Origin of the sequence: Desulforamulus aquiferis (genome assembly GCF_030577015.1) — a bacterium.
Classification (GTDB): domain Bacteria; phylum Bacillota; class Desulfotomaculia; order Desulfotomaculales; family Desulfotomaculaceae; genus Desulfotomaculum; species Desulfotomaculum aquiferis.
This window is the reverse complement of sequence record NZ_JARPTC010000012.1, coordinates 1-115,343: the sequence shown is the minus strand read 5'-3', so window position 1 is coordinate 115,343 and position 115,343 is coordinate 1. Positions and strand designations below refer to the sequence as shown.

Here is a 115,343-nt window from a genome sequence, read left to right as displayed (position 1 = left end):
TGGTAGGAAATTATTTGTTTAATCAAAAGGTAAAACAAGAATTGGAGCAATTGCTGGCAGGGAGTGGGGATAGTGTCGGGCAAATCATTGAAAAAAAGGATTTAGCAGGGTTGCCTCTATGCGTGCAAAACTGGCTGCAATACTCTCAGATTATTGGTAAAGAAAGAATTACCACGGTTTATTCAAAACAATCTGCTCAACTGAGACTAAAAGAAAATCAGCCCTGGATGCCTGCGGAAACGGAATACTTTTATACCACAAACCCACCGGGCTTTATTTGGCGGGCTAAAATTAAAGCTGCCCCATTGATACACATAGCCGGAAGGGATATGTTCACCGAGGGTAAGGGCAATATGCTGATTAAAATCCTGTCTTTATTTACTGTGGCCGACGCCCGTGGAGAGGAAATTGATCAGGGCACGCAACTAAGGTATTTAGGTGAAATTGTTTGGTACCCAACGGCGGCTTTATGTGACTATATTAAATGGGAAGAAATAGACACCCATTCGGCAAGGGCCACCATGAGCTATGATGGCTTATCAACCTCCGGGGTGTTTGAGTTTAATGATCTGGGTGAGGTTACCAGTTTTTCCGCCGATAGATATATGGCGGTGGATGGAAAGTACGTTCTGGAAAAATGGCTGGTCACCATGAAGGATTATCGGGAATTTGAGGGCATAAGGGTGCCGACCCGGGGAGAAGTCGTCTGGAGATTGAATACCGGGGATTTCAGTTGGTATCATTTTGAGCTTAATCATATTGAATTTAATAAACCGGTGGTTGATTAAGAATTACTTAGACTGTCTTTTTATTTCAATTGTATTTATAAGCCTAACGTTAATTTGAAACGTTAGGCTTTACCCAATGGGTAACCCTTACCCAACAAACTCCAGTATTTCCCCGTCTGGCCCGGAAAAAAAGAATATTTTCCCTCCGTTAAACTCTCTGGGTTCATCGGATATACATTTCACCCCAAGCTCCCGGAGCCTGTTAATTTCTTTTTCAATATCAGCTACATGAAAGGCGATATGGTTAACAACACCTTCGGGGAGATTGTTCTCCTTTGTTTTATCCTGAATAAATTCTAATATGTCGTTTCCGCTCATGGCAAAGATTATCTTCACCCGTTCATTTTCATGACGCTCCTTTTCTTCACAGCCTAAAACCTCTTGATAAAATTTCATGGACCTTGCCACATCTTTAACCTTGATGCCGATATGGGCAATTTGGTACATATTATTGCTCCCTTCTAGTCCCAAAAACCTTCGTGGACTTTAACAACCTCTTGCTCAATTTCGGGGAAAGGGCCAACTACCTCAATCTGCTTTTGTCCCCTGGCAAAGACTTCCCTACAGGGTAAATCGAAGGTTGGGTTTTGCTCATTATCCCCGGTGAGCTGCAGCAGCCTCTGCTCACTTATTCCATAGACCACCCGTCCAACATTACCCCAATAAATGGCCCCGGCACACATGGCACAGGGCTCCGCCGTGGTATACAAGCTGCATTTCCAGAGAAACTCTTTCGAATACTCTTTAGAGGCCCGCTCCATAAGGGTGGTTTCCGCATGTCCGGTACAGTTTGCCTCGGTGATTTCTATATTTTCCTGTTCCAAAAGTACGATCCCCTTCGGGTCAACCAGCACCGCCCCAAAAGGGGTATTACCGTGCTCCCTTGCCCGCTGTGATACCTCGATTGCTTTACGGAGATAGTATAAGTCTTGATGTTCTGCCATGAAAATAATCCCCATTTCATTAAAATTGTTGGTTGCCTAGGCTATATTTTACCATTTATTTAGCAATATCTATCGCTTAAGTAAGAAAAGAACCAGGGGTTATTGCAAACCCTGGTTCTTTAACTTATACTAGCCCTTTGCTTTGTAAAAATTCTTTTACCACTTCTGCTTCGGCTTGGCCCTCAACGGCTGTTTTGAAGTTTAGCTGCTGCATCTCTTGATCACTAATTTGCCCGGCCAATAGATTTAAAACCTCTTCCAACTCGGGGTGCTTCTCCAGGGTATTCTGGTTAACGGTTGGTGCACTGTAGTAGGGAGGGAAGAAATTTTTATCATCTTCTAATATTGCCAAATCGTATTTAATCAGTTCTCCATCGGTTGCAAAGGCATTTGTTACTGATATATTTTTATTAGCAATGGCTTGATAGCGTAAGGCTATCTCCATGGCCTGCTCTTTCTCAAATTTCATGTTGTAGGTTTCCTTTAGTCCCTTTAGGCCATCTTCACGGTTAATAAATTCCTGGTCGGTACCAAAGGCGAGCTGTTGTGATACTTGTGCTAAATCGGAAACTGTCTTTAGATTATGCTCTTCTGCAGTTTCCTGGCGAACTGCTATGGCATAGGTGTTGTTAAAACCAAGGGGCTTTAGCCACTTAATATTATGCTGCTCATTATATTCCTTTTGTACGATATCATAAACCTTATCAGGGTCTGTTTCCACAGGCATATTTAGTACCGCCATTAATCCTGTTCCTGTATAATCGGCGTATACATCAAGGTCACCCTTTTTCAGTGCTTGGAAGCACACCAGGGTTCCCCCTAAATTCAACTTTCGTTCAACTTGCAGATCAGTTTTTGCTTCAATTAGTTGAGCCATAAGCTCACCCAGAATAATGCTTTCATTAAAGTTCTTAGAGCCCACTACAATCTTTTCCTTGCCACCGGCGGCATCTCCGCCTCCACAGCCAGTTATGGCCAACATTAAAATCAACAATGAAGCTATTAAAATATAGTACTTTCTTCCCCTCATTTTGTACCTCCCTTTATTGAACTGATTCCCTTGTCTTTAATCCCTTTGGAACAGTGATTTTCTCTAGAGTACCTAATATTACGTCTGACAGTATGGCCAGTAACGCAGCCGGTATAGCAGCAGACAAGATCATAGAGTTATCGGCTAACTGTATACCTCTCCAGATGGGACTGCCAAGGCCTCCGGCACCAATTAAGGTCCCTATGGTAGCAATTCCTATGGCCGTCACCATGGCCACCCGAAAGCCGGATAACATGACTGGAAGGGCTATGGGTAATTGCACCTGCCATAGCAACTGCAGCTTGGTCATTCCCATACCTCTACCTGCTTCTATTAAATTGGTATCGACACCCTTTAGGCCCAAATAGGTATTCCTTACTATTGGTAATAAGGAATATACCACTAATGCAGATATCAAGCTGCCGTTGCCAAGGCCAAAGTAGTATAGGGCTATGGCCAGCATTGCTAAGCTGGGAATTGTTTGCAACATATCTATTAGACCTAGCACAGGGGTTGCCAATGAACGTATTTGCAGCAAAATTATGCCTATGGGTATTCCTATGAGTGCGGCAATCAATACTCCGGAAGCCGATAGCCACAAATGTTCAATGGAAAGGGATGTTATTTCAAACATAGTACACCTCCTTCATTTTTTATTTTGCCCTTAAGCCCTGTGGCGTTACTGCTTTTTCAATTTGTGTGATCATCAAGCCAAATAAAATGGCCAGTAGTGACGCGGGAATGGTGCCTGCAATGATTAGATTAATGTTTACCATGCTGATACCACCAAGGATCAAATCTCCGAGCCCTCCTGCACCTATTAGGGCTGCCACTGTGGCCCAGCTTACGATGTAAACTGTGGATATCTTAACACCACCAATAATTAGAGGCAGTGCCAATGGCAGCTTCACCAGGGTAAGAAGTTCCCATTTATTCATACCCATTCCTCGCCCTGCCTCAACCAGAGCGGGATTTACCTCTTTGATACCAGTGTACGTGTTGCGAAGAATCGGAAAGATGGAATATAGAAAAAGTATCGTCATTGCGGGGAGTAAGCCGATGCCTAAAATAGGAAAGGCAAATCCGAAAAAAGCTAAACTTGGTATGGTTTGTATTGTTCCTATAAATCCTAATACATACCGGGCTACTTTTTCCCGGTCAGCCAGCCAGATGCCTAGAGGAATGGCAAGCAGCGCACCTAAAGCAACGGATCCCGCTGTAATATAAATGTGCTGCCAGGTTAACATCAATATTTCATCATGGCGGTTAATAAAGGTTTGTATTAATTCATTCATGCTGTTTCTTCCTCACCCCAAACCACATTTGCCAGGGCATTTACCATACTGGTACGGGTGATTATCCCCAGCACTTTATTATTGTCATCCTCCACCGGGATATAATCTAACCTTTGGTTTATTAGCATATCAAAGGCATCCCGGGCCAGCGAACCGGCTTTGACCGTAGGCACACTGCTGTATGCCAAGTCCCCCACTTTATAAGCATTTTTATAAGCCCGTAAGGTTTCCACCGAAAGGGTGCCCAATAACCTTTGCTGGCTGTCTACCACCAACAAGGTATTTACCCTTTTACGCTTCATTAATGCTACAGCCTCAGCTATGCCCTTCTCCGGACTTATAAGTACCGGGTTAGGATTCATGATGCTTTCAACTGCTTGCAGCTCCTGACCGTTTGTTCTATGCTTTCCTATGAAATCAACAACAAAATCATTGGCCGGCTTGCGCAAGAGCATCTCGGGAGTATCCAACTGTACAATATTACCGTCTTTCATCAAAACAATGCGGTCTGCTAATTTTAAGGCTTCATCCATGTCATGGGTAACAAAAACTATAGTCTTGTGCAGCTTACTTTGGAGGTTTTTCAATTCATCCTGGAGACTTTCGCGGGTTATCGGATCAAGTGCCCCGAAGGGCTCGTCCATAAGAATGATTGACGGCTCTGCTGCCAATGCCCTTAATACACCAATACGCTGCTGCTGTCCGCCGCTTAATTCATTGGGGTAGCGATTTGTATAAAGCTCCGGGTCCATGTCCACCAGACTTAATAATTCCCTTACCCTATTAATTCTTCGCTCCTTGTCCCAGCCCAGAAGACGGGGCACTACGTCCACATTTTCTTGGATAGTCATATTGGGAAACAAACCGATCTGTTGAATAACATAACCAATTTCACGTCGCAGCGTCACCGGGTCCATTTCCATGACGTTTTTACCCTTTACAAAGATATCCCCGGAGGTGGGCTCCACAAGACGATTGATCATTTTTAAAGTTGTAGTTTTACCACACCCACTTGGTCCAATCAGAACTAAGAACTCACCTTCTTTGACATGTAAATCCAGCTTGTCTACCACAACAAGATCACCAAAGGACTTTGTTATTTTTTCAAATTGAATCATATCACTCCCCCATTCAAATGATCAAAAAACCCCCTTGGAATTATTCTCCAAGGGGGAAGACGACAAAAAATTAGTACAAATGATTAAAGTAAAGATTTAACCATTGCAATTTAACTTTTCTACGCCTACGAAGTTAGCTGACGGGTTCGGATTGAAAAGTATAACCCTAACAGTGTGAAGCACACCGTATTAACCCCAAAAATATGGTTCCCCCGCTTCCCCAGGAATGAGGAATTAAGCGACATATAGTATGATTTTTTTTGGACAAATTTAATTTTAACATAATATTTAAAATTGTTATAACGTTATAAGCCTTGTTAATATGGCATTTAATAAAGAATAAAGTGATATTACACAATTAACCTATAAATGCTAAAAGTTCTTCACGATAACTGTGGATCCTTAGGGATTCTTAGACAATGGACCACAAACTTAATAATCTAATACTATTAATAGCTTGCCGGTGTATTCAGGTTTACCTCTGGCACCAGTCCTTCTTTCGAGGCACGTTTTAGCAGGGTGGTCACGGCCTTAAAGCCCGTTTCTCCAAGATTCTCTGTAAAGTCGTTCACATAAAGTCCAATGTGTGCCTGTGCTACCTCTGGCGACAGCTCCTGGGCATGCTTTAGTACATACTGTTTAGATTCCTCCGGGTGAGCCCAGGCATATTTCACCGAGGCTCGAATCCAGTCGGCAATTGCCTGGAGATTCTCATTTTTACGGGCTACGATAGCTCCCAGCGGGATTGGCAGGTTGGTATCCGACTCCCACCAGCTGCCTAAATCTACCAATAGCTTTAAGCCATAGGAAGGATATGTAAAGCGTGCCTCATGAATTACCAGCCCAGCATCTACCAGACCGTCCCGTACCGCAGGCATAATTTCGTGAAAGGGCAGCACTTTAATTTGGCCAACTCCCCCCGGCACATTTTGGGCTGCCCATAACCGGAAAAGCAGGTAGGCCGTAGACCTCTCACTGGGTACCGCTACACTTCTCCCGGATAAAAGGCCGGGCTTCTTGGCAGAATCTACTGCCTTTGAAGTCAGTACCAATGGGCCACAACCTCGCCCCAAAGCTCCCCCACATGGTAAAAGATCATATTGGGACAATACCCAGGGCAGAGCTGCATAGGAGATTTTGATTATATCTGGTCCCTTTAACCCGGCTGCCAGATTATTTGTTATATCAATATCTGCATAGGTAACCTCAAGCTTAGGCGCACCAGGAATTAATCCGTGCACCCAGGCGTGAAAAATAAAGGTATCATTGGGACATGGAGAAAAAGCTATTTTGATCATTTCAACACCCTCACTAATATTGAAGTAGCTGCTTCCAAAGCCTCTAAGGCCTCTTTGATCCGCCAGGCACTACGGTCACGGGGGCCTACCAGATTGGAGATGGCCCTAAGCTCCAAAACTTCTACACCGCTGTCCTGAGCAGCCAAAGCCACTCCATAACCCTCCATGGCTTCCGCAGCTGCCCCCGGAACCCTGCCAGCCAGCTCCCTGGCCTTCTCTGCGGTGCCGGTTACCGTTGATATCGTGAGAACAGGCCCGGTGTTAACAGGAAGTTTAGATCCAAGCAGTGTCTCGTACACCAGATTCAATAAATCCTCATCAACAGGGACTCTGGATGAGCCAAAGCCTAATTGCTCTAAGCTGCAAAACCCCTCCTGGGTCTCCGCCCCCAGATCAGCAGCAATAATTTCACTGGCCACCACCAGGGAACCCACCTCCGCCTTACCGGGAAAGCCCCCACCGATACCGGCACTTATTACCAAACTATATTTTGCCCTTGCTAGGGCTTTAGCCGTTTGAACTGCGGCGGCTACAGGTCCAACACCTGCTGCCAGGACATCAAAGCCTGTCTCACCCCCCAGTCCCCTCAGTACAGCATCCCGCTCCGCTGGAACGGCGGTCATAATCAAAATACGTTGTTCAATTCGAGGCTTATATGCACCTTTGACACTATTCTGTACTCCTTGTGTATTCAATGCTAAATCTATCTCCTTAACCTAGTATGTGAAGCAGGAAGCACAAGACTCTTCCTTGCCTCCTTTGATTCCCTAAATTACGGATTATTATAACATGGCTCTTGCAATAGGGTGGCCTTTGCTGAAGAGAATTTCTTCTTCATCTCTAACTTTTGTATTTCTTTACATAGGCACCTGGGTAGGTTAAAATCAAATTGTTTGTGAACATTGTAGAAATTATAAGCATTCAATTAACGTAAGGGGTTGTTTCCATGTTTACTCAAGCTATTGTCAGAAAACCTAGTACAAACTTTGCTGCAGGGATCACTAAGGCCGGGTTGGGTAAGCCAGATTATCACCAAGCCCTGGAGCAGCATGCTCAATATGTAGCGGCTTTGGAAAGATGTGGCCTTAAAGTTAGGGTATTAGAAGCAGATGAAAGGTATCCTGATTCAACCTTTGTTGAAGATACTGCCATCGTCACTGAAAAGTGCGCCGTAATTACCCGGCTGGGTGCGGAAAGCAGACAAGGCGAAGAGCTGATCATAGGGGACACATTAAGGAATAACTACTCAGAAATAGAAGCTATTGTGGGTGACGGGCTTCTTGACGGAGGGGACGTCATGAGGGTCGAGAACCATTTCTATATTGGTTTGTCTCACCGCACTAATGAGGAAGGTGCTAAGCAATTAATAAACATACTAAATAAGTACCACTATACCGGCTCAGCAGTATCCTTTAATAATTTCCTACACCTAAAAACCGGCATTACATACTTAGATCAAAAAAACTTTGTAGCCGCTGGAGATCTAGCTAATCACCCAATCTTCAAAGACTACAATATTATTCAAACACCCACTGCAGAGAACTATTCTGCCAACTGTATCCTCATCAACGACTTTGTCCTTGTTGCCAAAGGGTTCCCTCAAACACTATCTGCCATTCAAGCCCTAGGCTATACCACTATCGAACTGGACATGTCCGAATTTCAAAAAATGGACGGCGGCCTCACCTGCCTCTCCCTCCGCTTCTAACCCCCTGTCACGGGGACGGTTCCACTGACAATATGCCAATACACGTGCATTTTAACCCCCATAGAATTCTATGGGGGTTAATTGTCTTGTTTTGGATATTATAAGGTTACACTATACTTTATTGGAGGAATTCTTATGTTAGTTAATGCTGAACTTAGGGTTGACGGAATCAGTGGTAACGGTAACACCGCAGTTAAAAATAGATTATATACACTTAAAGGGGTAGATAAAGTTAATATTGACCCTTTGAACAATAGGGTAACAGTTCGCTTTGATCAAGGAAAAACAGGTCTAGTTGATATTAAACAAGCAATCCTTGAGGAAGGTTATACTGTCATAGAAATCTAAAGGGAACATTCCTACCCGACAATCGCCTCAGATTGTCAGAAGAACCGTCCCCCTGACACTAGGGATTGGTGGTGTTTAGGGATATGGTTACTTTGAAGAGATCGCCATCCACTTCTATATCCATGTGGCCCTGGTGTAGATCTATTATGGATTTTGCGATGGCCAGGCCCAGGCCTGAGCCTTCTGTGTGGCGGGATTGATCACCCCGCTTAAAGCGTTCAAATAGTTCGTCAATATCTTCGCCAAGCTCGTACTTGGCCACATTTTTGAATGAAATGATGGCGTTGCCGCCTTGGGATTTAATAGAGATATATACCCTGGTGTTTTCCAGTGAGTATTTTAGGATGTTTCCGATGAGGTTATCAAAGACTCGCCAGAGTTTTTGTCCATCTACTATGGCGTACAGGGCTTTTTCCGGGTTCGAGACTCGGAATTGCAGGGTGGACGAGCTGATAGTTTCATCGTGCTCTGCCAAGGCTTGCTGTAATAGCTGGACCAGATCGACCTTTTCCTTTACCAACTCAATATTACCGCTGGCCATTTTTGATGCTTCAAAGAGGTCATCAATTAAAACCTTTAATCTCTTAGATTTACGGTCGATAATTTCAATATAAGAATTACGTTCATCCTCGCCTAAACCCGGGGATTTGAGCAGTTCTGTATAGGTGATTATGGAGGTTAGGGGTGTTCTCAAATCATGGCTAACATTGGTGATTAGCTCGGTTTTTAACCTTTCACTTTTAGCCTGTTCCCTCTGGGATGCCTGTACCCCATGCCTTAGAGTGTTTATGCTTTGCGCCAAATTGGCTAAGGCAGATTTGCCAACAACCTGTATGTCTGACCGTAAATCTCCCCGCACCAAGTCATTTGAGTGAGTGACGATGCGATTGAAATAACCGATTCGTCTGACCATGAAAAATATGGCCGGTAGGCCTATCAGCAAGAATAGGGGAAAATACACCAGTATAAACCTTGGCTCCATTAACACCGCAACAGCACCTATACCAAAGGCAAATGCTATCATCAATAGTATCAAAAGCTGGATCCCTATACTCCTGATTAAAAAGGCTTCCTTTGTTGATTGGAATAATTTATATAGCAAGCTGGTTTGCCATTCTTTATCACTTTGACCTTTATTCAGCCTCTTAAACAGTAACCTTCCCTGAACCACAGTAAATGCAACAAAGACTGCCTTTAAAGCTAATCCAAATAGAAAATCTTCTACAAAAGCCCACATGTAGTCTAAGTAAATAAAATTGCTTCTGGTTAATTTTCTCAAGGTTATCAGGGTAAAGATTAAAAAAGTCATGCCTGCTACATCTATTGGTATTTTGTTATAAAGAGTTTGCCATTTTTCATTACCCATAATTTCTGGAATGGGTGTCTTTTTATATAGCCTCAGACTCAACCCAAGGGCCCCTATGGAACTCAGCACAAATAGGAAGTAAAGCATCTGACTCCTTTGATAATCATGAAAACTTCCTAATACCATACCTGCTGCAGGGGCTGTCTTAGGTACTGCTATTACACCCTCAAATACTTTATTTTTGTTCACTTCCAGGGGAGCCACAGAACTTCCGTATTGAAGGTATACAAGGCGCCGACCTTCTGTGCTTAGATAGCCTTGTCTTACCGAAGGGTAGCTGCGCACATATAACATATCCTTATTGCTTAAGAGTCTATTGGCCTCGGCATCATTAGCCGCCTCTAAATTAGTAAAGGTTTCTCCCGTTGAGGTATCCTTTAAGTAGTATTTAAAGTCAGCCCTATATTTGTTAAATTCAGCCCGATGACTTTCCAGTTCTTGGTAATACTTATCTACCTGCTGCCCCTTTTCTTGAATTACCTTTTCCCGCACGTACTCGTCACTCTTAAAATTATTTGTAATATCCTCTATTTTTTTATCCCTTTCGTCTATATACATTTGAGTTAATTCAGCATTATTATTTATTTGTGCCTCTTGAATTTTACCCTCATACTGCCCTTTAATATTTTCAATCTGCTCTGTAAGGTTTCCGTATCTGTAGCGGTGCTCATTTATCTCTTCTTCTGAAACTATGATGCTTTCCTTCATTTCCTCCTTAGGCAGATAACTTAACTCTAACAGGCTTAAATAATTAGTAAAATTACTAAGCTGATTTTCAAACCGCTGGGTATAGAAATAACTTTTTTTGAGGTATTCACTGGAGTTTGATAAGCCCCAAAATATCCCATTAAGTCCAAAGGTAAACAGCAACACCCAGGCTGCCACAACAATTTTATTTTTCCATTTTATATCCAATTCCCCACACCACCTTAAGATATCTTGGATTCTTTGGGTCAATCTCTATTTTTTCACGAATTTTACGAATGTGTACGGCAACGGTATTTTCAGCGTTGTAGCCTGGTTCCTTCCAGACTCGCTCGTAAATTTCATTAATTGAAAACACCCGCCCCGGGTTCGTCATTAGTAATTCAACAATTTTATATTCGATGGGTGTCAGTTTAACCACCTCACCCAGCACTGTTACTTCCTTGGCATCTTGTTCCAGGGTCAGGCCGTTAAGATCAATTATTTTTTTCGCCCCTTCATAGTTCCCCAGGGTGACATATCTTCTCAGCTGTGATTTCACCCTGGCAATGAGCTCCAGGGGATTGAAGGGCTTTGTGACATAATCATCGGCACCTACCTGAAGTCCCAATATCTTGTCTGTATCCTCACTCTTGGCACTTAGTATAATTATAGGAATGTTTTGCTTTTCTCTTATTTTAAAGGTGGCGGTTATCCCATCCAGCCGAGGCATCATTAAATCTAGAATGATGAGATGAATAACCTGCTCATTTAATTTTTCAATTGCTTCTATGCCATCCTTAGCCTTTATAACCGTGATGCCTTCATTTTTTAGGTAAATTTCAATGGCATCCCGAATCTCTTTATCATCATCCACAACCAGTACAAAGTAATTGTCCATCCCAACTCTCCTTTCCAATCAATATCTATCATTAATGACTATATAAATTATAATTTGTAATTCTTAATATAGGGTTTATGAAAAACTTAAGACTTTCTTAAGTTAACACATTTCCAGCAAAATAAAAAATCAAAGGCCATATGCCTTTGATTTATCTTTGTAAATCCATGATCCATTTGAGCCAACCTGCTATGGTGGAGGCCCTTCTTCTAAAGGTGCTTTCGGATTCAACCCTATAAAGCTGAGATTTCTTCATTATATCAACTATTTCATCCTTTGCAGGTATTTTTCCTATGGTAAAACACCGTCTTAACGTGTCGTAAAAAGGCTTGTGTTTAGCTATCAATTCAACAAACTTTAATTGCCGGGCTTTATATTTAAGCTGAAAAATCCTTTCTCCTTCACTTGTTAGGACATAAGCCACAGAGCCCTTTTCCTTCTGTTTATCTACCAGCCCTAAATATCTTGCAGCATCTGTATAATAGTTGGTCTGCCTTGGATCAAAATCGTAATTAGTGGTAATTTCATCCCTTGTCATGTTATTTTGATATAGCAGCTCACATAAGTTGATAACTCTCCTAAAGCTATCTGCCTGGGGAAAGGGTATCTCGGGTTCGGATACAAGCTGTACCCTTTCAAAAACCTGCAAAAGCTCACCTAAATTAATATCGACTGTCTCAATACTGTAATTTTTCTGCTTAACCAATAGGAGGGAATTGTAATTATTTATATCTTCAAAAACATATTCGTAGAGGGAATAAATGCCGTTTGTATAAACCATAAAAATAGGTTTGACCTGTTTCAAAACCTTTCCCGACCATAATCTATAGGGATAGTATAATTGCCTGATCAGGAAATCATCTGAGATAGAATTTTTTGCCTCTATTAAAGTGAGATAATCATACCCCTCATAACCCCCATCGATTTCAATTTGGGAATTAACAACATTTACAGGCATACCCTTACCGGTGGCTGTATTTCTAATGCTAAAACTAAAGGAATTTGAACTCATTCTCCCGCTAACGGTGGGCAATAAATTTTGGTCTTGAACAAAGTCGGCTATAATTCCAGAGACAAAGGCACAATTGATGGCTGTGGATTCACTGCTGATATTATCATAGTCTATACTCTGCAAATACTCGGGGAAGGGTACTTTAGAAATCCCGGCATTTATATCTTTAAGCTCCTGGTAAGCCTCAAAAGGGGATATTACATAGCTTCCACGGGTAATGGGCAAAATTGATAACTTATTGTCGCTAAAAACCTTTGGTAAGTTTGCCCTGTGGTCAAACTTTGTCATAAGTCTGGCCTCACGAAGCTTATTTATTTGCGTGGCAGAAATCTCAAAACTGCCCTCCCTTTGTATGGCAGGAATTATTTTATAAATTTCGAACAACTTCTCCCAAGCCTCGTCATTCTTGGTCTTACTCAAAGTTTCTCACCAGCACTTCATCAACTTCTCCCCTTAATTCTCCCTTTGAGTTGATCGCCCTTTTAGCTTGAATGATTTCTACTCTATAATCCCTATACAGGTGCTTTATGAAGTCTGTTGCCGAGTTGGATAGTAAAAATTTGACACCTTTATTATTAAGGGTGTCACATAGCTTTTTAAGTCGCTCCTGTTCCGCCCTATTAAACCCACCTTTATCGTAACCAGTGAAATTAGCACTGCTTGAAACCGGATCATAGGGTGGATCAAAATACACGAAGCTCCCCTTTCTTATACCCTTTACAACATCTTCAAAGTCGCCATTTAAAAAGGTAATTTTGGCTTTATTAAAATAATTATTTACTGCCCTGAGGGTAATCTCATTTACAATATTTGGGTTCCTATATTTACCAAAGGGTGCATTAAACTCCCCCGCTCTGTTTACCCTAAAAAGCCCATTGTAGCAGGTTTTGTTCAAATATATAATTCTGGAGGCTTTCTCAACCTGGGTTAGCCTGCTATATTTCTCTTTGTCCCTGTCTAATTCCCTTATCTGATAAAAGTACTCAGGCTGGTTCTTATGCTTCGCTAAATCTTTGATGAGGCTTTCCACGTCATATTTAATTACTTGATATACATTCATTAATTCAGAATTAATATCGTTAATTACGGCCTTATGGGGTTGGATATGAAAAAGAACCGCGGCACCTCCGATGAATGGCTCGTAATAAGTAGTAAATTTGTCCGGTACGTATTTTTTTATCTCCTCAATAAGCTGCCTCTTGCCCCCGGCCCATTTCAGAATAGGAGAAACAAGTTTATTCTTTTTCATTTATTCCTCCGGATTTAACTTGTTTGTGTTACCATTCTTCGCCTATCCCAAAATTCCCTACAACCATTCTCTTTTTTCTTATAATATCTGTTCTAGGGGAGAGGGCATGCCTAAATAATAGCCCTGTCCACAATCCACATTAAGATCCTTTAATATTGATAATATCTGCTCGTTCTCTACATATTCAGCAATTGTGGATTTCCCCAAGGTGTGGGCAACAGCATTCATGGCTTTAATGAGAGCCCTTTTAGTATAATCTGAGTCTAAGTCCCGTACAAAGGAGCCATCTATTTTCAGAAAATCTACCGGCAGCAAATGTAGATGTGTAAATGACGAAAATCCAACGCCAAAATCATCCAGGGCAAACTTACAGCCTATCTCTTTTAGTTTGCGAATCCAGTGTTCGGCCCTAGGCAAATCCTTTATAGCGGTGGTTTCCGTAATTTCAAAACCAATACGATTGGCCTCAACCCCACTTTGTTTGATATAATTAGTTATTGTTTTAAGTAACTCTTCATCCCCTAGACTACTTGCAGATATATTCACAAAAATATACATTTCGGGATTGTCCTTTAAGATGTCAATGGCATTATGTACCACCCAGCGATCAATTAATGATACTAAACCAAATTTCTCAGCAACCGGCAGGAAAACACCCGGCAAAACTATTCTTCCCTCATGGTCGTAGAGGCGAACTAATGCTTCGTAATGTATCAGGCTGCCATCTAATCTATAGACCGGCTGAAAGTAAAGAAGAAAATTCCCCAGCCGCAAAGCCTCTTTTATCATTAATACGATACTTTGTGATTCTGAAAGGGTTATCTTTTCCTCATCAGTTTGGATGATAACAATACGGTTTTTGCCCCCCTCCTTGGCACTGTATAAGGCTATATCGGCATATGACAGTAACCTTTGGGGGTTAATTGAACCATCAATAACAGCAATCCCAATGCTAACTGTTAAACTCAAGGTTGTTCCTTGAATAATTATCTCTTCATTTTGTATTTCTATCAAAAATCTCTCAGCAATTACCTTGGCTTCATTCAGGTTGGTGTCTTCCATAATAATTGCAAATTCATCACCGTTTAATCTTGCTATAAAATCCCCTTTACGGACCATTTGCTTAATTTTATTTGCAAATAAAATAAGCACTTTATCTCCCTCGGCATGACCAAAGGTATCATTTATTACTTTAAAATTATCAAGATCAACAAATAGCAGTGCCCCTGGGGTTGCTGCTGTGGCCTCTAAAATAACCTCCTGGAGAGTATCCTCTAGGTAGTATCTGTTGGGGATAGATGTCAGGTAATCATGGGTTGCTAGATACTGAAGATGTTCTTCAACCTGTTTCCGTTCAGAAATATCGCGTATAACGCTTACTAGAACTTTCTCGTTGCCAATAAAAGCTTCTTGTAAATTAATTTCAACCGGAAAACTGCTTCCATTCTTATGGTAATGGACCGTCTCATAGGCAACTCCTTTAGGATTATAAGGGGGTCTTTGGGGATTAACCTCTGCTTCCTCACTTTTTTTGGTTAAATCGTGAAAGCTCTTACCCAGGAGTTCCCTTCGTGAATAACCGTAGAACTGGCTGGCAGATTTATTTGCTTCGATTATTTTCCCGTCCATGCCAATAAAAAAGATAATCTCCCTGGTTCTCTCCGCCAGAATCTTATATCTTGTCAAATCTTCCAGGGCTTTATCCCGCTCCATGACATTACTAATAATTTCCGCCACAACTCGAAGATGGGTTAAGTCGTCCTCCGTCCATAAGGCCGTATCCTTCACATTATCAAAGCCAATAAAACCCGTTAGTTGATTGGACATAAACACAGGTAAAACCAGAGCAGATTTTATATCTTGAGATTTAAGTATTTCTTTTTCCTTAGAAGCTTCCTCTGGAAGCTCATCAATATCATTGATGAGTATTAATTCCCCCAACTTAAGTTTGGCTATCCACCAAGGGAAAAGGGACAGTGGCAAGGCTTGTAATCTTTCTATTTGAGGTGTTACCCCTTCAGCACACCACTCGTGCGTATTACTCATCTCTCCTTGATCATAGTTAAGGGAAAATAGATAGGCACGATGTGCATCACATAACATTCCTATATCCGCTAGGGAGTCGTTTATTGCCTGGTCAAAGGAAATTGTTCCAATAAACCGGGATGAGAGTCTTTTTACCATTTCAACAAATTCTAATCTCCTGGCAATAGCCCTCGCGGACTTCTTACTTTCGGTTATATCCAGGGCCATTTCAAACCTAACATCCCGTCCGTCCGTCCAAGTTATAATTCTGTCGATAACTATAAAGTCCCTTTTTAATTGGGAATTATAGTGTTCCCATTGATAAGGTTTATGGCCATTGCCTAAAATTTTATCATTTGTACAAAAAACACAGGGCTTGTCCAAACTTTGTAATTGCTTATAGCAGATTCCCCCAACTAAATCCTTTCCATATAATTGATTTAGTGCCTGATTAGAATAAATAATCTCATAGGTGTAAGGGTCGGAAATGTAAACATACTCCTTAAGACTATTAAATATGCAATCAACAATTGATGCTATACTACAGTTCATTTTAGATTCCTTTTCCATACTGCCGGCTCCAATCATAGGGCACTAGCCCTCATCTTACTTGACTTTTCCCAAATTTATTAATAAAAAAAGCTACCTTAAGATTACCTTTAGGTAGCACGTGTCCTCTTTCGGTAACCTGGCAATCTTAACCTCCCGGCTTTAGACCCATGGCTTTGCGTCCTTATCTTTCGATAAGTTTGCCTTTATCGTTACATCTATTGTCAATGGTTCCACTAACTTATATGACAAATATTTTAGTATATTAGTCTGATAAGATGTAGGACATTCTTACTAGGAATCATAACATTCCACCAGCGTATATTCAACATTTTTCTCCAATAATTTCATAAAATCCGGGTTTAAATAAAAAATATGAACCATTACAAAAGCCGCTTCAGCTATCATAGCTAAAAGCGGCCTTTTGATTTTAACTAATGCAATCTTTATCTAATTAGATGCAGCAAGCCTTGCTCCTAATTCAACTGCCCTATTGCAGTCTTCAGGAAATATTTCTTCTCGCCTTTTTGCCTTCTGCTCTGGATCAAAAAGTTCAGCCACAACCTTGGAATAATCCTTAAACTGATAAGTATCAAAGCTATACAGGCTCTCTAAATTTCCACCAAAAAGCATCTTAAAGGCCATTTCATGCTGACTGACCTTTTGTTCATAGTCCATTTCTTTCGCCTTATCTTCAGGGATATTCATGGTGTAGATAAATCCAATATTAATCTTTTTGTTGAATAAGGATTGGGGTGGATTGGTGTATGCCAGATAGGGAAACAGTAAACGTTCCATAAAGGACCTCATTTCCCCAGTAACACTGCTGAAGTATATGGGTGAGCCTAATAAGATAGCATCGACCCCTTCAACCTTGTTTAAAATTGAACGTAAATCATCTTTTACTGCACACCTTCCATAGCTTATGCCATCCTTTGTTTTACAGGCGAAACAACTTATACAACCTTTATAATTATAATCGTAAAGGTGGATCAACTCCGTTTCCGCTCCTTGTGATGCCGCCCCCTCCAGGGCTTTATGCAAAAGGACCGCTGTGTTCCCTTGCTTTCTTGGGCTGCCATTAACTCCTAATATCTTCATAAAATTACCTCCCGATCATACTAAAATTCCACATCCATCACAGCTGGAACAGCTAGAGCAATTTGCTGATAATTTAAGTGATTCTATGGAAAAGGAATATTCTTGAATGTCAAATTCCTGCACCCCATCCTGGTAAAACATAACCTTATTGTCCGCAAACCTGATTTTAAGTGGTATAGGATCCAGTGCCTCCGGATTAAATAAGTTTGGTTTGAACCCCGGCGCGAAATGGTATTCATCACTATGACCCTGCACTTTTATTTGATTTGTTGTAGTAACCAAGGAAATCAGGACACCTTCCTCGGAAAAACAAAGGGAATTATCATCCCCATTTATTCCAATGGACTGGCAGTCGTAGGCAAAAATTTGGCCAATGGGAGTCTGAATCGGTGTTGGCCGGGCCAATTCCAGGGACTTCAGTTGTCCGTCCGGGTAAAAAGAGAGTCCGGTGCGCACATCTATGGGCCCCAAGGGGGATTTAATGGAAACCACTTCTCCCGGCCATAGGGTAATGCTTTTTAAAGAACCCTCAGGGTAGAACTGGATTCCAATGATTCGGCTTTTAAAACTCCCCCATGAAAATCTAAACTCCATCTCATAGGCAATTTTCCCCTCATCCTCCTCGGTCCAATAGCCAGATATCTTTCCATCACGGGGAAATATTCTATGAAGAGACCCGTCTTCATAAAAGGTCAGGTGTTCCGCCGGTAGGCTGCCCAGGGGAGTCGGGATTATTTTTTGCTCTTGAAGGGGTAGGTTTTTCAGAAGTCCATTGGGGTGAAAAACTACAGGTTTCCCAGTTTTCCTTCGAACTTCATTGTCCTGGAAAAGGGGCACCAAAACCCCCACAGTAGTTAACAACTCCTGGTATTCTGTCAATACACAATTTCTTAAAGCACCATCCTGATACCGATCTAAATAAGAAACCCCTTTTAGTACCCCATACCGGGTGTCTACATCTTTCATGCAACTCTCCCTTTCCATATAAATCTATCGGCAAAAGCCCTGGTTAACATCTAACCCAGGGCTTCCTTTGCTCACCACTATAATAACGAATATCGTGCCTGTTATTCCTATTATGCCAAGAAAAATCTAAACTTTCCATATTATTTTTATTAAAATTATAGTTGTATTCTAATTATAACTTTATTTTTTATCTCTTTTTTTAGCAGCCTCCGATAAACGCAGGAACCGTCTTAAATCAGCCTTTCTAATGGGCAGTGGCTCGTTTCGGAGAAGCTTAACAAAAGAAATAATAAATAGAAGCAACAATATAGTAAAGGGTAGGGCTGCAATGAGGGAAGCTGTTTGCAATGCTTCAAGACCCCCTGCATAGAGCAAAGTGCCAGCGATAGCTGACATAAGCACACCCCAAACAAACTTGGCAAATTGTGGCGGATTCAAGCTGCCCATAGTTGTCATGCTTGCCAAAATGTAAGTTGCAGAATCCGCAGATGTCACAAGAAAAGTTAAGATAAGTAAAATGGATAGGAGAGACAGGATAAAGGTAAGTGGCAGTTGTTGATATAATTGGAATAGCGCTGAAGTCAGGTCAGCATTTACAGCAGTCGCTATACCAGCATTATTCCTTAAATCAAACCATAAGGCAGTCCCGCCAAAGACCGCAATCCAGAGACAAGCAATGGCGGGGGGAATAATCATGACGCCTAATATGTATTCCCGGATGGTTCTTCCCCGGGAAACTCGAGCCACAAATGCACCTACATACGGAGACCAGGCAATAGCCCAGGCCCAATAGAAAATTGTCCAGTCACGGATCCATGTACCCCCTACATAGGGTTGCATTCTTAAACTATATTGAATAAAGTTGGCAAAATAATCCCCCAGTGCCAGTGTGAATGTTTCTAGAATAAATACGGTGGGACCCATAATAAATACAAATAGCAAAAGTACCAGCGCTAAACCTAAGTTTAAATTGCTTAAGTAACGGATTCCTTTATCAAGGCCAGTTATGGATGAAAGCATATATGCAATAAATATCACTAAAATTATTACTAGATGAGTGCTGGTGGCATTGCCAGTACGAAAAACTGAATTTAGCCCGCCACTCATCTGAAGGACTCCTAAGCCTATGGAAGTAGCAATCCCCATTACGGTTGCGATGACTGCTAGAGAATCAATTGATGATTTTACTAATGGTCGCCGTCCCATAACCGGCTCTAGTGCGGTGGAAACAAGTCCGTTCTTTTTTTTGCGGAACTGTAAAAATCCAATGACAAGACCTACTATTGCGAAAACAGACCATTGGCTGACTCCCCAGTGAAAAAAAGCATACCCCATGGCAATTCTAGCCGCTGCCTCGGTCTGGGTTTCTGTTCCTGAAAATGGTGTAGTGAAAAAGTGACTCATTGGTTCCGCAACTCCCCAAAAGACCAGTCCTACACCAAAACCTGCGGAGAACAGCATGCCGATCCACGTGAAGAAAGGGAATTGAGGTTTCTCACCTTCTTCACCTAATCGGATTGTACCGTACTTACTTATAGCCAATGCTATTAAGAAAATAATTATGATGAATACTGAAATTAAATAAAACCATCCAAAATTATAGGTTGTGAACCGAAAAAGCCTGCCGGCTATTTCCCCAAATCTATTGGGCAATACTGCCCCCAATAGCACCAGCATCATCACGATTATAGCCGACACTAAAAATACATTATTTTTCCAGACATAATTTTTCATATTTATCCCCTCAGGATCATATACTTCTATTTATCCCTAACAGTATTCCATTGGAAACAGAAGTTAATGTACCTGTTATTAAGTACCGGAAAAGATGTTTTTTACTCTTAGTTTTGTTAAAATCCTTTGAAAATGCTTCCAAGCTTACTTTTTCTTAATATGATATACTTAGATAAATGAAAGGAGATGAATTTATGTTTACAACATACAAAGCAGAGTCGGTATTATGCGGGGAGGTGCTCGCAGAGTAATACTGTCTGCCCTCCCCAAATTGCATTAATAATTATTTGGGAGGCAAACAAATGTCCTTAGAAAATTTATATAAAATTGGATTAACTGACCCCTTTAAGCAGGAAGCTACTATGTATGAGAGCCTATACCTTGCAAGGGTATCGGTACAACACAAACATCTGTATAAGGTAATAACAGAAAAAGGCGAAATACAAGCTGAGGTTTCGGGAAAGCTGGGGTTCTTCGCCAAGGATAACACTGATTACCCAGTAGTTGGCGACTGGGTAATGGTGGACCGTATGGATGATTGCGGCGGGTATGCTATCATCCGTCAGATTCTTCGTCGAAGAAGTGTCTTTGAACGCAAGGCTGCAGGCACATCCCAGCAGAGCCAGATTGTAGCCGCTAATATTGATACTGTTTTTATCTGCATGTCCTTAAACAACAATTATAATCTCAGGCGATTAGAGAGATACCTGTCCATCGCCTGGGATAGCAGGGCAACCCCCGTTGTTGTACTAACAAAATCGGACCTTTGTGATGATATACCTACTAAGCTTGCAGAAGTTTACTCTGTGGCCATCGGTGTTGATATACTTGTAACCACAAGTATTAGTGATGACGGATATACTGGGGTAAACAAATACCTTGGCAAAGGTCAAACTGTTGCCTTCATAGGTTCATCAGGAGTAGGCAAATCAACTTTAATCAATCGCATAGTGGGTTATGAGGTGCTTGCCACCAAGGAAATTGGCGGAGGAGATAAGGGCAAGCATACCACGACCTATAGACAGTTGCTTGCCCTTCCAGGAGGCGGCGTGGTCATTGACACTCCCGGCATGCGAGAACTTCAAATCGAACGGGCAGACCTTTCCAAGTCCTTTTCCGACATAGAGGAACTATCAAAAAACTGTCGCTTTAACGATTGCACCCATCAAACTGAGCCTGGCTGTGCCGTAAGTGAGGCCATTAGTACTGGAGTCCTCTCCGTGGAACGCTACAATAGCTACAAAAAACTCCAAGCAGAGCTTAAATATCAAGGTCTAAACTCACGCCAGTTGGAACATGAAAAGATCAATAGAATGTTCGGCAGTATGAGTGGCATGAAGCAAGCAAAGTCATTCTTCAAGGAAAAGAACAGGCGCAGGTAATCTAACTAAATTAATAAATGGCCGGAAGCAGCACCTTGCTGGCTTCCGGCCATACTTTCTGTCACGGGTCTCTGTCACGGGGACGGTTCCATTGACAGGAGATGTTGTGGGAACGGGGGAATAACACAAATCTATACTTAAGCCTTGTCACCGGAACCGTCCCCGTGACAACCCCCGTAACAATTTGTTGATAATCCGGCGATCCTTACTGTCTCTCGGTTGACCCTTAAGATTTCGGCAATGTCTCTCTTAGATAGATCTGATTTATTTATTAAGATATTTATTAGTGATTCCCTTATATCTTTATTTTTTCCATCTTTAAGTTCTTTTAGTGAGATACATTTTTCCTTAAGGTAATTATCTACATACCCTTGAATATTATCCCCATTAAGTTCTTTATCTTCTTCTATATCAATAAACTTTTCTACTTGTTCTTGATAATTAAAAGCAATAAATGCACTAAGTCCTCTTTCTTTATCCTCTGAAAACATCCCCAAGACCTCATCTATCTCCACCAGACAATCTACCTTATTAACAAAGTCCTTAAAGCTACTCCAAGGGTACGTATCTATCTTCCCAATCCCCGCTTTAACCGGGTTTTGATGTACATATCTAATGGCTGCTAGAAGGTAAGACTCGGTATCAATATTCTCGCTCTTATACCTATCTTGAAAAACATGTCCAACTCTTTTATATTTTTTATTAAAGTACTGGGCATAGCTTATACCTACTCTTTTCATGGTTCTACTTAAACTGTCATACCCCTCTTTAAGAACAAGATGAATATGGTTATCCATGATACTGTAAGCATAAAGATAATACTCCCCAAGTTCTTTCTTTTGCTTTAAGACCTCAATAAGCCTTTCTTTATCTGCATCATTTTTAAAGATGGATTCTTTGTTATTACCTCTCAACATTATATGGTAAACTTGCTTATCATTTAATATTCGGGCTGCCCTCGGCATTGCTTATCACCCCCATCTAACAGTACTATTATTTAATAATTCTGTCAATGAGGCCATCTTTCTGACAATGTTTAGTTTCTCTGCGACGATAATTATCAAATACAAAGACTTGTTCCATCTAAATAGCTGTTAGCTTCTGCTGTGGGGACGGGGTGTTGTCACTGGAACCGTCCCCGTGACAGGGGGGGTGCCTCTTCTTGGGCCGCCCATTCCACCGGGGCCGCCCATGCTGGTGATTTGGTCTCCGGTGTCAGAAATACTGGTGATAGTGCCAGATATGGTCACTTTTACAATTTCTGTGCCCGGGGAATAGCTTGCACCTATATATAGTCCATCACTACTGTTTCCCGCCAGGCTGCCGCCGGAGTAGAGGGTGTATGTTTTGCCCTGCTGCAATTCTGGTGTGCTGATAACAATGGATTGATAATCCTTGGCAGGGATAAAGTTTAAGATTGTTTTTCCACTCTCATCCATTAGGCTCACTGGAGTTCCAGCTTTTTGCACTGTTGAGTAGGCTACCAGCAATGAGTTCTGGGTGGAAGAGTCGGAGAAGTTCTGGGCCATGCCGGAACTACCTGCTGCCACTAAGGTCCCACCAGTAATCTCTGCCATGCGGTCATGATCCAACGGACCATTACCATTGTTTGTGGGTCCGTTAACCAGTACAGTACCACCGTCCATATATAAGGAGCCATTGGAATCAATACCATCCCCGGAGGCATTGATCACTATATAGCCGTCGGTGATGCGGATAAATGTACTGTCCCTTCCATCAACTGCATCCCTTTGGTCAAAATTTCCCTCCGGGGGTCTTCCGCCAAATACAGGGGCGGCACTGCCATCCGCAGCGTTGAGGCCGTCATCCGATGCAGTTACATGGATTTCCCCTCCATTTATGACAATGGTTTTTCCCTCTACACCTTCATAACTATTGGTGATGTCGATGGTTCCACCGTTCACCACCACAGAAGCATCGGCGTGTATGCCATCATCACCGGCTGACAGGGTCAAAGTACCAGCAGTAATGCTAATGTCTCCATTAGAATGTAATGAATCGTCCTTGGAATCTATGTTAATGTTTCCACCAGTCACATAGACAGCGGTTTTGCCCTTAATACCCTTAGTGCTCTCTGAAGCATCTGTCTGCTCAGCTTGGTCTTTTCCCCAGCCTGGCCTCATATCATTCTGTCTGGCCACGCTGGCCTCGGCACTGCCGCCGCCTGTTTTAATGTTTATGGTGCCGCCAGTAATTTGGGCTATGGTCTCCGCCTGGATGCCGTCATTACCGGCAGTAATATCAAATGTGCCGCCGTCTATGGAAACCCAGCCTTTATCAGTGTCCTTATCATTGTTTGACTTGATCCCGTCGCCAGCGGCATTAATTACAAATGCACCACCATAGATAGCCACCATATCGCGCCCCCGCAGCCCGTCCCTGGCAGAGTTAACTATAATGTCGCCTCCGGTTATAATCAGGTCATCCTTAGAGGTGATGCCATTATTATAATTAGCCTTGACAATCAGTTCCCCGGAGCCGTTAATGGTTAAATCCTCCTTACTGAAAATAGCAGCATCAGGTTCCTCTTCGCCATCAGCAAGGATATAGGTCGCGCCATCGGTTATAGTATTTTTCGTCCCTTCCCCCAGGGTTAGAAAAACCTTATCTGCCTGCTTAACATAGATGGGAGCACTATCTGGGCAGGTAATGGACACTCCGTTAAGTACGATCTGTACCTTATCAGAGTCAGCGGCATCCACTATTATTTGTCCTTTATCCAGGGTGCCTGACAACACATATACTCCTGCAGTGGAGATGGTCAATTGCCCGCCTGAGGCTGTTGCCCCCGCTCCAGATATAGCAATAGATGAACCATTTAAGGAAATGCTGGTGGCTGTCTCGGCATCCCAGGTGCCCTCCAAATCCCGGTTGCTGTAGCCAGGGTCAATGATTGCCACCTCGTTAACGGTCATTGTCTCACTGGGTATGGCAGCTGACGAGGTGGTTTGACAACCAATTACTAAAGTGATAAATAAAATGGCAATTAGCATCGGAATCAATTTGCCGGTTCTGTAATGCATAACCTATCTCCTCCCTTATAATTCAACTTTATATGTGGGCACCCGCCCGCAGGCGATATTTAGATTGCCGTTACGGCAGCGAATCTGATCTAGCAATTCCTTTTCGGTAGACTGATTTGTCAAAACTATATGGTATTGCAGCTCATATAGACTTCCCATATTGGTGGTCTTAACCCTTATAAGCTCGGCACTTTTGGTATATCTTTCAAACAGGTCGTCGAAGATGCCCGAATAGTCGAGGCTCTCAGGAATTGTTATTTTCAATTCCTTTTCGGTTTTCTTCTGCTCACCAAAACCTGTGGTGGCCAGCAGAATGGTCATAGCCCCGATGATCATCAGAAACATTGCAGCGGCACCCAGATAACCCATGCCTGTGGCCAATCCAACGGCCATTGCCAGGAATATACTGCTTATCTCCCTAGCGCTGCCGGGTACTGAGCGAAACCTTACTAAACTGAAGGCACCCATCACAGCAATCCCGGTACCAATATTGCCATTAACCAGCATAATCACAATTTGCACCATAGCCGGCAGCAGTGCCAGGGTGACCACAAAGTTCTTGGTATATATACTGCGGTACATATATATATAAGCCACTCCAAGGCCAAGGAACAGTGAGGCTACTGTGCATAACAGCAAGCCCTCCAGGGTAATGGAGCTAGCTCCGTTGTTTGACAAAATACTTTCAAGCACTGTAAGTTCCCCCCCTATAAGTAGAATGAATCAAATTGTTTTTATAGCAGTTTCCGTACTTAGAATAGGAAGTGGGGAATATCTCAAGTTTCGTCAGTCTCTGGCTAAGCCATAGGGGTATTGCCCCGGGGATCTTTATCTCCATCAAGTGGTGTCCTTCCCCAAGGAGGGTGTTCCCCCAGGCTCCCTTGGAAAGATCCAAAACACTCTCTCGCCACCGAATGTTAGTATCAAAGGTAATTCTTAAATCTTTATTTTCTTTGCCGCAAATTGCAATACGCTCGTAGGCAATATATACTTTGGGAATAGGCTTATAAAATCCTAAAACCCAGTTAATTTCCTTTAGTATCTGGCAATTGGTGAGGGGCTGTTTTCCCTGCAGCAGATATAGTTCAGCCTCCCGAAGTGTCATTGGCACCCGCCTTTTATAGACGATACCATTGTATTTCTTTTTCAATTCCACAAATACTGTATCTTCTTTTCCAGGCACGCCATAGCTTCGAAGACGGATTTTTTCTTTGTAGACAGGCTTTTCTATGGATGCTCTGATTAGGCGATAATCCGGTGTATCGAGGTAAATATTACAGATGGTATGTGACCCATTTGAGACAACCCGGTCTTGCAAAAACCCTTTAAGGGCCTGGTACTGTTGTTCATTCATCAGGTATTTCTTCTCATATCTTTTAAATACACTCTGATATTGTGCCATAGTTGATACCTCCAAGGGGTGTGTTTTCCTGATGGACCTTATCATACAATGGTTAGCTTAAATTAGTCTGAAACAGCCCTTTCAGACTAATTTAAGCTTCCTTCATTATCATAATTGCAAGTAGAAATATTCCGCATTTATAATAAATCCACGAGGCGGGGGTATATATGCGTGTATTAATAGTGGAAGATGAGGTGCGTCTCGCAGATGCTCTGGGACAGATTATGGCTGAACAAAAATATGCTATGGATATTGTCTATAACGGTGAAGACGGCTTGGATTATGCCCTGAGCGGACAATATGATGTGATCGTGCTGGATGTTATGCTGCCAAAGCGCAGTGGTTTTGAGGTGGTACGGGAATTAAGGAATCAAAAAATTGCCACTCCGGTACTATTGCTTACTGCAAAGGACGAAATCAACGATAAGGTCATTGGATTAGATTATGGAGCTGACGATTATATGACCAAGCCCTTTGCCCCGGAGGAGCTGCTGGCCCGCATTCGCGCCCTTTCCAGAAGACAGGGAGATGTGGTACTAGAGGAAATGACCTTTGCTGACCTAACGCTAAATTTGTCCACCTATGACTTGCAGCGGGGTGAAAAATCAGTGCATCTGGGCTTCAAGGAATTTGAAGTATTGAAAATCCTGATGACCAACCCCAAAATGGTGGTTCCAAAGGAAGATTTGCTTACAAAGGTTTGGGGTGTGGACTCCCCTGCGGAGGATAACAACGTGGAGGCATACATCTCTTTTCTCCGTAAGAAGTTCTTTTTTCTAGGTTCAAAAGTTAATATCGGCACTATCCGTAAAGTGGGCTATCGTCTTGAGGCAGATGAACTATGATTATAAAGCTGCGAAGGAAATTTATCCTTGTCAATATGGCTCTGGTCAGCCTTGTGCTGCTCATCGTCTTTGGTACCATCTTCATATCAAACTACCAACGGCTGCAGGCTGAAAGTCGTGATGCTTTACACCGGGTGATCGAACAGGGCATGGACATGCCCCCGCCGAAACCGGAAATAGGGCGATTACCACCTGGGCGAAAGCCATTTCCCATAACCCCAGTTTTCTCTGTGTTCCTTGATCAAAATAATACCATTGTTTACACAACACAGCAGAATGTTTCCGTATCAGATGATGTTCTTGCAAAGGCAGTAGAAAAAGTCCTGGCCTCCGATTACCCTGAAGGAATTCTGCACGACCTGAATTTACGCTTTATGCGCAGAGACCTAATTGATGGGACAAAAATTGCCTTTGCTGACAGAACCCATGAGATAAACTCCATGCAAAGCCTTTTTCTTACATCCCTGGTGGTGGGTGCAGGTGGGTTGCTGGCCTTCTTTTTTATCAGCTTGTTTCTATCTAGTTTGGCCTTGCGCCCGGCAGAAAGGGCCTGGGAGCAGCAGCGGCAGTTTGTGGCAAATGCTTCCCATGAACTAAGAATGCCCTTGACTGTGATTTTGGCTAACATCAGTATTCTGCTGGCAAATCGTCAGGATCCTATTAGGCAGCAAATCAAATGGGTGGAAAATACTAGGTTGGAAGCCCTACGGATGAAAATGCTGGTGGATGATCTGCTGTTTTTAGCCAAATCTGATGCTGCCCATGTTCCCCTGGCATTTTCAGACCTTAATTTAAGTAATATTGTTTGGAGTTGTCTATTGCCCTTTGAACCCGTGGCCTTTGAGCAAGGTGTGACCATAAATGCTAATATCGAACCGGATATCTCACTACAAGGTAACGAAAGCCAAATAAAGCAGTTGATAGGGATTCTGCTGGATAATGCATGTAAATATGCCGATGAAAAGGGTATTGTTACAGTGACTCTGGGGCGGGAGCAAAAAAAGGTGACTTTAAGGATAAACAACACCGGCACCCCTATCTCAGCGGAAGATTTGCCCCATATATTTGAACGTTTTTATCGGGCGGATAAGTCCCGGGCCCGTGAATTGGGCGGTTACGGTCTAGGCCTGGCCATTGCCAAAAGCATCGTGGAAAATCACCATGCCAAAATCACTGCAGATAGTACGGAAAACCTAGGTACAACCTTTACGGTGAATTTCTCCTATAATAATTAAAAGGCACAGGGTACGAATTCGTATCCTGTGCCCTTATATTCTAAGATAGTCACTGACGTCATCAGACATTCTCCATATTTTCAGATAGATGTTTTCTTCTATATGCCTTTGGTGTCATATTCATTTGCTGTACAAAGACACGATTAAAATAAGACGGATCTGTGAAACCACATTCACTGGATATGCGATAGGCCGGATAGTTGGTGGTTTCCAACAATTTGCAGGCATGTTCGATCTTCAATTTATTTACATAATCTATATAGGAGACTCCTACTTCTTTCTTAAAAATCCTGCTGAAATATTGTGGATTTAAAAACAAATAGGAGGACACTTCTTGCAAGGGTAGTTTTTGTTTAAAATTATCGTGAATATATTTTATAGATTTTTCAATAAAATATATCTGGTTATTTTTTGGTTCAGTAAATTCTTCGGCGATAGTCTCTTCTTTGCCGGTGTCTACAGTAGCTAAAAGCTCCTGGAAGGCCTGCTTAAAAACGGACGGTTTGATGGGCTTCAGCAAATACTCCTGAACCTTGAGGCGAATTGCTGTTTGAGCATAGGAGAAGTCTGAACAGGCCGATAGTATCATAACGGCTGCCTGGGGAAGGAATTTCTTTATCTCCTGAAGAGCCTGCAAACCATCCATTTCAGGAATAAGTATATCCATCACTATAACATCCGGTCGATATTGCTTTGCTAACTTAACAGCCTGTATACCACTTTCGCAGGTTATTAACTTATCATTAGGCTGAAGTTCTTCGGACACAATGGATTTGAGAAATTCCAATTCGAGTAATTCATCTTCCACAATTAATACTACGCTCATTACTATCGCCTCGCATTGGGTTTGGTGGGAATCGTAATGGTGACGGTACTTCCACTATAGTCTGATTTTGCGATTTTCAACCCGTAATTTTCTCCGAAATATCGCTTCAACCGCTTGTCCGTACTGCGAAAACCAATCCCCATTTTATTTTCCGATTGTTGTATGCTTTGTAAGACTTCTTTGGGAAAGCCATTACCATTATCCATGACATAAATATTTATATCATTTTTATACTTTTCCGCATAGATTTTTATCTTGCCCCCATCCCTTTTGGGAGTAATGCCATGGATAAGGGCATTCTCAACGATGGGCTGTATGATCATATTAGGTATTCTATGGGGCTTGATTTGGTCAGGTATATCAATCTCATATTCCAATCTATTCTTATATCTTATTTTTTGTATATAAAGGTACTTCTCTATATTGTCCATCTCCGCTCCGATGGTGTGTAGCTCATCGTCTTGTTTTAGATTGTACCTCAATAAATCCGAAAGGCAGTAAATAAGTTCTTCCGTGGTATGGGATTTTTCAAAATAGGCAATGCGTGCTATAGAGTTTAGGGTATTAAATAGGAAATGCGGGTTGATAACTAGGGACATATTTTTTGCTTCCAGGTCAATTATCTTTTTTTCCAGCATTTCTTTTTCTATAGAAAGCCTTGCAATGGCCTTATCTGCACTATTGATGCTTTGAGAAAAGTCATGGGAAATATTTTGTGTAATATGGTTGCAAATTTGTTCATGGATGTCTATTTTATTTTCTTCAACGGTTTTTATAGCAGCTATTGATTTGGCTATAAATTCAGGTTCAAAATTTTTTCCCTTGGCCAGGGACATTATATCAATTAAGTACTTCTGATATTCACTATCTGATACATAAACCTGGGCTCCAACTATATACCCTATGGTTTGCTGGTTAATTTCCACTGGTAATATAATGTTTGACAGTCCGTAGCGACAGTTAAATCTGCCTCCACTGCCAGACTCAAGTTTTGCTGTATAGTCTGAGCATATTCGCCCTTCATCTTCCTGGCAAATAAGTTTGCAAAAGTCGGGAGACGGATTAAACTCAAGAAGAATTTTTCCACTTGCATCTATAAGCTGCAAGGAAATATTAGATAGGGATAATAGTCCGCTATAGCGGGAGTACAGGTTGGAATCCGTTAATTTTTTTAATATTTTGTCAGAGTTATTCATGCTTTTGTCAATAATCCTTTTCTATGTTAGATTCATTGCTGTTTTAACTTCCTGCTGCCCCTTAGCATAACATTCTGCCCCTAATAACAAAAAAGAATCAACCACTGTTCCTACAGTAGTTCAATTCATCAAATTCAAAAGCAACCTTATTATACACCACCATTATAAAACAAAAATTTCTTACGATCAATCCTTAACCCTAGCATAACTAAAGGGTAGTATACGCAGTTTCCCGAGAATAGAGGAAGGTCAAAACCTCAAATTGAGATTTTGACCTTTGACCTATGCTGTCTTATTTTTTATAATACTTCTTTTTTAGCTGCAGGTAAAATCATTTCTACATCGCTGTGTGGACGGGGAATAACATGAACGGAGATTAGTTCTCCAACGCGCTGGGCAGCAGCAGCACCTGCATCGGTTGCTGCTTTAACAGCACCTACATCGCCCCTTACCATAACAGTTACCAGAGCACCGCCAACTTTTTCGTAGCCAATCAGTTGAACATTAGCAGCTTTAACCATGGCATCAGCCGCCTCAATTGCTCCTACCAGACCTTTGGTTTCGATTAATCCTAAAGCTTCAGATTTACTCATTTTTGTTTCCTCCTAAGATTTTATTTTTTTATCGTTATTGTTGAGGTTGGTGCAAGATGCATTGCATTCGCTTCTTCTGTATCAATATGAAATTCAAGGGCTGAGGTGTTGTTTGCCCTAATGACGACGTTGGAGTAGCTTCCTCCCCGCAGTCCATCAATTTGGATGGTTACTATTTCGCCATCGGTTACACCAAAATTTCTTGCATCTTCTAAGGTCATATGAATATGACGCTGGGCAATCAAAAGGCCTTTGTTGAGATATATACTTCCCTTGGGACCAATGAGGGTAATTCCCGGAGTTCCTTGCAGGTCTCCAGACAACCTCACAGGGGCGGTGATGCCAAGTTTGTAACAATCAGCCTGAAGTATTTCCACCTGGGACTCGCTTCGGGTTGGCCCCAGGATGCGAACTTTTTCTATGGCACCCTTGGGTCCCGCTATGGTTAGGGTTTCCTTACAGGCATATTGCATGGGCTGGGATAAATCCTTGACCTTTGTCAATTGGTATCCTGGACCAAACAGGGTTTCCAAGTCTCCCTGGGAAAGATGGATATGTCGGTTAGATATTCCCACGGGTATAGTGTCGACTTCCTTTTTTAAATACCCCCCCTCTTTGATTGCTTCCAGCAGAAGCGCTGCTAAAGCGTCATATTTTCCCACTTTTAGTTGTCACCTCTTCTTTTTAGTAGCGAAATGACTTCATTCACAACATTCATAAGCTGATCTTCACTGATGGCACCAGTGCTACCACCCTGTGCCCCACAGACTGAATGGGAGGGAGCTGTATTTTCTGTGAAGTCTTTAATTCCATAGGCTACACGTTTAATGTTAATCAAGTGCCTTGGGGTTACATTATCGGAAGTGGCACTTCCACCCCAGGTGCCGCAACCCAGTGTAAAGGCTGGTGCTAATCCTGTGCTTGCCCCTACACCACCCTGGGTGGAGGCTGTGTTGACCAAAATCCTGAATACTGGTTTTTCAGCAAACCTCATGGCCATTTCGGGATTTTCTGTGTGAATAGAAAGGGTATGCCCGATGCCGCCATTTTTCAAGAGTTTAATACAAAGTTCGCAGGCTTCATGCCAATCCTTTACTGTATAAAAGGCCAGTACGGTGGTCAATTTTTCATAGGACAGGGGGTATTCTGGGCCAACTCCCTGCTGCTCACCCAGCAGAACCTTTGTTCCCGGAGGAACGGCAATGCCTGCAGTCTCTGCAATTACTGTTGCGGCTCTACCTACCATTTTTGCATTCATGGCATGTCCCCGGACAAACAGCTTTTTAGCTACCTGGCTTGTTTCCGCGGCAGTCATGAAATAGCCGCCCTGGCGCTTAAACTCTTCAATAACCTGTTCACGAATGCATTCTTCAACAATAACTGCCTGCTCAGAAGCGCAGATGGTACCATTGTCAAAGGTTTTACTAACGAGAATATTTTTGACCGCTTTAGTAATATCGGCAGTTCTTTCTATATAGGCCGGAACGTTGCCGGGGCCTACGCCCAATGCAGGTTTCCCCGCACTATAGGCAGCCTTTACCATGGCTGAGCCGCCTGTGGCAATGATCATTTCCACCTCGTCACATTTCATAAGCTCATTGGTTGCTTCCTTGGTGGGCTTTGAGATGCAACCAATGATGTTTGCCGGTGCACCGGCAGCCACCGCAGCATCGTTCATCAGCCTGGCCGCTTGCAAAGTGCATTTCAGGGCCGAGGGATGGGGAGAGAAGACAATGCCGTTTCGGGACTTGATGGCAATAATAGCTTTGTAAATAACCGTTGATGTGGGGTTGGTTGAGGGAATAATCCCCATGAGCAGCCCTACCGGCTCAGCGATCTCCTTGATTTTGTTGACCGGGTCGTCACTGATGACACCAACGGTTTGCATGGGTTTAATAAATTTATATAGTTCTGTGGAGGCAAAATGATTTTTGAAGGTTTTGTCCTCCACTTTACCAAACCCGGTTTCTTCAACCGCCAGCTTTGCCAGGGAAACAGCATTCTCCTCGGCTACCTTGACCATATTGCAGATGATTTTTTCGATCTGCTCACTATTAAATTTTGCAAGTTGAGTTTGAGCCTCTTTAGCCTGACGGGCAAGATTTCTGGTCTCTTGCACTGATTGCAAATCAAAATCAAAGGTTTCCACGTTACTCTTCCTCTCTACAACTGACTTAACTTATTATTTAAGCATTAAAGCTGCTATTCACTCCCCCGCTGGTAATATCTTTTTAGTTCCTGTATCAGTAATTCTTTGTTTGCCTTGGATATGGCTCTGCCTGCTACTCCAAGTCCTTTGTATTCCCTTGCCAAATTCCTAAGCTTTACCACGGAAAGGGCTTTCAGGATGTCTATACTTTTCTCAAGGCCAAATTCCTGTACGAAAGCATCCACTCCCTCTTTGTGAAGCTGGCTCGGCATTATTTGTACCGGCCCGGTGCTTTCCTTTGTGGTTTTGTCCTCTACTGTGGATTCTGATACAGTAGCATGGCTTTCCTGGCCCTCTCTCACCTTGTCGGTTTCCTTTGGTACAGGTCCCGGTTGTTCCCTAATGGGTTCCGGCCTTGTTCCCACCATGCTTCCCATCTCCTGGTGTGGTCTAGCTATTACATGATGGGAAACCAAGGATAAGGGAGAAATCTTTTCAACGGCTGTTACACCTGCCTCGACGGCTGCTTTAACGGCTCCCACATCACCAGTTATGGCAATAGTTACCAGTCCGCTGCCTACAAAGGTTCTCTCCAGCAGTTCCACTTGCGCCGTTTTGAGCATGACATCCGCACATTCAATAGCAGGGAGGAGTCCTCGTGTCTCAATTAGTCCAAGAGCCTGCATAGCTTACCTCCCTATTATTGTGCCATTAGATCAGCCCAGTTTGCCGGGTAAGTTACATAAAAGAGCTTCACATAATCCGGGGAACTCCAGGTTACCTTGGAGTCCTTGGGTATGAAGAGAACATCCCCCTGGTGGGCATGATAAGTCTCTCCGTTGATGGTAATGGTCAGGCTTCCCTCGAGGATAATATCAATCTCTTCATAGGACAATTCCCAATCAAAGCTGGATTTTTCAATTGTCAAAAAGCCCGCACTCATTTTAGAGTCATCTTTACTGATCACTTCACGGTAGGTTACGTTGGCATTGGGATCTCCAGTGTCAAAGGTCTCCTGTTTGACAGTTCTGCCCCGGACAATTTTTAGTCCGCTTTTTGGCTCACAATCTGCTCGGAAGGGTATTTCACCTGATGAACCTGGGATATTAGCCAGGAGCCTGCTGCCCAATACTGCCTTTACAACTTGGTAAATCATTTCAGGATCAATTTCTTTTTCCTGGCTATCTTTCTTTGGCAGGCTACAGTCTTTAACTGTGTGGTTTCCTGCAGCGGATGAGTCTGTAGAAAATTCCAGGCCCAATTCCTTGGCTAAATCCTTAGCCGCCGGTGTAATAATGGTATGGCAGTCAACGCAGAATATCTTTTGCCCCTTTTCTGCCGCCGCTTCTACCTCCTTTACACAAACGAGTTTTTTCAAGATAGCACCTCCTTTGGGTCAAATATGGCATACAATTGTAAGCTTAGAGCAAGGTTGCCCACAATTTGTCGGATGGTGATGGAATTACTTCTGTATCTACCAGTAAGCCCTTTTCTAAAACAATGGCCTTTCCGGCTTCAACAGCTGCCTGGACAGCAGCAACATCTCCGGTAAAGGTGAAGTAGGCTTTGCCACCTATTCCCCTACCCAACCGTAATTCTAGAGCTTGTACGTCTGCTGCTTTAAGGGCTGCATCAGCGGCAATAATCATAGAGGCCAGGGAAAAGGTTTCCATGATCCCCAGTGCCCCGATTCCATCCGGCATGGTGGTGGCTGTGATAGCCGGGAAAACATCCGGGTGGACATTGGGAAGAATAAAGCTATCTACTAAATATTCTCCAGCGGATTCGATGCCTGCGCTAATTGAGCTTTCTACAGCGGCAACGTCTCCTTGGACAATGGCGACATATTTTCCAGGACAGACAGAAGTTGCACTGAACACTTCAACGAAGGCCGTTTTTAACATCAGGTCTGTGGCATAAATTCCCCTTGCAATACTCGAAAGTTCAATCATACCTATTGCCCTATACATACGAACCCACCTTTATCACAATAGAATTATCCGAAACCTCTGTAACAGTTCCCGAGAAGCTGGCATGAACCGCCGCCCCTAGGCTGTTGTCCGGTATCTTTCCAATCAATTGACCGGCGTTTACCTGCTGGCCTACAGCCACAACGGGTACGGCCGGAGCGCCAATGTGCTGACTTAGAGAGATGCTAATGCACTCGGGTCTAAATTCCAGCTTGGTCACGGGAGCCGGTTTATCAAAGGACGTTAGACCAATTTTGGCGATTAGACGTTTGCTTGGAATCAGGCGATATTCCCTGGCTTCCCGTGGTTTGAACTCAATCTGAGTAGGTTGATATCTTATGCCCTGCTCCGCCAGCTTCTGCTTATAAAGAACATTGACAGTCTTCGGATGAAGATTAGCCTGACAGGAGTATAATTCACAGGCGTTACATTCACAGCATAATTGGGCAATCTTTAGCTCGCTGACGTCTTCTAAATTGTAGCTCAGGGCACGCATCATTTTATGGGGCTCTATATGGTGACCCAGCAGGTACCTGGGACACAGGTCGGTACACATACGACATTGTTCACAGGCTGTTCTGCTGACAATCCTTGCTTGGGGAATGGTCACTGTCTTTTTGCGAATGAGAAAGTGATCCTTTTTAAGCAGTACATAGCCCTTGCTTTTTTTAGTGACATAACCGTCCACACTATTCATAACCCGGCCCATCATGGGGCCACCGTCTATGACAGCATAATCATCCAAATTTTCCACGCCGCATTGTCTGATTACTTCCCGGATGGGTACACCCACAGGAACTTTAAGGGTCATGGGCTGGGGAATATCCCCGGCAATGGTCAGGTAGGTTTCCGTAACTGGTTCCCCGGCCATGGCACGGTATATATTTAGAGCCGTTTCCGAGTTGATAACCACACAGCCCACCTTCAGGGGGATGGATGCTTCGGGAACAATTCTTTTGGTTAACTCGTGAACCAAAACCTGTTCATCACCCGCAGGGTAAATATCCCGAAGCTCCATTACTTCCATGTAGTTTGCCAGACCTAGGGCAGCAATTCTTTCCTTCAAAAGGGCAATAACCCTTTTATGTTTGCCCTTGATACCTATGATGGCTTTACCAGCTTCAATATATCTTCCAGCAGCCTCCAGCCCTCTGATAATTTCCTCTGGAAACAGCTCCATCAATTGCTGATCTACCCTTAGCAGAGGCTCACATTCTGCTCCGTTAAGCAATATATATTCTGCCTTAGCAGTTAGTTTGGCGTGAGTTGGAAAACCGGCTCCTCCGGCCCCGATAATTCCTGCATCTTTGATTTGGTTAAGCAGTTCCAAGTTCTTCCACCCCCAGATTTCTTAAAAGGCACAATCTTCGTCGATGATCCCTACAATGACAGCATCAATGGGCACATCGTCCCGATCCAGCATTTTACGGGCTGAGCTGCCGGTACAAACAAGAACTCTCTCGCCAAAGCCGGCGCCAATGGTATCGGCGGCTATCAGGAGACGACCGGCATCAATACCACCAAGTACTTCCACCAGCATAAATTTCAGTCCCCTGAGGGAATCAGCCTTTCTTGTTGCCCAAATATTATCAATTACCTTTGCCGCTATCATAAGGTCTCACCTTCTTTTGCTGCTCTAAGCTTATATTTTATCTCTGCCATTGCCGCTTCCACCGATGCTGTGTCGCCGAAAATGGCAAGCATAATCAGGTTTTGGGGACAATGCCCTTTAATATCCTCCACTACCACTCCGGCGGCCTTTTCTGCGATATCCGAGGCAAAAACCATGTCAATCAGCCGCCCCTGAACCAGCCCCACAGCATCATAATTGGCAATGGGGGTTGTTGAAGGGGAGCCTTTGCGCCGAAAGAGAATATCTAATGTCCCCTTAGAGGGAGATTTTATTATTCGATACTCCATGTGTAAAAATCACCCCTGCCTAAAGGATTTCCTGGGTACAGTTAAGTGCAATGCCCAATGGTGTTACAAACATGGGGTTTTGCGGTTTATAGGTGGGAAGCCCCGTTTGTTTGGCGATAATATCCTCAATGCCCTTAAGGCAGCAGGTTCCACCTACCAGATATATTTCTTTTACTTGGTAATCAGCTATTTGGCGACTTATAATGGATGATACCTTCTCAACCACCGGTTGTAATACGGGAATCAGCTCCCTGTGATTTTTAGCATCCCGCTTATATTGGTCGGCATCTTCAAAGCTCATTTTATAGGCTCCGGCAATGACCAGTGAAAAGTGTGTCCCACCTGTAGGTTCATCGGCCACATAAATCACTTTGCCTTCCCTGAGAATGGCAATCCCCGTAGTGCCACCTCCAATATCCACTATGGCGCCGTCATTAATCTTAAGAACCGCGTTGGCAGCCGTAGGTTCGTCCAACAGGTTGGTAATTTCAAAGCCTGCCCCCTGCACCACATGCTTGATAGCTCCCGAGTCCAGGCTAAAGGTTCCCGGCGGAAGGGCCGCTGCCGCATAAATCAATTCTGTACCAAGCTTCTGCTCCAGTTCTTGCTTTAGCTCTCTGACTATCCGAATGGCACCGATATAATCCACCACCATACCATCCTTGACAACGCTGGCAAGTCGATATGCCCCTGCGACGGGCTGGTAATTTTCATCAAGGACTGCCAGCACAATATAGGCTGTCCCAAGGTCAACACCGGTGTAATAAACGGAGGATTTATTCAATATGGGTGTTTTGACGACTTTCTCAAAGTCACTCACAAGTTGATCGCAATATAGAAAAGCTGGATTTATCGTTTCCATTTTTCCCCTCCCAGGCACTCCCACATCATCATGCAGATAATATTAATAATCAAATTTATCTTATTAACCAAATCCTGCCGTGAGCAAGACTGCTTCTCTTCGTTCCAATAGGTTTCTAAAATGGCCGGCTCCACCTCACCCAGGGAGGCACGCAGGTGATTTAGCAGGGCAAGTTCTTTTCCTTTTTCCAATCCCAAATCAAATTGTCCGGTGTTAACATATTCTTCCAGATTTTCAGAGCGTTTTTTTATTTCCTCTTCCGTCCATCCCCAAAACTGAATGTTGCATGGAGCTGTTCTCTCAAGTTCAGCCTTTCTTACATTCCTAAAATATCGGCCTAGGGCCATGACTTCTTCCGACAGCACAGCATCTCCGGAATGTAAAAGTTCTGAGGCGGTTAGAAAAAAGGTTGCTTCTATGCGGTCCATGCTTCCACGTAATCGAAGGGTAGACCAACTTTCCTGTTGTTCCAATTGACTTGACTGATCCGTCTTAGCTTCCACAACTTCACCTAGCTGGGGTTCGGCCTGTACCAGGGCAACCCGCCTGTCTACAAGAAATTGCCTGGCTCCCGGTGTAATCTTTGTATCCGGTTCTAGAACATACGTAACAAAAGGGTTTGTTTTATATATTTCCCTCAGTTCCATTTCGGTGACGAATCTCATTGCCTCACCTACCCTTCCGGAAATCCCATTGGCAAATTTGCCATGGATTAGCTTAGCTGCAAAACCAAATATATATGAAGAATCTCAATTACTCTGGCTGGATTCTTTTTTTCTAGTTAAATAATCTTTCAAGTCACCCACCCCTGTATTATCCTTTAAAGAAATCTGGAAGTAGGGCTCTACAATCCCAATTCTCTTCAGCTGCTCAATAGCCAGCCTGGCATTTTCCGGAGCCAAATCTAGCTTGGTAATTACTCCGATAACCGGACAAGTAAAGGTCTTAGCAAAGCCGGGCGGATATACTTCAATGGGTCTTGCTTGATCTACCAGCATTAGCACCAGGTATGCTGTTTGCGCTGTGGCAATCAGATATCTATACATAGAAGGGTTTTCAATGTATGACCCCGGCGTGTCGATGGTATTTTGTCCGTAAATAACATCCTGGGTCTTTTTTAAGGGTCTGACCGCAGCATTTAAAATATTGGCCAGGGTGGACTTGCCCGATTGGGTTGGCCCCACTATCATAATCCGTTTTTTCATGTCCGTGTGATTTTAGCAGGGGTGAAGCCTAACAGTTTTTCCAAGGTATCATTGATGGCAATCATTGCTGCCTCAACACTTGCCACATCACCGGATATAACCAGTGACCCTGTAAATCGGTCAAGAAATCCAATCTCTACCCCTGATGCCTTTGTGGCAATGTCCGCTGCTATAATTGCCGTTTCACAGGGAGTGAGGGTCGATATTCCAATGGCTCCCTTTTCCTCAATACCCAAGCGTTCATAGATGTCCTGCACGGGCGAAGCTATGATATGGGCCAGTGTAACTTGCTTGCCAGGCACATATTCCTGAATGATACGTTTTCTGTCAAATTCATCGGCTACACTCACAATAAGCCTCCCCTCTGCCATAGGCTATTTAATGTCTGATAACCTTAACCTCTACGTCATAATCTTTAATAAACTCTTCAATTTTAGCTAGCTCTTCTTCTTTAAAACTTAGGTCTTCCGTAATAGCATATTTCATGTCCAACTGCTTGTATTTGTTGATACCCAATTTATGATAAGGCAGTAAATCAATGCCCTGGAAGTTTTTATGACCTTTGAAGGGACGTAAAAACTCAAGGGTTCTGCCAATGATGTCCTTACTGTCATTCAAGCCCCTTAGCAGGGGCATTCTGACCTTTACTGTAAATCCACGGTGTATTAGTTCTGTCAGGTTCTCAAGAATACGCTCATTGCGCACTCCGGTATATTCATAGTGGAGGTCCGGGTCAATTTGCTTGATATCATATAGAAACAAATCGGTAAACTGAGCTATCTTAAGCAAAGATTCCAGCTTTGCATATCCACTGGTTTCAATGGCCGTATGAATTCCCATCCCTTGGCATTCCATCAGCAGGTTGGTGGCAAACTCAGGCTGTGCGGTCACTTCCCCACCCCCAAGGGTGACTCCTCCACCTGAACTCAGGTAGAAGAGTGCATCTTGTTGGATGATTTCCAGCACCTCGGAAATGGTTTTGTCAAGGCCCACAACGGAAAGTGCCTGTTTAGGACATGCTGCTTCGCATTTTCGGCAACCTACACAATCAATGCTTCTGTATATTTTATGTCTGGATCTTCCCTCTGATTGTGTGTCTTCCCCATGCTGGAAATAATGTATTTGGACGGGACAAACAGAAATACAGCTGCCACAATCTACGCAAAGCTCTTCTTTGTACATGACCTGATATTTTCTTTCAAGGCCCTCGGGATTTGAACACCACTTGCATCTTAGGGGACATCCCTTGAAGAAAATCAATGTTCTTATGCCCGGCCCGTCATAGATGGAGTACTTCTGGACATTGAAGATTCGCGCCTTCCGCTCTATGATATTTCTGCTTTCTGTGCTCATAATGTCCACGTCCCTTATTAAATGCCTTGAATAAGCTATTTCTGACTCCAGTGCCTTCATAATCTGTTCAACGCAGGCTTTATCAACAGTGGAAATCTAATGAAGTATTCTAAACCTCAGCGGTAATAAATCAGCCATGATGCAAATCATTTTTTATTTATGGAATATCTGAAGAATTAACCAAGCTTCAGATATTCCTGGCTAAACTCAAATTCTATTAGAAATGTTCCAAAACGGTTCTGCTTATAATCTCATCCTGTACTTCCTTGCAAAGTTCTACGAAGTAAGCACTATAGCCAGCCACACGGATAATTAAGTCTCTATACTTTTCAGGTTCTTTTTGAGCCTTTTTCAGCACTTCATTATCAACATAACTGAATTGCATTTGGCCGTTGCCAAGAATGGATGCAGTCCGCAGCAGGGTAATCAGGCCGTTTTCCCCTTCTGGGGTTTCCAAGATGCCCTTCAACAGTTTGAAATTGTGCACCATTCCAATATTCATGGATTCGTTGCTAAGTTTGCTGACTGATTTAATAATGGCTGTTGGTCCCAATTTGTCGGCACCCTGTGTCGGGCTAATTCCGTCTGACAGTGGTGTCCAGGCAAAGCGTCCGTTGGCTGTTGCCCCTGTAATTTCACCGATGGGGGTATTGTTGGAAATAGAAAGTGTGCCATGGGTGAAATAGGAATATAACATTTTAAAGGAGTTGTGAACCCTCTCGGTCCAGGTGATGAGTTCTGCCGCAATTTCGTCAGCATAGTCGTCATCATTCCCGTATTTAGGCGCATTCAGACAATCGGTCCGAAGGGCTTCATAGCCTTCAAAATTAGCATCTAAAGCATCCCGAATCTGCTTCAGGGTATATTTCTTTTCCTCAAAGACCAACTTTTTAATGGCAGCCATGGAATCAGCATAGGTTCCTAAGCCGGAGAAAATAAGTCCCGGTCCGAAGTTGATCATGGCTCCGCCATTTGTAACGTCGGTACCTTTTTCCATACATCCTTCTACCAGCAGTGACATCAGGGGTTTGGGTACAAGATCCCTGTGCACCCGCTGGCTGACAATGGTTCCAATGGCAGACAGGCGGATAATATGTTCAATTTGCTTTTTGCAAGCAGCATCAAATTCTTCATAGGTTTTGATACTGTCAAGTTCACCTGTATCAAGGCCTTCCATGGTTCCGCGCCACTTCATTACGCCGCGGTTCAAAACAAATTCTATGGCAATTGGCCACTGGGTATAGCCGGTGGATGTCCACTGGTAAATTCGACCGGACTTCTGGGGTTCCACACAGCCCATGAGGCAATAATCCCGTGAATCTTCAATGGAGAAGCCCTTGGCCAGCATCATTTTAATATGGGTATCATCAAAGTGGCAGGCGGGGAAACCAAGGCCTGCTTTTACAACGTCTACAATCTTCTTCAAATATTTTTGCGGTGACTTATTGTGAATCCGGCAAGCCAGGGACGGTTGATACATCTTGGTGAAGCGAACGGCATCCATAATTAGATAGGTCAGTTCATTGGTTGCATCGCCACCGGTTCTTTTTTGCCCGCCGATTGTTAAATTAATAAAGGGTTGGTATCCGGCAAAATACTTTGCCCCCAGCTCACTGGACAGCCACATAACCTCAGAACATTTAATAATAAAGCAGCTCAGCAGTTCAAAGGCTTCCAGCTTGTTCATCCGTCCCGCTTCCAGGTCAGCTTTAAACATGGGATAGGTATATTGATCCAGTCGACCAAGGGAAATACCTGTCTGGTTTTCTTCCACCACAAATAAGGATTCCAGGATCCAGACTGACTGAAGTGCTTCCTGGAAGGTTCGGGGTGGGTTAGCCGGCACATGGGTCAGCACCTCAGAGATTTTGTATAGTTCCTTCTGCCGGATTGAGTCATGCTCCTTGTCCGCCATTTCCCTTGCATAGTCAGATAACCGTTTGGCATAGGCCAAAATACCATCGCAGGTCTCAATTTCAGCTTTATAGAAATAAATTTTATCCAAGTCATCAGGATTCTCCATGGACAACTTGCTCAATCTTTCAACGGCTTCCTGTCTGACACCATTGATACCTTTTTCAATCAGGATGACATCATATCCAGGGCAGGTGTCACCGCCACCGTTTACCTGATGATAAGATAGATCACTGACAAAAGATTCCCCTGAGAACGACCATACACCGGCCTCTTCGTACTGCTGCTGGCAAACCTCATCCACACTCTTGCCTTCCCAGTAGGGGAAAATCTCTTCCCGTAAAATCCTCTTGTCCTCTTCACTTATCTGAAAGGGGTCCTGGGGTCTGGTTGACATGGTATCCAGCTCATCCCGAATCCATCTCCAGGCAATATCCGGGGATACAGCACCGGCTCTTGGTTTGCCACAGGGATGCCCAACGATCAGTTCATCCTTTTGGATAACTAGGGGAGCTGTCTCACAGGCTTTTCTGAAACACTTGGCCCGCAGAAGAATCTTGGGCAAGCCGGCATTCTCCTTGGTCACTTGGGTAAAGGCCTGGGCCCGATAGATACTAACACTTGGCTTGGCCTTTAAATAATTTGCACGGAGACGTTCCAAGCGAGGTGTTAATCCAGTTATTTCTCCCTCAAACACAGGGGATTTGGCCTCAGTGCTGCTTACAGGGCTGTTGGTGGCCAATTCTTTGGATATCCCCTGAAACAGCTTCATGATGGCCGCCGTTTCCTCCGGGGATAAGTGTTTTGTTGCATCGGCAAATCTATTGGAAAATTCCTTAATATCCAACTTTTATTCCTCCCTTACTTCTCACAGTTAGGACTAGCAACTCAATTGCTCATTTAAAATGCTTTATGATAAATATTCATTAAATCTTCTCTGGATGGTTGCTGGGGATTGGGTGGGTGTGCATCGATCTCTTTAAGGAATTCCATGGAACCTTCGTTAAAATAAATTTTTGGTTTAATGACAAACTTCTTCATGCCCTGTCACCTCAAATCTTCTCCCCATTAAGCTGCTTAAGTAATGCTTCTAGCAGCTCATGTAAGTCCTGGACACTATCTATAGAAACCTGCTTAGCCGAACAACCTGTCCCAATAGCTGCAGTTCCTACCTCTGCCCGCACGCCGCTAGTTATATCCTCCAACTGACGCACGCCATAGCCAACTTTCCTGATATTAATCAAGTTCATCGGTGAGATATTATCTGAAGTAAGTCCGCCCCCTGCTGCGCCGCAGCCTAAGGTCAGTGCGGGGAAGAGATTTGTTGTGGCTCCTATCCCCCCCAGAGTGGCAGGAGTATTTACCAGCACCCTTGACACTGGTTTTTTCAGGGCAAATTCCTTGATAACCTTTTCATTTTTTGAATGAATGACCAGGGTATGTCCCCTGCCCTCATTTACCAGCAGCTCTATGCATTTTTCACAAGCATTCATCCAGTCCTTTTCAACGTAAAAGGCCAGTACCGGACAAAGTTTTTCCCTTGAGAAGGGATTAGTGGGGGACACATACTTTTGTTCGGATATTAATACTTTAGTATCCTCCGGGATAGAAGCGCCAATCATCCGGGCCAAATCTATGGCAGATTTGCCAACGATTTCTGGATTTAAACTGCCATCCCTACGAAAGAAGTACTTGCTGAGCCTCTCAGACTCCAGTGCTGACAGAAAATAGCCACCATTGTGGCGGAGCTCTTGCCTTACCTCATCAGCGATGCAGTCCTCTGCTACAATGGACTGTTCCGAAGCCGAAACAATTCCATTATCAAAGGTACGGCTGACTATGATATCCGCCACCGCCTTTTTAATGTCTGCAGAACGTTCAATAAAGGCGGGGCCATTACCCGGGCCACCATAAATGGTCGGTTTTCCCGATGTATAGGCCTCCCTAACCATCTTGGGCACACCGGTAATCAAAATAAGGGACGTGTCTTTATGATTCATTAAAGCGGCTGTACCTTCCACAGCCAGTGTTCGCAAATATCCTATGGCCCCCGGGGGCATCCCCCTTTGTTCCGCTGCCCTGATTAATATATCCAGCACCTTGGCAATGGTTTTTTTGGCCTTAGGATGGGGAGAGAAAACAATGGCATTACCGGATTTGATGGCAAGTAATGTTTTATATATAGTAGTGGATACGGGATTGGTTGAAGGGGGCAGGGCCACAATCACTCCAACGGGCACTCCTATATCCATGGTCTCCTTTTCTTTGTCTTCGCCAATAATACCGACAACTTTCATATCCCGGATTTTTTTATATAAAAAATCACTGGCAAAAACATTTTTGATAAACTTGTCCTCCCATTTACCAAATCCCGTTTCTTCATGGGAAAGAACAGCTAGCTCTTTGGCATATTTAACTACCGTTTTAGCCATATGCTCGACAATTTTATCTAGTTTTTCCTGGGGGAAAGCAGCCAAAACCTTTTGGGCCTCCCGGGCATTTTCCACAAGAATCCGTGCCTCTTGGACGGAGAGCAAATCACTGTCAATTCTATTCATATCTTCAGTCATCCCCTCTTTTCACCCGATAATAAAGGGGTACATCAATTGCCTTTTACCATTCTATAACGTATTTAGCGATAATCTTTTGAATGTCCCCGTGGGGTCTGGCAATTACCAGGGAGCTATAGACCTTGCCCACCTTGCTGGCCTCTTTGATGCCGGCATCTACTGCTGCCTTCACCGCTCCCACATCACCACGAACTACGACAGAAACTAAGCCGGAGGCCACGTTTTCATAGCCAACCAATTCTACATCTGCAGCCTTACACATGGCGTCCGCAGCCTCTAGCACTGAAACTAGACTATAGGTTTCTATGAACCCTAAAGCATCATTTTGGTCCACCTGGATTCCCCTTTCCTTAATTGTCAATGTTCTTTACTCATCTATGTCATGTTTTGAGACAATCCTGCCTACCCGGCTTACAGGACGCGGCATGACATGGGAGGCTGTCAGTTCGCCGATTGATGCTGCCGCTGCTGCACCACTTTCAACAGCCGCCCTCACTGCAGCCACATCACCCTTTACCATGACTGTGACAAGCCCGGAACCCATATTTTCATAGGAAACAAGAACGACATCCGCAGTTTTACACATAACATCAGCAGCGTAAATGGCAGGAACCATACCTCTTGTTTCAATAAGACCCAGTGCTTCTTCGCCAAAGTATTTCATTGGAATAACTCCTCTTTTTATAGATATAGGCTCAAAGTATTATCTGTTTTTTTGTTTTAAAACAGCTGCTAACTGGTTAGATAATTTGTTTGATAATTTGTTACTTTTATCATATCTCATGGAGAAAAAATTTTTTTGAAGTATCAATAGCTATAGTTTGTATTATTATCTCTAGTAAATTTTACTTATTGCACAAAGATGTTTTTATTGAACAATCATGACAAAAGTTCAAGTTTTGTTAATAAACTTAACACATTGATTTTGTGGTTTTTTTTTGCTAAAGTAAGTTAACACTAATCTTAATAACCATAACTATTGGAGTCATATATATGAGAATGGAAGAATTAGTTCAAGAGAAGCTGCGCTATGCTTTTCACGATGAAAGCATTGTATTTGACAAATCCCGCTTTGCCGGCGGGCTCACCAATTACAACTACATAATGAACATTAAGGGCATTGACTATGTGATTAGACAACCCGGCGGCATGACGGAGCAGATTATTGATCGGAAGATGGAAAGGGTCAATAATAATATAGCCTCGGAGTTCGGCGTAAACTCAGATAGCATTTTCTTTGATCAAGACAGTGGAATTAAAATAAGCATATATATTAAAAACAGCCAAAACATGGCTCAGGCAGGACCTGGCTCAGCTATTAACCTGGAATCAGTTTCTGCTTTAATGAAAAAAATCCACTCTTTTCCAAAGGACTTTTCAAACTGTTTTGATTGGCAAGCAGAGCTGTCCAAATACGAGCAGATTATCCGACAACAAGGCGGTAGCTTTTTCTTTGATTACACTACCCTTAAGGATAAGTTAGTCTCCTTTATCCAGAATAATATTAAAAGTACAATTTTGACACCCTGCCATAATGACACCGTGCCTGAAAACTTTATTATTGACGATACTGGCAGAACCTATCTTATAGACTGGGAATATTCCGGAATGAATGACCCCTGTTGGGATGTGGCCGCCTACATCCTTGAATCCAAACTATCCGAGGAAGCTATTAGCCACTTAGTTCAAAGCTACTTCGGCCATCCACTAACCCCTGTGGAAGATATTAAAATTAGAAGCTTTATAATGGCCCAGGATTTATTATGGACGGTCTGGGCTCTAATCCGGCATTATAACGGCGATGACTTTCTGGAGTATTGTTGTTTCAGGTACGAGCGATTTAGAAAGAATATTAAAACCATAAGCAGTTTACCCAATTATCCCATTGACAGCATGGTCAAGGGTTAAAAACAAAAACAATGCCTCAACTCTTTATTCCACAAGGGTTGAGGCATTGTTTTTTCCCAACTCAATTTCAAACAAATAATCAATGGGGTCTAAGGACACTATTCCTATAGATTTAATAGTAACCTCGATGGGACTAAACTCCTTCAGGAGTTGCCCAAGAACATTTGGTATGGCTTCCTCGCTGGTCTCCGTTGATAAAGTGCAGTGGGGATACCATGATTGGGGCTTATAGTAATCCCAGCTCTGGTCTTCATGGTCTTTAAACATATCGTGAAAATTACGATGTATTTGGAATAAGTCATCCGTTAGATTGGGGGTTAGAAATATCGTACCTTTGTTATTTGGAAAAATACCAATTTGCAGAAACGTTAACTTAAAGGGATCAACGTCCCTTGCAAGGAGCTTTAACCTCCCTTTAGCTACTTGCAAATTAAGATCCCGGTAAATAGCCAAGGTAATATGGGGTCTGCCATTGTAGCAAATCAGGCACTTGCCCTTGCCCAACTTATCTAAAGCCGCCCATATGTCCGTTATGTAGCTTTCCGCCTCTTTATTAAAATAAAGATTTACGGCAAATGTCATTAGATACCTCCCAGTGGCTAATTTATCATGCCACAAATATAGCACATGTTATAAATATAGACAAAATATAACACAGGGGAATGTGTAAAACTAGTCTTTATTAGTAGTAATTACATCCTTTTTGTTCGCTAAGACTAGCTCGAACATTCACAAAGGTTCACTAATACCTTTAAGATGTTTTGGTAGTTACTTCAATAATTATTTTCTCAAAGCTTGTGAAGTCTTTTTCTTTTTTAAAAGTTGTAGTACAGACTACCAACCCCTTATCCCGATATATAGTAGAATCAAATCAATTAAGTACACCTAAACAGAGCAAACATTGTGAAAAGCAAAACTATAACAAGGGGGAGTCATTTATGGGTTTACCAACAATTCATCCAACGGGTACTACAATTTATAATCCCGAGAAAGCCTTTAATGGTTACACCATTTTTCAAGCCGCTGAGCTGGGAGCCATGTTAATTAACATGAATGGCAAAGAAGTTAAGCTGTGGAAGGGACTGCATGGTTTTCCAAACAAAATGCTGCCCGGTGGTTTTGTACTGGGACACAGCGGGGCCAGGGACTCTAGATTTGGTTACCAGGATAACGTTGATTTAGTACAAGTGGATTGGGATGGTAATGTTGTTTGGAAGTTTGACCAGTACGAATTTATCGAAGATCCAGGCAATGAAGGTCGCTGGATGGCCAGGCAGCACCATGATTACCAAAGGGAAGGTAACCCGGTGGGTTACTATGTGCCAGGCATGGACCCCAAAACCGATGGTGGCAACACTTTGATTCTGTGTCATAAAAACGTTTATAACAAAAAAATAACCGATAAAAATCTATTGGACGATACTATCATCGAGGTGGACTGGGCAGGCAATATTATTTGGGAATGGAACTGCAACGAACATTTTGATGAATATGGCTTTTCCCAAGCCGCAAGGAACGTTTTATTTAGAGACCCCAACATGCATGATTGCGGCGGCGGCATGGGGGACTGGATGCACATAAACTCCATGTCTACTCTAGGGCCCAATAAATGGTACGACCAAGGTGATGAAAGATTCCACCCCGACAATATCATTTGGGATGCCAGAGAAACTAACATTACCGCCATTATCAGTAAAGAAACAGGCAAAGTGGTCTGGAAGCTTGGCCCAGATTTTCTTGCCGCAAAAGAATTGAGAAAAATGGGTGTTATTATTGGTCAGCACCATGCCCACATGATACCAAAGGGTTTGCCAGGGGAAGGGAATATTCTTATCTTTGACAATGGAGGCTGGGCAGGCTATGGACTACCTAGTGAAACCTCCCCCTATGGCACCAAGGCCTGCCGTCGGGATCATTCCCGGGTATTAGAGATTGATCCTGTAACCCTGGAGGTTGTTTGGAAATATACCCCTACCGAGGCAGGGCATTTAGAGCCTTTCCATTCCCATCATTTTTACAGCCCCTTTATCAGCAGTGCCCAAAGATTGCCAAATGGCAACACTTTCATCACTGAGGGTTCGGGCGGCAGACTGATTGAAGTGACCTCAGACTACGAGGTAGTATGGGAATACATTTCTCCCTATTGGGGTAAAGAATTTAAACTAAATATGGTGTATCGCGCTTACCGCTTGCCCTATGATTGGGTGCCTCAATTGGAAAAGCCCCAGGAGGTTGCCATTGAGCCGGTAGATGTAACCACCTTTAGAATGCCCGGTGCTGCACCCCTTGGTTGTGATGATGTCATTGAGGTTGCGGGCACATTAGGTTATCAAAGGATTGATGGTTTCTGCGTTACAACGGTGGACGAAGAAGAAACTACTAAGGATGACGATGACGGAGTAATTCGCATTTAATGACTCAAGGAGAGGGCCAAAAGCCCTCTCCTACCTAAAATTTGTTAGATGGAGGGTTGAATTATGCCAGAAACCATGGTAGATAAAACCCCAACAATATTGGAAGCCTCTGATAAAAACAAGAAACAAATATTGCTTTGGGCCATTACTATCACATTACCCCTTGTATTGATGCTTGTGCCAATAAATGAGGTTTTCACACATCAAATTAGATTGTTTTTGGCCGGGACATTATTTGCCATATTGTTATTTGCCTTTGAGCTGCTGCCACAGTTAATTCCCTCTTTGTTATTGCCCATTTTCTATGTTGTTTCTGGAGTTGCACCCTCCACCGCTGTCTTCGGACCCTGGGCAACTACCATACCCTGGATGTTCTTGGGCGGAATATTGTTGGCAAATACTTTAGATAGTATCGGTTTGTTAAGAAGAATAGCCTATTGGTGCATTATTAAAACCGGCGGTACCTATAATGGCATTTTATATGGCATTATGTTTGCCGGAATTATCTTAAACATCCTTATCCCTGCCCAGGCAGTGATTCCTATGGCCGCCTTTACCTATGGCATATGTAAGGCCTTAAACTTAGGAAAGTCCAAGGAGTCGGCCGGCATTATGCTGACGGGGGCTTTTGCTGCTCTGTTGCCGCTATTCTTTTTCTACAATCCAAACTTTGCTATAATTATCGGTGTTGCGTCATCAGTCCACTCCACACCAATTACCTGGCTACAGTATTTTATTCAAAATATTCCTAACATCCTTTGGTGCTTCTTAATGGTATTTATAATATCCAAGGTGTTTAAACCTGACCAGCCCATTGATTGCAAGGATTATTTTTCAGGAGAGTATGGTAAGCTAGGAGCTTTAGCCTCCGGTGAGAAAAAAGCCATCTTTGTTACTTCATTATTAGTTATCTTTCTAATCACCGGCGGCATTCATGGCATTGATATTGGCTGGGGCTTTCCTTTAGCAGCAATTTTATTATATCTGCCTGGCATCAATATAGGTACCGAAAATGATATTAAGAGGATAAATTTTTCTCTGCTCTTTTTTGTTACTGCTTGCATGGGTATCGGTGCGGCAGCAAACATACTGGGTCTTGGTAAGATGCTGGCGGAGGCGGTCCTGCCCTTGATGTCTTCAAACGGAATCTACGTCACCATTGGCCTGGTTTGGCTCTTGTGTGTAGTCAGTAACTTTTTATTGACCCCACTGGCTATATTTGCAGCCTTTACCGTCCCACTTACTGAAGTGGCACTTAAGTTGGACATAAATCCCATGGCCTTTTACTATACCATCTTCCATGGCTGTGACCAAATAATCATGCCCTATGAATATGCCCTTGTATTAATATTCTTCTCCTTTGGCCTAATTCACTTAAAGGACTTTATAAAAATCTTTAGCATAAAGATGCTATTAAACCTAATATTCCTTTTGCTAATACTCGTTCCTTATTGGAAATTCATTGGTTTGCTTTAGGAGGTTTATACTGATATATTAATACTTTAGCATGGAATTATAATTCCATGCTTTTTCCCATATTTTGTTAGGAACCAGAATCTACTCAAGGGGTGTATTTTTATGGTTTATAATAGAAACGATTATCTTTCAACATCGCCCTGGTTAAAATCACAATTTTTAGGTGGTGCCCCATTAAATAAAGAAGACATTGACTTTCTTACTGAAATTGGAGCTAAGAAAACCTATACAAAAGGGGCTGTACTTTTAGACATGGGTAACAGGGGTGATAACATGTTCTTTTTGCACCATGGAACGGTTCGCTACACCTTATTAAGTCCGGAAGGCGTAGAAAAACCCGTTATTTATGTCACTCCTGGAGGTTTCGTGGGAGAGGAAGCCTTTTTTCACAAACAACCCACTTCCTATAATGCTATCGCCATGGAGTTTGTTGAGGCTACAATCATCAATTACAGGAGATATTGGGATGTTGTTTCCCGACCGGGGATTGCACATATTATTTTAAAATCAATGAGCATTAAGGCTCGGATACTAGCAACACAAATAGAAGACCTGGCCTTTCGCAGTACTGTGGAAAAGGTTGCCCGACTGCTTTACTGTTTGCTGGCCGAAGGGGCTACCGATATTAAAGCCAAGACTGAAAATATTGGTGTTACCCACAACGAACTGGCCTCCCTTGCCTGCGCCCACCGAGTATCCGTTAGCAATGCCATATCCGAATTAAAAAAGGAGGGTCTTATTTCTATTGATAAAAATGGTTCGATTACGGCTGAGGATATAAAGAAGTTAAGAGTCAGGGGTTTTGGGGTATAATCCCACTGCACAGATCCTGTTTCGTCCTTTTTGTTTAGCTTGGTAAAGGGCCTTATCTGCCTCGTCTAAAACCTTCTTGATACTGGTCTCATTTTTATCGGTCACCCAGCAGACTCCTAAACTTATAGTCACATATTTCGAAACCTCTGATAGACTATGGGGTATGCATAGGCCCTCTATCCTTTGCCTTAATTGTTCGGCAAATGCTGCTACTGCTTCTTGATTTTTTCCTTGTAGAATCAGCACGAATTCCTCCCCGCCGTAGCGGGCTGCAAAAGCACCATTTTCTAGGGCATAGGCGTATAATGCCTGGGCTACTTTCTTAATACAATCATCCCCGTTAAGATGCCCATACAAATCATTGAATTCTTTAAAGAAATCTATATCCAACATGATAACCGCCAAATGAGTTGAATTTTTTGGTGCTAATTCTTTTTCCTGTCCCATGACCTCTTCAAAGACCCGGCGATTTGGAATACCTGTCAATCCATCCAAGGTAGATAAACATTTGAGCTTTTCATTGGCTGCTAATAGTTCCTGGGTTCTGTCATTTACTGTTTTCTCTAGATTATCATTTAAAGCACGTATATTCATATACATGGACTTATTCTCTTCAGCCAGCTTTTCTATCTGGGCAAAGGCCTGAACATAACCTCTTAGCAGTATATAGCCTTTAGATATGATGAGTAGTACCAGCCCATAGGTAAAAATATTATATGTTTTGACAACACCGTAATTTAATAAAATATCATTAATACCAGACACCAAAAAGATTAGTCCGGTAATCGACAGAGGAAAAGCACCCTGGATTTTAAGAAGGGCTGCTTTAACGATGCAACAGTAAACATATATGCCGCTTAAAACCAAGGGTATAAAGTAGATGAGCAACAGGTTGTCGTATACTTTGTGAGGGGCGGTCAATACAAAGAGGGCCAAAAGGGGCAAGCTCCATTGCCAAAGTTTTTTAAACCTTTGGTTTATTACGCCATGGAACAGTTCTGAAAAAAACACAAAAATTATTGGTACTCCCAGGTAGCTAAAGGCAGCTTCAAGCCTATTGCCGATTGCCCAATCAAAATCAGATATAAGGATTGAAATTACTACTTCGTTTATTAGTAATGAACGTAATACAAAGAACATACAAATGATTGCAAAGTAAAGGGCAACCTTCTCACTTTTGCGCAAAAAATACAGCCCAAGGTAAAATAGTCCTGTTACAAAGACTGCTCCTGCTAAAAACATATCTCTAATGACAGTAAAGTTTCGTTCCTTTAGCAATAACTCTTTGCTGCCAAAATAAATGGATTTGTTTAAACCCCCTCGGTAATATTCAAAATTAGCAACTTGCAATACTAATTGATTCTCATTTTGCTGTATTGGCAAACTAATTACACCCGGTTCTCTGGTAGCCCTTACCAATTCCCTTGATGTCCCTATTTCCCCGTTGTCAATAACCAGTTCCCCATTCCACCAGAGCTTGTAGGCGGAATATACCGCCGGCATTTTTAGGGCAATCCCAGTCTGAACATTGGAGGAGTTAATCACTAGACGAAAAGTTCCGTAACCCTCAGGGGGTAATTTTTCTCCATTTATAACTGCATTATTCCAAAGTCCGGGAACTTGAAGGTAATGGGTAAGTTCTTCTAGTTTACTAGCAAATTCAGCCGGACCTATTATTTTCTGCCAGTGAAATTCCCATTCACCATCAAGCTTTATTATTGGGCTATCATTCCATTTCACCTCATCTAAGTTCAGAACCCCTTTGGAGACATAAAGATGCTCAGCCTTGTTGGAAATACCTGTTCCACACCCTGCAATTAAACCTACTACTAGAACCAGCAAGACAAGTATGATAGCCTTCTTATCTCTGTGTTTACCAGTCATTTTGACCTCCAGGCATAAAACGGTGTAGATATTGGTAAATATATAATTATTCTGCAATTTTATCGAATTTTCCTGCAATAAAAAAACATCGAAAGCATATACTCTCGATGCTAAGCGGCTGTGGGAAATGTGTATTTTTAACACTTTTCAACATTAGTACTACTCAGTTGCCTTCTTTGAACCAATCCATCCATATTAACCACTATAATGGCAAAAAAGGTTAACAATCCCCCAATTAGTTGAATGGGAAGTACAGCCTCATTTAAAATGAGAAATCCACAGACCACTCCGATAACGGGAACTAGATTTAGATAAACTGTTGTTATGGCAACATCCAAATGCTTTAATGCGTACATATATAATATATAACAGCCAACAGAACAACAAAATGCCAGGAATAGGATATGCCCCAATGTTGTTAGTGAGAATAATCTCCATTCTTGATATTCTAATAAGGATAAGGGTATCAAACATAAAGTACCATAGATTGTTTGATAGGTGGTCATGCAAATTCCAGAGTATTTTCTTTGGAGAGATTTATTAACCAGGGTATAAAAAACCCAGCACAGCATGGCACAAATCATTAACAGGTTTCCTTTAAAATTTGTTGAGCTAAAATCAATCTGCCCGTTGGCAGTTACCGACAGGTATGTACCTACTATAGCGATTAATGCCGCCAGCAATTTCAAAGTCGTTAGCCTGCTTTTAAAAAACAATACATCTAGCAGTATAGCAACAAGTGGGACAATGGTGACAATGAGCGATGCATTGACAACTGTGGTTAATTTTATTCCCAGGTTTTCAAAATAAAAGTAAAAGGTAATACCTAACAGCCCTCCTAACACCATCTTCGGCCTGTCCCTTTTATCAACTTTAGACGTGGGCTCAACCTTTTTAAGCAGCAGACCAAGGGCGACAGAGGCGATGATAAATCGCACAAGGGCCAGGGTAGTAGGTGGAACCTCAGCTACCGCTATCTTCGTACTTATAAAGGAAACTCCCCAAAATATTACCGCAATGGCTATGGCTAGGTTGGCCAGCAAGTATTCCCTATTCTTAATATTTATCTTCATAATGCCCTCCTTGCCTCTATACTAACAAAAGCGTGATCTGGCGTATTGTAAAAAATTGATGACACCAAAAGTGATGTCATCGTTTTTCTATCTATTTAGTTTCTGATACAGCTTAGAACAGATTCTTTTTCATAAAATCGGTAAAGTTTAGGGTCGCAAAGTAATCGGCAGGTGTTTCTGCCCGACGAATGAGTTCGGTGCTGCCGTCCTCTTTAAGCAACACTTCAGCCGAGCGAAGCTTTCCATTATAGTTATAACCCATTGCAAAGCCGTGGGCTCCGGTGTCATGTATGACAATCAAATCTCCAACGTCAATTTTCGGCAGCATGCGATCAATGGCAAATTTATCATTGTTTTCGCAAAGCCCACCTGTAATGTCATATTTGTGGTCGCAGGGTAAATTTTCCTTTCCCATAACCGTGATATGATGATATGCACCATACATGGCAGGACGCATAAGATTTGCAGCACACGCGTCAAGGCCGATATATTCCTTGTGTATGTGTTTTTCATGTATGGCAGTTGTGACGAGACAACCATATGGTCCTAACATAAATCTGCCGAGTTCAGTGTATATGGCAACGTCGTCCATGCCTGCCGGTACAAGTACTTCATCATAGGCTTGTCTTACCCCTTCGCCAATTGCCATAATATCGGCGGGATTTTGTTCAGGACGATAAGGTATCCCCACGCCACCGGACAGATTAATAAATGAGATATGTGCACCGGTCTCCCGGTTCAACTCCACTGCCGTTTTAAACAAAATCCTGGCAAGTTCCGGGTAATATTCATTAGTTGTGGTATTGCTGGCCAGGAATGCATGGAGACCAAAGTGCTTAACTCCCAAATTCTTTAGTTTGATAAAGCCTTCAGTGAGTTGGCTGCGGGTAAAACCGTATTTAGCCTCACCAGGCTTATCCATAATGGCATTGCTGATTTTAAAATCACCGCCTGGATTATAGCGGCAGCAAATGGTTTCAGGCATTTCTGCAATGTTGTTAAAGTAATCAATGTGTGTTATATCATCGAAGTTAATAATGGCATCCATTTTTTTAGCGTATTTAAAATCCTCAACGGGGGTCACATTTGATGAAAACATAATTTCATGGCCATTAAAGCCCACCGCCTCGGAGAGCATTAACTCTGTTAGGGAAGAGCAGTCCACACCACAACCCTCTTCTCTTAAAATATTCATGATTGTAGGGTTCGGGGTGGCCTTTACCGCAAAATACTCCTTGAATCCTTTGTTCCACTCAAAGGCCTTCTTTAGCCTGCGCGCATTTTCCCTGATACCCTTTTCATCATACAAGTGAAAAGGTGTAGGGTGTTTTTGGGTAATCTCCTGCAACTGCTCCAAATTTACAAAGGTCTTTTTCATTGTTCCATTACTTTCCTTTCATTATATCTATAAGTGTTATTTCATTTTTTAGAGATTCTTTCAGAAGTTCTACAAGGTTTTTATTTTTGGAAAACAAACAACTTGCATTCTCACCTTCTGGTATATCCCCCGTCAAAGCTTTTGTGGAATCAACAATGAGTCTTATTTGATGAGGTGGTTTTTCAGCTTGGAAAACTGTCGCATCCATAAGCTCAAAGGAATGATTTGTAATAATCACAAGCTTTAACCCCCGTGAAAGCCCGTCCTTTAATTCCGGCAGGATTAAGGTGAGTGTGTTCTGGGCTACGGAAAGATAAACTCTTTCTTTAGCCTCAAGCAACATGTTTTTTATTTTGTCTAATATGTTTTTTTCGCCTGTAATTGTAATATAGCCTTCAGTATCTTCTTTCTTAACCGGCATATTTTTTACTAAGTCCTGCTTAATTTGATGCAGCTGCCGAATTTTATTTTCACAAAATTCTTCTATAGGGACAGGCGTGTAGCGTGTGGCTGCCCCTTCAATTACATAGGCTGCACCCTTTGCCACCAAGCCAGCAAGGGATGTATAGGTATTGGATCGGGAAATACCCGTCAGCTTAGCAACCTCATAACCAGTTAGTTCTCCTTCTGCAAACAGGGTTTTATATATAGTTGCTTCCTGCCTGGTTAGGTTGAAATGCATAAGCAGTTCTGTTAAACCCATAATTGTCACCACTTATCTGCAACTTACATTTTTATATCAAGGATATCAGATTAGTGTTCCTGATTAAGAATACCATAATACAAATTATATGCTTTGTCAAATAAAAATCTTTCTTCAAGGACAAAAAAGAGAGTTATAATGCTTTAAGTATTGCAAGGGGACGGTTCTTTAAAGTAGAACCGTCCCCTTGGTCTCAAGTGCATAAGGTGAAGATTATTTGAGAAAAATATATAGCATTAATTAAAAATACATTAAATCACGTCTAAGGAGGTATGTTAGTAATGCAACAAAACCAACAAGCCCAACAAGCAGCTCAACAGGCTCAGCAAACAATCCAGCAAGCATTACAAACAATTCAACAGGCAACACAAATAGCTAATCCTCAAGCTATTCAACTGGCACAGCAGCAGCTACAGCAAGCTACTCAACAATTAGAGCAGGCTCAAAATAGCGCTCAACCAGCTCAAAAACAACAATTCCAGCATGTTCATCAGCAGCTGCAGCAGGCAATCCAACAATTACAACTAGCTCTACAACTGGGAAATCCTAATTAAAAGTAAGGCACCACTGTATTTCCAATAGGTGCCTTGATGAGGGTTCTCTTCCTGCTCCACATTAGTTTACAGTGCCTTATCCTTTGGAAGAGTTTGGCAATACGGTTTTTACAGCCTCTTCTATTTCTTTATACCCAGTACAACGGCAAATATTAGATTCTAGGCAATCCTTTATTTGTATATCATCAGCATTTGGGTACTTATTAATCAGCGAATAGCAATTCATAATAAAACCAGGAGTACAATAGCCACATTGAAAGGCAAACTTTTTCATAAACTCTGTTTGAATTGGGTGGTTTTGAAGTCCCTCCACAGTAGTGATTTTTTTACCCGCAGCCTCTACCGCAAGCAGCAAACATGATTTCATGGATTCACCATCTACATCAACGGTACAAGCACCACAATCACCATTTAAACAGCCAGGCTTAGCTCCTGTTAACCCTAGTTTTTCTCGGAGAACATATAATAACGTGTCTGCATGCCGTACATACACGGAACGATTTTCACCGTTCACATTTAAAGTAATTTCAGAATTATACATTTTCCGCTCCTCCCTTATTATCTAGAACATCTTGTAACGTATTTTTCAGCACAAAACTTCTATAATCTGCAGAACCATGAACATCATTTATAACAGGTGCCGGGATATAGCCTATTGCTTCTTGAATTCTTGCTTCTTTAGATAACTCTTGATTATTTAAACTTTTCTCCATTTTTTCATTGCGAAAAGGATAGGAGCATAAGCCGCTAAAGGCAAATCTTAGATAATTATTCTTTTTCAGGGCCGCAACTGTGACTAGAGGATAGCCCACATCCCAATGTTTTCGTTTTTTTACACAAAGAAAAGGCAATTCAATATCCTTCTCTTCTATAATTACTTGTACCAGCATCTCTCCCCTTTGTAATTTTAGGGTTTGATTGAACACCTCGTTTATTGGCATTTGTTTTAACCCTGAGGAGTTTGCAATAGTGATTTGACTATCTGTTAATAAAAGGGGCAGGATAGTTTCTCTGTATATAATATTTGCACACATATTTCCCCCTAAGGTTATCTTATTTCGTGCTGTGTGGTCAGCAATCTCCACAATGGCTTTGTTCAAAAAGGGAAAATACTGTGTTTCTCGAATCTTTGTCAATGCTTGGGCTACCCCTATAGTAACCTTGCCAGCTTCTTTTTTTAGCACCAGACATTCGGGTATTCCTTTAATATCAATGACTGCACCGGTCCTAATTCTATTAACCCTTCCTAAGGTGATAATTTCTGTTCCACCTGAAAGATACATCGGTTCTTTCCCTTGTTGATCCAATGAGTGAAATAAAGATACTGCTTCTTGAATTGATGAGGGCGTATAATACTCAAAATCATAGGTAATCAATTTTGCTTCACCCCCGCCTTAACTCTCCAAATTAATTCAGGTGTAAGGGGAAGATTATTCAGCTCTACTCCAGCTGCCGCAGACAAACTGTTTGCTAATGATGCCGGCATGCCTATCAATCCATGCTCTCCTACTCCACGGGCTCCATATGGCCCATCAATATAGGGTGTTTCAACAAATTCGACAATATATTCCGGATGTTCGCCATATCTAAAGGGGGTGTATGTACGAAGGCGGAAATTTTGGACTTTTCCATCCTGGCTAAATACAAAGGTTTCACTGCTTCCAAAATTTAATCCCATCTCCATGGCACCCATTACCTGCCCCTCTGCTGCTTTCATATTTAATATCTTCCCTACATCTATGACAGAGCAGGCCTTAAGAATTTTATAAGTATAGTCCCTTGTATCAAACTCTATCTCTACCCCTTGAGCACCTACTGTATACTCTGGGCCAGGTTTTCCAACTCCTGTCTCATGGTCCAGGTGAGTTAAATGCCTTAACATGTATTCTCCCCTACCTATTATCTGTCCGCCGATGGAATATCCATTTGGGTATTTATATCCATAACAAATATCTTCAATTTTAATGAAGATATCCGGCTCATTACGAACATACACCATTTCATTTCCTACCTCCAGGCTGTCAGGTGAACACATTAGCACCCTAGAGGCGATATCCTTTAATTGCATAATTACATCGTCTGCTGCTTTAAGTAATGCTCTTCCTGCCAACAAGGTACTTCTACTGGCTACCGTTTTCCAGTGTTCGGGGGTTGTTTGAGTATTGACCTCCATCTTCACATGAATTTTATTGATATCCATTTTTAATTTTTCTGCTAGCAATTGTGCCAGTATTGTCTTTGTACCCATACCAATTTCAACAACACCAGACTCAATGTTTATGCTCCCATCAGCATTAAAAAGTAAAATCACCCCGGAGCTAGCCTCACTATCAATTGTTGAGGTTTTCCAAATACAGCTAATCCCTTTAGCACGGACTTTTCGATCACTTACCTGAATTACTTGTCCCTCATTCCAATTTATTAGTTGTTTAAGCTTGGCCATGCAATCAGGTAAATTTCCTACCATACTGTCATTAAGGCGGGTTTGTGTAGGTGTCGTATGCCCTGGTAAAAATGCATTTTTCAACCGGAGTTCAAGGGGGTCCATTTGAAGTTTTCTAGCCAACATATCCATGGCTCTTTCAAAAGCAAATAGAAGCTCAGCGTGGCCAAAGCCTCTATAGGCTGTTGCATAGGGGTGGTTTGTATAAACACATAGAGAATCGCACCATATATTCTCAATATGATAAGGGCCTGTACAAGAAACTGCTGCAGCACGACTAATTGTGGCCCCTTTATCGGAATATGCCCCTGTGTCAAACCTATATACCATTTCAGCTGCGGTTAATATTCCATCTTTTGTTGCACCCAGCTTAATATCAGCGTCCATGCCAATATGCACAGGTGAGGTAATCATGTCTTCTTCCCGGGTATTTTGTAGCTTCACTGGTCTGCCTCCAACAGCCACCGATGCCATATAAGCAATCAATTCTAGCTGAACAGCTACCTTTCCGCCATACCCACCACCTACTAAAGGAGCATTTACTATTACCGTTCCTTCTTCAAGCTTAAAATAATCCTTCATTAACTTCTTAATCATATATGGAGACTGAGTAGCAGATGTAAATTCAACATAGCCATCAGGTAGAATTTTCACTATAACACATCTGGTTTCCATTGCTATATGGTCAGACGGCGAAAGAGAAAAGCTCCCTTCTACAGTTACGTCGCTTTTCTTCCACCCCTCGTCCATATTCCCTTTGCGGATTTTAGTGCGATCTGCAATATTTGTATTAGCCTCCGGATAGACATGCTCTATTCTTTCATATGCAGATAAATTTTCATGGATTAATGGAGCCCCTGAAATAAGGGCTTCCTTGGGGGAGTTTATAACTGGTAATGGTTCATAGGTAACTTCTATTAAATCGGCAGCTCTTTTTGCCTGAAGAGCAGTATCTGCCACCACAGCAGCTACCGGCTCACCATGATAGCGAACTTTATCATAGGCAATCGGAGGGCGGTCCTTTATTTCCTCCCCAGTCATGGGAAATGGCTGACCAGCTATAATACCCCTTACCCCTGGAGATTCTAATGCCTTTGTAATATCCATCGCCTTTATTTTTGCATGTGCATATGAGCTAACAACCAGTTTTATATGAAGCATATCCTTACTAGAAAAATCATCAGTATATTTAGCAATCCCCGTTACCTTTTCTAGCCCTTCTTTACGATAAATACTCTTTCCAATACTCCAACTCATGAAACCTAGGCCGCCTTTACAACTTTTCCCTCTATTATTAGTTTTTCTCCTCCCCTTTATTCCCATAAAATATCATAGCGTGGCAAGGGGACGTTTCCCTTGCCACGCTATGATATTTATAGCCCAAAACTAGGTAGTATAAATATTCTTGTTTTTATACCAATGTTTCATCAGCTTTTATTTGCCTCCGATATTTTTAATCCCGCCTTAAAAGCATTGCCCACTAATTGATTTAGATCATAATAACTAGCACCCATCATAATTATTGGGTTGATCTTCAAAGGGTCTGGCTTGCCGTCTGTTAAACAATCCTTATTCACATATACCGCAACAATTTCTCCCAGGAACATTTCAAAATCATCTATAGGGGTAACCTGAATAACTTTACAGAGAAAATTCATCGTACATTCTTTAATCATTGGTGCTTTTCCCAATTCATCATAAAAGGGAAGAAATACGTTTGACTTATCTATTGTTTTTCCTGACACGATACCACAATAATCTGTCTGTTCAACCAGATCAGCTGGGGGAATATTGACACTAAAATATCCGTTTTCCTTAACGCCAGCCGTTGTATAATGAGTGCCTTTCAGCGAAATATACAGCATTGGCTTTAAACTCACTACCCCACATGCACCCACCGTAACATAGTTGGGCTTCCCATTGACATCCGCTCCCACAAGCATGGTAGGAAAGGGACCGAACGGGCGATTTTGAATTTTAATCTTATCCATTTTAAATCCTCTTTTCATTTACCTGTTGTTCCACTGCAGTAGTATTTATACTATATCTGGAATTCTGATGTAATAATAGACTTTTTCTTTTCCCTAAGTTATCATGTAGATAGAGTATGCCCCTAAGCCAGTTGGCTTAGGTTTTTTTATTATTAAGGGTGTGGCAAGTGAAGCGTCCCCTTGCCACACCCTTGCTACATCGTTTTAGCCGTTACTTATGGTATGGTTCATTCTTAATTATCTTAAAACTTCGGTAAATTTGTTCTAATACCACTAGTCTGACCAGTTGGTGGGGAAATGTTAGTTTGGATAGGGAGAATAGGAGATCTGCTTGGGTTGTTATTTCTGGGGGGAGGCCGTGGGAGCCGCCGATTATGAAGGTTAGGTCGCTGCGGCCGATTAGGGCTAGGTCTTGTATTTGGGTGGCTAGTTCTTCTGATGAGAGTAATTTTCCCCGGGAATCTAGGACAATTAGGAAGGTTCCTGGTCTGAGGCGCTTTTGGAGTTTTTCGGCTTCCTTTTGGCGAACTTGCTCTATTATTGCTGGGGAAGCATTATCCGGGCAGGGTTCGTCTGCTACCTCTGCTATTTCCAACTTGGCATAGGAGCTTAGGCGTTTAAGGTATTCCTTGACACCTTCTATCAGGTATTTTTCCTTTAATTTACCTACGGTCAATATTGTAATCTTCATATTGCACACCCCAAATTATGTAGGATCTATAACAACTAAAATTGCCAACACTTTAGATATTAATACCGTAAATCTTAAACCAGCATAGCCTAAACTTCAATAACCAGGAAATAAAAAAACACGTCTCTGTACTTCCACTTGGCCATTGATAGGCTCTTAAATTAGGTAGCTGCGAACATATATTTACCATATTTCGGCACTTTAGAAATAAGTCTGGCCTGACCCCTAAAACTAAAGGCGTGCTGGTTGGCACGCCTTGGGGTGGGTGTGTTATTCTCTTCTTACCTGGGCGCCGAGGCTGTTTAGTTTGGTTTCTAGGTGGGTGTAGCCACGGTCTACGTATTGTACATTTGAGATTTCTGTATCTCCATGAGCCATTAAACCGGCGATGACCAGTGCTGCGCCGGCCCTAAGATCCGAGGCCTTGACCTGGGTGCCCTGGAGGCTTGGAACTCCTTCGATAACGGCCATCCGGCCTTCGACCTTGACGTTGGCTCCCATGCGTTTTAGCTCATCGGCTACCTGGAAGCGGTTTTCAAAGATATTTTCTACAATGATACTTGTCCCCGATATTGTGGAAAGGAAGGACATCATTTGTGATTGCATGTCCGTTGGAAAGCCTGGGTAGGGCATGGTTTTAATATCGATGTTTTTGGCATCAATTTGATCAGCATTAACTCTAATTGAGTCCTCGCCTTCAATCACTTCAACATTCGCTTCACGCAGTTTAGCTGTAAGGGGTTCCAGGTGTCGAGGGATTACGTTTTCCAGCAGCACATCTCCCCTGGTGGCTGCTGAGGCCACCATAAAGGTACCGGCTTCTATACGGTCTGGGATAATGGAATATCTGCCACCCTTTAAGTGGGGAACTCCTTCAATTTTAATTAAATCCGTTCCCGCACCCCTTACTCTGGCACCCATGGAGTTGAGGAAATTAGCCAGATCAACTATTTCCGGCTCCTTGGCTACGTTTTCAATGGTTGTTTGCCCTTCGGCCAGGCAGGCGGCCATCATAATATTTTCAGTTGCCCCTACACTGGGAAAGTCTAGATAAACTCTGTTCCCAATTAAACGCTTGGATTTACCCTGAATTGAGCCCCTCTCTAAATTTAGGTTAGCTCCCAGGGCCACCAGTCCCTTAAAGTGTAAATCCATGGGACGAACTCCAATGTTGCACCCGCCGGGCAGTGAAATCCTAGCCTTGCCAAAGCGAGCCAGCATCGGGCCTAGCAATAAATTAGAAGCCCGCAGTAGCTTTACCAGTTTATATGGGGCATCATCTGATAAGCGCTGGGGACCCTTGACGCTCAAAACGTCTTCTTCAATCCAACGCACACCACAACCCATATTTCCCAAGATCTCTAATAAAATCCGAACATCACTAATATCCGGAACATTCTCTAAGACAACTTCATCCTCAGCCAGTAAGGTACCACACAATATGGCGAGGGAAGCGTTTTTGGCACCACTTACTTTAACCTTGCCGTGTAGTGGGTTGCCTCCTGTTATAATGATTTTGCTCAAATGTTTTGACCCCCTAAAATTGTCGCTCCCCGGAACAACACGATTATATTCTCTAAAGGCATGGTCAAATCCTGCTTTTTTCGCAAATACTGGCTAAAAGTCCTATAACTGGTGTTAATTATTCCAGTTTAAGGGCCCAATGGCAATAACTTTGCTCAAATTCCTCCATAGATAGACCTAGAACCTCAGCAAATGCCTTCTCCATTCGATTGCCCTTGCCCAGACTGCTAAGAATAGCTTTAATAGCATCTTCACCATACTCGGTAGCTATATAGCTAACTGCCAAATAGGACTGTCGGTAGGCTAAAGATTGGTTTGGAAGGTTATCAAAATTAATATCCATCTCTGTTAGGCGATAAAGGGGCTGATCCAAGGATGCTCCGGGCTCATCAAACTCAAATCCTGTAAGTTTATATTCCTCCAACTGAGCCAATCCCTCAGTAAACCAGCGGGTGTAGTTACCACCTGTTATATAGTCCACAACTAAATGGGTGAACTCATGGGCCATAGGGCCTGACTCCATAAATTCCTTACTATATTCCTCCGGTTCATCTGCCCTGACCCATAGGTTTGGGGATAATACCCTTATAATGCCTGTCCAATATACCCCCATAGCACTTTCATTGGCTTCCCAGCCAAAATTACGATTCAGCTCAGATCTTGATGGGTATACAATTACTGGTATCTTGCCTTTTTTGGTGTAGCCATAATGCTCGGCAATTGGTGCATAAAAGTGCTCTGCGGTATTTAAGACCAACATTGCATCTTGATGGTTACCAGGAGTGTAGCGTACTATGAAGTGCTCTCCGGAGATTGCCTCCATATCCCTTGTAGTCCAAAGTGCTTTCTGTTTAAATCCTTCTCTAAAAGCATTGTAGGTCACGCCTCTAACTAAATTTGGTATCTTCATAAAAATAGCTGCCATTAGAACCAAGGCAGCTAAGGTTAGACCTAAATAGCGATTTATCCTTGAACGCTCAAAACGGCCAAAGTAATGTGTTTCCTGCCTCATCTTAGACACCCCATTCAACTAATTGATTAGCTTAATTATATTATTATCGGGGTCTAAGTCCTAGCGGTAAATAAAAACAGCCGGGGTATTATCTCCCGGCTGCGGCTTTCCAATCTTCTATATACCTGCGGGCTTCTTCTGCCCTAGGTCCTTCTTTTTCTGTTTCAAGAACCTTCTCCATAGCTGCTATGGCATTGTCGTATTCCTTTTTCTCTGCCAGGAGGCTGGCATACTGGTAATTTAGATCGGCACTGGCCGGTTCTACTTCTAGGGCCTTTTGTAGCTGCTGCTCAGCAGCATCCAAATTGCCTTGGGTATAGTACAGCAGGGCCAGGTTTTGTCTGGCAGGAACATTGTCTGGCTCATTTATCAAAGCCTGTTGGTAGGTGTCAATTGCCTGTTCTTGTTTACCCGCTCTGATATAAAAGGACGCAAGGGAGAGTAAAAGGTTTGTATCCTGGGGATTTTCCTTTGCTTGTTGTTCCAATTGGGCTGTGCGTTCTTCAAGGGTTGCTGGGTATTGGGGGTCACTGAGTGCTCCTCCTAAGCCAGTCCATGCAATAGAGGAACCTATTAATCCCATAGAGAGTATAACCACAAGTACTCCGAGGACAATTCTTTGCAGTCGTTTTTGCCTGGCCCTGGGAGATAATCCTTTAAACAAAAGGCAACACCTCTATTCTTATTTCGGCGGCATCAAATGCTCTGGTCAATAATAACAAATTGTTTGAAAAAAGTAAACCTCCCGCGTTACTTTTGGGAGGTTTCATACGTCTTATAAGTAACCCACCGGATTCTTGGGAACTCCGTTAATAATTACTTCAAAATGCAGGTGAGGTCCGCTGGATCTCCCTGTGGAGCCTACCTTGCCGATGGTTTGACCCTTTTCCACGGATTGCCCATTCTTAACAGAAATACTGGATAAATGAGCATAGCGAGTAACTACTCCACCACCATGGTTTATATCAATACAATTACCGTAACCGCCATACCAGCCTGCCCTAATGACAGTACCAGCTTGAGAGGCTGCTATGGGGGAGCCATATGCCCCTGATAGGTCTACTCCTGTGTGCATGCTTCCATTTCTCATGCCAAAGGGTGACAATATGGCACCAGCCGGCCTACTTAGCCCCCTGGATGCAATCATAGTCTGGGAGCTGCGCTCAACAATCTGAGGCTTGGCCTCTTTAAGCACTGTTTCTTTAAGGACCTTGCGCTCAGTTTCCATGCCATTAACAGCGACAATGTGATAGGTAACTTCTTTTAATCCCTTTTCACCTTGCTGTATAACCTTGCTTTGCCCGTAGGGTAAATTGGGGTTTCTCCTAACCTCCTGGGCCAATACTATCTCTTCCTGGACGGTTTTTTCGGCCGAGGCAACAACATTGATAATGGGATCTAATGCCCCCACCATCTTTATTTGCTGCCCAATTTGTATCTTGTCCGGATTAAGATCAGGGTTTACTGCTTGGAGCTCCTCAGCACTAACATTCATAGCCGATGAGATATCCCAAATGGTATCCCCCTGCTTAACCGTATAATAGCGAGAAACATCGCTTTCCCCTTTGAGGAGCTTAGTAGCTTTTTCTACCGACAAAACACGATTTGCCTGGACAGGCAAATCTACCAGATCGACATCTTGCTCGAATGCTGTTATAAAACCGGGATCAACCTGGTAGGTCTGCTTGAGTTCTTCCAGGACTAACTCAGCTGTGGCCTGATCTTTAACCGCACATTTTAGGCCCCCGTTAACAGTTATTCCGGTAGCAATGGTTTCAAAGGATAAATGACTAGCCAGAACTCTTTTATACTCGCTCTCGTTTAGTACTTCACCCCAACTAAACAAAGCGGTCTTAAAAGTAATGCTTTGATCCGGCTTAACCGAGGTGACTAATCTTTGCTGCTCGTCAATCAAGGAATTAACTATTTCATTGGCCAATGTCTTGTTCTTAACTACCGCTACCCTCTGCCCATCAATTTCTACCGCACAAGGACCACTTGCCCGGGCGTAGGTAAAAACTCCCAATACGATCATAATCACTACAAGGGATGAAAGCCCGTATCTAATGAGGGCCGGTTGCTTATTTAACCCCACTAGGAAGGCTGCAAACTCCTTGGCTGTGTTTGATGCCTCTATAAGTCCCTGCTTTAATATTTCCCTTTGCTTGGCTAACCTCTCACCCAATGTTACGGAACCCTTTTTAATTTTTAAGTGCTTAACAAAAAAGGTTGGCATACCTTTTTTTACCTTATCTAGTTGGTCAACTAGAAGCGTTTTCATTAGGCTAGGTCTCTTTCTGTTTCGCACCAGTTCAACCCCCTTCGATGTTATAGTCAATAAAATTGGAAGGAAAGTCATCTATAACCAAATTTCGGCAAGTTTAATTATATCACGATAGCATATGACAGTAAAGAACTTGCTTCCCGTAACAAAGGTACCCCGCCTTTGAAGAAGGCGGGGTACCTTAATTGTTAGATTTTATGCTAAACCAGCCTGCTTTATTTGTAGGTAGATAGCGCACTCAAATCTTTTTCTGGCCATCTGGCAGCCTAAATTATAAGGTTTTAGCAGATCATTATTAAAGGAAATGGCATTAGCATGACAACCACCGCTGCAATAGTACTTTGCCCAGCAATTTTTGCAGTCCTCTTTGTTATATATGTGGGACTGACGAAAATTATCAATAATTCCTTGGTTTTTAATGCCCTCACTGACATTTCCTAAGAGATAATCTTCTTTACCAACAAATTGGTGACAAGGATATAGATCCCCTTCTGGTGTAACAGCGAGATATTCGTAGCCGGCCCCACAGCCCGACATACGTTTAGGCAGGCAGGGGCCCCCATTTAAATCTATATTGAAGTGAAAAAAGTTTATGCTTTCCCCAGCCATTCTGCGGGCAAGAATCTCCCTGGTCAGTCTGTTATACTCTTCCAGCAATACCGGCAGGTCTTCTTCCTTAAAGGCGTAGTCTGTTTCGCTGCCCGCTACCACAGGCTCAACTGATATATCATTGAAGCCTAGTCCTAACATATGCATAACGTCCTGACTAAAGTCCAGGTTATGTCGGGTAAAGGTTCCTCGAATGTAGTAACCTGCCGCTGGTTTTTTACCTACATATTCTCGGAAAGACCTCACCACAGCTTCATAAGAGCCTCTTCCTGCAGGAGTTGGTCTCATGGCATCATGAACCTCGGGCCGGCCATCGAGGCTAAGAACTGCCGGCATGTTGTTATCAAGCAGGAATTGCTGAACTTCGGAATTTAGTAGCACTCCATTAGTTGTCATGGTAAATTTAAATTTTTTGCCTGCCTGCTCAGCCTTGGCATTCCCGTAAGCCACCAGTTCTTTAATAACTTTAAAATTCAGCAGTGGTTCCCCACCAAAAAAGTCTATTTCTATATTTTTTCGGTTACCAGAGTTTTGGATCAGAAAATCAATGGCTGCCCGCCCAACCTCAGCACTAAGCAAGCCACTGGGTCCCCCAAAGTGACCCTGACCGGCAAAACAATATTTGCATCTCAGGTTGCAGTCATGGGCTGCATGAAGACATAGGGCCTTAACCACAGCCTTTGAATTAGGCTGGTAATTACCCTCATAGGCATCCTTAGTAAAAAGAAGATTTTCAGCAACCAGGGTATCAATTTCAGAAAGGGCCTGCTTGATTTCTTCTTGGCTATAGTTGGAGATAAATGTCTCTATTAGTTTTTCTTCTGCCTCTGGGTATATATCTAAAATATCCCAAACTAGTTGATCGACCACATGCACGGCACCACTATTTACATCTAAAACAATTCTGGTACCGTCAAAAATATATTTATGTAACACCCTAGAGCCCCCCAAAAAAATGACCTTATCCTAAAGGGACTGCTCCCCATGGGACAAGGCTTGGTTTTTAATCTCTATCTGCCTTACCTTTTATTAGGCTTGTTTGGCACAGACCTGGTTGCCTACGGTGCAGGATGTTTTGCAGGCTGACTGGCAGGAGGTTGCACACTCGCCGCAGCCACCGTCCTTCACAGAGGCCTGTAAAGAAGTTTTATTTAAGGTTTTGATATGTTTGGCCAATTCTTTCATCCCCTTTCCGCATACAATTATAATGCACCGGGATTGTCCAAGGCAAGAAAAACTTGGCCTAATGGTTTGCTAGAACCATATTTAGTCCAAGTTTCCTTAAACTCTCCCGACAGCCTTATTGTCTCTCCCTCTCTAAGCCCCTATTACCCGATTTTACCGGTTCAATCTCAACCTGCAAACCCTTTAGTAATTCAGGACTGACACTCCGCAGGTGTAGATCGCGCTGGGGAAAGGGTATTTCTACTTGATGTCGCTGCAAAAGCTCGTAAATGCGGAAGTTTAATGAACTTCGCACCCTGGCCCTTAGGGCAGGGTTAGGAATCCAGTAGAGAAGTCGAAAATCCAAGGAAGACTCTCCGAAATTCATAAAGTCAACCCTTGGCTTAGGATCTGTTAATAGCTCTTCCTGCTCCTCCGCAGCCCTAAGCAGCAGCTCCTCCACCAATCTAACATCTGAACCATAGGCAACCCCCACCAGTATTTGCTCTCGAATCTTCGGGTCTCCGTAGGACCAATTAACAACTTGGCTTTCAATAAACTGGCTGTTGGGTATAATTATGGTTTCATTGTTTCTAGTTCTTACCACCGTGGAGCGAATGTTAATTTGGGTAACATCACAATGTAGCTCTCCCAGCTTTATTCTATCGCCCACTTTTATGGGCCTCTCAAAAAGAATAATTAGACCGGAAATAAAGTTTGAGGCAATGTTGCTAATGCCAAAACCAACACCAATTCCAAGCACTCCAGCAAAGACTGTCAATATACTCAGATCAAAGCCTATAGTAGGCAGGGCGATTAGAACGGCTATAACAATTAACCCATAGTGGATTAGCCTATTAAAGGTGTACCGCATCCCAATATCCAATTGATGTTTTTCAAAAAGTCGATTTAGGAAAAACTGAGAAACAAACCCGGAAAACTTTACAGCCAGTCCGATTATAAGTAGGGGTATTATGAAGGAGAGGGTGTTGATTGGCGTACTGCCGACATTAAACCAAGTTCCCCCAAGCAGCATGGTATCCCTAAAGTAAACAATGGCATAGATTACGATTGCATAGAAGGTACCCCAGTTGACTAGAGACAGTATAAAGGGATAAAGCTGATTATCCCTCAGGTTTGACTTTAATACTCCTTTAACCTTGGACAATATAATTGATCTCAGAATGAAAAAGAGCGGTATAAAAATCAAAAAGTTTATTTCATGTTGATATGGCTCCATTCTCTGCCATAATGCCTCAAATCCCTCTGGCAAATCCCTGCCTCCTTTGCAATAATCCTATTTTATTAGAATATCACATAGGAATCTTGGTTTCAATTTGAATACATTCCCTGCCTGGATAGGCACAGTGGATATGTATCCTTTTAAAACTGTCTTATATAAAAATTGTTAACCCGTACATAGAACAACCATATAGTGGAAAAATACTGTAGTGCTAAATATTGGAGGTTTTTATGGATTCGCTCATACAATTATTTTTACTATTCATTGCGGTAATTTCGATAATTTACTACGATACAACTCCCCTTATCAAGAATAAAGCCTGGAAAGAGGCTTTATTCTCCCTGGCCTTACTGCTTCTAGGCAGCTCCCTGCTATGTCTATGGATGATGGGCATAAGGCTTCCGGCGCCTTTTAAAGCATTGGGAGTTTATTAAGGAGTTTCTATACCAAAAGGGGTGGAGCATGGTGCTAAACAAACAAATGATATCTCCAAAACAAGCCACAGCCTTTGTGATCGCAGGGGGAGTAGGTATAATATTTTTCTGGATTACGGAGGCCAGCGTCACCGTTGGCGGACGTGATGCTTGGATGTCTTATATTATTGGTTATGGCCTTGGCATTCCCATAGCTTTTAGCCTTATCGCCTTAAATAAACGCTTTCCCGGAAAAACTATATTCCAATATGTACCAATTATTCTAGGCCGCCCACTGGGCTACTTTTACAACCTTATCTATATTTTTACTTTTACCTATTTCACCGCCCTTATATTAAACCTCAGCATTAATATGATCAGCCTTTTTTATGAGGAGACCCCTGGTTTAGTCCTGACAGGTGTATCAGTTTTGCTTATCGCCTATGTATGCAAGCATGGTATTGAGGTCTTTGGGCGGGTTTGTGAGCTGTTTATCCCTTTAATATTATTTTCCATCATTTTTATGGCTGCCACTCTCTCACCCACATGGAATTGCAGAGATTAACCCCAATTTTAGAAAATGGTGTCCTCCCCGTTTTACAATTAGTACCTCAAACCTTGTCCTTTGTCGGGGAGTATATCATATTTATGGCCCTCTGGCTTCCATTGTTAAAAGATCCTAAAAAGGCCTATAAGTCCGTGATAATAGGAACCAGCATCAGTGCCCTGGTACTTATAACCGTGCTAATAACTGGTCTAACTGTCTTCGGGGTAGATTACGCAAAAAACCTAGCCTTCTCAAGCATCAAGCTGACCCTGCTGGCTAATCTGCCCGGTGTTGAAGGCCTCCCTTCTTTAACCCTGGGTATTTGGATTATCGCCTCCTTTGTTAAGGGAACAGTCTTTTTCTTTCCCTCCGTTGTCGGCCTGGCACAGTGTTTTAATCTGAAAGATTATCGCATCTTGATATGGCCCATGGCCATAGTAGTAATTGCACTCTCCCTTCTCCCAGAGAACTATTTTTCATCCCTTACTGAAAATACAGTTTTAGGCTTATACTTTGCCCTCCCCATCACACTCTCTATCCCCCTCTTATTAGCCATCACAATTATTCGCAGCTTAAATGAATCTAATGAAAATAAACAAGCAAGCTAAAGGGCTGCTGAGAGGGGCAGCCCTTTCCTTTAATCCGCTATATTTTTGTGGTAAGTCCACTCCTGCGTATATTTGCCCTAACATTTACATTTACAGCAGCATTGGAAAATTCCTCATCCCATTGCTCCTGTAAAAGCGCCCATTGACCCTTATATTTTCTCCGAAAGCTTTCTCCAAATTCAAAAATATCAATTCTATGTTCTTCCTGAGCCTTTGCCAATGCGTTTTCAATATTTCCTTTAATTTCTTCAGCCATTATTGAATCTATGGTTTGAATAACCTCGGGATTAGATAAATCCTCCGTGGATTGTTGCTCAAAAATATCTCCTTCAGCTTGTACATCTATATCAAACCAGATATCTTTACCGTTATAATGTGGCTCTATAGCAGTTTTGCTCCCCGTTAATCTAATAGATATATTTTTTCCCGGCTCAGTTGCCGAGGGTATTGTTACTACCCCTTTCTGTACTTTATTCATGATCCAGAGAAGTCCTCTGGTCTCTTTCATATCAAGCCAGCCCACTTGCTTATTTTTATTAAAAACAGCTGAGCCTGTGAGGGTTATCTCTCCATGGGCCGGTGGCAGCTTCTGCTCGCCTGGTTCGATCCCTGGTAAATTTTCCCTTAAGCCTGGTCCCTGGGGAGTACCAGACGGTGTCAACTCTATAACAGGTAGCACCGGGTTACTTCTGCTGGCCAGCATTCTTCCCAAATCCATTAAATTTACTTGTACCCCTACACCAGTTCTAATCATTTGGCTTGTGGCCTGGGCAGAAGAATTTTCTAATTGCGAATGGCTGTTCAATACTTCAGAGGCTTTACCCCTTGCCACTAGAACCCACATGTTTTCCCTGGATATTGGTGATCTGGTAAAAAAATCAATGGCCAGTTTGATGTCCTCCCTTGCCAATTCCTCACCTGCCACCAGTATAACATTATGACCCCAGTAAATACGTCGTGATACCTTTTGCTCTAACTGCCTCCGGGCATCAAGAATGGTATCCCCACTCCCGGAAATCACCCACATATTGTTCTCCTGAAACCCGGATGTCTTTTCAGAACCTCCGGCAAAGGCACTGGGACGGGCTATCTGAATTGTTAATAGAAGCTTCCCGTCTGTGGTTCTGTCAACCCCTGTGGCTAATACAATGGATAAATTTGTCAGTTCATTCAAGCTCCAGCAGCCAATTTGCGTAATACAAATAACTATCAAAAGTACTAGCGAGCAAATAGACTTTTTAGCAATTACTCCTTTACCCAATTATTTTCTCACCCGCCTGCCCTTCATTCCATATACTTAATTTTGTGTTGCCTCAGGTTTTAAGCCTGGGGCTTCCCTTTGGGGATTTTCCTGTCCAATTAATTCCGGGCGTTTACCCATGGCCCACCAAGGAAAACGAACGGCAGTATCCTTAAACCCACTTGGACTTGCAGGTGCCAACGGGGATAAAAAGGGGACCCCGAAAGAACGTATACTTGCCAGGTGAATTACCAAAAAAATAACACCTGATATTAAGCCAAATAACCCCAGGGACGCAGCCAGGAACATCATTGGAAATCTCAGCAACCGAATAGCTAGCCCCCCGCCATAATATAAGGTAAAGGAGGCAATGCCCGTTAGGGCAACCACTATAACTGTTGCTGCGCCAACTAATCCTGCTTGCACCGCAGCCTGACCGACAATTAAAGCCCCTACTATGCTAACTGCCTGGCCAGCAGGGCGGGGAAGTCGTATGCCCGCTTCCCTAAGTATTTCAAATACGATCTCCATAATCAATATTTCCACAAAGAGCGGAAAGGGTACACCCTCCCGTTGTGCAGCAATACTTAACAGCAAGGGAGAGGGGATCATTTCAGGATGAAAATCTATGACAGCAACGTAAACAGAGGGCACAAGCAGTGACATAAACAGGGTTACTACCCGCAGAATACGAACTGCCATGGCAAATTGATAGTTCTGGTAATAATCCTCCGGGTTCTGTATGATTTCTACAAATACCGTAGGTAAAGTCAGGGCTACAGGAGTACCGTCAACTAAAATAGCCAAACGACCCTCCAATAGATTGGCTGCCACTCTGTCCGGCCTGTCTGTATGAAATATGGTGGAGAAGGGACTATAGGGACTATCCCGTATAAACTCTTCTATATAACCTGATTCTAGGATCCCATCAATTTTTATTTTACTTAATCTCTTCTTTGCCTCTGCCACGAGCTTTTCATCAATTACCCCATCGAGGTATATCACTGCCACATCGGTCTGAGTTTTATCCCCAATTTTTAATAACTCAATTTTTAAATTTGAATTTTTAATCTTGCGCCTTAGCATGGAGGTGTTAATTAAGAGGGTTTCTACAAATGCCTCCCTGGGGCCGCGAACCACAGCCTCGATCTTAGAATCTTCTACACTCCGGGAGGCCCATTCTCTGCTGCCGTTGATAATGGCTCTAGAATGTCCGTCTACCAGGAGAACCGTATCACCGGATAAAATAGCATTAATGGCATCTGAAATATTTTCAGTCTCCTTAATTTGATGCATGCAGAGGCCTCGCATTTTGATAAAATGCAGTGCATTAGCCTTTGTTAGCTTTTCACCAGCATCAGTTAATGGTAATTCTAGTGAAAGTGCCCGCATTATTTGGTCACTGACCTGTCTCTGACTTATTAGACCATCCACATATATTAAAGCTAACCTTATCTCTTCATTCTGAGCACAAACAAATTGTCTAATAATCACATCGCTGCAATTTTTAAAGATATCCTCCAGCAGTTGAAGATTACATGGTAAGTCTGGACTTAATGCAGCCCCGGGGGGGATGTTATTGGCGCAATATGATAAGGTATTAGGTTCAGCATTACGACTTATCTTCTTAGGACTACGAATTTTCCTAAACAAGCTATGGTTTCCTTTCCTGGTAAAATTCTGATTTATTTTGTGCCTTTTCTGGATTATTTATAACAGACCGCTCTTCCTTAACACCTGTGAATTAAAAAAGCCGAGGGTGTTGTTACCCTCGGCTTTTTTATCAATCTAGATCAACCAATTTACAGTTTGAACGTAACTACTAATTTTTCCAACTCTTCGGCCACCGAGGTTAATGCCCCCGCAGCAGAGTTTACCTCCTCCATGGCAGCGGTTTGCTCCTGGGTGGTGGCAGCTACATTTTGCACCCCTGCCGACACTTGTATCGCCGCAGTGGCTATTTGCTGCACTTGGCCATTCAATCCCTGAACCTCGTTTATGATCTCATTGAAGCTCTGTCCGGCTTCCTTAACTATGATATTGCCACGACCCACCTTCTCGTTTCCATTAGCCATGGCAGCAAGGGACTGTTGTGCCTGGGATTCAATTTCAACAATCAGCTGCTTGATTTCCGTTGTAGACTGGGCCGCTTGCTCTGCAAGCTTTCTGACCTCTTCTGCCACGACGGCAAAGCCTTTGCCTGCCTCTCCCGCTCTGGCTGCCTCTATGGCCGCATTTAAGGCTAATAAATTAGTTTGTTCAGCAATGTTGTTAATAACATCCACAAACTGTCCCACTCTACTGGTGGCCGAGCTTAAAGCATGGGTGGAGTAGCTTACTTGTTCAGTGGCAGCCAATATTTCATTCATTTGATCCGTTACCAGTTGTATACCTCCATGTCCTTTCTCAGCCCTTTCAGCTGCCAACATTGCCTGGCCTTGCATTTGCTGGGTGCTTTTACTAAGGTTATCCATCATGGCTGCAATTTCATTGGTGGTAGAAGAAATAGAGGTAGCTCCAATAGATGTTTGACTGGATTGTATGGATAAGTGGCTAGCTGCTTCGGAAAGCTGGCTGGAGCATTGATTAAGCTTCTCTAAAACCTTCCTGAAGCTAAGTCGCATATGATTCAGTTTGCTTGCCAGTTGCCCCAGCTCATCCTTGGATTTTATGTTAATATCTGCTCGAAAATCACCTTCGGCAAATTTCTCTGCCTCTGCTACCATTTGTAGGATAGGCCTGCGAATACTTCTACCTAAAAATATGCTTATCATAATTCCCAAGAAAATAGCAATGGCATCGACCATTATGGACATAAAGATAACTTGATCCTGCTGGGCCAAAGAAGACTTTAAACTTGCATTAAACATATCATTATTCTTTTTTGCTATTTGACCCAATCGGTCCTCTATCTGACCCTGCAGGATCATAATTTCATTGGCAATGTTTAGGGTTTTATTTCTCATTTCCTGGGCATTCTCTACATTTCCTTCGGCCACAGAACGATGAAAGGATCTGGCCATGGGGGATAATTCGTCAAACAAACGCCCATGAAACACGCCAATGGTTTCAATTAAGTTTAAAACATCAGGCTTATCCTTTTCAGATACCACCTGATTTAAATCTGCCACCTTCTTGTTAAAATCAACCATCTTTTTTTGGGCACTAATAATGTAATCTTCGTTTCCATAGCCAATATAAGCCCTCATTAAAGAAACAGCCTCTTTAAACTCCTTTTCTGCCTCCAGGGCAAGCTGCTGCTGCAGGGCAGATTGTTCTATTAGTTTTGTTTTTTCTTGGATGGAGTTAATAAAATAGAAGGAAGTTCCACCTAGAAATGTGATTAGTACCAGCATTACCATAAATCCCAGACTAATTTTTGTACCAATTTTTAGTTTGAACATGTCCTGGTCGTCCTTTCTAAATCAGAAAGTTATAATTCTACCTTTTATTTCCTTCCAGGACTTCTATGGGCAAAGATTTAATTCCTACAAACTTACCCAGTTCTAAGAATATCTTAAATTTTATGGCAGAATTTTAACAAAAAATTAATTTTCTAATAGTATTTTTTCATTGTCTGGATAAAATATATCTGACTCAATACTTGATTGGGGGATTTTTATTATGAATATATTAGAGGTCGCCTATGGATGTAGGATATATTTTTTTCAAGGTAATTGTTAAAAAGACTCTCCTGGGAGCACCCCTTAAAAGATTAATGCAAAAACGGGACTGGCTTCGTGCTGCCCCCCCGTATAAAATATAAAAGCCTGAGGCTAGATGACCTAGCTTCAGGCTAAATATTTGATGATGTCTCGATGACTGTTCTGACCCCACCTACAAATAATATGGAGCGGATGACGAGGATCGAACTCGCAACCCTCAGCTTGGGAAGCTGATGCTCTACCATTGAGCTACATCCGCATTTTTTACTTATTATACCACTATAGAAAAAACTGTAAACACAAAAAAATAAAAATTTGGTGACCCCTACGGGATTCGAACCCGTGTTACCGCCGTGAAAGGGCGGTGTCTTAGGCCGCTTGACCAAGGGGCCACAAAATTTTTGTGGTGGTGATCCATCCGCGACTCGAACGCGGGACACCCTGATTAAAAGTCAGGTGCTCTACCAACTGAGCTAATGGATCTTATTTTGTTTTTCCGGTGCCTGTGCACCTCACAAGTGCTATAATACAATATTGGACAGCCTGTGTCAACAAGTTTATGTTCAAAAACTTTGTTTAAGTTTCTAACACTTTTGTAATATAAAGGGGCCTTACGGCCCCTCAGATTGTCGAGAAACTACCTATATTCGGGTTTTAATAATCCCTCACGACTCCTCTCTCCGCAGTGGACAGCGCTAATCGCTTGCTTCGGGCGAAAATGGGCCGCCTTCGAGTAAACATCGTGTTTACCTCAGGCTTTCGCGGACATCCATGTCCGCTCACCCATTTTGGCATCCTCAGCTTCGCGAAGCGCTGTTTCCACTGCTCCGAATGTCGCTGTTCGGGATTATTAAAACCCAGTTGTACCTTTTTCAACAGGCTGAGGGGACTTACGGCCCCTCTATATTTTATTCATATAGGTCTTCAAGGATAATAGTTTGAGTCCTCTTAACGCCAACACCTATGATGGCGATTTTTACTTCCGTTAGTTCCACAATGCGATCCATGTACTTCTTAGCGTTTTCAGGCAGGTCTTCATACTTAGTTACATGGGAAATATCTTCTGTCCAGCCAGGGAACTCCTCATAAACTGGCTCACACTTGGCCAGTTCTTTGAGGGAAGCCGGGAATTCTCTAATAATTTCTCCCTTATAGCGGTACCCTGAACACAACTTAATCACAGGCAGTCCTGTCAGTACATCCAGCTTGGTGATAGCAAGGCTGTCCAGTCCGCTTATGCGGGCGGCGTATCTTATAATGACCGCATCAAACCAGCCACAGCGGCGGGGGCGACCGGTGGTAGTTCCAAATTCATTGCCATTTTTTCTAATCTCTTCGCCCAGCTCATCCATCAATTCTGTGGGGAAGGGTCCTTCACCCACTCTGGTGGTGTAGGCCTTGGCAATACCGATTACCCTATCTATCTTAGTAGGGCCAACGCCAGTACCTAAGCAGGCAGCAGCAGCCGTCGGATGTGATGAGGTAACATAGGGATAAGTACCATGGTCTAGATCAAGTAGCGTTCCCTGGGCTCCTTCGAAAAGGACATTCTTGCCTTCTTTAATGGCATTATGAACCAGTACCGATACATCATCTACCATTGGCTCCAATACGTCTGCATAACCCTGGTATTCCTTAAGAACCTCTTCAAACTGGAAGCCTTCTGTTTCATACATCTTCTCAAACACTTGATTCTTACGTTCCACATTGGGCTGTAGCAGTTTAGGGAATTCCTCTTTATCTATCATATCCACCATGCGGATGCCAACCCTGGATGCTTTGTCAGTATAGGTGGGGCCAATGCCTCTTTTGGTGGTGCCAATTTTGGCATCTCCCTTTTGCTCTTCCTCCACAGCATCCATTAGTCGGTGATAGGGCATAATTACATGGGCCCTCTGACTAATGCGTAGTTGACCAATGGGCACTTCCCTTTTTACCAGGGAATCAATTTCCTCTATAAGAACCTTCGGATCTATAACAACACCGTTACCAATGACACATAGCTTTTCCGGATATAGAATTCCAGAGGGAATTAAATGCAGCTTAAACTCAGCATCGTCTACTACAACAGTGTGGCCAGCATTATTACCACCCTGATAGCGCACAATAATGTCCGCCTTTTCTGCAAGAAAATCGGTAACTTTACCTTTTCCTTCGTCACCCCACTGGGCGCCAATAAGAACAACCGTTGACACGAAAAAGCACCTCCTAGACTTCACTAAAATAACTCCTACCGTTTCCTGGTAGATATTCTTCCCATTGAAATAAAAATAACCCAAACAGAAACTTAAAAAAGTTATCTATTTGAGCATCCTTTTGAATATACCCCCAATTTTTAAACAGATAATACCAATAATCAAACAGGATTATGGTATCATTGCTACCCTAAGTTGTCAACTTCGATTATTTAACAATATAACCCTTTTAGGCCCTCTGGTTTGTTCTTAATTGCACAATCTCTGTTTTTTGTGCTTTAACACGCTGAAATGACAGCAAGAAACTATTAACCAGTCCTTGCTAGTCCCTTTTTGCTAAATTTACAAACTTGGTATATTCTTTGAAAAAACCCAGCTCCACTGTACCCACCGGTCCATTACGCTGTTTAGCTATGATGACTTCGGCTATCCCCTTTTTCTCAGATTCCTGATTATAGTACTCGTCTCGGTAAATGAACATAATAACATCGGCATCCTGCTCAATACCGCCACTTTCCCTAAGGTCAGACATCATGGGACGCTTGTCTGTACGGCTTTCTACGGCCCTGCTAAGCTGGGACAGGGCTATTACAGGCACACCTAGCTCCTTACCCATTCCTTTTAGCTTACGTGATATATCTGCTATTTCCTGTTGTCTATTTTCATTTCTCTTTCCACCACCGGACATCAACTGCATATAGTCAATTATAATCAATCCCAGGCCCTTTTCCGCCTTAAGACGACGGGCCTTAGACTTCATTTCCCTAACAGTGGCCGCACCTGTATCATCCAGGTAAATAGGGGCCTTGGATAAGTATCTGGCAGCCTCACTTAGTTTACCCCAATCATCGTCAGCAAGATTACCTGTACGAACCTTATGGGCATCCACCATTGCTTCTGAGCACAGCATCCTCTGAACCAGTTGTTCCTTGGACATTTCCAGACTAAAAACTGCCACTGGTACTTGGTGCTTAATGGCTGCGTGCTGGCCTACCAATATAGCCATGGCAGTCTTGCCCATGCTGGGTCGAGCTGCCAGAATGACCAAATCTCCCTTCTGAAAGCCGTTAGTCATCCGATCCAGTTCTATAAAACCAGAGGGTACCCCTGTAATCTTGCCACGGTTACTATAAATATGCTCAATATCCTCAAAGGTAGTTACCAGGACATCCTTAACTGGAACAAAGGTAGAACTGCTGCGTCTCTGGCCCAAATCAAGAATGGATTTCTCTGCCTCATCAAGTAATTCTTCAGCACTTTCGGCACCTTCATAACCCCGGCTGGATATTCTGGTGGTGACGGAAATTACTGCCCTGGTTAGTGATTTTTCTTCTACGATGCGGGCGTAATACTCAGCATTGGCAGCGGTTGGAACAAGATTAGCCAAAGTTGCCACGTAGGTCACGCCGCCAATCTTCTCCAAATCACCCTTGTCCCGCAGTAGATCTGTCACGGTTATTAAATCAACGGGACTGCCAGCCTCGGCCAATTCCAATATTACCTGATAAATTAATCGATGACTTTCCCGGTAAAAGTCTTCCGGCTTAAGGAACTCCATTACCCTAAAGATGGCGTCCCTCTCCAGGAGCATTGCTCCCAGTACCGATTGTTCTGCATCTATGTTTTGTGGTGGTACACGGTCAAGCATAGCGTTCCTCTTTCCCGGCATAAAACTAATATTACGAGTTAACTAGCTAACTCATTTATCTTGATATGAAAAATTTCCTCCAATATTTCAGCTACGGTTTTTACTGGGATTACCTGAATGCCTTTCAAATCAGTGGGCACATCTTTTATATTTTCTTCCGGAATAAACACCTTCTTTATCCCAGCCTGTTTAGCACCGTAAATTTTTTCAAAAATACCGCCCACAGCCCGAACCTTACCCTGAATAGATACTTCTCCGGTTACAGCAATATTTTGTGGTAGTGCCTGATCCTTTATGGCACTAAGCATGGCCAGCATAATTGCCACCCCGGCAGAGGGACCGTCGATTCTGCCACCGCCTACAATATTGACGTGAATATCATAATTGCTTATGTCTTCTCCCGAGAGTTTTCTAATAACTGACGCAGCATTAAAAACTGAGTCCTTGGCCATACTGCCCGCTGTATCGTTAAATCTTATATTCCCTTGACCCTGGCTGCGGGCGGGAAATGCCACCGCCTCTATTTCCAAAACAGAGCCCAGGTAGCCAGCCACCCCTAATCCAAAGATCTTACCAATCTCCTGTTCCTCGGAGGCTTTGTGCATAACATAGGGAGTTAGTCGGCTAGTTTGAACTACTTCATAAACATCCTTAAGGCTAATCTTAATGGGTTCATGTATATTATCCTGCTGCTGCTTAAAGCAAGCTAACCCATAGGCATCAGCAAGTATATTAATGGCCTTACGCCCCTCTATGGTGTATTCTGAAATTACCTCGGGTATTTGTTTTTCAAGCTCAACCTCTAGCTTACCTGCCGCTTGACGTATAATGCCTTGAATTGCCGAGGGAGTCAGGGGTTCAAAGAATACCTCTGCACATCTGGATCTTACCGCGGGATTAATATCCTCTGCATCCCTGGTGGTAGCCCCAATAAGTATAAAATCTGCCGGGGCTCCTTCATCAAAGATTTTTTTAATATATCTTGGAACATTATTGTCATTTGGATCGTAATAGGCTGAGTCAAAGAATACCCGCTTGTCCTCCAGAACCTTTAGCAGCTTGTTTTGTAGGGCCGGGTCCAGTTCACCAATTTCATCTATAAAGAGCACTCCACCATGGGCGTCGGTAACCAGCCCTAATTTCGGTTCTGGAATACCTGTTTCAGCTAGATCCCTGCGTGCTCCCTGATAGATAGGGTCATGTACCGATCCCAGCAGGGGATTAGTAACTTCCCGGGGATCCCAGCGGAGGGTTGTCCCGTCTACTTCTATAAAGGCGGCATCCTTTACAAAAGGTGCCCCTTTAATGCCCTTGGCCACTTCTAGAGCCAGCCGGGCAGCGGTGGTTTTACCTACTCCAGGGGGGCCATATAGTATAATATGCTGTGGAAAGGGAGAGGCCAGTTTGGCAAGGAGGGCTTTTACTGCCCGCTCCTGGCCAACTATTTCCTCAAAACATTGGGGCCTTAATATCTCCATGGCTGATCTGGCCAGTTTTTTAGAATCTAGCTTCTCTAAAATGGCAAGTTTTTTTAGGGTCTGTGCATTTTCCGGCCCAGCATTTTCTTTAATTACCTGCATTTTAATTTCGCGAATGTAATCCTCATGACGCTGGGTCATTTTCTCTCCAATTTTCTTTTCCAATTCCTCTTCAACTGTACGCCGGGCAATGATATCTGCAATTTCTTCCTGAATATTTTCTAAAATAGCTGGGATTTCTTCCATGGTTGGCAGAGTATCATAGGTCGGATCTTCAAAGGCCAGTTTTTGAAGAGCCAAAACCCGCTCTTCGATTTTTTCGGAACTCATTAACTGCAGGGCCTCAAGTTTGCCAGCCTTAAGTACCAGCTTGTCGGAACCTAGTATGCTGCTCAAAAGCCCAAAGAGGGCTGTTACCTGTCTCTGTAATTGATCTGCTTCGGAAAATTGACCGGATACCTGTTCCTTACTGTTACCCATAAACTTTTCGAGGAAAACCTTCATAGATGTGCTCCTTTCAGAATGTGCCTTATAAATCCGGTATCCTCTAGACTACTCAGTGGCCACCACTTCTACTTCTATCTCAGCCTGGGCTACTGGGTGAATTTTAATCACTACTTTATAATTGCCTAAACTTTTAATGGGATCCTTTAAAACAATTTTCTTTTTATCTATATCATAATCATGTTGAGCCTTTAACCCGTCTGCTATATCTTTACTGCTAATGGCCCCAAATAAGCGTCCGGCCTCACCAACCTTAGCCTGGAGCTTAACAGTTAGGTTGCTAATCTTAGCTGCTAAATCCTTAGCTTCCTGTTCCAGCTTTTGCTTTTTCGCCACCTGGTTTTGCCTTTGGGTGGATATTTCCTTTAGCTTTCCCTCTGAGGCAGGGGAGGCAAGATTACGAGGATATAAAAAGTTTCTGGCATAACCCTCGGCAACGTTTACTATATCTCCCTTTTTTCCTATTTTTGGTACATCTTGTAATAATACAACCTGCATGTGAATCCCCCTTATTAAATTTTGATAACCTATTTCTCCTTAGTGGGCAGCGGACGCCGGATATTAAAAACAGCATCAAACAAGCCCAGCATGATAATTCCCAAATACATAAAGCCAATATATAAAACTACTACTAAAATTAGAACAAATTTAAAGGGTTTAGAAAAAGGCACAATCTTATAGTAATAAGCCAATACAGAAAGACCCGTGACAAAAAAAGCAACCATAAATAACATTAATAGGTTCTGCCCTACTAAATTTAAAGCACGTATTTCATAATGGTTCCCCGCCAAAAGGAAAATAAGCCCGAGAATTATACCCCAGATTGCATACCAGGGCATACGCCACTTGCTGAAAGGAGGCAGGCTATTGACCTTGTAATTCATCCGGACTAAGACCTTGCCACCCACTATGTAGGTCAAAGCTGTGGAAAAAAGGGCAGATAATACATACATCCCCGGCAACAGGAAGATAGCTCCTTTGATGCTGTCTCTAAAAAGCTGCTGCTGATCCATTGGAACCGGATGACCAGCATCCTCATACATCTGGAAGGCCCTTTCCATGGTTTCATTCATGGTCCCCTGAATAAGCTCCAGACTCAATCCAGTGAACAGGACACTAAGGATGATTACTGTAATAGAAGCAATAACCGATACCAGTGAAGCTGCCACCAGTGCATGGCCGGAGGAAACATAGTTTTTATATAGCAGACCAAGCACTAGGCCCAAGGGCCCAAACTGAATAAACATCACCAGTACCCTTAAGGGATCAGGGTAAAGGACCATCATAAGAAAACCGCTTACCACCAAGGACATTACTCCCACCCGCAGATCCCTGCGTCTGACCAGCACCGCCAGGGGAATGGGTATTATAATACTAATAACTAAAAAAAACGGGGGTATAAACATCCCCAGAAGGCCTAGTACAGCTGTGATCCCAGCGATAAATGCCCCTTCAACCATTGCCCGGGTATCTCTAAAGGAAGCCAAAAAATCGTCACCTCTTCATTTATAAAACCGTTCAGGTCAGCTTTAAGTATATTACCTTAAATATATATACATGTTTAATTACGGTATAAAACAACTTATAATTCGCTGACAGCTTCTGTATTTCCTGCCTTAAACTAGTGTTATTTGTTGCCGGACTTGGCTAAAACATGAATCTGCTCCGAAAAAACCAAGAGCATGAAATATTTGTTTCCCCTTGAACAAAAAAAGATGGGGAAAAATCCCTCATCCTTTTATTGTTTATTATTCAGCTGTAAAGGGCAGCAGGCAGATATTACGTGCCCTTTTGATAGCAACGGTCAGCATGCGCTGGTGATGCGCACAGTTACCGGAGATACGACGGGGTAAAATCTTGCCGCGTTCAGTAATGTATTTCTTTAATTTAGGAAGTTCTTTATAATCTATGGATGTAAGCTTATCTACACAAAAGCTGCAGATACGCTTCTTGCCTCTGCGTCCACGTTCGCGTTTCACAGTTTTCCCTCCTTGCTGGGTACTGGTATTAAGCTACCTGACCAACCCTAAAACGGTATATCGTCTCCACCGAAGTTAATTTCGCTACCAAAACCGCTACCACCATAAGGAGCATTGCCTCCTGAATTTTCCCTATCTTTAGGCCAATCCAGAAACTTTACAGTTTCGGCTACTACTTCCGCAGCCTTGCGGCGAATCCCCTGATTATCGTCATAGGAACGGATCTGCAGGCGGCCTTCAACAGCCACCAAACGCCCTTTGCCTAAGTTGTTAGCGCAATTTTCTGCTTGCTTTTGCCAGACAACTACGTCAATAAAGTCCGTTTCTTTTTCCCTGTCCTTATTAAATTGAGGGCGATCAACTGCCAGGGTTAATTTTGCCACTGCCACACCATTGGTGGTATAACGAAGTTCCGGATCCCGGGTCAGACGCCCAATTATAATGATCTTATTGAGCATATTAAACACCGCCTTGGGTTTATTATCCGAAAGAAATTATTCGTCTTCGCGTACAATCATGTGGCGAAGAATGTCATCTGTAATCTTCATAACCCTGTCCAGCTCAGCCGCAGCTGCTGGTTCAGCCTTAAACTGCATTAGTACATAAAAGCCATCTTTAATGTGGTTAACTTCATAGGCTAGACGACGCTTACCCCACTTGTCAAGTTTGGTAACTTCGGCGCCATTTTCCTCCACCAGGCCTTTAAACTTTTCTACCAATGCATTTAGCTTTTCTTCTTCTACATCGGGTTTGATGATGTACATTAGTTCATAGTTGCGCACACAGTTCACCTCCTCCCTACGGACTAAAACGGCTCTACCCCTGGGGTAGAGCAGGGTGGAACAATGCCATATAAAGGCACTGTAAGATTATATCACTGTTTTCCAGAGAGCGCAAGGGCTTTGGCTTATACTGTATTTCTTATGGGTCTCCCCTTAGCCAAGACCACTGCCGCCGCTTCCGCTGCTGACCACTGCTTTAACACTTTTTTCAAACTTTGACCGGGGTAGCATTAGGACCCGCCCGCACTGCTGGCACTTTATGCGAAAATCAACACCGGTACGCATTACCTCCCAGGTATCTCCACCACAGGGGTGGGTCTTACGGGTTTTTACCACATCTCCTACCTGATACTTATGCACCAGAAGCACCCCTCTCAGTTGATATTGTCATCTTGCGGGGATAGGGAATTTCAATTCCCTCCCTGTCAAAGGACTCTTTAATGGCCTTCCTTAGTTGGCGCTCAAGCTCCCACTGGCGCATGGGAAGGGTCTTGGCCACCACCCTGATTACCACATCCCATTCCCCAAACCTAACCACACCTAAAACCGTAGGGCCTTCCATTAAATCTGCCGACCAATTATCTGAAAACTCACGGCCCGTTTCCTTGAGAACCTCAATGGCCCTCTCAATGTTCTCATTATAGGATATACCAACCTCAACAATGGCCATCATGCCGCCCCGGTTAAAGTTGGCCACCTTATCAATGGTGCCATTGGGAATGATATGCAGCTGGCCGCCAAATTCCCGAATCCTGGTTACCCTCAAACCAATCTCCTCAACTGTGCCGGTAACTCCCACTACCTGTACAAAGTCACCCACTGCAAACTGGTCTTCAAATAAGATGAAGAAGCCTGTTATAATATCCTTCACAAGATTTTGTGCGCCAAAGCCTACTGCTAAACCAATTATTCCCGCCCCGGTTAGTACCGTACGGGCGGCATTGGGAACAAAAATTTCCACAATGGAAATAATTGCTACAAAATAAACGGCATAGCGTAAAATGCTTCTTAGAAGGCTGGTAAGTGTAAGGGCCCGATTGTCGCTCAAATATTTTCCAGGCTTAGATACTAGTATTTTTTCAATAACTTTGCCGCAGTAGCTAATAGTTAGCTTGGCAAGCAGCAGTGTTGCAATTATGCGCAGGGTTGTTTTTAATGCATTTTGCAGGTCCTCAACCGAATAAAGGCTTATGATCCAATCACCGATGAAAGATAAATCCATTAAAGAAAAAACCCCCTCTCCCAAGGATCCTGCGGCTGGAAAGGCCTAACCCTAAAGGGCAAAGAATGCTTTGTACGCCCTATAACATTCATAAATATCTGCCTTGCTGGCTATTTCAAGTGGAGCATGCATAGATAAAAGAGCTATCCCACAGTCAACAACTTCAAAGCCTTGCTCTGCTATGATGTGGGCTATGGTTCCGCCACCACCCTGGTCAATCTTACCTAACTCCCCGGTTTGCCAAATAATCTGGTTTTGTTCAAGGAGACCCCTCATGAAGGCCATGGTTTCTGCATGGGCATCATTAGTATTATTTTTCCCCCGGGCACCGGTGTATTTAGTAACAACTACCCCGCCACCAAGTCTGGCTGCATTATTTTTTTCCATAACCCCTTCAAAATTAGGGTCTAAGCCGGCTGTGACATCGGCAGACAGAGCAATGGATGTTGCTAATATCTTTCTCAGAGATAACTCGTTAAAATTTGGGTATAATAGCATTCCCATGTCTGCCAGGGTATTCTGCAGAAACCTGCCGCTCATCCCGGTATTTCCTGTACTGCCGGTTTCCTCCTTGTCAATAAACAGGGCTACAGCAGTCCTGCCTGGTGTACCGACCTCCAAAATTGCCCTAAGTGAATTATATACACAAACCCTGTCGTCCTGGCCATAGGCTCCAACAAAGCTTCTGTCAAATCCTATGTCATAGGCAGTTCCAGCAGGCACTACTTCCAGTTCGGCGCTTATAAAATCCTCTTCGGTTACACCATATTTATTATATAGCAGCTCTAAGATAGCTAGCTTTACCCTCTCCTTTTCCCCCTGCTTTATGGGGATGCCTCCCACTAATAGGTTTAGCTGTTCTCCCTCCACAGCTTCACTCAATTTCTTTTCCATTTGTTCTTTGGCCAAGTGGGGAAGTAAATCAGAAATGGCAAAGACCGGGTCCCCCGGCATGTCGCCCACATTAATCTCTACCACCCTGCCATCTATCAAACAGACCACTCCATGCAGGGCCAATGGTACAGCCAACCACTGGTATTTTTTTATTCCCCCATAATAGTGGGTTTTTAAAAAAGCCAACTTTTCCTCTTCGTACAAGGGTTGGGGCTTAAGGTCTAGTCTAGGTACATCAGTATGGGAACCCACCAGGGTGATACCCCTATCCAACCCTTGGTGTCCTACAACGGACATCAATACTGCCTTTTCCCGGTATGTTTGAATGACTCTATCCCCTGGCTTTAAGGCTTGATACTGGTCCAGGGGCTTAAATCCGTGGGACAATGCCCTGGCAACAATTTGCCTCACGCAGGCACGCTCAGATTTTGAATTAGAAATAAAATCTTTATACTCCTCTGCAAAATTCATAATATCCTGATATTTTTTTGTATCTGCTTCTTCCCAAACATTTTTTCTTCGGTACCTTAGCTGATCTTGATTTATGATCAATGAAATAACTCCCTCCCTACAACAAAATAAACCGGACAATTTAGTATTGCTCATTATAAGGGCTTTTATCTAGTAATTAAATTTCCACCCCTGAACCGGTGGGAAGATATTTAAACAGCATTTGATTGCTAAATTCTGGAAGTATAGAGGGTAGTACCCCAAAACCCTCAACTATTGGTCCATATCGGTCAAGAAGAATTGATCCAGCCAGGGCCCTTTCAAGGCTTTCAAGGACACCGTTGGCCCCTAAAAGCGCTAGTGGTACCTGCATGGGCAGCATTACAGTCATAATTATTACAATAATGACTACTCCAGTAAGAAGCCCCAAGAGTAACCCCGCAGCTTTATCCAAGGGACCAAGGGGGCTATATTTTATAACCGCAGAGATAATTCCACCAAGTAGATCTACGCAAAATCTAACAACAATAAAGAGCACAAGAAATGCCAATATTTTTAGGATACCATGGGCCAATAAAAGGTTTATGGCCTGTCCCACAGTCTGATTAGGCGACATTAATCCCAAGCTTTGAATTATATCCGGCCATGGGGGAGGCAGAGGAATTTGAGCGCTGATTTGTTGCAGCAGATTGACAGGCATCCTTAATATTTCAGGATTGTTAAAAGGTCCGGGCAATTTAACCAAGGGCTTTAGTAAGCTGGCAATTGTATCAGCTAATCCCCATTCACTATGGAGCCAATTAGCTAAAGAACCATGGTAAATGATGGCTATACCAAAGGAAGCTATTAATCCGGCCAATCGGAATACACTCATAATCATTCCGGAGGCCCAGCCCCGGAACCCCGCCAGCAGCAAAATACCTACTAATATATAATCAAGCCAATTTATTGAAACCACCCTCTCTTAGCGGGTTTTATTGTTGCTTTCGCTACTTAATTTGATTATTCCTTTATTCTCCTGAGTCCTCATATTTTCCTTTTTGACTTTACTATTGGTACAATCAACATGGCAGCTAAAAGCAATAACCCTGCATAACCGAACAATGGGTAGAGAAATCTTACCAGTGAGGAAAAATCAAAAACTGTTAATGGCATTACCCCAAGGCAGGCGGCAAGGCCAAATAATCTATAGCGTTTTCCTCCATCGGGAGCAAGGCGGCTAGCAAAGCCATGGGCATTAGCAATTGCTGTTGTTAAAATTGCCAGCCATATCAACAAGGCAAATAAGGGCCTTAGCCCGGCATTAACACCTGAGGCCATATACAACATTGGAACCTCATAACCCGCCACTTCCGGATAAAAGGCAAGACCTGCCAAGGTAACCAGCAATGCTGTAAATCCTAAGCCAATCCCCCCAATTATTCCCCCTAGAATACCTATTCTAGGGGGAACGGAACGACCTAATGAGGACAACACTGCTACAGGTACAATCATATTAAAGGAAACATACAACACACTTGACCAGAGCCAATTCCCCGATATCCCATAAGAACTAATGGCCGGTAATTGTTCCGGTAATCCTCTGTATAGGATAGCAAGAACTGCTATCATACATACTGCGGCAAATTTAACGGGCACCAGGATAACATTGGCCAATAGCAGTCCCTTTACACCATTGAAGATAACCATGGCAATAACAACTAAGGCTGCCAAGATGCCAACCCAGCCTGGAAACCCTAGATATTCTTGTACCACCGCCCCACTTCCCGAGAGCATAACAGCAAGCCCCCCCAGGAGCATCCAAAGGCTTAGCAAGTCCATAAACCTGCCAGCCCAGTTACCAAGCAGATAGGAGAGTAATTCCTGATAACTCCCAGATCTCAGCTTTATACTTAAATATAGTATTAGGGCACCTAGATAGGCAAATAACACTGTGGCCACTGCTACTCCAGCCAATCCCATATAACCAAACAAGATAAAGAATTGCAAGATTTCTTGTCCGGAAGCAAAACCTGCCCCTATGACCGCTCCTATATAGGTTGCTATTAATCTTATCAACATGCTGCCTTGATTATTGATCATCTTATTGATGCTACCTCCTGCTACAATACTTGTTCCTCTGTAGATTATTATGCTTGATCAGTACTTGGCTGACCTGAAAACTTACTCTATTGGAAAATTGGTTTATCCATTATTAGGGATTATTTTTCATAATTTCTGCTTAACTGGAATAATTAAGTCTTATCGGGGGAATAAATATATTAGTTGTTTGCTTTGAGAGGGAGTGATGTGATGTCAGTTATTATGAACACTATGACTCAAACTGCTTTACCCCCCAAAACTAGAATCAGTGCCGAGGATCCCCTCGCTGTTGATATTTTTAGTAAGGATTTAGCAGTCCGATTAATGGAATACGGTATCAGCGAAGGCTCCGAATTAGTAGTGGTCTGTATTGGTACAGACCGCTCCACAGGGGACTGCTTAGGGCCTCTGGTAGGTTCAAAAATGGCTTCATCCCAGGGTCACAACTTTGTTGTCTATGGCACCCTTGACGAGCCGGTCCATGCCAGCAACTTAAACGATAAACTTAACGAAATCAGCATCAACCACCCCAAGGGGGTAGTTATTGCCATAGATGCTTGTCTCGGTCATCTAGAAAACGTTGGGTGCGTCAACATTGGAGATGGCTCTTTACAGCCTGGTGCCGGCGTCCATAAATCTTTACCTGCGGTTGGCCAACTGCATATTACAGGTATTGTAAATGTCGGGGGCTTTATGGAGTACCTTGTTCTTCAGAATACCAGGTTGAATCTTGTAATGAAGCTTGCTAATCTGATAACTGAAGGCTTGGTAATGACTAGCCAAAGAATATCAAATAAACTGTAACAAGAAGGGCTGCCCCTCGGGGCAGCCCTTCTTGTGTCGAAAAACTACCTATATTCGGGTTTTAATAATCCCTCACGACTCCTCTCTCCGCAGTGGAAAGCGCTAATCGCTTGCTTCGGGCGAAAATGGGCCGCCTTCGAGTAAACATCATGTTTACCTCATGCTTGAGCGGACGTCCATGTCCGCTCACCCATTTTCGCATCCTCAGCTTCGCGAAGCGCTGTTTCCACTGCTCCGAATGTCGCTGCTCGGGATTATTAAAACCCAGTTGTAGTTCAACAGTCTGAGGGCTGACCCGCGGGACAGCCCTTTTTGTTACAAAATGATTAATTATTAGTTATTTTTACAGGATTAAACATTTAGATGTAGAAAAATTTATTTAAAATACTTTATAAGGTTGTGGTTTTAATGAGTCATCTACCAGGCAATACAGAAAAAATTAATAGTGCCACCAAAAACAAGAACTTGATATTAGTTAGCGTTTTTGTATTATGGCTGGGCCTTCTTCTGGGCTCCTCTTTTCTTGCCAAAAATTATATTGATAAAACTATGTTAACGGTACAGCAGACTAATGCCATGAATGTACAAAATTTAGAGTCTCGTTTAGCTTCCCTAAGTGACGAGATGAAGCAAATTAAAGAATTACTAGAAAACACCGACCAGACGCTTACCAGCTCTGACTCAACCCAAAAGGCCCTAAATGATAAAATTAAGGATTTAGATAAGCAGCTGCAGGCCTTGGAGAAGAGCCTGAACATCTTAAAGGAGGCACCTGATGCGAATAATTAATTTATTTTTCATTTTTTTGTTCGCACCACTTATCGGGTTTTTATTTGCCATGACTAATTTCGATAGCCGTGCCCAGGCTACAGGTTTACCCCTTATAAAAACCGAGTTAGAAATTTCTTCTACGGAACAACACCTACAGGATTTATATAAGAATGTCTCATTTATTAGCCAATTGGTTGAAGATCAGGATCAAACATTTAAAGAACAGGAGCGTGTAATACAAGAACTGGCAATGCTAAGCACTAACCATAGAGATTTATCTGACCAAATTTATGAAGATCGTATACTAGCGATGCTGGGTCCTCCAGTGGGGTTCCACCAATCGGAAAGGGTCGAGGTAAAGGTATTTAAACTTGATGAGTTAGGTTATAGGGGCTTTATTGCTAAGGTTAAGCTCTTTGATCCGGAGGTTTTTAAAGTGGTTTTAGCCCAGGATAAATATGGTGAAAAGGAAACTCCTTCCCAGGCAGTTGAAAGAACCGGGGCCATACTGGGAATCAACGGGGGAGGTTTTTATAGGTTTATGCAAGACGGACGGGAATATACTCTTCCCATTGGTAATACAGTGATAGATGAGAAGCTAGTGGGAGGCTTCCACCCCTCAGTCGAAGATATTTTTTTCTCAGGAATAAATAAAGAAGGAAAATTAATTGGAGGAATTTTTAACGATCGGGATGCTTTGCTGTCGCAAAAACCCTGGCAAGGGGTCAGCTTTGTTCCTATTTTAATACAAGGAGGTAAGCCTGTTCCCTTACCAGCAAAGTGGCAAAACACAAAGCATCCAAGAACAATACTAGGTGAATATGCCAATGGAGACTTAATACTTATAGTAGTTGATGGAAGACAATCGGATTGGAGCAGCGGAGTAACCCTAGAACGCCTACAAATTAAACTCATAGAGTTGGGTGTAAAGGAAGGCTACAATCTTGACGGGGGCGGTTCAAGTACCTTTATATTCGACGGACAAGTGTTAAACAGACCATCCGACGGCATCCAAAGAGCCATGGCCACCAACCTTGTGGTGCTGCAATAATATTATCCTTTGGATATGGGACTAAGCTGCCAGGGTTATACTTTAAAAACACGCTTCGTTAAAGCCTGGGCCAGCTTTTGCCCTGCGTCAATCCTATCTTTAAACACTTGACTCAACTCCTTAATAATAAGGTAAGCTGAGACTGAATTATTTATTCATTCTTTCCCCCAGTAGTTTTTTGCACAGCCTTTAGTTCTTCTTCTGTAAGGCTGTAGTCGGAGGAACCTTTTCTTATTGGCTTTGCATAAAGTCGAGTTTCATCTCTTCCATACAAGCCTGTTAGTATTACACCATCGCCCCTTCTGTCTAATAGGGCCAGGGAAAAACTTAAGTCACTGCCCATATTATCAAAGGCATTAAATCTAACTAAGCCAGGATTGTGTAGACCCTGGGCTATTTGTTCTTTCAAAATCTCCTGCTCACGCATTAAATTTTTGTTAGTTTCCTCTAATCTTTTAACATCCTCTGCGTACTTTAATAAAATTTGCTCTAAGTCAGCCCCTGCTGGACCCCGGGTAAGCAATTTATATCTCCTGGACACTTCCCTAAAGCGCCTATGTAATATAAATTGTCCTATAACAATAATTGTTACCAGCAGTCCTAGGAACAAAATAATAACAGGCATGTTAAGATGTATAGCCTGCCAAAAATTTTCCATCTCAATTCCCCTTTTTTCTCTTCAATATTTATTGGTTCTATATAGTATGGCATTAGGATAATCTCAGGATGTTGATTACTAAATGGAACCCGAGGAATATTATAACAAATTATTAGCGTTAAAAAAACCGATTATATGCTAGATATATAAAAACAAAGAAATAACTAGAGAACCTTAATAGGCTCTCATGCCAAATAACATACTATGTTTATTAGCCTTTATAGCTTTCTAATACATAATCCAATTAGGCCTGGCCCTGTATGGACACCTATCACCGGGCCCACCTGTCCTATAAATTTATCTTCTATATTAGCTAGATTATTTATCTTTTCAAATATTTCCTTGGCTTCTCCTACAGCACCTCCATGCATTACTGCAACATCAGCTTTGTTCTGTCCAATTTTATCAACGGCAATCTGCACTAGACGTTGGAGAGATTTTTTTCTTCCCCTGACTCTCTCAAAGGTGAAATATTTACCCTCTTCATTGATTGATATAATTGGCTTTATTTGCATAATTTCACCTATAGTACCGGCAACATAACCAATTCTGCCGCCTTTTTTTAGATATTCTAAGGTTGATAAAACAAAGTAGACTTCCATGGACCCAATGGATTCTTTTGCTTTATTTAAAGTAGCTTCAAAACTTAAGGTTTCCTTATAGGTTTTAGCAGCCTCCAATACCGGTATTCCCAGGCCAAGGGATAAAGCCCTGGAGTCTAAAACTTCAATTACGATATCGTTAAATTCTCTAGCAGTAGTTAATACTGCGTTGTATGTTCCACTAAGACCACTGGAAATATGCATGGAAAGTATATGTGTATACCCTTCCTGTCGTAGGCCATTAAACATCTCCCAGATATGAGCAGGAGATGGCAGTGATGTACAGGGTATTTCGCCAGGCATTCTGTCATATACCTGCTGGGGGGTAATTTCTACTCTATCCAAGAACTCTTCGTGCTCATATATAACCTTAAGGGGCAAAACCCTAATACCATATTCCCTTAGTATTTCAATCTCCAGATCACAGGTACTGTCCGTAACTATAGCTACCTTATCCGCCATCTTTAAACCACCTTAATTAAATTTATAGAAAATTACATATATTCAACATGACAATATTCGACCCTCAACCCACAAATCCTTTTGTGCTTTCACTAAGAGTACTCTTTATCTATAAAAAAAGCGGAACCTAAGTTCCGATTAAATTCCAATATTTAATTTTGTCCAAAGCCAAGCTAAGAAAATCGCTACTCCGATTGCAGGAAGTAAATTACCTACTTTAAAGGTACGAATTCCCAAAATATTACTGGCTATACCTACAATAAGTAACCCTCCGGTGGCGGTCATTTCATTAATCATAGAGGGGGTTAGAAAATTTTTTAGTCCACTGGCCATTAATGTTATGGACCCTTGATACAAAAATACCGGTATTGCAGAGAACGCTACTCCAAAACCCATGGTTGTGGTAAATATAACTGCGGAAGTACCGTCCAGCAGGGATTTTGCATATAGGGTGGTGGCATTACCCGTTAAGCCATCCTCAATGGCTCCCATAATCGCCATGGCTCCAACGCAATAAATCAAACTTGTTGTTACAAAGGCTTTGGATACTTCACCATTTTGTCCTCCAACCTTCTTCTCTAGAAAACTCCCGGCCCTGGCTAACCACCCTTCAATATTAAGAATTTCCCCAATAATCCCTCCTATAACCAGGCTAAGGATTACTATTAATTCATTTTCTGTTTTAAAGGCCATTTTAAAACCAATTAAAGCTACTGCCAGTCCAATACCACTCATAACGGTATTATTCACTGATTGACTTATCCCTTTTCTAAACAGTAAACCTATTGCTGTACCTAATAAAATAGCCACAGCGTTTACTATAGTACCCGTCATCTTTATCCCTCGCGTCTATTAAGCCATAATTTTTTCCTCTGCTATAAGCAATTCAATGATTCTGTTTAAGTCTAGATCGTCGTAATAATCAATTTCTATTTTTCCACCCCGGGATTTATTCTTTATTTGAACCTTTGTGCCAAGAACACCCCTTAATTGGTCTTCTAGTTCAACTATTTCCGGGTTTCTAGGACGTGGCTTTTTCTCAGACTTAGCCCTTTGCTCTACTTTTTCAAGCATGTTTTTTACTATTTCTTCCACCTGACGAACCGAGAGCTGTTTTTTTATTGTCGTATTTGACAAATCTATTTGCTCTTGTCGTGTCTCTAGGGCCAGCAGGGCTCTGGCATGGCCTACAGACAATTCACCCGTATTTAAAAACATCTTAATTTCATTGGGCAGGGATAGTAACCTTAGCATGTTACTTATTTGTGGTCTGCTTTTTCCTACCCTTTGGGAGACTTGGTCTTGGGTTAGCTGAAATTCGTCCATTAGCCTGCGATAGGCCGTGGCCTCTTCCAGGGGATTTAAATTTTCCCTTTGTAGGTTCTCTATCAGGGCAATGGCCGCTGACTGAAGTTCACCATATTCCCTAATTACAGCGGGTATATATTCAAAATTTAATTGCTGACACGCCCGCCAGCGCCTTTCTCCGGCAATCAGCTCATATACACCGCCAGGTTGAGATCTGACAACTACAGGTTGCACAACCCCGTACTCTTTGATAGATTCAACTAGCTCCTGTAATTTTTCTGGGTCTATCCTTAAACGAGGTTGTTTTGGGTTTGGTCTAATATCCTTTACCTTAATCTCCTTAAGGATTCCCTGATTGGCAGGTTCTTCTGTAACAACAGGCATGAGGGCCTGCAAACCTTTTCCTAAACCTCTTTTTTTAGTCAATACCCATCACTTCCTTGGCAAGTTCTTGATATGCTTCCGAGCCTTTAGATTTTGGATCATATATTACCACCGGAATCCCATGACTTGGTGCTTCACTTAAGCGAACATTTCTAGGAATTATATTTTTAAAAACCTTGGTCCCAAATACCTTTTTAACTTCATCCACAACCTGAATAGAAAGATTTAACCTGGCATCAAACATTGTAAGTAAAACACCCTCTATTTTAAGGCCTTGATTAAGGTGTTTTTGAACTAGCTGCACAGTATTCATCAATTGTCCTACACCTTCCAGGGCGTAAAATTCACACTGAATTGGGATTAGTAAAGAATCCGCTGCAGAAAGGGCATTCAAAGTTAATAATCCCAAGGATGGCGGACAATCAATAATAATGTACTGGTAGCGGTTTTTTAACTCACTCATGGCACCCTTGAGAATTTGCTCTCTGGCAAGCAACGAAACCATTTCAACCTCCGCCCCAGCCAGCTGGATAGTTGATGGAATAATATCCAAGTTTCTGATGCCCGAAGGGATTATCACTTCATCGACATTTAATTCGTTAATTAATACATCGTAAATACAACGATCCAAGGCAGATTTATCCACCCCAAGACCACTTGTCGCATTGCCCTGGGGGTCTAAATCAACCAATAAGACAGGTTGTCCCATCAGGGCAAGGCAGGTCCCGAGATTGACCGCTGTCGTGGTCTTGGCTACTCCACCTTTTTGGTTAGCAATTGCTATTATTTTCCCCAAATGAACACCCCCGAGTTTCCTTATATCATACACCTATTCAACAAAGGAACTTATTCTTCCTTCTAATTAATCAATTGAAAGGCTATTAATGTTTCACGTGAAACATTCAAATTGTTTAAAACCTACCTATATTCAGTTTTTAATAATCCCTCACGACTCCTATCTCCGCAGTGGACAGCACCAATCCCTTGCTTATGCGAAAATGGGCAGCCTTCGAGTAAACATCGTGTTTACCTCAGGCTTACCCGGATGTCCATGTCCGAATAAGCTTTTTCTCACCCTCAGTTTCCCGAAGCGCTGCATCCACTACTACGAATGTAGCTGTTCGGGATTCTTAAAATCCAGTAGTATCTTTTTAAACAGGCTAAATGTTTCACGTGAAACATTAATATTTTTAAAGTATCTATAAATATTAACTTTTTTATGATATATTCTTTATATATTATTGTATGTGAGGTGGTTTTCTTTTGAATATGAAGAATTTTAATCTAAATTCCTTAGATTATAAATTAATTAATATATTAATGGATAATGGTCGTGTAACCTGGTCCGAATTAGGTGATTCCCTTGGTTTATCGGCACCAGCTGCTGCTGAAAGGGTACGGCGCTTGGAGGATAAGGGGATTATAAAGGGTTATTCTGCAATAGTAGACCCTGAACTTTTGAGTTTTGAAATTGTTGCTTTTATTAGCGTGACCCTAGATCGTCCAGAAAACAGACATGGGTTTTTAGAAAACATCTTAAAGGTTAAGGAAATTCAAGAATGTCATCATGTGGCTGGTGAAGAGGACTACCTTTTGAAAGTACGCTGCACTAAAATCAAAAGCCTCGAAAGATTAATTAGTGAAGTTTTAAAAGAAATTCCCGGTGTGGGTAAAACAAAAACTACCATAGTTTTATCTTCGAAAAAAGAGACATTAAAAATACCAATACCATCTTCTAAATAAAGATATGCTTGGGGGAATAAGAGTTGGAGGTTCCTTATTTTTTTCGGGGGTTATTAATAGGTTTATCAATTGCTGCTCCCGTGGGTCCAATTGGCTTGTTGTGCGTTAACAGGTCTCTGTCGGGCGGATGGTTGCGTGGCTTTATATCAGGTATTGGTGCAGCCTGTGCTGATGCAATATATGGGTGCATTGGTGGTTTTGGGCTAACAGCAATTACTAGTTTTTTAACTAGTAATAAATACTGGTTGCAGACCTTTGGCGGCATGTTTTTATTATACTTGGGAGTTAATGCATATAAAACTGCACCTGTTAAGCAAAATAATATTGGGCATACAGGAAGCTTAGTTTCTTCATTCTTATCTGTATTTGCCCTTACTCTTTCTAATCCTATGACTATCTTAGGATTTACCGCTATTTTTGCAGCCTTTGGACTAGGCAATGGGGGAGACATCTTTTCTACACTGCAACTGGTATTAGGAGTTTTTATTGGTTCCGCCCTATGGTGGTTGTTTTTAAGTAGTCTAGCTGCCTATTTTAAGGATAGACTAAATGATAAAAAATTGGAGCTGATTAATAAAATTGCCGGTATCATTATAATATTTTTCGGACTTTTAGCTATTCTTACTTAAATTAATAATGTTTCACGTGAAACATTAAACCCGGCCTAAGCCGGGTTTATAATATTGGTTTTTTCCCAGGAACCCCAGCCTTCCTGGGAAAGTCCTTGGAAATTTGTTTAATTTTTTTAATAATGATTATGCTGCGACCATCTCCCATACCTGGTAAATTTAGGCTGTTGATTACTTCTAATCTACCACCAAGTATTTCAATAGCCTTGCCAGCCTCTTTAACTTCATTATCTATTTCTGGACCCTTTTGAGATATAAAATAACCTCCTGGCTTAACAAAGGGCAGACAATATTCAGTCAGTACCGATAGCTTTGCTACCGCCCTTGAAATTGCATAATCATATTTTTCTCTAAATTGTGGTTCTCTCCCAAAGTCTTCAGCTCTCCCATGGATAGCCTTAATATTTTCTAGTCCCAATATATCTGCAGTTTCATTTAAAAAATTAACCCTTTTTCCTAGGGAATCTAATAATGTAATCTTTAAATCCGGTCTCATTATTTTTAGAGGTATCCCTGGAAAGCCTGCCCCTGTTCCAATATCCATTATTGTTGAATTATTAGCTAGATCAATAAATGTCAGGCAGGTTAATGAATCTATAAAATGCTTTATTGCCACATCCTTAACTTCAGTAATGGCGGTTAAGTTGAATTTATTATTTCCTTCAATTAATAAATAATAGTATTTATTAAAAGACTCAAGTTGGTCCATGGTAAATTTTATCCCAATTTCATTTCCAGCCTTTATTAATACATCCTTAAGCTCCGTTATTTTTATTCACCCCCGGATGTTTTTCTCCTTTGCTGCTCTAACCAAATTAACAATACCGATATGTCTGCAGGACTTACACCTGAAATTCTAGAGGCCTGTCCTATGGATGTTGGTAAAAACTTAGCTAGTTTCTGTGCGGCTTCCGCTGAAAGCCCCTTAATTTCATTATAATTAATATCTTCACTTAATATTCTGCCCTCTAATTTTTCAAATCTTTCAACCTGGGCCAGTTGCTTTTTTATATAACCTTCATACTTAATTTCAACTTCTACTTCTTCGATAATTTCATCCTGTAATGGTGTAAAATCTAATGATAATTGTCTCAAATCCTTAATGCCTACCTCTGGCCTTCTGACTAGATTAATGGCAGGGGTAGGTTGACTTAATTCACTTGAATCAAGTTTTATTAATAGATTAGCTGTCTCTTCATTATTAGGAATAGTTAAGCTTTTTAATCTTTCAATTTCCTTATTTATTAGATCCCATTTTATATTATACTTTTTATACCTTTCCTCAGTCACTAAACCTATTTTATAGCCTAATTCAGTAAGTCTGTGATCCGCATTATCCTGGCGCAGCAGTAAACGATACTCGGCCCTTGCTGTCATTAAACGGTATGGCTCATTAGTCCCTTTTGTTACCAGGTCATCAATAAGCACTCCAATATATGCTTCAGATCTTTTTAGGGTAAACGGCTCCTTGCCCTTTACCTGTAAGGCAGCATTAATACCAGCAATTATCCCTTGAGCTGCTGCTTCCTCATAGCCAGAGGTGCCGTTTATTTGGCCGGCTGTATATAGACCTTTAATTTGCTTACACTCGAGACTTGGTTTTAACTGAGTTGGCACTACATAATCATACTCAATGGCATAACCTGGCCTCATTATCTCAACATTTTCTAGACCCGGAATGGACCTAAGCATTAATAACTGTACATCTGGTGGAAGACTTGTAGACATACCTTGCACATACATTTCATATGTATCTAAACCCTCTGGCTCTATAAATATCTGGTGCTGTAGTTTGTCAGCAAAGCGAACTACTTTGTCTTCAATGGAAGGGCAGTATCTCGGCCCAATACCTTCAATGATACCGGCATAGAGTGGGGATCTATGTAGGTTATCCCTGATAATTTGGTGAGTGGTTTCATTGGTATAGGTAAGCCAGCAGGGTACCTGATCCCTTTGCTTTACTGGAGATATAAAAGAAAAATTATGTACCCTTTGATCTCCTGGCTGAATAGTCATTTTAGAAAAGTCAACACTTCTTTGATCTACCCTAGCGGGTGTTCCTGTTTTAAATCTACCCAGCTCTAAGCCTAGCTTTCTCAGACTATCACTTAAATTAACCGCTGGAAATTGGCTATTAGGACCCCCTGGATAATGAACTGAACCAATTATTATTCGTCCCTTTAGGTAGGTACCTGTGGTTACTATAATAGCCTTTGCAGTGAATATAGCTCCTATCTGAGTTACTACACCCGTTACCTTTTCCTGCTCAACAATAATCTCTTCCACCAGCAGTTGCTTAATATCTAAATTTATCTGACTCTCAAGGGTTTTCTTCATTAAATTTTGGTACTTTAACTTATCTGCTTGGGCCCTTAGGGCATGAACAGCCGGACCTTTACCAGTATTGAGCATCCTCATCTGTATAGCTGTGAGATCAGTATTTAACCCCATTTGCCCACCCAAGGCGTCTATTTCCTTGACTAGGTGAGATTTCGCCGGTCCACCTACAGCTGGATTACACGGCATAAGTGCCACGTTATCTAGGTTCAAGGTCAGAACCAGAGTTTTACATCCCATTCTTGCTGCTGCTAAGGCAGCCTCACAGCCTGCATGACCTGCACCCACTATAATTACGTCATAATCTCCGGCATGATAACCCATTAAAAACACCTCATTTACCAATACAAAAATCTGCAAATATCCTATCTATCAAGTCTTCAGTAACATTATTTCCGGTAATTTCACCTAGTATTTCCCATGCTGATTTAATATCTATGGATACTAGATCTGGTGGAATCCCGTCCCTTATACCTTTTAAAACTTCACTTAGGTGAAAAGCAGCCCTTTCAAGGGCATGTTTATGCCTGGTATTAGAAACTAATATATTATCGGCAGCTGTAACCTTTCCTTCCAATACAAGCTCTAATATTGTCTGTTCCAGTTTATCTAGACCAATTTCATTTTTCGCTGATATTTCCAAGACAGGATTTCCATCTATAATTTTCTGAATTTCCTCTGCAGTAACTTTCCTTGCTTCTAAATCTATTTTATTTATTAAGAATATTGTTTTTTTACCCTTTATCAGCTTGATGATATTCTTATCTTCCTCTGATATACCTGTGATGGCATCAACTACCATTAATATTAATTCAGCCTGATCTAAAAACTTCCTTGTTCTCTCCACACCCAATTGCTCTACAAGGTCTTGGGTTTCCCTTAGACCAGCAGTATCCATTATTTTTAATGGCACACCCCTGATGTTTAATACCTCTTCGATAACGTCACGGGTGGTACCGGGAATATCTGTTACAATGGCCCTTTGCTCCTTAAGTAATGCATTTAGCAAAGAGGATTTACCTACATTCGGCTTTCCTACAATAATTGTCTGCAGACCTTCCCGATATATTTTTCCTGATTCAGCACTTTCCAATATTTTATTAATTTCATTTATTAATTCTGCAGTACATAGCGACATTTCATCCAGTGTTGCTTCCGGTAGATCATCTTCTGGGAAATCAATTATAGCTTCAATTTTTGCCAATTGACCTAAAACATCACTTTGCAATGCAGAGACCCTTTTGGATAGTTTGCCGCCCAATTGAGATATGGCAATTTTAGCACCAGCTTCAGTCTTAGACCTGATTAAATCTATAATAGATTCAGCCTGAGCCAGGTCTAAGCGTCCATTAATAAAAGCTCTTTTACTGAATTCTCCTGCTTCTGCAAATCTTGCCCCCTGGTTAAGTACTGTTTTTAGCACCCTATTTAAAGGTACAATACCACCATGACAACTTATTTCCACCACATCTTCTGCTGTAAAGCTTTTAGGACCTCTCATAATTGAAAGAATTACTTCATCAATTACTTCATCTGATTCCGGGTCAATTATGTGTCCATAGACAAGTTTATAATTGTCTTTTTTAAACCAATCAGTATTTTTTTTTGGTCTAAATACTATCATCCCTATTGCTATAGCCTCTGAGCCACTTATTCTGATTATACCAATACTGCCTTCACCAGGTGGTGTAGCTATGGCTACAATAGTATCATCTAACACCCAGGAAAACCCCCCGAAAAAATTTATAATATTTATTTACCCATAAGGTTTACAAAAACCCAGCAACCTATGTTGCTGGGTTTTATTCTTGTTTTGACTTTTTATTTCTTTGGAGATATAACGATCTTTCTAAAGGGCTCTTCACCTTCACTGAAAGTGTATATATCATCCCTTCCCTGAAGGGCTGTATGAATTATCCTTCTCTCTTGGGAGTTCATAGGCTCTAAAACTACACTTCTGCCACGCTGTCTTGCTTTATCTGCTAACCTTGTAGCAAGTTTTTGTAAAGTTTCTTCCCTACGCTGACGATAACCTTCAACGTCCAATACAACCTTGCGTCTTTGTTCCTGATTCTTATTTACTGCAAGATTAACAAGATATTGCAGAGAATCAAGGGTTTCTCCGCGTCTTCCAATCAAAACTCCTAAATCGGGACCTTCCATATTAACCACAAGGAGTTGTTCCTGATCCTGTACTTTAACATCCACTGGTATATCCATGGCCTTAAATATACTGCGTAATAATCTATCTGCCCGATCAGCTGGATTATCCTTTAATGTTACTCTAACTTTGGCAGGACGTGTTCCTATTAATCCAAATAATCCCTTTGAGGGTTCTTCTAATACCTCAATAATTACTTCATCCCTCAAAACACCGAATTCCTGAAGACCTAATTCTACGGCCTCATCTATGGTCTTACCGACCTTTTCTACTACCTTCAACTTCGGCTACCCCCTCTTTAAGGTGCAGGGTGTCTTTATTAATAAACCACTGTTGAATAGCACCCACAACATTAAATACTACCCAGTATAAAGCTAAACCTGCGGGTACGGTGCTGGCAATCCAACCAATTAATACAGGCATGGTATACAGCATTGTTCTTTGTGTCTGATCCTGTGCGTTAGTAGTCAGTTTAGATTGCATATAGGTTGTGACTGCCGCTAATATTGGCAGAAGATAATAAGGATCCCTTTGACTTAGTGACTCTACCCAGAAAAAGTGAGCATGCTCTGGATTTAAAAAGGGAAAATCAAATAATGCCCGATAAAGTGCAATTAAAATAGGCATCTGAACTAATAATGGCAGACAGCCAGCCATAGGATTAACATTATGCTGCTTGTACAACTCCATTATAAGCTGCTGCATTTTCTGAGGATCTTTGGTTTTATACTTCTCCTGAATTGCCTTAATTTCAGGTGCCAGTTTTTGCATCATTACCATTGACTGCATTTGTTTTTTAGAAAGGGGATATAAGGCTACTTTAATAATAACTGTAAGTATTACAATTGCTAAAGCATAGCTCGGAAGGCCTATACTCACTGTTAGGCTATAAAGCCAGTTCATTAAAGCAGTCATTCCATTTACAATGGAGTGAAACCAATCAAACAAAACATTTACCTCCTTAAAAGCCTAACAAACATTTATATAGGATCATATCCTCCTGGATGGAAGGGATGACACTTTGCCAATCTTTTGACAGTTAGCCAGGCACCCTTAACCACTCCGTACTTTTCAAATGCTTGAATAGAGTATTGAGAACAAGTAGGATAAAATCGACAAGTGCGAGGCTTTAGAGGAGAAATAAACCTTTGATAACAACGAAGGCAAAATATTATAGCCTGTCGCACTATATCCCTCTCCTAATCACCTAATCTACCCAGTACATGCCACACATGTTTTTCCAACTGGTTATATTCCTGATCACATGATGATTGTCTTACAATAAAAATGAAATCATGTCCATCGGGAAAACGATTTAAATTAAGTCGACAAATTTCTTTCAGTATTCTTCTTAATCGATTACGGCAAACTGCTTTACCCACCTTTTTACTTATTGAATAGCCAAACCGACGCTCTGATCCCCCATTGGGAAGTTTATATAGAACGAGATACCGATTGGCAGCAGATTTACCTCTAGTATAAACCTTTTTAAACTCGGAATTTTTCTTTAACGGAATAAAAATAGCCATAATTATTTCCTAATTTAGGTTTTTATGTGTAGCTTAACCAAAGAAAATCCTAGATATACAAATTAGGAAAGGCCACAAATAAGCGGCCTTAAGCTGATAAACGTTTTCTACCTTTTAAGCGTCTTCTTTTTAGAACGTTTCGGCCGGATTTAGTAGACATCCGCTTTAAAAAACCATGTACTTTTTGGTGCCTGCGTTTTTTTGGTTGGTATGTTCGCTTCAAACTATGTACACCCCCTTCAACGAATATAGGTATATCTAAATATCTGGAAATAACTAGACAGTCACTGAAGATTATATTAAAATTCCCGTCCATAGTCAAGATATAAAGGTTTTTGAAATATAAGTGTTCTCTGGGTATTCATAACAAATGTGGATAATTAAATAGCTGTTGATAACATCTGGGACTTTTGGTATTATTGTTTTACACCTGTGGATAATTTTTGTTATCCTATCTTTTGCACAGATTGTGGATAAAACTGTGAACAACTTTGTTAATTAATTAAATTCTATTAAGAAATATACAAACCAGCTTAATTTTTCCCTTATTTTCCTAAATTAAGGGATTTTTTAGGTACAATCATTGCCAGGGGGTTTTATTTTTAGATGCAAAACGATATACAAGTCAGATGGGATCAAGTATTAAATCTACTTGAGAAACAAGTAAATAAACATTCATTTGATACATGGCTGGCTAAATGCAAACCGGTAGCCTTTTATGACAATACAGTAATATTCGAAGTCCCGGATCATTTTTCAAAAAGCTGGCTTGCAGATCGTTATGCACCCATAATAAAACAAGCCTATGAAGCAATTATGCATCAGGATGTTTCTCTTCAATTTATATTAGCAGGGCAAGAACCGGATCAACCAAGTAAACCGAAGGAAAAATCTAATAATGAAGAAAGTTATTTAAATATTTTAAATCCCAGATATACCTTTGATACCTTTGTAATAGGTAACAGCAATAGATTTGCCCATGCTGCATCCCTTGCTGTGGCTGAATCTCCGGCAAAGGCCTATAACCCCCTATTTATATACGGTGGTGTTGGTCTGGGTAAAACTCACCTTATGCATGCCATTGGACATTATATTTTAGAAAATAACTTAGGTCTAAAGGTAGCCTATGTAACCTCGGAAAAATTTACCAATGAGCTAATTAATTCTATTAGGGATGACCAAACCGTTGAATTCCGTAATAAATACCGCAGTATGGATATCCTATTAATAGATGATATTCAATTCCTTGAAAAGAAGGAACGAACCCAGGAAGAGTTTTTCCATACCTTTAATACCCTTCATGAGGCAAATAAGCAGATTATTATCTCCAGTGACCGTCCTCCTAAGGAGATTGCAACATTAGAGGACAGGCTACGTTCTAGGTTTGAATGGGGTCTTATAACTGATATTCAATCACCTGACTATGAAACCAGGGTAGCTATTTTAAGGAAAAAAGCCCAGTTGGAGGGCTTGAAAAACATATCTGATGAGACCATTGCTTTTATCGCAGATAAAATTCACTCAAACATACGTGAATTAGAAGGAGCACTAATCAGGGTAACTGCCTTTTCTTCCTTGGAACAGAGAGAAGCAAGCCCCCAACTGGCTGCTGAAATCTTAAAAGATGTCATTTCACCAAGTAAACCAAAAATTATTAACGTACCACTTATTATGCAAACAGTTGCTGATTTTTACGGCCTGCGTATCGAAGATCTTAAGGCAAAAAAGCGTACCAGATCAGTAGCCTTTCCTCGTCAGGTAGCAATGTATTTAACCAGAGAGCTTACTGATTTATCACTACCCAAAATAGGTGATGAATTTGGCGGCAGAGATCATACTACTGTATTACATGCTTGCGATAAGATATTAGGTGATGCATCAGGTGATCCGGTACTTCAAGAAACCATTAAAGAACTTAGGAAACGTATCAGTGAATAGTGTGAATTAGTTATTCAAAAACCTGTTTATACTGTGGATTAACCGAAAGGGCTATTTTTTCCCTTTTTTGCCTGTTGATAATTATCCTAAAGTTTCTCCACAGTTTCTTTACAACGTAATCTTAGTAATCACACAGGGTTGAGGCATATTTGCACACATTAACAGCCCTTATTACTACTACTAGCTAAAAAAATAACAATAAATAATAAAATAAACTAACGGAGAAAGACTATGAAAATAATCTGTACCCGTCAAAATCTTGTCCAGGGTGTATCGACTTCCCAAAGGGGTGTATCTGCTAAAAGTCCCATGCCAATTCTTTCCGGCATCCTGCTTTCAGCAAAGGGCAATACCTTGACTTTGGAAGCTACTGACCTGGAAATGGGTATCCAATGTACAATTCCTTGCAATGTTCAAGAAGAAGGATCTATTGTTTTACCTGCAAAATATTTTGGCGAGATTGTAAGAAGACTCCCCGATAGTCCCATACAAATTGAATCCGCCGAAGGAGAAAATGCAATCATCCACTACGGACAGTCAGAAATAGCCATTAATGGTTTTAGTGCCGATGAATTTCCTGTGTTCTCTAACCCCCAGGGTAATACTTCCTTCACTATGCCCGAGGAGGAACTAAAGGAGTATTTAAGACAGGTTCTTTTTGCTACGTCATCAGATGAAAATAGGCCGGTATTTACTGGCATACTGCTGGAAATATCAAATGGCATTCTTAGACTAGTAGCCACCGACACACATCGACTAGCCCTTAGGGAAGAAAATTTATCTAATGATTTAGAGGACATTAGTGTTATAATTCCCGGGAAGGCTTTAAACGAACTTTCCAGGGTAATAGGTGATCCAGACAAAAATATAACCATATCCATTGGAGATAATCAGGTTATCTTCATAATGGAGGACACTAAGCTCATATCTAGGTTGATTGAAGGCCAGTTTCCCAACTATCGTCAGGTAATTCCTCAAGGCTACAAAACAAGAATTAAATTAAAAACAAAGGAATTTTTTGAGTCGGTGGAAAGGGCTTCACTGTTGGCTAGGGTTGGTACTCAGGTTGTACGCCTGGCCATCGAAGAAGATAAGGTAATTATCTCTGCTAATACAGAAGTAGGACGTATTCACGAAGAGGTGCCTTGTTATCTTTCTGGAGAAACAATGCAAATAGCCTTTAATGCCTTATATCTCATCGACGCCCTGAGATCCATTGGTGGGGAAAGTATACATATTGATATGTCTGGACCTCTAAGTCCAGGAATTTTGCGTACCGTTGATAGTGCCAATTATCTTTCACTGGTGTTACCAGTTCGAACAAGCTGAGGAGTGATTCCCAATGGAGAAAATAAAGGTAGACAGTGAAATTCGTCTGGATCAATTTTTAAAATGGGCCAATGTGACCGGATCTGGTGGCCAGGGAAAGATGATGGTTCAAACAGGTATGGTAAAGGTCAATGGAAAAATAGAAAGCAAACGCGGCAGATTATTAAAGCCCAATGACACTGTGGAAGTAGAAGGGGCCGGTAGTTTTCTTGTTGTGATGTGAAGGTGATAGCTTGCAAATTGGCAGTATATCCCTTAATAACTTTCGAAACTATAAAAATGTTTGTTTTACTCCACACCAGGGTATCAATATAATTACCGGGGCTAATGCCCAGGGAAAAACAAACCTAATAGAATCCATTTACTTTTGTTTACGAGGAAGATCCTTCAGAGCTGAAAAAGATAGGGATATAATCAATTGGCAAGGGGAAAACACCTCTATTAACGCTGAAGTTAAAGTTTTAACTAGAAATCTGGCAATTCAGTGGTTAGCCAATGCAAAGAATAAAAAGTTAAAAATTAATGGCAATGACTCTCCCCGTTCTGATTTGGATTATTTTGGTGTAGTATTGTTTTGTCCTGAAGATATGTATTTAGTTAAAGGGTCACCCCAGGAAAGAAGAAGGTTTCTCGACTATGAAGTAGGTCCCTTAAATCCTCACTATAGTCAGGCCTGGAGAAAATATGCCAAAGTTTTATCACAGAGGAACAGCCTTTTAAAAGAGATAAGGGATAGACGTTCGTCCCAGGATATGTTAGAACTATGGGACCAGCAGCTATTTAAATATGGCGCTAAAATAATCTATTTGAGACTGCAAATTCTAACTAAATTGATACCTATAGCCAGAAATATTCACCAGGGAATAACAAGTGGTTCCGAGGAATTACAGGCTAAATATCTGTCATCCCTGGTATTAGAGCCTGGACTAAAGGAAGAGCAGATTTATCAAATATTTGCTTCTGCCTCAAAAAAAATAAGAAGTACCGAGATAAATCGTTGCCAGACCATACTAGGTCCTCACAGGGATGATTTATCCCTATCAATCAACGGAATCGAAGCTAAAACCTTTGGTTCACAGGGTCAACAAAGATCGGTAACCTTGTCCTTAAAGCTATCTCAATTGGAATTGTGGTTTAAGGAATTTGGTTATTATCCAATCCTCTTATTGGATGATGTGCTGTTTGAGTTAGATCAGAAAAGACAAACTATGCTCCTGGAAAGGGTACAAAATAAAGTTCAGACCTTTATTACCACCTGCTTTACAGGTGGCATTGAAGAATTTTACAAGGGAGCAGGTGCCATCTGGCAAGTAAGTTCAGGAAACTTAACCCTTAAGGAGGAAATATAATGTTTTTGCACCTAGGCGGCGATGTTGTGGTGTTAAAAAAAGACGTCATTGCTATCCTTGATTCCAGAACCAAGCAATCTGTAATTACCAGGGAATTTATAGAAGTTGCTAAGGATGAAGGATTCATTCAGCCCATATCCAATGCAGAGAAGGAGAAATCCTTTGTTATTACCAACAAGGAGATTTTTATCTCTCCCATTTCCTGCACAACCCTTAAAAAGAGATCAGATAATATACTGGAAAGCCAGGAAGATGAATAAAATTATTTATTAAGTAATCGCCTTAAAGGAGGCGATTTATATTTTTAAGTCAAAAAATATGATAATATTGTTATAAATTGTAAAAATAACCCATATTGCTCATGAACAGTCCTTGAGTGGGGAATACTATTCATGGTATAATATGGAGTCAATGTGAATAGATGGAGGTCAAAGGATGGACCAACAGGTTAACAAATACAGTGCGGATCAAATTCAGGTGCTTGAGGGATTAGAAGCCGTTAGACGGCGTCCTGGCATGTACATAGGTAGTACAAGTTCCAGGGGACTCCATCATCTGGTCTATGAGGTTGTTGACAATAGTATTGATGAGGCATTAGCTGGATATTGTGACCGTATTGAAGTTTTTATCCATCAGGACAACTCCATAACCGTTGAAGATAATGGACGTGGTATTCCTGTTGACCTGCATCCAAAGGTGGGCAAACCGGCGGTTGAAGTTGTTTTAACCATGTTGCACGCCGGTGGTAAATTTGGTGGAGGCGGATATAAGGTTTCCGGTGGTTTGCATGGCGTGGGTGTTTCCGTTGTAAATGCCCTTTCCAAAGAATTAACTGTAGAAATTAAAAGAAATGGCAAAGTGTATCAACAGAGATATTCTCGGGGATTACCGGTTTCTGAACTTGAGGTTATAGGTAAGAGCAGTACAACAGGTACTAAAATTACCTTTGCTCCCGATGAGGAGATTTTTGAGGAACTTATCTATAGTTCCGAGGTACTAATTCATCGTTTAAGGGAACTGGCCTATTTAAATAAAGGTGTAAAAATAGTGCTAAAGGATCTTAGAAAGGATCCTGTATTAGAGCAAGTATTTCAATTTGATGGTGGAATCAAAGATTTTGTTAAACACCTGAATAGAAATAAACAGGTTTTGCATCCAAAGCCTATTTATATAACGGGGGAAAAAGAGCAAATAATAGTGGAGCTGGCTATTCAATATAACGATAGTTATGTTGAAAACATGCTTTCATACGCGAATAATATTCATACAACCGAAGGTGGAACCCATGAAGTAGGCCTAAAGACTGCCTTAACCAGGGTTGTTAATGACTATGGTAGAAGCCACAATATCTTGAAAAATAATGATCAAAACCTTTCAGGGGAAGATATCAGGGAAGGTGCTATAATTGTTGTAAGTGTAAAGGTACCGGAACCTCAGTTTGAGGGGCAAACTAAAACAAAGCTAGGTAATAGTGAAGTAAGGGGTATAGTGGACTCGGTACTTTCAGAGAGATTAACCATCTTCCTAGAGGAAAATCCCTCGGTGGCCAAGAAAATTATTGAAAAGGGTATTACCGCTGCCAGGGCCAGGGAAGCAGCCAGAAAAGCTAGGGAGCTAACCAGGAGAAAAAGTGCATTAGAGACTATGGCCTTACCTGGAAAGTTAGCAGACTGCTCCGAAAAGGATCCCAGCCAATGTGAATTATATCTGGTGGAAGGTGATTCTGCGGGAGGTTCGGCTAAACAGGGAAGAGATAGACGTTTTCAGGCCATACTCCCCTTAAGGGGTAAAATTATAAATGTGGAAAAAGCCCGTATGGATAAAATCCTGGCCAATGAAGAAATTAGGGCAATGATTACAGCCATGGGCTGCGGTATTGGAGAAGACTTTGATATTAGTAAAGCTCGTTACCATAAGCTAATCATTATGACCGATGCTGATGTTGACGGAGCCCATATCCGTACCCTATTAATGACCTTTTTCTATCGGCATATGAAGGAATTGATTAAAGCGGGATATGTTTATGTGGCACAACCCCCCCTATTTAGGGTAAGAAAAGGTAAGCATGACAGCTATGTTTATAGTGAACATGAGTTAGAGGAGCTTTTAAAGAGAATTGGTTATGACCATGTCAATATACAAAGGTATAAGGGCCTAGGGGAAATGAATCCTGAGCAACTGTGGGAAACAACCATGGATCCTGATACCAGAACAGTTTTACAGGTAACTTTAGAGGATGCCATTGAGGCCGATGCTACTTTCTCTATGTTGATGGGAGACAGGGTAGAGCCAAGAAGGGATTTCATTCACGAAAATGCACAGTATGTAAGAAATCTGGATATTTAGAGTCAAACCGGAGTCTACACTCCGGTTTGATTATGGAATTGTAGAATATAAATGTGGTTGTCAAAATATATTTTGCCAGCAGGTTATTTACTGTATTAAATTTTAGGAGGGTTTCTATGCCAAATTTAGTTAACCCTATGGTTCCGCAGGAATTACTTGTTGTGGGTGCAGCGATGCAGTCAGGTATTTTTGATCAACTTCATGAAAGTAATTACACCATTGACGAATTAGCAATTAAGCTTTCTTTAGACTTTCGTGCCCTCTGGACCGTCATTGAAGCCTTAACAGCCCTGGGTTATGTTAATGAATCAGAGGGACGGCTGTATCTGACTGCTGAGACCGAGGATTTATTTTACAATGAAAATAGTAAAAATTATGTGGGTCATGCTATAATTCATACCTTTAATGTCATTAAGTCCTGGACTAGAATACCTGAGATTTTAAAAACTGGTATTCCCCCAGAAAGGGAGCGTACTAAGCAAGATATTAAAGGGTTTATGGCTGCCATGAAAAAGAATGCTAAAGAAGTTGCAGAGGAAATCGTGGGCTTATGCCTGAAGAATATGCCTTCATCCCCTTCGGTTTTGGATTTAGGTGGTGGTCCTTTAAATTATGCTAGGCCCTTTGCTAAGGCCGGAGCGATTGTGACCGTACAAGATATATCTGATGTATGTGCTGTTATGGAGCCTACCCTGGAACCGGGAGAAAAAATTAGCTTTGTTGCAAAAGATTTTACTGAAGGTGTGACAACTGGTGACTTTGATTTAGCCTTTTTAGGCAATATATGCCACATATATGGGGAAGACGAAAATATTGAGTTATTTAAAGGGGTAAAAAAGGCTCTAAATAGCTCTGGACGGATTGCCATCCTTGATTTAGTGAGGGGGGTCAATCCCCGGGCTGAATTATTTGGAGTAAATATGTTAGTAAATACTAAGACAGGTGGAACCTGGACATTGGAGCAGTATACTGAATGGTTGCATAAAGCAGGGTTTACTGATGTCCAGATGCATACAATTACTGGAAGGCAGATCATTTTAGCCAGTATTTAATTAAATAGCAAATATTTGCGATAAAGGTCTGATTTTGTTATAATTTATTTGGCAAAACTTGTAATATAGGCTTTTTGTCATATTGGCCAAGCCTTTTACTGTTTAATATTTTTCCGGAGGTATAGGACATGGTTTCCTTTTCTGGTAAGGTTATCCCTTTGGATATTAATAGCGAAATGAGAAACTCCTACTTGGATTATGCCATGAGTGTAATTGTAGGACGTGCTTTACCGGATGTTAGGGATGGCCTTAAACCGGTACATCGGAGAATTCTTTATTCTGTTCATGAATTAGGATTAACTCCCGACAAGGCTTATAGAAAAAGTGCCGGTATCGTTGGTAAGGTGATGCAGGATTTTCACCCCCATGGTGATGCTGCTATCTATGATGCAATGGTTAGGCTTGCCCAAGATTTCTCCAGTAGGTATCCTTTGATTCAAGGTCACGGTAACTTTGGTTCTGTAGACGGGGATCCACCTGCGGCGATGCGTTATACCGAGGCCCGTATGGCTAAGATTACCATGGAAATGCTGGCCGATATTGAAAAAGAAACCGTTGATTTTGTTCCTAACTATGATAGCAGAACTCAAGAACCATCTATATTACCAGCTAAAATTCCCAATCTGTTAATTAATGGATCCTCAGGCATTGCAGTGGGTATGGCAACAAATATACCGCCCCATAATTTAGGTGAAGTTGTCGATGGTGTATTAATGATGATTGATAACCCTAATACAACAGCCGATGATTTGATGAAAATTATTAAAGGCCCTGATTTTCCAACAGGTGCTAAAATTATGGGCCGCGAAGGTATTAAATCTGCCTACAGAACAGGCAGAGGTTCTATAAAAATGAGGGCCCAGGCTACCATCGAAACCAAGCAAAATGGTCGCCAGGTTATTATAGTCAATGAAATACCCTATCAGGTTAATAAAGCAAAACTAATTGAAAAGATTGCCGAGTTGGTAAGGGATAAAAAGATAGAAGGTATTTCGGATCTGCGGGATGAATCAGACCGCAGGGGTATGAGGATTGTAATTGAACTTAAGAAGGACGCTAACCCAAATGTTATTTTAAATCTTTTATATAAGCATACCCAAATGCAAGAAAGCTTTGGAGTTATTATGCTCGCCCTGGTTAATAATCAGCCAAAGGTTTTAAATCTCCCCCAGGTAATTTTTTATTATCTTGAACATCAAAAGGATGTAATTACCCGCAGGACAAGATATGAACTTAAAAAAGCCGAGGCCCGGGCCCATATTGTTGAAGGTTTAAGGATAGCTCTGGCTAACCTGGACGAGGTAATAAAAATTATCCGGGAATCAAGAAATACCGATGAGGCTAAAAAAGGCCTTGTAAATAACTTTGAATTAACGGAAATTCAAGCAGAAGCCATTGTTGAAATGCGCCTGCGCAGTTTAACTGGTCTGGAAGTTGAAAAACTGGAGAAGGAATATAAGGAACTGCTGGCCAAGATAGATTATTTACGTTCAGTCCTTGCAGATGAGAAAAAAGTTCTTGGCATCATAAGGGAAGAACTATCTGAGGTTAAGAAAAAATTTGCAGATCCCAGGCGGACAATTATTAGTAATGAGCAGGCTGGAGACTTTGACATTGAAGATCTCATAGATGAGGAAGATATGGTAGTTACCATTACTAACCAAGGGTATATTAAGAGGATATCTCTGGATACCTATCGCAGTCAAAAGCGTGGTGGTAAAGGAATCACTGCTATGGGTACAAAGCAAGAGGATTTTGTGAAGCATCTCTTTGTAGCTTCTACCCATCATTATTTATTGTTCTTCACAAATAAGGGCAAAGTATATCGATTAAAGGTTCATGAAGCACCTGAGGCCGGACGCACAGCTAAAGGCACACCATTAATTAATTTGCTTTATATAAGTAATGGCGAATATGTAACTACGGTAATTCCCGTTAAGGAATTTATTGAGGATACCTTCTTAGTGATGGCTACAAAGCAAGGTATAATTAAAAAGACCGCCCTTAACGAGTATGACACTTCCCGCAGGGATGGTCTCATTGCCATTAACTTAGATGAGGAAGATGAATTGGTGGCTGTAGAGTTAACTAAGGGGCAGGAAGAGGTAATTCTTAGCACCAAGGACGGCATGGCCATTCGTTTTTCTGAGAAGGATGTAAGGGCTATGGGGAGAACCGCCAGGGGGGTTAAGGGAATAACCCTGGATGGTGATGATACGGTAGTCAATATGGACGTAGCCAGAGAAGGGGCCGATCTTTTAGTGGTCACTGCCAACGGCTATGGGAAAAGAACTCCCTTAGATGAATATCGCGTACAAAGCAGGGGCGGTAAAGGATTAATTAATATAAAGACCTCTAAGAGAAACGGATCTGTGGTTGGAGTTCTGGTGGTAAGGGATGATGATGAGATTATGATGATAAGTGCCGAAGGAATTATCATCCGCATTAGTGCAAAGGATGTTTCTACCATAGGTAGGAACACCCAGGGAGTTACATTAATGAGAATGAGCGAAAAGGATCACATAGTAGCCACCGCTAGGGTAGTAAGCGAAGAAAATACCGAAGAATAAAAGCAAAAGAAGGTTGTTCATACGGAACAGCCTCCTTTTTTTATTTTAATTACATATCCTTAAATTCAGATATTGACACTGTAAAATGATTATGATATATTAATTTACGCCGCTAAGACATATTATTAAATAGTAATTAAGTTTTATGCGGAATGTTATCTGCTTGAAGGGTGACGTAATTACAAGAATTTAGTTATTGACCTTGCAAAAAGATAATGTTATGATAAAAAAGTGTCGCGCTTGCGACAGCTAAACTTACCAAAAAATTGCACTTGAAACATAGTGGTGGACATGGTAAGATGTAATTCCTGGCCGAGAGGACAGGCGGTCTTTGAAAACTAAACAGTAGATGATGAATGCAACTTGGTTTAGTCATAAGTCGAGGTAACTCGAGACTGTGACAACCACAAATGAATTCTCGTCAAGCGTTATATACAAACGCTAGCAAGTAATTCCTAAACAAGTAAAAGAAGAGCTAATCAACTCTTTAAATATTGCAAGATATTTAATGGAGAGTTTGATCCTGGCTCAGGACGAACGCTGGCGGCGTGCTTAACACATGCAAGTCGAACGGAGTTTAAGTTGAAACCTAGTGATACTTAAACTTAGTGGCGGACGGGTGAGTAACGCGTGGATAACCTGCCTGATAGCCCGGGATAACAGCTGGAAACGGCTGCTAATACCGGATACGCTAATTGGAATGCATGTTCTAATTAGGAAAGATTAATCACTATCAGATGGATCCGCGTCCCATTAGCTAGTTGGTGGTGTAACGGACCACCAAGGCGACGATGGGTAGCCGGCCTGAGAGGGCGAACGGCCACACTGGGACTGAGACACGGCCCAGACTCCTACGGGAGGCAGCAG

The 115,343-nt window shown here is 42.0% G+C and carries 112 protein-coding genes, 3 tRNA genes, 1 rRNA gene, 1 pseudogene and 2 riboswitches (1 of these 119 running past the window's edge); of the genes and pseudogenes, 27 read left to right on the top strand and 90 right to left on the bottom strand.

From position 1 onward, the window contains the following. Positions 1-788: the 3' portion of a DUF6544 family protein gene (locus tag P6N53_RS08960; protein ID WP_304542501.1), read on the top strand. 70 nt of this gene lie to the left of the window's left edge; the window shows 788 of its 858 coding nt (coding positions 71-858); its start codon lies off the left edge, out of view; it ends in the stop codon at positions 786-788. An 87-nt stretch (positions 789-875) separates the two neighbouring features. Here P6N53_RS08960 and P6N53_RS08955 read toward each other — a convergent pair whose 3' ends face one another. The 8 genes from P6N53_RS08955 to P6N53_RS08920 all read right to left on the bottom strand — a co-directional run bounded on the left by P6N53_RS08955 (position 876) and on the right by P6N53_RS08920 (position 7,168). Beyond that, on the bottom strand, positions 876-1,235 hold the full coding sequence (locus P6N53_RS08955) for a VOC family protein (protein ID WP_304542500.1): 360 nt from the start codon (positions 1,233-1,235) through the stop codon (positions 876-878). A 14-nt stretch (positions 1,236-1,249) separates the two neighbouring features. Beyond that, a complete protein-coding gene (locus tag P6N53_RS08950) occupies positions 1,250-1,732 on the bottom strand; it encodes a nucleoside deaminase (RefSeq protein WP_304542499.1) in 483 nt (160 codons plus the stop codon). 124 nt (positions 1,733-1,856) lie between these two features. Further along, a complete protein-coding gene (locus tag P6N53_RS08945) occupies positions 1,857-2,762 on the bottom strand; it encodes a glycine betaine ABC transporter substrate-binding protein (RefSeq protein ID WP_304542498.1) in 906 nt (301 codons plus the stop codon). A 13-nt stretch (positions 2,763-2,775) separates the two neighbouring features. After that, positions 2,776-3,396 (bottom strand): ABC transporter permease, encoded by a 621-nt coding sequence (locus P6N53_RS08940; protein ID WP_304542497.1) that lies wholly within the window; start codon positions 3,394-3,396, stop codon positions 2,776-2,778. Between the two features lie 19 nt (positions 3,397-3,415). Continuing rightward, positions 3,416-4,057, bottom strand: coding sequence for an ABC transporter permease (locus P6N53_RS08935; RefSeq protein ID WP_304542496.1), 642 nt, complete (start codon positions 4,055-4,057; stop codon positions 3,416-3,418). Beyond that, a complete protein-coding gene (locus P6N53_RS08930) occupies positions 4,054-5,175 on the bottom strand; it encodes an ABC transporter ATP-binding protein (protein WP_304542495.1) in 1,122 nt (373 codons plus the stop codon). Before P6N53_RS08930 ends, P6N53_RS08935 begins: the two co-directional genes overlap by 4 nt. Before the next feature lie 107 nt (positions 5,176-5,282). Beyond that, a riboswitch (cyclic di-AMP (ydaO/yuaA leader) is annotated at positions 5,283-5,426 on the bottom strand. 198 nt (positions 5,427-5,624) lie between these two features. Then, complete coding sequence (locus tag P6N53_RS08925) at positions 5,625-6,470, bottom strand: 1,4-dihydroxy-6-naphtoate synthase (RefSeq protein WP_304542510.1); 846 nt, start codon at positions 6,468-6,470, stop codon at positions 5,625-5,627. Next, positions 6,470-7,168 (bottom strand): futalosine hydrolase, encoded by a 699-nt coding sequence (locus tag P6N53_RS08920; RefSeq protein ID WP_304542494.1) that lies wholly within the window; start codon positions 7,166-7,168, stop codon positions 6,470-6,472. The genes P6N53_RS08925 and P6N53_RS08920 overlap by 1 nt, the downstream gene beginning before the upstream one ends. A gap of 251 nt (positions 7,169-7,419) precedes the next feature. On the opposite strand from P6N53_RS08920, the gene P6N53_RS08915 reads away from it, so the two are divergent. Together P6N53_RS08915 and P6N53_RS08910 are read left to right on the top strand one after the other, a co-directional pair. Then, positions 7,420-8,181 (top strand): dimethylarginine dimethylaminohydrolase family protein, encoded by a 762-nt coding sequence (locus P6N53_RS08915; protein ID WP_304542493.1) that lies wholly within the window; start codon positions 7,420-7,422, stop codon positions 8,179-8,181. A gap of 135 nt (positions 8,182-8,316) precedes the next feature. Further along, positions 8,317-8,529, top strand: a complete 213-nt coding sequence (locus P6N53_RS08910) for a heavy-metal-associated domain-containing protein (protein ID WP_304542491.1) — start codon at positions 8,317-8,319, stop codon at positions 8,527-8,529. Positions 8,530-8,587: 58 nt separating this feature from the next. On the opposite strand, the gene P6N53_RS08905 is transcribed toward P6N53_RS08910, so the two are convergent. The 8 genes from P6N53_RS08905 to P6N53_RS08870 all read right to left on the bottom strand — a co-directional run bounded on the left by P6N53_RS08905 (position 8,588) and on the right by P6N53_RS08870 (position 20,116). Then, entirely contained in the window at positions 8,588-10,810 is a 2,223-nt protein-coding gene (locus tag P6N53_RS08905) for a HAMP domain-containing sensor histidine kinase (RefSeq protein ID WP_304542490.1), read from the bottom strand. Further along, positions 10,788-11,480: a response regulator transcription factor gene (locus P6N53_RS08900; RefSeq protein ID WP_304542489.1), complete on the bottom strand. Its 693-nt coding sequence runs from the start codon at positions 11,478-11,480 to the stop codon at positions 10,788-10,790. Before P6N53_RS08900 ends, P6N53_RS08905 begins: the two co-directional genes overlap by 23 nt. A gap of 151 nt (positions 11,481-11,631) precedes the next feature. Then, a complete protein-coding gene (locus P6N53_RS08895) occupies positions 11,632-12,912 on the bottom strand; it encodes a type II restriction enzyme (RefSeq protein WP_304542488.1) in 1,281 nt (426 codons plus the stop codon). Next, positions 12,905-13,741, bottom strand: a complete 837-nt coding sequence (locus P6N53_RS08890; protein WP_304542487.1) for a DNA adenine methylase — start codon at positions 13,739-13,741, stop codon at positions 12,905-12,907. Before P6N53_RS08890 ends, P6N53_RS08895 begins: the two co-directional genes overlap by 8 nt. Positions 13,742-13,819: 78 nt before the next feature. Further along, positions 13,820-16,354, bottom strand: a complete 2,535-nt coding sequence (locus tag P6N53_RS08885; protein WP_304542486.1) for an EAL domain-containing protein — start codon at positions 16,352-16,354, stop codon at positions 13,820-13,822. Positions 16,355-16,445: 91 nt separating this feature from the next. Beyond that, a riboswitch (cyclic di-GMP riboswitch) is annotated at positions 16,446-16,530 on the bottom strand. Between the two features lie 235 nt (positions 16,531-16,765). Then, complete coding sequence (locus P6N53_RS08880) at positions 16,766-17,416, bottom strand: flavodoxin family protein (RefSeq protein ID WP_304542485.1); 651 nt, start codon at positions 17,414-17,416, stop codon at positions 16,766-16,768. Between the two features lie 15 nt (positions 17,417-17,431). Next, a complete protein-coding gene (locus P6N53_RS08875) occupies positions 17,432-18,382 on the bottom strand; it encodes a toxin-antitoxin system YwqK family antitoxin (protein ID WP_304542484.1) in 951 nt (316 codons plus the stop codon). 180 nt (positions 18,383-18,562) lie between these two features. Then, the gene (locus P6N53_RS08870) at positions 18,563-20,116 is read right to left on the bottom strand and encodes a BCCT family transporter (RefSeq protein WP_304542483.1); all 1,554 of its coding nucleotides are present in this window, start codon (positions 20,114-20,116) and stop codon (positions 18,563-18,565) included. A 302-nt stretch (positions 20,117-20,418) separates the two neighbouring features. Here P6N53_RS08870 and rsgA point away from each other — a divergent pair, with 302 nt between their 5' ends. Then, positions 20,419-21,498 carry a ribosome small subunit-dependent GTPase A gene (gene rsgA / locus P6N53_RS08865; RefSeq protein ID WP_304542482.1) on the top strand — a complete coding sequence of 360 codons (1,080 nt, stop codon included), beginning with the start codon at positions 20,419-20,421 and terminating at the stop codon, positions 21,496-21,498. A 137-nt stretch (positions 21,499-21,635) separates the two neighbouring features. On the opposite strand, the gene P6N53_RS08860 is transcribed toward rsgA, so the two are convergent. The 4 genes from P6N53_RS08860 to P6N53_RS08845 all read right to left on the bottom strand — a co-directional run bounded on the left by P6N53_RS08860 (position 21,636) and on the right by P6N53_RS08845 (position 25,944). Further along, positions 21,636-22,463 (bottom strand): transposase, encoded by an 828-nt coding sequence (locus tag P6N53_RS08860; RefSeq protein WP_304542481.1) that lies wholly within the window; start codon positions 22,461-22,463, stop codon positions 21,636-21,638. A gap of 129 nt (positions 22,464-22,592) precedes the next feature. After that, positions 22,593-24,542: a carbohydrate-binding domain-containing protein gene (locus P6N53_RS08855; protein WP_304542480.1), complete on the bottom strand. Its 1,950-nt coding sequence runs from the start codon at positions 24,540-24,542 to the stop codon at positions 22,593-22,595. A 15-nt stretch (positions 24,543-24,557) separates the two neighbouring features. Beyond that, positions 24,558-25,235, bottom strand: coding sequence for a DUF4956 domain-containing protein (locus P6N53_RS08850; protein ID WP_304542479.1), 678 nt, complete (start codon positions 25,233-25,235; stop codon positions 24,558-24,560). After that, a complete protein-coding gene (locus P6N53_RS08845; protein ID WP_304542478.1) occupies positions 25,228-25,944 on the bottom strand; it encodes a polyphosphate polymerase domain-containing protein in 717 nt (238 codons plus the stop codon). Before P6N53_RS08845 ends, P6N53_RS08850 begins: the two co-directional genes overlap by 8 nt. Positions 25,945-26,111: 167 nt before the next feature. Here P6N53_RS08845 and P6N53_RS08840 point away from each other — a divergent pair, with 167 nt between their 5' ends. After that, positions 26,112-26,789, top strand: a complete 678-nt coding sequence (locus tag P6N53_RS08840) for a response regulator transcription factor (protein WP_304542477.1) — start codon at positions 26,112-26,114, stop codon at positions 26,787-26,789. Continuing rightward, positions 26,786-28,024, top strand: a complete 1,239-nt coding sequence (locus P6N53_RS08835) for a sensor histidine kinase (RefSeq protein ID WP_304542476.1) — start codon at positions 26,786-26,788, stop codon at positions 28,022-28,024. Before P6N53_RS08840 ends, P6N53_RS08835 begins: the two co-directional genes overlap by 4 nt. A 61-nt stretch (positions 28,025-28,085) precedes the next feature. Here the strand turns inward: P6N53_RS08835 and P6N53_RS08830 are convergent, their stop codons facing one another. The 21 genes from P6N53_RS08830 to P6N53_RS08730 all read right to left on the bottom strand — a co-directional run bounded on the left by P6N53_RS08830 (position 28,086) and on the right by P6N53_RS08730 (position 45,246). Next, entirely contained in the window at positions 28,086-28,850 is a 765-nt protein-coding gene (locus P6N53_RS08830; protein ID WP_304542475.1) for a response regulator transcription factor, read from the bottom strand. Positions 28,851-28,852: 2 nt separating this feature from the next. Further along, positions 28,853-30,046: a histidine kinase gene (locus P6N53_RS08825; RefSeq protein WP_304542474.1), complete on the bottom strand. Its 1,194-nt coding sequence runs from the start codon at positions 30,044-30,046 to the stop codon at positions 28,853-28,855. Positions 30,047-30,345: 299 nt separating this feature from the next. Further along, positions 30,346-30,639: an ethanolamine utilization microcompartment protein EutM gene (gene eutM, locus P6N53_RS08820; RefSeq protein WP_304542473.1), complete on the bottom strand. Its 294-nt coding sequence runs from the start codon at positions 30,637-30,639 to the stop codon at positions 30,346-30,348. Between the two features lie 20 nt (positions 30,640-30,659). Continuing rightward, positions 30,660-31,301 (bottom strand): phosphate propanoyltransferase, encoded by a 642-nt coding sequence (locus P6N53_RS08815; protein ID WP_304542472.1) that lies wholly within the window; start codon positions 31,299-31,301, stop codon positions 30,660-30,662. Between the two features lie 2 nt (positions 31,302-31,303). Further along, entirely contained in the window at positions 31,304-32,788 is a 1,485-nt protein-coding gene (locus tag P6N53_RS08810) for an acetaldehyde dehydrogenase (acetylating) (RefSeq protein ID WP_304542471.1), read from the bottom strand. Between the two features lie 53 nt (positions 32,789-32,841). Continuing rightward, on the bottom strand, positions 32,842-33,474 hold the full coding sequence (locus P6N53_RS08805; RefSeq protein ID WP_304542470.1) for a BMC domain-containing protein: 633 nt from the start codon (positions 33,472-33,474) through the stop codon (positions 32,842-32,844). A gap of 14 nt (positions 33,475-33,488) precedes the next feature. Next, complete coding sequence (locus P6N53_RS08800) at positions 33,489-34,166, bottom strand: cupin domain-containing protein (protein ID WP_304542469.1); 678 nt, start codon at positions 34,164-34,166, stop codon at positions 33,489-33,491. A gap of 43 nt (positions 34,167-34,209) precedes the next feature. After that, positions 34,210-34,758, bottom strand: coding sequence for a BMC domain-containing protein (locus P6N53_RS08795; protein WP_304542468.1), 549 nt, complete (start codon positions 34,756-34,758; stop codon positions 34,210-34,212). Continuing rightward, a complete protein-coding gene (locus P6N53_RS08790) occupies positions 34,751-36,088 on the bottom strand; it encodes a 4Fe-4S dicluster domain-containing protein (RefSeq protein ID WP_304542467.1) in 1,338 nt (445 codons plus the stop codon). Before P6N53_RS08790 ends, P6N53_RS08795 begins: the two co-directional genes overlap by 8 nt. Positions 36,089-36,109: 21 nt before the next feature. After that, positions 36,110-36,370 (bottom strand): EutN/CcmL family microcompartment protein, encoded by a 261-nt coding sequence (locus P6N53_RS08785; RefSeq protein ID WP_304542466.1) that lies wholly within the window; start codon positions 36,368-36,370, stop codon positions 36,110-36,112. Next, the gene (locus tag P6N53_RS08780) at positions 36,367-36,678 is read right to left on the bottom strand and encodes a BMC domain-containing protein (protein ID WP_304542465.1); all 312 of its coding nucleotides are present in this window, start codon (positions 36,676-36,678) and stop codon (positions 36,367-36,369) included. The genes P6N53_RS08785 and P6N53_RS08780 overlap by 4 nt, the downstream gene beginning before the upstream one ends. A gap of 19 nt (positions 36,679-36,697) precedes the next feature. Continuing rightward, positions 36,698-37,540: an ethanolamine utilization protein EutJ gene (gene eutJ, locus P6N53_RS08775; RefSeq protein ID WP_304542464.1), complete on the bottom strand. Its 843-nt coding sequence runs from the start codon at positions 37,538-37,540 to the stop codon at positions 36,698-36,700. After that, positions 37,528-38,205 (bottom strand): cobalamin adenosyltransferase, encoded by a 678-nt coding sequence (locus P6N53_RS08770; protein ID WP_304542463.1) that lies wholly within the window; start codon positions 38,203-38,205, stop codon positions 37,528-37,530. The genes eutJ and P6N53_RS08770 overlap by 13 nt, the downstream gene beginning before the upstream one ends. A gap of 84 nt (positions 38,206-38,289) precedes the next feature. Continuing rightward, positions 38,290-38,745, bottom strand: coding sequence for a EutP/PduV family microcompartment system protein (locus P6N53_RS08765; protein ID WP_304542462.1), 456 nt, complete (start codon positions 38,743-38,745; stop codon positions 38,290-38,292). Beyond that, positions 38,742-39,095, bottom strand: coding sequence for an ethanolamine utilization microcompartment protein EutS (eutS, locus tag P6N53_RS08760; RefSeq protein WP_304542461.1), 354 nt, complete (start codon positions 39,093-39,095; stop codon positions 38,742-38,744). Before eutS ends, P6N53_RS08765 begins: the two co-directional genes overlap by 4 nt. Before the next feature lie 28 nt (positions 39,096-39,123). Next, positions 39,124-40,098 carry a choline TMA-lyase-activating enzyme gene (gene cutD / locus P6N53_RS08755; RefSeq protein ID WP_304542460.1) on the bottom strand — a complete coding sequence of 325 codons (975 nt, stop codon included), beginning with the start codon at positions 40,096-40,098 and terminating at the stop codon, positions 39,124-39,126. A gap of 217 nt (positions 40,099-40,315) precedes the next feature. After that, positions 40,316-42,859 carry a choline trimethylamine-lyase gene (gene cutC / locus P6N53_RS08750; RefSeq protein ID WP_304542459.1) on the bottom strand — a complete coding sequence of 848 codons (2,544 nt, stop codon included), beginning with the start codon at positions 42,857-42,859 and terminating at the stop codon, positions 40,316-40,318. Between the two features lie 53 nt (positions 42,860-42,912). Then, a complete protein-coding gene (locus P6N53_RS08745; protein WP_304542458.1) occupies positions 42,913-43,053 on the bottom strand; it encodes a hypothetical protein in 141 nt (46 codons plus the stop codon). A gap of 11 nt (positions 43,054-43,064) precedes the next feature. After that, positions 43,065-44,570: an acetaldehyde dehydrogenase (acetylating) gene (locus tag P6N53_RS08740; protein ID WP_304542457.1), complete on the bottom strand. Its 1,506-nt coding sequence runs from the start codon at positions 44,568-44,570 to the stop codon at positions 43,065-43,067. 55 nt (positions 44,571-44,625) lie between these two features. Next, on the bottom strand, positions 44,626-44,916 hold the full coding sequence (locus tag P6N53_RS08735; protein WP_304542456.1) for a BMC domain-containing protein: 291 nt from the start codon (positions 44,914-44,916) through the stop codon (positions 44,626-44,628). A 33-nt stretch (positions 44,917-44,949) separates the two neighbouring features. Then, positions 44,950-45,246: a BMC domain-containing protein gene (locus tag P6N53_RS08730; RefSeq protein WP_304542455.1), complete on the bottom strand. Its 297-nt coding sequence runs from the start codon at positions 45,244-45,246 to the stop codon at positions 44,950-44,952. 329 nt (positions 45,247-45,575) lie between these two features. Between P6N53_RS08730 and P6N53_RS08725 the strand changes: the two genes are divergently transcribed. Then, a complete protein-coding gene (locus P6N53_RS08725) occupies positions 45,576-46,490 on the top strand; it encodes a choline kinase family protein (RefSeq protein ID WP_304542454.1) in 915 nt (304 codons plus the stop codon). Between the two features lie 24 nt (positions 46,491-46,514). Here the strand turns inward: P6N53_RS08725 and P6N53_RS08720 are convergent, their stop codons facing one another. Further along, positions 46,515-47,072, bottom strand: coding sequence for a 2'-5' RNA ligase family protein (locus tag P6N53_RS08720; protein ID WP_304542452.1), 558 nt, complete (start codon positions 47,070-47,072; stop codon positions 46,515-46,517). Positions 47,073-47,428: 356 nt separating this feature from the next. Between P6N53_RS08720 and P6N53_RS08715 the strand changes: the two genes are divergently transcribed. The 3 genes from P6N53_RS08715 (at position 47,429) to P6N53_RS08705 (ending at position 51,193) form a co-directional block, all read left to right on the top strand. After that, positions 47,429-48,904: an aryl-sulfate sulfotransferase gene (locus P6N53_RS08715; protein WP_304542451.1), complete on the top strand. Its 1,476-nt coding sequence runs from the start codon at positions 47,429-47,431 to the stop codon at positions 48,902-48,904. Between the two features lie 63 nt (positions 48,905-48,967). Further along, positions 48,968-50,380, top strand: a complete 1,413-nt coding sequence (locus P6N53_RS08710) for an SLC13 family permease (RefSeq protein ID WP_304542450.1) — start codon at positions 48,968-48,970, stop codon at positions 50,378-50,380. Positions 50,381-50,482: 102 nt separating this feature from the next. After that, complete coding sequence (locus P6N53_RS08705; protein ID WP_304542449.1) at positions 50,483-51,193, top strand: Crp/Fnr family transcriptional regulator; 711 nt, start codon at positions 50,483-50,485, stop codon at positions 51,191-51,193. Here the strand turns inward: P6N53_RS08705 and P6N53_RS08700 are convergent. The 4 genes from P6N53_RS08700 to P6N53_RS08685 form a co-directional block, all read right to left on the bottom strand. Next, positions 51,167-53,077: a diguanylate cyclase domain-containing protein gene (locus P6N53_RS08700; RefSeq protein ID WP_304542448.1), complete on the bottom strand. Its 1,911-nt coding sequence runs from the start codon at positions 53,075-53,077 to the stop codon at positions 51,167-51,169. The genes P6N53_RS08705 and P6N53_RS08700 overlap by 27 nt on opposite strands. Before the next feature lie 137 nt (positions 53,078-53,214). Next, a complete protein-coding gene (locus P6N53_RS08695; RefSeq protein WP_304542447.1) occupies positions 53,215-54,150 on the bottom strand; it encodes a DMT family transporter in 936 nt (311 codons plus the stop codon). Positions 54,151-54,262: 112 nt separating this feature from the next. Then, the gene (locus P6N53_RS08690) at positions 54,263-55,528 is read right to left on the bottom strand and encodes a diaminopimelate decarboxylase (RefSeq protein WP_304542446.1); all 1,266 of its coding nucleotides are present in this window, start codon (positions 55,526-55,528) and stop codon (positions 54,263-54,265) included. Positions 55,529-55,535: 7 nt separating this feature from the next. After that, positions 55,536-56,231: a TrmB family transcriptional regulator gene (locus tag P6N53_RS08685; protein ID WP_304542445.1), complete on the bottom strand. Its 696-nt coding sequence runs from the start codon at positions 56,229-56,231 to the stop codon at positions 55,536-55,538. Positions 56,232-56,512: 281 nt separating this feature from the next. On the opposite strand from P6N53_RS08685, the gene P6N53_RS08680 reads away from it, so the two are divergent. After that, positions 56,513-56,785: a hypothetical protein gene (locus P6N53_RS08680; RefSeq protein ID WP_304542444.1), complete on the top strand. Its 273-nt coding sequence runs from the start codon at positions 56,513-56,515 to the stop codon at positions 56,783-56,785. Between the two features lie 76 nt (positions 56,786-56,861). Here the strand turns inward: P6N53_RS08680 and P6N53_RS08675 are convergent, their stop codons facing one another. The 12 genes from P6N53_RS08675 to P6N53_RS08620 form a co-directional block, all read right to left on the bottom strand. Then, positions 56,862-57,326 carry a (2Fe-2S)-binding protein gene (locus P6N53_RS08675; RefSeq protein WP_304542443.1) on the bottom strand — a complete coding sequence of 155 codons (465 nt, stop codon included), beginning with the start codon at positions 57,324-57,326 and terminating at the stop codon, positions 56,862-56,864. Then, a complete protein-coding gene (locus P6N53_RS08670; protein ID WP_304542442.1) occupies positions 57,319-58,161 on the bottom strand; it encodes an FAD binding domain-containing protein in 843 nt (280 codons plus the stop codon). The genes P6N53_RS08675 and P6N53_RS08670 overlap by 8 nt, the downstream gene beginning before the upstream one ends. Further along, positions 58,158-60,485, bottom strand: coding sequence for a xanthine dehydrogenase family protein molybdopterin-binding subunit (locus P6N53_RS08665; protein ID WP_304542441.1), 2,328 nt, complete (start codon positions 60,483-60,485; stop codon positions 58,158-58,160). The genes P6N53_RS08670 and P6N53_RS08665 overlap by 4 nt, the downstream gene beginning before the upstream one ends. A gap of 170 nt (positions 60,486-60,655) precedes the next feature. Next, complete coding sequence (locus P6N53_RS08660) at positions 60,656-61,219, bottom strand: flavin reductase family protein (protein WP_304542440.1); 564 nt, start codon at positions 61,217-61,219, stop codon at positions 60,656-60,658. A 211-nt stretch (positions 61,220-61,430) separates the two neighbouring features. Then, positions 61,431-61,910, bottom strand: coding sequence for a 23S rRNA (pseudouridine(1915)-N(3))-methyltransferase RlmH (rlmH, locus tag P6N53_RS08655; RefSeq protein WP_304542439.1), 480 nt, complete (start codon positions 61,908-61,910; stop codon positions 61,431-61,433). Positions 61,911-62,180: 270 nt separating this feature from the next. After that, the gene (murA, locus tag P6N53_RS08650; RefSeq protein WP_304542438.1) at positions 62,181-63,434 is read right to left on the bottom strand and encodes a UDP-N-acetylglucosamine 1-carboxyvinyltransferase; all 1,254 of its coding nucleotides are present in this window, start codon (positions 63,432-63,434) and stop codon (positions 62,181-62,183) included. 118 nt (positions 63,435-63,552) lie between these two features. Beyond that, on the bottom strand, positions 63,553-64,446 hold the full coding sequence (locus tag P6N53_RS08645; protein WP_304542437.1) for a peptidase MA family metallohydrolase: 894 nt from the start codon (positions 64,444-64,446) through the stop codon (positions 63,553-63,555). Between the two features lie 88 nt (positions 64,447-64,534). Further along, on the bottom strand, positions 64,535-65,110 hold the full coding sequence (locus P6N53_RS08640) for a tetratricopeptide repeat protein (protein WP_304542436.1): 576 nt from the start codon (positions 65,108-65,110) through the stop codon (positions 64,535-64,537). 111 nt (positions 65,111-65,221) lie between these two features. Beyond that, on the bottom strand, positions 65,222-66,754 hold the full coding sequence (locus P6N53_RS08635) for a M23 family metallopeptidase (RefSeq protein ID WP_304542435.1): 1,533 nt from the start codon (positions 66,752-66,754) through the stop codon (positions 65,222-65,224). A gap of 171 nt (positions 66,755-66,925) precedes the next feature. Then, positions 66,926-68,275 (bottom strand): thioether cross-link-forming SCIFF peptide maturase, encoded by a 1,350-nt coding sequence (scfB, locus tag P6N53_RS08630; protein WP_304542434.1) that lies wholly within the window; start codon positions 68,273-68,275, stop codon positions 66,926-66,928. Positions 68,276-68,368: 93 nt separating this feature from the next. Beyond that, complete coding sequence (scfA, locus tag P6N53_RS08625) at positions 68,369-68,515, bottom strand: six-cysteine ranthipeptide SCIFF (RefSeq protein ID WP_315988210.1); 147 nt, start codon at positions 68,513-68,515, stop codon at positions 68,369-68,371. Positions 68,516-68,639: 124 nt separating this feature from the next. Next, positions 68,640-69,776, bottom strand: a complete 1,137-nt coding sequence (locus P6N53_RS08620) for a mechanosensitive ion channel family protein (RefSeq protein WP_304542432.1) — start codon at positions 69,774-69,776, stop codon at positions 68,640-68,642. Between the two features lie 200 nt (positions 69,777-69,976). Between P6N53_RS08620 and P6N53_RS08615 the strand changes: the two genes are divergently transcribed. Next, positions 69,977-70,180: a hypothetical protein gene (locus tag P6N53_RS08615; RefSeq protein ID WP_304542431.1), complete on the top strand. Its 204-nt coding sequence runs from the start codon at positions 69,977-69,979 to the stop codon at positions 70,178-70,180. 28 nt (positions 70,181-70,208) lie between these two features. Beyond that, a pseudogene (locus P6N53_RS18745) lies at positions 70,209-71,314 on the top strand (GerAB/ArcD/ProY family transporter). A 37-nt stretch (positions 71,315-71,351) separates the two neighbouring features. On the opposite strand, the gene P6N53_RS08600 reads toward P6N53_RS18745, so the two are convergent. The 19 genes from P6N53_RS08600 to P6N53_RS08510 all read right to left on the bottom strand — a co-directional run bounded on the left by P6N53_RS08600 (position 71,352) and on the right by P6N53_RS08510 (position 89,453). Continuing rightward, complete coding sequence (locus P6N53_RS08600) at positions 71,352-72,575, bottom strand: Ger(x)C family spore germination protein (RefSeq protein ID WP_304542428.1); 1,224 nt, start codon at positions 72,573-72,575, stop codon at positions 71,352-71,354. 36 nt (positions 72,576-72,611) lie between these two features. Further along, positions 72,612-74,207, bottom strand: coding sequence for a spore germination protein (locus P6N53_RS08595; protein WP_304542427.1), 1,596 nt, complete (start codon positions 74,205-74,207; stop codon positions 72,612-72,614). Positions 74,208-74,356: 149 nt separating this feature from the next. Continuing rightward, the gene (locus P6N53_RS08590) at positions 74,357-75,958 is read right to left on the bottom strand and encodes a methyl-accepting chemotaxis protein (RefSeq protein ID WP_304542426.1); all 1,602 of its coding nucleotides are present in this window, start codon (positions 75,956-75,958) and stop codon (positions 74,357-74,359) included. Positions 75,959-76,403: 445 nt separating this feature from the next. Further along, positions 76,404-76,478: transfer RNA gene (locus P6N53_RS08585), tRNA-Gly, on the bottom strand. Positions 76,479-76,535: 57 nt separating this feature from the next. After that, a tRNA-Glu gene (locus tag P6N53_RS08580) sits at positions 76,536-76,611 on the bottom strand. 15 nt (positions 76,612-76,626) lie between these two features. Beyond that, positions 76,627-76,702: transfer RNA gene (locus P6N53_RS08575), tRNA-Lys, on the bottom strand. A 425-nt stretch (positions 76,703-77,127) separates the two neighbouring features. Further along, the gene (locus tag P6N53_RS08570) at positions 77,128-78,414 is read right to left on the bottom strand and encodes an adenylosuccinate synthase (RefSeq protein WP_304542425.1); all 1,287 of its coding nucleotides are present in this window, start codon (positions 78,412-78,414) and stop codon (positions 77,128-77,130) included. Between the two features lie 322 nt (positions 78,415-78,736). Beyond that, complete coding sequence (gene dnaB, locus P6N53_RS08565) at positions 78,737-80,062, bottom strand: replicative DNA helicase (RefSeq protein WP_304542424.1); 1,326 nt, start codon at positions 80,060-80,062, stop codon at positions 78,737-78,739. Between the two features lie 38 nt (positions 80,063-80,100). After that, entirely contained in the window at positions 80,101-82,044 is a 1,944-nt protein-coding gene (gene lonC / locus P6N53_RS08560; RefSeq protein WP_304542423.1) for a Lon family ATP-dependent protease, read from the bottom strand. A 48-nt stretch (positions 82,045-82,092) separates the two neighbouring features. Beyond that, the gene (rplI, locus tag P6N53_RS08555; protein WP_304542422.1) at positions 82,093-82,542 is read right to left on the bottom strand and encodes a 50S ribosomal protein L9; all 450 of its coding nucleotides are present in this window, start codon (positions 82,540-82,542) and stop codon (positions 82,093-82,095) included. Between the two features lie 29 nt (positions 82,543-82,571). Then, positions 82,572-83,531: a YybS family protein gene (locus tag P6N53_RS08550; protein ID WP_304542421.1), complete on the bottom strand. Its 960-nt coding sequence runs from the start codon at positions 83,529-83,531 to the stop codon at positions 82,572-82,574. A 261-nt stretch (positions 83,532-83,792) separates the two neighbouring features. Next, a complete protein-coding gene (gene rpsR / locus P6N53_RS08545) occupies positions 83,793-84,023 on the bottom strand; it encodes a 30S ribosomal protein S18 (protein WP_304542420.1) in 231 nt (76 codons plus the stop codon). Positions 84,024-84,070: 47 nt separating this feature from the next. Beyond that, positions 84,071-84,481, bottom strand: coding sequence for a single-stranded DNA-binding protein (locus P6N53_RS08540; RefSeq protein ID WP_304542419.1), 411 nt, complete (start codon positions 84,479-84,481; stop codon positions 84,071-84,073). 36 nt (positions 84,482-84,517) lie between these two features. Then, a complete protein-coding gene (gene rpsF / locus P6N53_RS08535) occupies positions 84,518-84,805 on the bottom strand; it encodes a 30S ribosomal protein S6 (protein ID WP_304542418.1) in 288 nt (95 codons plus the stop codon). Positions 84,806-84,958: 153 nt separating this feature from the next. Continuing rightward, positions 84,959-85,165 carry a DUF951 domain-containing protein gene (locus P6N53_RS08530; RefSeq protein ID WP_304542417.1) on the bottom strand — a complete coding sequence of 69 codons (207 nt, stop codon included), beginning with the start codon at positions 85,163-85,165 and terminating at the stop codon, positions 84,959-84,961. Beyond that, positions 85,158-86,027: a mechanosensitive ion channel family protein gene (locus tag P6N53_RS08525; RefSeq protein ID WP_304542416.1), complete on the bottom strand. Its 870-nt coding sequence runs from the start codon at positions 86,025-86,027 to the stop codon at positions 85,158-85,160. The genes P6N53_RS08530 and P6N53_RS08525 overlap by 8 nt, the downstream gene beginning before the upstream one ends. Positions 86,028-86,078: 51 nt before the next feature. After that, positions 86,079-87,473 carry an aminopeptidase gene (locus tag P6N53_RS08520; RefSeq protein ID WP_373323025.1) on the bottom strand — a complete coding sequence of 465 codons (1,395 nt, stop codon included), beginning with the start codon at positions 87,471-87,473 and terminating at the stop codon, positions 86,079-86,081. A 76-nt stretch (positions 87,474-87,549) separates the two neighbouring features. Continuing rightward, positions 87,550-88,329, bottom strand: a complete 780-nt coding sequence (locus P6N53_RS08515) for a CvpA family protein (protein WP_304542415.1) — start codon at positions 88,327-88,329, stop codon at positions 87,550-87,552. 68 nt (positions 88,330-88,397) lie between these two features. Continuing rightward, positions 88,398-89,453, bottom strand: coding sequence for a YkvI family membrane protein (locus P6N53_RS08510; protein ID WP_304542414.1), 1,056 nt, complete (start codon positions 89,451-89,453; stop codon positions 88,398-88,400). A 210-nt stretch (positions 89,454-89,663) separates the two neighbouring features. On the opposite strand from P6N53_RS08510, the gene yyaC reads away from it, so the two are divergent. The 3 genes from yyaC (at position 89,664) to P6N53_RS08495 (ending at position 92,079) form a co-directional block, all read left to right on the top strand. Further along, entirely contained in the window at positions 89,664-90,257 is a 594-nt protein-coding gene (gene yyaC / locus P6N53_RS08505) for a spore protease YyaC (RefSeq protein ID WP_304542413.1), read from the top strand. Positions 90,258-90,665: 408 nt separating this feature from the next. Continuing rightward, complete coding sequence (locus P6N53_RS08500) at positions 90,666-91,046, top strand: hypothetical protein (RefSeq protein WP_304542412.1); 381 nt, start codon at positions 90,666-90,668, stop codon at positions 91,044-91,046. Next, positions 91,033-92,079 carry a phosphodiester glycosidase family protein gene (locus P6N53_RS08495; RefSeq protein ID WP_304542411.1) on the top strand — a complete coding sequence of 349 codons (1,047 nt, stop codon included), beginning with the start codon at positions 91,033-91,035 and terminating at the stop codon, positions 92,077-92,079. Before P6N53_RS08500 ends, P6N53_RS08495 begins: the two co-directional genes overlap by 14 nt. 151 nt (positions 92,080-92,230) lie before the next feature. Here P6N53_RS08495 and P6N53_RS08490 read toward each other — a convergent pair whose 3' ends face one another. From P6N53_RS08490 to P6N53_RS08470, 5 genes are all read right to left on the bottom strand, one after another. After that, positions 92,231-92,737 carry a DUF4446 family protein gene (locus P6N53_RS08490; protein WP_304542410.1) on the bottom strand — a complete coding sequence of 169 codons (507 nt, stop codon included), beginning with the start codon at positions 92,735-92,737 and terminating at the stop codon, positions 92,231-92,233. Positions 92,738-92,955: 218 nt separating this feature from the next. Next, on the bottom strand, positions 92,956-93,801 hold the full coding sequence (locus P6N53_RS08485; protein ID WP_304542409.1) for a DegV family protein: 846 nt from the start codon (positions 93,799-93,801) through the stop codon (positions 92,956-92,958). 138 nt (positions 93,802-93,939) lie between these two features. After that, a complete protein-coding gene (locus P6N53_RS08480) occupies positions 93,940-94,635 on the bottom strand; it encodes a DUF554 domain-containing protein (RefSeq protein WP_304542408.1) in 696 nt (231 codons plus the stop codon). A gap of 18 nt (positions 94,636-94,653) precedes the next feature. Continuing rightward, positions 94,654-95,535, bottom strand: coding sequence for a ParB/RepB/Spo0J family partition protein (locus tag P6N53_RS08475; RefSeq protein WP_304542407.1), 882 nt, complete (start codon positions 95,533-95,535; stop codon positions 94,654-94,656). Next, positions 95,528-96,289 (bottom strand): ParA family protein, encoded by a 762-nt coding sequence (locus P6N53_RS08470; protein ID WP_304542406.1) that lies wholly within the window; start codon positions 96,287-96,289, stop codon positions 95,528-95,530. The genes P6N53_RS08475 and P6N53_RS08470 overlap by 8 nt, the downstream gene beginning before the upstream one ends. Positions 96,290-96,762: 473 nt before the next feature. Here P6N53_RS08470 and P6N53_RS08465 point away from each other — a divergent pair, with 473 nt between their 5' ends. Together P6N53_RS08465 and P6N53_RS08460 are read left to right on the top strand one after the other, a co-directional pair. After that, positions 96,763-97,236 (top strand): Lrp/AsnC family transcriptional regulator, encoded by a 474-nt coding sequence (locus P6N53_RS08465; protein WP_304542508.1) that lies wholly within the window; start codon positions 96,763-96,765, stop codon positions 97,234-97,236. 23 nt (positions 97,237-97,259) lie between these two features. After that, positions 97,260-97,865: a LysE family translocator gene (locus P6N53_RS08460; protein WP_304542405.1), complete on the top strand. Its 606-nt coding sequence runs from the start codon at positions 97,260-97,262 to the stop codon at positions 97,863-97,865. Between the two features lie 46 nt (positions 97,866-97,911). On the opposite strand, the gene rsmG is transcribed toward P6N53_RS08460, so the two are convergent. The 8 genes from rsmG to rpmH form a co-directional block, all read right to left on the bottom strand. Continuing rightward, positions 97,912-98,574 (bottom strand): 16S rRNA (guanine(527)-N(7))-methyltransferase RsmG, encoded by a 663-nt coding sequence (gene rsmG, locus P6N53_RS08455; protein ID WP_304542404.1) that lies wholly within the window; start codon positions 98,572-98,574, stop codon positions 97,912-97,914. A gap of 62 nt (positions 98,575-98,636) precedes the next feature. Beyond that, positions 98,637-100,526 (bottom strand): tRNA uridine-5-carboxymethylaminomethyl(34) synthesis enzyme MnmG, encoded by a 1,890-nt coding sequence (gene mnmG, locus P6N53_RS08450; RefSeq protein WP_304542403.1) that lies wholly within the window; start codon positions 100,524-100,526, stop codon positions 98,637-98,639. Positions 100,527-100,536: 10 nt separating this feature from the next. Then, positions 100,537-101,922 carry a tRNA uridine-5-carboxymethylaminomethyl(34) synthesis GTPase MnmE gene (mnmE, locus tag P6N53_RS08445; RefSeq protein WP_304542402.1) on the bottom strand — a complete coding sequence of 462 codons (1,386 nt, stop codon included), beginning with the start codon at positions 101,920-101,922 and terminating at the stop codon, positions 100,537-100,539. Between the two features lie 101 nt (positions 101,923-102,023). Next, a complete protein-coding gene (jag, locus tag P6N53_RS08440; RefSeq protein WP_304542401.1) occupies positions 102,024-102,644 on the bottom strand; it encodes an RNA-binding cell elongation regulator Jag/EloR in 621 nt (206 codons plus the stop codon). Beyond that, on the bottom strand, positions 102,619-103,311 hold the full coding sequence (locus tag P6N53_RS08435; RefSeq protein WP_304542400.1) for a YidC/Oxa1 family membrane protein insertase: 693 nt from the start codon (positions 103,309-103,311) through the stop codon (positions 102,619-102,621). Before P6N53_RS08435 ends, jag begins: the two co-directional genes overlap by 26 nt. 32 nt (positions 103,312-103,343) lie before the next feature. Next, a complete protein-coding gene (gene yidD, locus P6N53_RS08430) occupies positions 103,344-103,550 on the bottom strand; it encodes a membrane protein insertion efficiency factor YidD (protein WP_373323024.1) in 207 nt (68 codons plus the stop codon). A gap of 12 nt (positions 103,551-103,562) precedes the next feature. Then, positions 103,563-103,892, bottom strand: a complete 330-nt coding sequence (gene rnpA / locus P6N53_RS08425) for a ribonuclease P protein component (RefSeq protein WP_304542399.1) — start codon at positions 103,890-103,892, stop codon at positions 103,563-103,565. Between the two features lie 88 nt (positions 103,893-103,980). Further along, positions 103,981-104,115, bottom strand: coding sequence for a 50S ribosomal protein L34 (gene rpmH / locus P6N53_RS08420; RefSeq protein ID WP_077712723.1), 135 nt, complete (start codon positions 104,113-104,115; stop codon positions 103,981-103,983). A gap of 383 nt (positions 104,116-104,498) precedes the next feature. On the opposite strand from rpmH, the gene dnaA reads away from it, so the two are divergent. From dnaA to P6N53_RS08375, 9 genes are all read left to right on the top strand, one after another. Next, positions 104,499-105,830 carry a chromosomal replication initiator protein DnaA gene (gene dnaA, locus P6N53_RS08415; RefSeq protein ID WP_304542398.1) on the top strand — a complete coding sequence of 444 codons (1,332 nt, stop codon included), beginning with the start codon at positions 104,499-104,501 and terminating at the stop codon, positions 105,828-105,830. Positions 105,831-106,061: 231 nt separating this feature from the next. Then, positions 106,062-107,159, top strand: coding sequence for a DNA polymerase III subunit beta (gene dnaN, locus P6N53_RS08410; RefSeq protein ID WP_304542397.1), 1,098 nt, complete (start codon positions 106,062-106,064; stop codon positions 107,157-107,159). 13 nt (positions 107,160-107,172) lie between these two features. Further along, on the top strand, positions 107,173-107,382 hold the full coding sequence (locus P6N53_RS08405; protein WP_304542396.1) for an RNA-binding S4 domain-containing protein: 210 nt from the start codon (positions 107,173-107,175) through the stop codon (positions 107,380-107,382). Between the two features lie 10 nt (positions 107,383-107,392). Then, entirely contained in the window at positions 107,393-108,508 is a 1,116-nt protein-coding gene (gene recF, locus P6N53_RS08400) for a DNA replication/repair protein RecF (RefSeq protein ID WP_304542395.1), read from the top strand. Then, positions 108,508-108,768, top strand: coding sequence for an extracellular matrix regulator RemB (gene remB / locus P6N53_RS08395; protein ID WP_304542394.1), 261 nt, complete (start codon positions 108,508-108,510; stop codon positions 108,766-108,768). The genes recF and remB overlap by 1 nt, the downstream gene beginning before the upstream one ends. 175 nt (positions 108,769-108,943) lie before the next feature. Further along, positions 108,944-110,854 carry a DNA topoisomerase (ATP-hydrolyzing) subunit B gene (gene gyrB / locus P6N53_RS08390; protein ID WP_304542393.1) on the top strand — a complete coding sequence of 637 codons (1,911 nt, stop codon included), beginning with the start codon at positions 108,944-108,946 and terminating at the stop codon, positions 110,852-110,854. A 116-nt stretch (positions 110,855-110,970) separates the two neighbouring features. After that, positions 110,971-111,906 (top strand): methyltransferase, encoded by a 936-nt coding sequence (locus P6N53_RS08385; RefSeq protein WP_304542392.1) that lies wholly within the window; start codon positions 110,971-110,973, stop codon positions 111,904-111,906. 128 nt (positions 111,907-112,034) lie between these two features. Further along, on the top strand, positions 112,035-114,476 hold the full coding sequence (gene gyrA, locus P6N53_RS08380) for a DNA gyrase subunit A (protein WP_304542391.1): 2,442 nt from the start codon (positions 112,035-112,037) through the stop codon (positions 114,474-114,476). A 505-nt stretch (positions 114,477-114,981) separates the two neighbouring features. Continuing rightward, a 16S ribosomal RNA gene (locus tag P6N53_RS08375) occupies positions 114,982-115,343 on the top strand; the annotation flags it as partial.

Excerpts from the sequence above, each read along its gene's own strand:
- P6N53_RS08780 (WP_304542465.1), bottom strand. The coding sequence starts at position 36,678 with ATGGAGTATCGAATAATAAAATCTCCCTCTAAGGGGACATTAGATATT.
- P6N53_RS08525 (WP_304542416.1), bottom strand. The coding sequence starts at position 86,027 with ATGGATTTATCTTTCATCGGTGATTGGATCATAAGCCTTTATTCGGTT.
- P6N53_RS08645 (WP_304542437.1), bottom strand. The coding sequence starts at position 64,446 with ATGAGGCAGGAAACACATTACTTTGGCCGTTTTGAGCGTTCAAGGATA.
- P6N53_RS08910 (WP_304542491.1), top strand. The coding sequence starts at position 8,317 with ATGTTAGTTAATGCTGAACTTAGGGTTGACGGAATCAGTGGTAACGGT.
- rlmH (WP_304542439.1), bottom strand. The coding sequence starts at position 61,910 with ATGAAGATTACAATATTGACCGTAGGTAAATTAAAGGAAAAATACCTG.
- P6N53_RS08465 (WP_304542508.1), top strand. The coding sequence starts at position 96,763 with ATGAAGAATTTTAATCTAAATTCCTTAGATTATAAATTAATTAATATA.
- P6N53_RS08830 (WP_304542475.1), bottom strand. The coding sequence starts at position 28,850 with ATGAGCGTAGTATTAATTGTGGAAGATGAATTACTCGAATTGGAATTT.
- P6N53_RS08745 (WP_304542458.1), bottom strand. The coding sequence starts at position 43,053 with ATGAAGAAGTTTGTCATTAAACCAAAAATTTATTTTAACGAAGGTTCC.
- P6N53_RS08705 (WP_304542449.1), top strand. The coding sequence starts at position 50,483 with ATGGTTTATAATAGAAACGATTATCTTTCAACATCGCCCTGGTTAAAA.
- P6N53_RS08510 (WP_304542414.1), bottom strand. The coding sequence starts at position 89,453 with ATGATCAATAATCAAGGCAGCATGTTGATAAGATTAATAGCAACCTAT.
- P6N53_RS08700 (WP_304542448.1), bottom strand. The coding sequence starts at position 53,077 with ATGACTGGTAAACACAGAGATAAGAAGGCTATCATACTTGTCTTGCTG.
- eutJ (WP_304542464.1), bottom strand. The coding sequence starts at position 37,540 with ATGGAAACGATAAATCCAGCTTTTCTATATTGCGATCAACTTGTGAGT.
- P6N53_RS08490 (WP_304542410.1), bottom strand. The coding sequence starts at position 92,737 with ATGGAAAATTTTTGGCAGGCTATACATCTTAACATGCCTGTTATTATT.
- P6N53_RS08845 (WP_304542478.1), bottom strand. The coding sequence starts at position 25,944 with ATGGCACAATATCAGAGTGTATTTAAAAGATATGAGAAGAAATACCTG.
- P6N53_RS08840 (WP_304542477.1), top strand. The coding sequence starts at position 26,112 with ATGCGTGTATTAATAGTGGAAGATGAGGTGCGTCTCGCAGATGCTCTG.
- dnaN (WP_304542397.1), top strand. The coding sequence starts at position 106,062 with ATGAAAATAATCTGTACCCGTCAAAATCTTGTCCAGGGTGTATCGACT.
- P6N53_RS08950 (WP_304542499.1), bottom strand. The coding sequence starts at position 1,732 with ATGGCAGAACATCAAGACTTATACTATCTCCGTAAAGCAATCGAGGTA.
- mnmG (WP_304542403.1), bottom strand. The coding sequence starts at position 100,526 with ATGGGTTATCATGCCGGAGATTATGACGTAATTATAGTGGGTGCAGGT.
- P6N53_RS08615 (WP_304542431.1), top strand. The coding sequence starts at position 69,977 with ATGGATTCGCTCATACAATTATTTTTACTATTCATTGCGGTAATTTCG.
- P6N53_RS08885 (WP_304542486.1), bottom strand. The coding sequence starts at position 16,354 with ATGATTGGAGCCGGCAGTATGGAAAAGGAATCTAAAATGAACTGTAGT.
- P6N53_RS08480 (WP_304542408.1), bottom strand. The coding sequence starts at position 94,635 with ATGACGGGTACTATAGTAAACGCTGTGGCTATTTTATTAGGTACAGCA.
- P6N53_RS08720 (WP_304542452.1), bottom strand. The coding sequence starts at position 47,072 with ATGACATTTGCCGTAAATCTTTATTTTAATAAAGAGGCGGAAAGCTAC.
- rsmG (WP_304542404.1), bottom strand. The coding sequence starts at position 98,574 with ATGGACCAACTTGAGTCTTTTAATAAATACTATTATTTATTAATTGAA.
- lonC (WP_304542423.1), bottom strand. The coding sequence starts at position 82,044 with ATGAAGGTTTTCCTCGAAAAGTTTATGGGTAACAGTAAGGAACAGGTA.
- P6N53_RS08405 (WP_304542396.1), top strand. The coding sequence starts at position 107,173 with ATGGAGAAAATAAAGGTAGACAGTGAAATTCGTCTGGATCAATTTTTA.
- P6N53_RS08725 (WP_304542454.1), top strand. The coding sequence starts at position 45,576 with ATGAGAATGGAAGAATTAGTTCAAGAGAAGCTGCGCTATGCTTTTCAC.
- P6N53_RS08870 (WP_304542483.1), bottom strand. The coding sequence starts at position 20,116 with ATGAAAAATTATGTCTGGAAAAATAATGTATTTTTAGTGTCGGCTATA.
- P6N53_RS08500 (WP_304542412.1), top strand. The coding sequence starts at position 90,666 with ATGAGTCATCTACCAGGCAATACAGAAAAAATTAATAGTGCCACCAAA.
- P6N53_RS08765 (WP_304542462.1), bottom strand. The coding sequence starts at position 38,745 with ATGAAAAAACGGATTATGATAGTGGGGCCAACCCAATCGGGCAAGTCC.
- P6N53_RS08900 (WP_304542489.1), bottom strand. The coding sequence starts at position 11,480 with ATGGACAATTACTTTGTACTGGTTGTGGATGATGATAAAGAGATTCGG.
- P6N53_RS08955 (WP_304542500.1), bottom strand. The coding sequence starts at position 1,235 with ATGTACCAAATTGCCCATATCGGCATCAAGGTTAAAGATGTGGCAAGG.
- gyrB (WP_304542393.1), top strand. The coding sequence starts at position 108,944 with ATGGACCAACAGGTTAACAAATACAGTGCGGATCAAATTCAGGTGCTT.
- P6N53_RS08710 (WP_304542450.1), top strand. The coding sequence starts at position 48,968 with ATGCCAGAAACCATGGTAGATAAAACCCCAACAATATTGGAAGCCTCT.
- P6N53_RS08880 (WP_304542485.1), bottom strand. The coding sequence starts at position 17,416 with ATGAAGATATTAGGAGTTAATGGCAGCCCAAGAAAGCAAGGGAACACA.
- P6N53_RS08665 (WP_304542441.1), bottom strand. The coding sequence starts at position 60,485 with ATGAGTTGGAGTATTGGAAAGAGTATTTATCGTAAAGAAGGGCTAGAA.
- P6N53_RS08915 (WP_304542493.1), top strand. The coding sequence starts at position 7,420 with ATGTTTACTCAAGCTATTGTCAGAAAACCTAGTACAAACTTTGCTGCA.
- P6N53_RS08785 (WP_304542466.1), bottom strand. The coding sequence starts at position 36,370 with ATGATAGCGGCAAAGGTAATTGATAATATTTGGGCAACAAGAAAGGCT.
- rplI (WP_304542422.1), bottom strand. The coding sequence starts at position 82,542 with ATGCAGGTTGTATTATTACAAGATGTACCAAAAATAGGAAAAAAGGGA.
- P6N53_RS08935 (WP_304542496.1), bottom strand. The coding sequence starts at position 4,057 with ATGAATGAATTAATACAAACCTTTATTAACCGCCATGATGAAATATTG.
- P6N53_RS08805 (WP_304542470.1), bottom strand. The coding sequence starts at position 33,474 with ATGCAGGCTCTTGGACTAATTGAGACACGAGGACTCCTCCCTGCTATT.
- P6N53_RS08690 (WP_304542446.1), bottom strand. The coding sequence starts at position 55,528 with ATGAAAAAGACCTTTGTAAATTTGGAGCAGTTGCAGGAGATTACCCAA.
- P6N53_RS08695 (WP_304542447.1), bottom strand. The coding sequence starts at position 54,150 with ATGAAGATAAATATTAAGAATAGGGAATACTTGCTGGCCAACCTAGCC.
- P6N53_RS08825 (WP_304542474.1), bottom strand. The coding sequence starts at position 30,046 with ATGAATAACTCTGACAAAATATTAAAAAAATTAACGGATTCCAACCTG.
- eutM (WP_304542473.1), bottom strand. The coding sequence starts at position 30,639 with ATGAGTAAATCTGAAGCTTTAGGATTAATCGAAACCAAAGGTCTGGTA.
- P6N53_RS08385 (WP_304542392.1), top strand. The coding sequence starts at position 110,971 with ATGCCAAATTTAGTTAACCCTATGGTTCCGCAGGAATTACTTGTTGTG.
- P6N53_RS08485 (WP_304542409.1), bottom strand. The coding sequence starts at position 93,801 with ATGGCGGATAAGGTAGCTATAGTTACGGACAGTACCTGTGATCTGGAG.
- P6N53_RS08860 (WP_304542481.1), bottom strand. The coding sequence starts at position 22,463 with ATGCCGAGGGCAGCCCGAATATTAAATGATAAGCAAGTTTACCATATA.
- rnpA (WP_304542399.1), bottom strand. The coding sequence starts at position 103,892 with ATGGCTATTTTTATTCCGTTAAAGAAAAATTCCGAGTTTAAAAAGGTT.
- yyaC (WP_304542413.1), top strand. The coding sequence starts at position 89,664 with ATGTCAGTTATTATGAACACTATGACTCAAACTGCTTTACCCCCCAAA.
- P6N53_RS08730 (WP_304542455.1), bottom strand. The coding sequence starts at position 45,246 with ATGAAATACTTTGGCGAAGAAGCACTGGGTCTTATTGAAACAAGAGGT.
- remB (WP_304542394.1), top strand. The coding sequence starts at position 108,508 with ATGTTTTTGCACCTAGGCGGCGATGTTGTGGTGTTAAAAAAAGACGTC.
- P6N53_RS08770 (WP_304542463.1), bottom strand. The coding sequence starts at position 38,205 with ATGAGATTCGTCACCGAAATGGAACTGAGGGAAATATATAAAACAAAC.
- gyrA (WP_304542391.1), top strand. The coding sequence starts at position 112,035 with ATGGTTTCCTTTTCTGGTAAGGTTATCCCTTTGGATATTAATAGCGAA.
- P6N53_RS08540 (WP_304542419.1), bottom strand. The coding sequence starts at position 84,481 with ATGCTCAATAAGATCATTATAATTGGGCGTCTGACCCGGGATCCGGAA.
- P6N53_RS08740 (WP_304542457.1), bottom strand. The coding sequence starts at position 44,570 with ATGAATAGAATTGACAGTGATTTGCTCTCCGTCCAAGAGGCACGGATT.
- P6N53_RS08890 (WP_304542487.1), bottom strand. The coding sequence starts at position 13,741 with ATGAAAAAGAATAAACTTGTTTCTCCTATTCTGAAATGGGCCGGGGGC.
- P6N53_RS08930 (WP_304542495.1), bottom strand. The coding sequence starts at position 5,175 with ATGATTCAATTTGAAAAAATAACAAAGTCCTTTGGTGATCTTGTTGTG.
- rsgA (WP_304542482.1), top strand. The coding sequence starts at position 20,419 with ATGTCCTTAGAAAATTTATATAAAATTGGATTAACTGACCCCTTTAAG.
- P6N53_RS08660 (WP_304542440.1), bottom strand. The coding sequence starts at position 61,219 with ATGGATAAGATTAAAATTCAAAATCGCCCGTTCGGTCCCTTTCCTACC.
- P6N53_RS08795 (WP_304542468.1), bottom strand. The coding sequence starts at position 34,758 with ATGTATAGGGCAATAGGTATGATTGAACTTTCGAGTATTGCAAGGGGA.
- P6N53_RS08680 (WP_304542444.1), top strand. The coding sequence starts at position 56,513 with ATGCAACAAAACCAACAAGCCCAACAAGCAGCTCAACAGGCTCAGCAA.
- dnaA (WP_304542398.1), top strand. The coding sequence starts at position 104,499 with ATGCAAAACGATATACAAGTCAGATGGGATCAAGTATTAAATCTACTT.
- P6N53_RS08590 (WP_304542426.1), bottom strand. The coding sequence starts at position 75,958 with ATGTTCAAACTAAAAATTGGTACAAAAATTAGTCTGGGATTTATGGTA.
- P6N53_RS08855 (WP_304542480.1), bottom strand. The coding sequence starts at position 24,542 with ATGCATTACAGAACCGGCAAATTGATTCCGATGCTAATTGCCATTTTA.
- P6N53_RS08875 (WP_304542484.1), bottom strand. The coding sequence starts at position 18,382 with ATGAAAGATGTAGACACCCGGTATGGGGTACTAAAAGGGGTTTCTTAT.
- P6N53_RS08675 (WP_304542443.1), bottom strand. The coding sequence starts at position 57,326 with ATGTATAATTCTGAAATTACTTTAAATGTGAACGGTGAAAATCGTTCC.
- P6N53_RS08835 (WP_304542476.1), top strand. The coding sequence starts at position 26,786 with ATGATTATAAAGCTGCGAAGGAAATTTATCCTTGTCAATATGGCTCTG.
- P6N53_RS08685 (WP_304542445.1), bottom strand. The coding sequence starts at position 56,231 with ATGGGTTTAACAGAACTGCTTATGCATTTCAACCTAACCAGGCAGGAA.
- P6N53_RS08940 (WP_304542497.1), bottom strand. The coding sequence starts at position 3,396 with ATGTTTGAAATAACATCCCTTTCCATTGAACATTTGTGGCTATCGGCT.
- dnaB (WP_304542424.1), bottom strand. The coding sequence starts at position 80,062 with ATGCTTGACCGTGTACCACCACAAAACATAGATGCAGAACAATCGGTA.
- P6N53_RS08945 (WP_304542498.1), bottom strand. The coding sequence starts at position 2,762 with ATGAGGGGAAGAAAGTACTATATTTTAATAGCTTCATTGTTGATTTTA.
- P6N53_RS08495 (WP_304542411.1), top strand. The coding sequence starts at position 91,033 with ATGCGAATAATTAATTTATTTTTCATTTTTTTGTTCGCACCACTTATC.
- cutD (WP_304542460.1), bottom strand. The coding sequence starts at position 40,098 with ATGAGCACAGAAAGCAGAAATATCATAGAGCGGAAGGCGCGAATCTTC.
- P6N53_RS08715 (WP_304542451.1), top strand. The coding sequence starts at position 47,429 with ATGGGTTTACCAACAATTCATCCAACGGGTACTACAATTTATAATCCC.